General features: G+C 41.8%; 107 protein-coding genes, 1 pseudogene and 1 riboswitch (1 of these 109 cut by a window edge). Of the genes and pseudogenes, 90 read left to right on the top strand and 18 right to left on the bottom strand.

Annotated elements, in window-relative coordinates:
* Positions 1-60 precede the first annotated feature (60 nt).
* From HPK16_RS04330 to HPK16_RS04460, 27 genes are all read left to right on the top strand, one after another.
* Complete coding sequence (locus HPK16_RS04330; RefSeq protein WP_181675786.1) at positions 61-231, top strand: hypothetical protein; 171 nt, start codon at positions 61-63, stop codon at positions 229-231.
* Positions 232-251: 20 nt separating this feature from the next.
* A complete protein-coding gene (locus HPK16_RS04335) occupies positions 252-590 on the top strand; it encodes a hypothetical protein (RefSeq protein WP_181675787.1) in 339 nt (112 codons plus the stop codon).
* Positions 591-592: 2 nt separating this feature from the next.
* A complete protein-coding gene (locus HPK16_RS04340; RefSeq protein WP_181675788.1) occupies positions 593-790 on the top strand; it encodes a hypothetical protein in 198 nt (65 codons plus the stop codon).
* Between the two features lie 49 nt (positions 791-839).
* Positions 840-1898, top strand: coding sequence for a conjugal transfer protein (locus HPK16_RS04345; protein WP_181675789.1), 1059 nt, complete (start codon positions 840-842; stop codon positions 1896-1898).
* A 3-nt stretch (positions 1899-1901) separates the two neighbouring features.
* On the top strand, positions 1902-2138 hold the full coding sequence (locus tag HPK16_RS04350; protein ID WP_181675790.1) for a TcpD family membrane protein: 237 nt from the start codon (positions 1902-1904) through the stop codon (positions 2136-2138).
* 11 nt (positions 2139-2149) lie between these two features.
* Complete coding sequence (locus HPK16_RS04355) at positions 2150-2695, top strand: conjugal transfer protein (RefSeq protein WP_246369246.1); 546 nt, start codon at positions 2150-2152, stop codon at positions 2693-2695.
* A complete protein-coding gene (locus HPK16_RS04360; RefSeq protein ID WP_246369269.1) occupies positions 2580-5057 on the top strand; it encodes an ATP-binding protein in 2478 nt (825 codons plus the stop codon). Before HPK16_RS04355 ends, HPK16_RS04360 begins: the two co-directional genes overlap by 116 nt.
* Positions 5058-5077: 20 nt before the next feature.
* A complete protein-coding gene (locus HPK16_RS04365) occupies positions 5078-5410 on the top strand; it encodes an STIV orfB116 family protein (protein WP_181675792.1) in 333 nt (110 codons plus the stop codon).
* Positions 5411-5428: 18 nt separating this feature from the next.
* A complete protein-coding gene (locus HPK16_RS04370; RefSeq protein WP_181675793.1) occupies positions 5429-7432 on the top strand; it encodes a CD3337/EF1877 family mobilome membrane protein in 2004 nt (667 codons plus the stop codon).
* Between the two features lies 1 nt (position 7433).
* The gene (locus HPK16_RS04375; protein WP_181675794.1) at positions 7434-8432 is read left to right on the top strand and encodes a bifunctional lytic transglycosylase/C40 family peptidase; all 999 of its coding nucleotides are present in this window, start codon (positions 7434-7436) and stop codon (positions 8430-8432) included.
* A 15-nt stretch (positions 8433-8447) separates the two neighbouring features.
* Positions 8448-8957 (top strand): hypothetical protein, encoded by a 510-nt coding sequence (locus HPK16_RS04380; RefSeq protein WP_181675795.1) that lies wholly within the window; start codon positions 8448-8450, stop codon positions 8955-8957.
* A gap of 57 nt (positions 8958-9014) precedes the next feature.
* Positions 9015-9371, top strand: a complete 357-nt coding sequence (locus tag HPK16_RS04385; RefSeq protein WP_181675796.1) for a hypothetical protein — start codon at positions 9015-9017, stop codon at positions 9369-9371.
* Between the two features lie 302 nt (positions 9372-9673).
* Positions 9674-10654, top strand: a complete 981-nt coding sequence (locus HPK16_RS04390; RefSeq protein WP_181675797.1) for a hypothetical protein — start codon at positions 9674-9676, stop codon at positions 10652-10654.
* Positions 10655-10774: 120 nt separating this feature from the next.
* Complete coding sequence (locus tag HPK16_RS04395; protein ID WP_181675798.1) at positions 10775-11968, top strand: AbiH family protein; 1194 nt, start codon at positions 10775-10777, stop codon at positions 11966-11968.
* A gap of 54 nt (positions 11969-12022) precedes the next feature.
* Entirely contained in the window at positions 12023-13042 is a 1020-nt protein-coding gene (locus HPK16_RS04400) for a GTP pyrophosphokinase (RefSeq protein ID WP_181675799.1), read from the top strand.
* A 117-nt stretch (positions 13043-13159) separates the two neighbouring features.
* Positions 13160-13456 carry a hypothetical protein gene (locus tag HPK16_RS04405; RefSeq protein WP_181675800.1) on the top strand — a complete coding sequence of 99 codons (297 nt, stop codon included), beginning with the start codon at positions 13160-13162 and terminating at the stop codon, positions 13454-13456.
* A 19-nt stretch (positions 13457-13475) separates the two neighbouring features.
* Complete coding sequence (locus HPK16_RS04410) at positions 13476-13787, top strand: hypothetical protein (RefSeq protein ID WP_181675801.1); 312 nt, start codon at positions 13476-13478, stop codon at positions 13785-13787.
* Positions 13774-15246: a T7SS effector LXG polymorphic toxin gene (locus HPK16_RS04415; RefSeq protein WP_181675802.1), complete on the top strand. Its 1473-nt coding sequence runs from the start codon at positions 13774-13776 to the stop codon at positions 15244-15246. The genes HPK16_RS04410 and HPK16_RS04415 overlap by 14 nt, the downstream gene beginning before the upstream one ends.
* Positions 15246-15692 carry an SMI1/KNR4 family protein gene (locus tag HPK16_RS04420; RefSeq protein ID WP_181675803.1) on the top strand — a complete coding sequence of 149 codons (447 nt, stop codon included), beginning with the start codon at positions 15246-15248 and terminating at the stop codon, positions 15690-15692. Before HPK16_RS04415 ends, HPK16_RS04420 begins: the two co-directional genes overlap by 1 nt.
* A 12-nt stretch (positions 15693-15704) precedes the next feature.
* On the top strand, positions 15705-16145 hold the full coding sequence (locus HPK16_RS04425) for an SMI1/KNR4 family protein (protein ID WP_343064796.1): 441 nt from the start codon (positions 15705-15707) through the stop codon (positions 16143-16145).
* Between the two features lie 95 nt (positions 16146-16240).
* A complete protein-coding gene (locus tag HPK16_RS04430) occupies positions 16241-17044 on the top strand; it encodes a hypothetical protein (RefSeq protein WP_181675804.1) in 804 nt (267 codons plus the stop codon).
* Between the two features lie 526 nt (positions 17045-17570).
* Entirely contained in the window at positions 17571-18191 is a 621-nt protein-coding gene (locus HPK16_RS04435; RefSeq protein WP_181675805.1) for a hypothetical protein, read from the top strand.
* A 23-nt stretch (positions 18192-18214) separates the two neighbouring features.
* On the top strand, positions 18215-18394 hold the full coding sequence (locus HPK16_RS04440) for a hypothetical protein (protein ID WP_181675806.1): 180 nt from the start codon (positions 18215-18217) through the stop codon (positions 18392-18394).
* A 617-nt stretch (positions 18395-19011) separates the two neighbouring features.
* Complete coding sequence (locus HPK16_RS04445) at positions 19012-19215, top strand: hypothetical protein (protein ID WP_181675807.1); 204 nt, start codon at positions 19012-19014, stop codon at positions 19213-19215.
* Positions 19216-20311: 1096 nt separating this feature from the next.
* Entirely contained in the window at positions 20312-20785 is a 474-nt protein-coding gene (locus HPK16_RS04450) for a hypothetical protein (protein WP_181675808.1), read from the top strand.
* A 165-nt stretch (positions 20786-20950) separates the two neighbouring features.
* A complete protein-coding gene (locus HPK16_RS04455) occupies positions 20951-23080 on the top strand; it encodes an immunoglobulin-like domain-containing protein (protein ID WP_181675809.1) in 2130 nt (709 codons plus the stop codon).
* Positions 23081-23261: 181 nt separating this feature from the next.
* Positions 23262-25919: an immunoglobulin-like domain-containing protein gene (locus tag HPK16_RS04460; RefSeq protein ID WP_181675810.1), complete on the top strand. Its 2658-nt coding sequence runs from the start codon at positions 23262-23264 to the stop codon at positions 25917-25919.
* A 237-nt stretch (positions 25920-26156) separates the two neighbouring features.
* Here HPK16_RS04460 and HPK16_RS04465 read toward each other — a convergent pair whose 3' ends face one another.
* On the bottom strand, positions 26157-26972 hold the full coding sequence (locus HPK16_RS04465; RefSeq protein WP_181675811.1) for a hypothetical protein: 816 nt from the start codon (positions 26970-26972) through the stop codon (positions 26157-26159).
* 398 nt (positions 26973-27370) lie between these two features.
* Between HPK16_RS04465 and HPK16_RS04470 the strand changes: the two genes are divergently transcribed.
* Positions 27371-28105 carry a WxL domain-containing protein gene (locus HPK16_RS04470; protein WP_181675812.1) on the top strand — a complete coding sequence of 245 codons (735 nt, stop codon included), beginning with the start codon at positions 27371-27373 and terminating at the stop codon, positions 28103-28105.
* 67 nt (positions 28106-28172) lie between these two features.
* The gene (locus HPK16_RS04475) at positions 28173-30812 is read left to right on the top strand and encodes an immunoglobulin-like domain-containing protein (protein ID WP_181675813.1); all 2640 of its coding nucleotides are present in this window, start codon (positions 28173-28175) and stop codon (positions 30810-30812) included.
* 100 nt (positions 30813-30912) lie between these two features.
* Here HPK16_RS04475 and HPK16_RS04480 read toward each other — a convergent pair whose 3' ends face one another.
* Positions 30913-31338 carry a hypothetical protein gene (locus HPK16_RS04480; protein WP_181675814.1) on the bottom strand — a complete coding sequence of 142 codons (426 nt, stop codon included), beginning with the start codon at positions 31336-31338 and terminating at the stop codon, positions 30913-30915.
* A 232-nt stretch (positions 31339-31570) separates the two neighbouring features.
* On the opposite strand from HPK16_RS04480, the gene HPK16_RS04485 reads away from it, so the two are divergent.
* The 18 genes from HPK16_RS04485 (at position 31571) to HPK16_RS04570 (ending at position 54041) form a co-directional block, all read left to right on the top strand.
* Positions 31571-33073 (top strand): AcpB/EbpR/MafR family transcriptional regulator, encoded by a 1503-nt coding sequence (locus tag HPK16_RS04485; protein ID WP_181675815.1) that lies wholly within the window; start codon positions 31571-31573, stop codon positions 33071-33073.
* A 181-nt stretch (positions 33074-33254) separates the two neighbouring features.
* Positions 33255-33914: a Crp/Fnr family transcriptional regulator gene (locus HPK16_RS04490; RefSeq protein WP_181675816.1), complete on the top strand. Its 660-nt coding sequence runs from the start codon at positions 33255-33257 to the stop codon at positions 33912-33914.
* Between the two features lie 392 nt (positions 33915-34306).
* Entirely contained in the window at positions 34307-36580 is a 2274-nt protein-coding gene (locus HPK16_RS04495; protein ID WP_181675817.1) for an Ig-like domain-containing protein, read from the top strand.
* Between the two features lie 291 nt (positions 36581-36871).
* Entirely contained in the window at positions 36872-37531 is a 660-nt protein-coding gene (locus HPK16_RS04500; RefSeq protein ID WP_181675818.1) for a cyclic nucleotide-binding domain-containing protein, read from the top strand.
* Between the two features lie 113 nt (positions 37532-37644).
* Positions 37645-39375: an Ig-like domain-containing protein gene (locus HPK16_RS04505; RefSeq protein ID WP_181675819.1), complete on the top strand. Its 1731-nt coding sequence runs from the start codon at positions 37645-37647 to the stop codon at positions 39373-39375.
* Between the two features lie 83 nt (positions 39376-39458).
* Complete coding sequence (locus HPK16_RS04510) at positions 39459-40145, top strand: hypothetical protein (RefSeq protein WP_181675820.1); 687 nt, start codon at positions 39459-39461, stop codon at positions 40143-40145.
* Positions 40146-40178: 33 nt separating this feature from the next.
* A complete protein-coding gene (locus HPK16_RS04515) occupies positions 40179-40856 on the top strand; it encodes a YveK family protein (RefSeq protein ID WP_181675821.1) in 678 nt (225 codons plus the stop codon).
* A complete protein-coding gene (locus HPK16_RS04520) occupies positions 40853-41527 on the top strand; it encodes a CpsD/CapB family tyrosine-protein kinase (RefSeq protein WP_181675822.1) in 675 nt (224 codons plus the stop codon). The genes HPK16_RS04515 and HPK16_RS04520 overlap by 4 nt, the downstream gene beginning before the upstream one ends.
* 26 nt (positions 41528-41553) lie before the next feature.
* Complete coding sequence (locus tag HPK16_RS04525; RefSeq protein WP_181675823.1) at positions 41554-42621, top strand: UDP-N-acetylglucosamine 4,6-dehydratase family protein; 1068 nt, start codon at positions 41554-41556, stop codon at positions 42619-42621.
* 20 nt (positions 42622-42641) lie between these two features.
* Complete coding sequence (locus HPK16_RS04530) at positions 42642-43979, top strand: nucleotide sugar dehydrogenase (RefSeq protein ID WP_181675824.1); 1338 nt, start codon at positions 42642-42644, stop codon at positions 43977-43979.
* A complete protein-coding gene (locus HPK16_RS04535; protein WP_281368012.1) occupies positions 43976-45226 on the top strand; it encodes a lipopolysaccharide biosynthesis protein in 1251 nt (416 codons plus the stop codon). Before HPK16_RS04530 ends, HPK16_RS04535 begins: the two co-directional genes overlap by 4 nt.
* Before the next feature lie 11 nt (positions 45227-45237).
* Positions 45238-46527 carry a hypothetical protein gene (locus HPK16_RS04540; protein ID WP_181675826.1) on the top strand — a complete coding sequence of 430 codons (1290 nt, stop codon included), beginning with the start codon at positions 45238-45240 and terminating at the stop codon, positions 46525-46527.
* Positions 46502-47620, top strand: a complete 1119-nt coding sequence (locus HPK16_RS04545) for a glycosyltransferase (protein WP_181675827.1) — start codon at positions 46502-46504, stop codon at positions 47618-47620. The genes HPK16_RS04540 and HPK16_RS04545 overlap by 26 nt, the downstream gene beginning before the upstream one ends.
* Positions 47621-47632: 12 nt before the next feature.
* Entirely contained in the window at positions 47633-48811 is a 1179-nt protein-coding gene (locus HPK16_RS04550; protein WP_181675828.1) for a glycosyltransferase family 4 protein, read from the top strand.
* Complete coding sequence (locus HPK16_RS04555; protein WP_343064797.1) at positions 48808-49410, top strand: sugar transferase; 603 nt, start codon at positions 48808-48810, stop codon at positions 49408-49410. The genes HPK16_RS04550 and HPK16_RS04555 overlap by 4 nt, the downstream gene beginning before the upstream one ends.
* 17 nt (positions 49411-49427) lie before the next feature.
* Positions 49428-50564, top strand: a complete 1137-nt coding sequence (locus HPK16_RS04560; protein WP_181675829.1) for a DegT/DnrJ/EryC1/StrS family aminotransferase — start codon at positions 49428-49430, stop codon at positions 50562-50564.
* A gap of 21 nt (positions 50565-50585) precedes the next feature.
* On the top strand, positions 50586-51293 hold the full coding sequence (locus HPK16_RS04565; protein WP_181675830.1) for a tyrosine-protein phosphatase: 708 nt from the start codon (positions 50586-50588) through the stop codon (positions 51291-51293).
* 69 nt (positions 51294-51362) lie between these two features.
* Positions 51363-54041, top strand: a complete 2679-nt coding sequence (locus HPK16_RS04570) for an LPXTG cell wall anchor domain-containing protein (RefSeq protein WP_181675831.1) — start codon at positions 51363-51365, stop codon at positions 54039-54041.
* 127 nt (positions 54042-54168) lie between these two features.
* Here the strand turns inward: HPK16_RS04570 and HPK16_RS04575 are convergent, their stop codons facing one another.
* A complete protein-coding gene (locus HPK16_RS04575) occupies positions 54169-54318 on the bottom strand; it encodes a lmo0937 family membrane protein (RefSeq protein ID WP_181675832.1) in 150 nt (49 codons plus the stop codon).
* Between the two features lie 116 nt (positions 54319-54434).
* Between HPK16_RS04575 and HPK16_RS04580 the strand changes: the two genes are divergently transcribed.
* On the top strand, positions 54435-54920 hold the full coding sequence (locus HPK16_RS04580) for a GNAT family N-acetyltransferase (protein ID WP_181675833.1): 486 nt from the start codon (positions 54435-54437) through the stop codon (positions 54918-54920).
* Positions 54921-55152: 232 nt separating this feature from the next.
* Here HPK16_RS04580 and HPK16_RS04585 read toward each other — a convergent pair whose 3' ends face one another.
* The 3 genes from HPK16_RS04585 to HPK16_RS04595 form a co-directional block, all read right to left on the bottom strand.
* A complete protein-coding gene (locus HPK16_RS04585; protein ID WP_181675834.1) occupies positions 55153-57366 on the bottom strand; it encodes a leucine-rich repeat domain-containing protein in 2214 nt (737 codons plus the stop codon).
* Between the two features lie 21 nt (positions 57367-57387).
* Positions 57388-59214 (bottom strand): hypothetical protein, encoded by a 1827-nt coding sequence (locus HPK16_RS04590; RefSeq protein ID WP_181675835.1) that lies wholly within the window; start codon positions 59212-59214, stop codon positions 57388-57390.
* A 574-nt stretch (positions 59215-59788) separates the two neighbouring features.
* Positions 59789-59980, bottom strand: a complete 192-nt coding sequence (locus tag HPK16_RS04595) for a hypothetical protein (protein WP_181675836.1) — start codon at positions 59978-59980, stop codon at positions 59789-59791.
* A gap of 567 nt (positions 59981-60547) precedes the next feature.
* Between HPK16_RS04595 and HPK16_RS04600 the strand changes: the two genes are divergently transcribed.
* The 8 genes from HPK16_RS04600 to HPK16_RS04635 all read left to right on the top strand — a co-directional run bounded on the left by HPK16_RS04600 (position 60548) and on the right by HPK16_RS04635 (position 69754).
* The gene (locus tag HPK16_RS04600; RefSeq protein WP_181675837.1) at positions 60548-61930 is read left to right on the top strand and encodes an amino acid permease; all 1383 of its coding nucleotides are present in this window, start codon (positions 60548-60550) and stop codon (positions 61928-61930) included.
* 149 nt (positions 61931-62079) lie between these two features.
* Entirely contained in the window at positions 62080-63633 is a 1554-nt protein-coding gene (locus tag HPK16_RS04605; protein WP_181675838.1) for an amidase family protein, read from the top strand.
* A gap of 73 nt (positions 63634-63706) precedes the next feature.
* On the top strand, positions 63707-65488 hold the full coding sequence (locus HPK16_RS04610; protein ID WP_181675839.1) for an amidase family protein: 1782 nt from the start codon (positions 63707-63709) through the stop codon (positions 65486-65488).
* 131 nt (positions 65489-65619) lie between these two features.
* Entirely contained in the window at positions 65620-66624 is a 1005-nt protein-coding gene (locus HPK16_RS04615) for an inorganic phosphate transporter (protein WP_181675840.1), read from the top strand.
* 353 nt (positions 66625-66977) lie between these two features.
* On the top strand, positions 66978-67328 hold the full coding sequence (locus tag HPK16_RS04620; RefSeq protein WP_181675841.1) for a hypothetical protein: 351 nt from the start codon (positions 66978-66980) through the stop codon (positions 67326-67328).
* 3 nt (positions 67329-67331) lie between these two features.
* Positions 67332-67808, top strand: coding sequence for a hypothetical protein (locus tag HPK16_RS04625; RefSeq protein ID WP_181675842.1), 477 nt, complete (start codon positions 67332-67334; stop codon positions 67806-67808).
* Between the two features lie 119 nt (positions 67809-67927).
* On the top strand, positions 67928-68566 hold the full coding sequence (locus HPK16_RS04630; RefSeq protein WP_181675843.1) for an ABC transporter ATP-binding protein: 639 nt from the start codon (positions 67928-67930) through the stop codon (positions 68564-68566).
* 3 nt (positions 68567-68569) lie between these two features.
* Positions 68570-69754: a hypothetical protein gene (locus HPK16_RS04635; RefSeq protein WP_181675844.1), complete on the top strand. Its 1185-nt coding sequence runs from the start codon at positions 68570-68572 to the stop codon at positions 69752-69754.
* Between the two features lie 122 nt (positions 69755-69876).
* On the opposite strand, the gene HPK16_RS04640 is transcribed toward HPK16_RS04635, so the two are convergent.
* Positions 69877-70374: a GNAT family N-acetyltransferase gene (locus tag HPK16_RS04640; protein WP_181675845.1), complete on the bottom strand. Its 498-nt coding sequence runs from the start codon at positions 70372-70374 to the stop codon at positions 69877-69879.
* A 24-nt stretch (positions 70375-70398) separates the two neighbouring features.
* Positions 70399-71130 (bottom strand): glucosamine-6-phosphate deaminase, encoded by a 732-nt coding sequence (locus tag HPK16_RS04645; protein WP_181675846.1) that lies wholly within the window; start codon positions 71128-71130, stop codon positions 70399-70401.
* Between the two features lie 132 nt (positions 71131-71262).
* Here HPK16_RS04645 and HPK16_RS04650 point away from each other — a divergent pair, with 132 nt between their 5' ends.
* The 5 genes from HPK16_RS04650 to HPK16_RS04670 all read left to right on the top strand — a co-directional run bounded on the left by HPK16_RS04650 (position 71263) and on the right by HPK16_RS04670 (position 78136).
* Positions 71263-72267 carry an alcohol dehydrogenase gene (locus HPK16_RS04650; protein ID WP_181675847.1) on the top strand — a complete coding sequence of 335 codons (1005 nt, stop codon included), beginning with the start codon at positions 71263-71265 and terminating at the stop codon, positions 72265-72267.
* Between the two features lie 349 nt (positions 72268-72616).
* On the top strand, positions 72617-74524 hold the full coding sequence (locus tag HPK16_RS04655; RefSeq protein ID WP_181675848.1) for a right-handed parallel beta-helix repeat-containing protein: 1908 nt from the start codon (positions 72617-72619) through the stop codon (positions 74522-74524).
* 285 nt (positions 74525-74809) lie between these two features.
* On the top strand, positions 74810-75406 hold the full coding sequence (locus HPK16_RS04660; RefSeq protein ID WP_181675849.1) for a PBECR4 domain-containing protein: 597 nt from the start codon (positions 74810-74812) through the stop codon (positions 75404-75406).
* Between the two features lie 83 nt (positions 75407-75489).
* Positions 75490-77187 (top strand): DUF6044 family protein, encoded by a 1698-nt coding sequence (locus HPK16_RS04665; protein WP_246369248.1) that lies wholly within the window; start codon positions 75490-75492, stop codon positions 77185-77187.
* Entirely contained in the window at positions 77177-78136 is a 960-nt protein-coding gene (locus HPK16_RS04670) for a glycosyltransferase family 2 protein (RefSeq protein WP_181675850.1), read from the top strand. Before HPK16_RS04665 ends, HPK16_RS04670 begins: the two co-directional genes overlap by 11 nt.
* Before the next feature lie 35 nt (positions 78137-78171).
* Here HPK16_RS04670 and HPK16_RS04675 read toward each other — a convergent pair whose 3' ends face one another.
* Together HPK16_RS04675 and HPK16_RS04680 are read right to left on the bottom strand one after the other, a co-directional pair.
* Positions 78172-79116, bottom strand: coding sequence for a DMT family transporter (locus HPK16_RS04675; RefSeq protein ID WP_181675851.1), 945 nt, complete (start codon positions 79114-79116; stop codon positions 78172-78174).
* Between the two features lie 127 nt (positions 79117-79243).
* Positions 79244-79708 carry a universal stress protein gene (locus HPK16_RS04680; RefSeq protein WP_181675852.1) on the bottom strand — a complete coding sequence of 155 codons (465 nt, stop codon included), beginning with the start codon at positions 79706-79708 and terminating at the stop codon, positions 79244-79246.
* A 241-nt stretch (positions 79709-79949) separates the two neighbouring features.
* A riboswitch (TPP riboswitch) is annotated at positions 79950-80057 on the top strand.
* Between the two features lie 82 nt (positions 80058-80139).
* Here HPK16_RS04680 and tenA point away from each other — a divergent pair.
* Genes tenA through thiE form a run of 4 tightly spaced genes read left to right on the top strand, consistent with a single transcriptional unit; the run spans position 80140 to position 83048 of the window.
* The gene (tenA, locus tag HPK16_RS04685; protein WP_181675853.1) at positions 80140-80838 is read left to right on the top strand and encodes a thiaminase II; all 699 of its coding nucleotides are present in this window, start codon (positions 80140-80142) and stop codon (positions 80836-80838) included.
* On the top strand, positions 80816-81625 hold the full coding sequence (gene thiM, locus HPK16_RS04690; RefSeq protein ID WP_181675854.1) for a hydroxyethylthiazole kinase: 810 nt from the start codon (positions 80816-80818) through the stop codon (positions 81623-81625). Before tenA ends, thiM begins: the two co-directional genes overlap by 23 nt.
* Complete coding sequence (gene thiD / locus HPK16_RS04695; protein WP_181675855.1) at positions 81622-82428, top strand: bifunctional hydroxymethylpyrimidine kinase/phosphomethylpyrimidine kinase; 807 nt, start codon at positions 81622-81624, stop codon at positions 82426-82428. Before thiM ends, thiD begins: the two co-directional genes overlap by 4 nt.
* The gene (gene thiE, locus HPK16_RS04700; protein ID WP_181675856.1) at positions 82425-83048 is read left to right on the top strand and encodes a thiamine phosphate synthase; all 624 of its coding nucleotides are present in this window, start codon (positions 82425-82427) and stop codon (positions 83046-83048) included. Before thiD ends, thiE begins: the two co-directional genes overlap by 4 nt.
* Before the next feature lie 47 nt (positions 83049-83095).
* On the opposite strand, the gene HPK16_RS04705 is transcribed toward thiE, so the two are convergent.
* A complete protein-coding gene (locus HPK16_RS04705; RefSeq protein ID WP_181675857.1) occupies positions 83096-86479 on the bottom strand; it encodes an ABC transporter permease in 3384 nt (1127 codons plus the stop codon).
* A 10-nt stretch (positions 86480-86489) separates the two neighbouring features.
* Entirely contained in the window at positions 86490-87191 is a 702-nt protein-coding gene (locus tag HPK16_RS04710; protein ID WP_181675858.1) for an ABC transporter ATP-binding protein, read from the bottom strand.
* 227 nt (positions 87192-87418) lie between these two features.
* On the opposite strand from HPK16_RS04710, the gene HPK16_RS04715 reads away from it, so the two are divergent.
* The 3 genes from HPK16_RS04715 to HPK16_RS04725 are packed head-to-tail and all read left to right on the top strand — an operon-like array spanning position 87419 to position 88389.
* The gene (locus HPK16_RS04715; RefSeq protein ID WP_181675859.1) at positions 87419-87721 is read left to right on the top strand and encodes a hypothetical protein; all 303 of its coding nucleotides are present in this window, start codon (positions 87419-87421) and stop codon (positions 87719-87721) included.
* 14 nt (positions 87722-87735) lie between these two features.
* Positions 87736-88101, top strand: a complete 366-nt coding sequence (locus HPK16_RS04720; RefSeq protein ID WP_181675860.1) for an ArpU family phage packaging/lysis transcriptional regulator — start codon at positions 87736-87738, stop codon at positions 88099-88101.
* A gap of 33 nt (positions 88102-88134) precedes the next feature.
* The gene (locus HPK16_RS04725) at positions 88135-88389 is read left to right on the top strand and encodes a BhlA/UviB family holin-like peptide (protein ID WP_051999458.1); all 255 of its coding nucleotides are present in this window, start codon (positions 88135-88137) and stop codon (positions 88387-88389) included.
* A gap of 244 nt (positions 88390-88633) precedes the next feature.
* Here HPK16_RS04725 and HPK16_RS04730 read toward each other — a convergent pair whose 3' ends face one another.
* From HPK16_RS04730 to HPK16_RS04740, 3 genes are all read right to left on the bottom strand, one after another.
* Complete coding sequence (locus tag HPK16_RS04730; RefSeq protein ID WP_181675922.1) at positions 88634-89536, bottom strand: ABC transporter permease; 903 nt, start codon at positions 89534-89536, stop codon at positions 88634-88636.
* 4 nt (positions 89537-89540) lie between these two features.
* Complete coding sequence (locus HPK16_RS04735) at positions 89541-90491, bottom strand: ABC transporter permease (protein WP_181675861.1); 951 nt, start codon at positions 90489-90491, stop codon at positions 89541-89543.
* A gap of 140 nt (positions 90492-90631) precedes the next feature.
* Entirely contained in the window at positions 90632-92194 is a 1563-nt protein-coding gene (locus tag HPK16_RS04740; RefSeq protein WP_181675862.1) for an ABC transporter substrate-binding protein, read from the bottom strand.
* Between the two features lie 187 nt (positions 92195-92381).
* Here HPK16_RS04740 and HPK16_RS04745 point away from each other — a divergent pair, with 187 nt between their 5' ends.
* A complete protein-coding gene (locus HPK16_RS04745; RefSeq protein WP_181675863.1) occupies positions 92382-93341 on the top strand; it encodes a nucleotidyltransferase domain-containing protein in 960 nt (319 codons plus the stop codon).
* A 235-nt stretch (positions 93342-93576) separates the two neighbouring features.
* Here the strand turns inward: HPK16_RS04745 and HPK16_RS04750 are convergent, their stop codons facing one another.
* Complete coding sequence (locus HPK16_RS04750; protein WP_181675864.1) at positions 93577-94134, bottom strand: DUF1269 domain-containing protein; 558 nt, start codon at positions 94132-94134, stop codon at positions 93577-93579.
* Between the two features lie 159 nt (positions 94135-94293).
* Here HPK16_RS04750 and HPK16_RS04755 point away from each other — a divergent pair, with 159 nt between their 5' ends.
* The 5 genes from HPK16_RS04755 (at position 94294) to HPK16_RS04775 (ending at position 96225) form a co-directional block, all read left to right on the top strand.
* Entirely contained in the window at positions 94294-94659 is a 366-nt protein-coding gene (locus tag HPK16_RS04755; RefSeq protein ID WP_181675865.1) for a VOC family protein, read from the top strand.
* A 130-nt stretch (positions 94660-94789) separates the two neighbouring features.
* A complete protein-coding gene (locus tag HPK16_RS04760; RefSeq protein WP_077913905.1) occupies positions 94790-94969 on the top strand; it encodes a type II toxin-antitoxin system Phd/YefM family antitoxin in 180 nt (59 codons plus the stop codon).
* Between the two features lie 20 nt (positions 94970-94989).
* Positions 94990-95496, top strand: coding sequence for a GNAT family N-acetyltransferase (locus tag HPK16_RS04765; RefSeq protein WP_425487919.1), 507 nt, complete (start codon positions 94990-94992; stop codon positions 95494-95496).
* Between the two features lie 158 nt (positions 95497-95654).
* Positions 95655-95876, top strand: a complete 222-nt coding sequence (locus HPK16_RS04770; RefSeq protein WP_181675867.1) for a hypothetical protein — start codon at positions 95655-95657, stop codon at positions 95874-95876.
* 4 nt (positions 95877-95880) lie between these two features.
* On the top strand, positions 95881-96225 hold the full coding sequence (locus tag HPK16_RS04775) for a type II toxin-antitoxin system RelE/ParE family toxin (protein WP_181675868.1): 345 nt from the start codon (positions 95881-95883) through the stop codon (positions 96223-96225).
* A gap of 52 nt (positions 96226-96277) precedes the next feature.
* Here HPK16_RS04775 and HPK16_RS04780 read toward each other — a convergent pair whose 3' ends face one another.
* A complete protein-coding gene (locus HPK16_RS04780; protein WP_181675869.1) occupies positions 96278-97306 on the bottom strand; it encodes a LacI family DNA-binding transcriptional regulator in 1029 nt (342 codons plus the stop codon).
* Between the two features lie 231 nt (positions 97307-97537).
* On the opposite strand from HPK16_RS04780, the gene HPK16_RS04785 reads away from it, so the two are divergent.
* The 11 genes from HPK16_RS04785 (at position 97538) to HPK16_RS04835 (ending at position 110409) form a co-directional block, all read left to right on the top strand.
* The gene (locus HPK16_RS04785) at positions 97538-99220 is read left to right on the top strand and encodes an alpha-amylase family glycosyl hydrolase (RefSeq protein WP_181675870.1); all 1683 of its coding nucleotides are present in this window, start codon (positions 97538-97540) and stop codon (positions 99218-99220) included.
* Between the two features lie 50 nt (positions 99221-99270).
* Complete coding sequence (locus tag HPK16_RS04790) at positions 99271-100530, top strand: ABC transporter substrate-binding protein (RefSeq protein WP_220132257.1); 1260 nt, start codon at positions 99271-99273, stop codon at positions 100528-100530.
* Positions 100531-100545: 15 nt separating this feature from the next.
* Positions 100546-101427 carry a carbohydrate ABC transporter permease gene (locus tag HPK16_RS04795; protein WP_036060744.1) on the top strand — a complete coding sequence of 294 codons (882 nt, stop codon included), beginning with the start codon at positions 100546-100548 and terminating at the stop codon, positions 101425-101427.
* A complete protein-coding gene (locus HPK16_RS04800) occupies positions 101414-102265 on the top strand; it encodes a carbohydrate ABC transporter permease (RefSeq protein WP_036089351.1) in 852 nt (283 codons plus the stop codon). The genes HPK16_RS04795 and HPK16_RS04800 overlap by 14 nt, the downstream gene beginning before the upstream one ends.
* 581 nt (positions 102266-102846) lie before the next feature.
* On the top strand, positions 102847-103899 hold the full coding sequence (locus HPK16_RS04805; protein WP_036060743.1) for a zinc-dependent alcohol dehydrogenase: 1053 nt from the start codon (positions 102847-102849) through the stop codon (positions 103897-103899).
* A gap of 16 nt (positions 103900-103915) precedes the next feature.
* Positions 103916-104707, top strand: a complete 792-nt coding sequence (locus HPK16_RS04810; protein ID WP_181675923.1) for a sugar phosphate isomerase/epimerase family protein — start codon at positions 103916-103918, stop codon at positions 104705-104707.
* Between the two features lie 55 nt (positions 104708-104762).
* Positions 104763-105797, top strand: coding sequence for a Gfo/Idh/MocA family oxidoreductase (locus HPK16_RS04815; RefSeq protein WP_181675872.1), 1035 nt, complete (start codon positions 104763-104765; stop codon positions 105795-105797).
* A 5-nt stretch (positions 105798-105802) separates the two neighbouring features.
* Complete coding sequence (locus HPK16_RS04820; protein WP_425487922.1) at positions 105803-107986, top strand: glycoside hydrolase family 65 protein; 2184 nt, start codon at positions 105803-105805, stop codon at positions 107984-107986.
* A gap of 21 nt (positions 107987-108007) precedes the next feature.
* Positions 108008-109123 (top strand): glycerate kinase, encoded by a 1116-nt coding sequence (locus tag HPK16_RS04825; RefSeq protein ID WP_181675874.1) that lies wholly within the window; start codon positions 108008-108010, stop codon positions 109121-109123.
* On the top strand, positions 109120-109782 hold the full coding sequence (pgmB, locus tag HPK16_RS04830) for a beta-phosphoglucomutase (protein WP_181675924.1): 663 nt from the start codon (positions 109120-109122) through the stop codon (positions 109780-109782). The genes HPK16_RS04825 and pgmB overlap by 4 nt, the downstream gene beginning before the upstream one ends.
* A 231-nt stretch (positions 109783-110013) precedes the next feature.
* Positions 110014-110409, top strand: coding sequence for a DUF1398 domain-containing protein (locus tag HPK16_RS04835; protein WP_181675875.1), 396 nt, complete (start codon positions 110014-110016; stop codon positions 110407-110409).
* 245 nt (positions 110410-110654) lie between these two features.
* Here the strand turns inward: HPK16_RS04835 and HPK16_RS04840 are convergent, their stop codons facing one another.
* The gene (locus HPK16_RS04840; protein WP_181675876.1) at positions 110655-111527 is read right to left on the bottom strand and encodes a helix-turn-helix domain-containing protein; all 873 of its coding nucleotides are present in this window, start codon (positions 111525-111527) and stop codon (positions 110655-110657) included.
* Between the two features lie 140 nt (positions 111528-111667).
* Here HPK16_RS04840 and HPK16_RS04845 point away from each other — a divergent pair, with 140 nt between their 5' ends.
* The 5 genes and pseudogenes from HPK16_RS04845 to HPK16_RS04865 all read left to right on the top strand — a co-directional run.
* Positions 111668-112111: a MarR family winged helix-turn-helix transcriptional regulator gene (locus HPK16_RS04845; protein ID WP_181675877.1), complete on the top strand. Its 444-nt coding sequence runs from the start codon at positions 111668-111670 to the stop codon at positions 112109-112111.
* Positions 112112-113464 carry an MATE family efflux transporter gene (locus HPK16_RS04850; protein ID WP_181675878.1) on the top strand — a complete coding sequence of 451 codons (1353 nt, stop codon included), beginning with the start codon at positions 112112-112114 and terminating at the stop codon, positions 113462-113464.
* Positions 113465-113482: 18 nt separating this feature from the next.
* The gene (locus tag HPK16_RS04855) at positions 113483-113938 is read left to right on the top strand and encodes an ASCH domain-containing protein (RefSeq protein WP_425487920.1); all 456 of its coding nucleotides are present in this window, start codon (positions 113483-113485) and stop codon (positions 113936-113938) included.
* A 432-nt stretch (positions 113939-114370) separates the two neighbouring features.
* Positions 114371-114592, top strand: a pseudogene (locus tag HPK16_RS16740) (transposase); the annotation flags it as partial.
* Between the two features lie 496 nt (positions 114593-115088).
* On the top strand, positions 115089-115343 hold the beginning of the coding sequence (locus HPK16_RS04865; protein ID WP_181675881.1) for a deoxyguanosinetriphosphate triphosphohydrolase. The gene runs 1146 nt beyond the window's last position; only the first 255 of its 1401 coding nucleotides appear in the window; the start codon lies at positions 115089-115091; its stop codon lies beyond the right edge, outside the window.

The raw sequence follows: 115343 nt of genomic DNA on the forward strand, positions 1-115343 counted from the left end.
AGCGAGTATAAATAATGAGCTATTAGGCTCTTTTTTTATGCTCTAAATGAGGTGATTAAGGTGTTGAAAATTGGAGACACGATACAATTAATCGAAAAAGTAGAAGACATGCAACTAGAAGTTTACGGCTATTATGAGGTATTTGACATCATGTTTGACGGTGCTTTTATTTATATACTGGATGGTTTTGGTGTATATAAAGTGCCATCAGATGCTATACAAGCAATTTAGTGAAGGGTCGTGATGATTCTATGCATACGGTCTCTAAAGAAATGAAAGCATTAGGATTTCAAGTGGGGAATGCGGAGACTATTTTTATTAAGGATATTGATAAAAATGTCATGTTGGTGATTGAACGTAAAAAAATAAAAAAATACGATCGGACAGAAATAGGGAAATTGGAACTTTTATCAGTGAAAATACAATACAGTTTCTATAAAGCAATGTATAAAAAACAAACGGGGAAGATGCTAGCGCGCTATTATGTGTACTATGAGGGGGGAGACGTTTTGGCGTTGCTCGCGAAAGTAAGGAACGTATTAAAGTGGCAAGAGGGGCAACGGTATTATAAAAAAAGAGGAGGCGCATAAAGATGCAAACGACGTATAAAGTGTATTATTTACAGCGTGATTGTGTGCATGAATTAAATGGTGCACTTTTTGAAGAGCTTCGTCGGCGATTAGAAGAACTTGTCGAGGAAGGAAAAGCCTTGGATGCAACGCACATCACCGATCAGCGTTTACTACAAACGTGGAATGCCGATCGGAACTATATTAAATATTACTGCTAAAAAGCCGTGCATTGTCAGGCTTATTTTTTATGGAAAGGAAGCGATGGTAGTGGAAGAAAAACAGAAAGTAGGCTGGTGGAAACGGCTGGTTGCTGGTGTGAAAACATTAGAACGCCCAACGAAGCAACGTGGGAAATTACAGCGGGATCATTCGAGGTTACTCGCTTTTTGGTTGTACTTGCTTTTATTTACGATTTTAGGCATCAGTGTTTTGGGGATTTTCTTGGCGTTAAATACGCGATCCGTTGTCAATGTCTTAGACCGAGAAGCGACCCAACCAAAAGTGACGAATGACAGTCCAAAAGGAATCAATGTGGTGGCGGGAACGAATTTCTTAACACCGTTTATACGCACCTACATGACGGTAGTCAACGATTCGCAAAAGTTAGAGGTGCGTGAAAAACAACTAGACGCGTACATGGTGCAGACGGAAGGTACGGAACAAAGGATGTCCTATTTTTCCGTGCAGGATATCAAAGGTAATCGTTCTTTAACAGCGGCGACAATCTATAATACGCAGGCTATCCGTGGTGGCACATTATTTCAGTACAAAGTGGTTTATGTCAATGAGTTGCCAATAACGAAAGTGGTTGAGAAGGTCGTGCCAAATGGCAAAGGCAAAACGAAAAAAGTGAAGGGAACCATCAGAGCCACACAGGCAGTGACCCAAGAAGCGTTGCTGAATATTCCTGTAACGACGAATGGGAGAGGTTATGCCATCCAAGATGCGCCGTATTTAACGGAAACCTACACGTTGCAGACGAAAATCGTACAAAAGAAAACGGAAGCACCTACAGAATATGATGGTACCGAAAAGAAGGCGATTGATGCGTTTGTGATCGATTTCTTCTCTAAATATGCATCCGCAACAAAAGCGGACATGGCATACATGATGAAAACGCCAGAAAGTCTAGCGGGCATGTTAGCTTTTGACGCGGTGACAGATACGTATGTGGTGAAAAGGGAAGATGGCTTCCAAGTCCAAGCAACCGTGCAGTTTCGTGATAAAACGGTTCAAATCCCGACTTCCGAGTCGTTCACGATAGATATTATCAAAAAAGAGGGGCAGTACTTCGTCACGAAGCTGTCCCATGAAAGGAGTTTTTAACAGATGGAACACTTTATTATAGGGGCATTACCTACTTTGTCTTCCATTCAACATTGGGTACTCACCGTTTTTACGCAAGCGATTGTTATTTTGGTGGCTTGGCAAGTGATTAAAAACTTTGCCAAAATGAGTATTGGGAAAATTGTGGTCGTCTTGATTGCTGGAGGTGCCGTAGGTTTTGCCATTACGAATTTCACCTTGATTACGGGTTGGGTCACGAGTATTTTTAAAATGCTATAGGAGGCGATCTCATGCGGATGGTATTTAATTATCGGAAAGCGATGCGACAACCGAAGCAGATTCGGCATCTATACAATGACGTGAGCTTGCCTTTTGCGATTGAACTAGTACCAGCGATTAATTTCATTCTTTTTGCCGTGCTTACTTTCTTTGTGGGTTATGGTATCCGACGCATGGGGTTTCCTCATGCGTTTTCTCATTCATGGTTTTTCTTTTTGATAGGTGTTCCTTTGGGACTGACGTTTCTTATCATCAAGATTAAGCCAGATGGGAAGAATATTTATTTGTATTTATATGATCTCAGCAAATATTTATGGGCGGTGAAATGGCAAAAGAAGCTGTTTTGTCAGGATGAACCAACCGATTTGTTGCGCGAGAAGAAAATAACATTTCGAACATTAGTGAGGGTGGTGGAGAAAAGGCATGCAACTAAAAACGCCGATGAAGGCAATCAAAGGGAATTTACTGTTAACGAGGAAGGGCGACGTGTTCGCGTATTATCGCATCAAAAGTCAGTCGATACCGATGCAGAACAAGGATGTCGTGACGAATTATAAAACGAGATGGCGACGCTTGTTTGAGGAAATAACGAAGTATGAAGATTTTCACTTGAGTATGTACCCACAGGATTATCAATTGGAAGCGCGTTTTGGAGAATTGGAGGCGGATATTGCCTTAGATGCGGAAGATTTGGCGGGGTATTACAATTCCGAAGCAGTGCGAATTTTGAAGGCACGATTGGGACGATTGACGAAATATGATTTTCTAGTTGGTGTGAAGCTGAAAACGAGCGCGATTCGTTTGGATGCCGATTTAAAAGAGAATGTGCAATCGGTATTGGCAACCACGACAGATACGATCTTGAATTTATTTGGCGTCGAGCGTCATAAGACGGATGCGTTTTTTGCACAGTATGCCGAAGTGGAGGAAACGCTGGCGCAAGTGATAGCAAGTGTGCAAGGGCAACGGATTACCGAGGATGATTTGATTTATTTTAATCGCTATAACTTTATTCGTGGATTGGAACATGAGGTGGGTATCGAGCAAGAAAATCGGTCGGTTGGTGCGATTACGAATACGGTGATTGATCCAACACGGATGGATACGCTTCGTTTGACGAGTAATTTTGAAACGGGATTTACTTCCTTTTTGGTTGTCGATGAGTTTCTCGATAACATGGCGGAATCGGATTTGTTTTATGAAACACAGTCCTTGCCATTTCCAGTAGAAGTGGGGATGAAAGTGCATGCGGAGTCGAAAAGTGTCACGAAAACATCACTCGGTATGAAAAAGCAACAATTGCGCGAGACGGAGAAGGAGCAGAATATGTCTGGGGATCGTGCGGATACGGCGATCGTACGCAGTGAACAGATGATTAGGCAACTGCAAGAAGATGTGAAGCAAGACAACATCAACATGATGAATTGGCTGGCAACGATTGTGGTGACAGGTGATAGCAAAAAGGAATGTCAACGCAAGGCAAGTATGGTACGGCGACATCTCAAAGGAGCGGGAATCAAATGCCAGGTGCCTGCTGCGGATCAATTGTATCTGTTTTATAAAATGTTGCCTGGTGCGACACTCGATGCAACCGATAAAAACTGGATTCAAAAAACGACGCAAGATGGGCTGGGCGAGTGTTGTTTTGGGGTGAATGCGGAAGTGGGCAGTAAAATTGGCTTCCATATTGGCTGGATTGATCGATTTAATGAGCATACGGATCTGGAGAGCGCGATTCAGTCGAGTCGTGATTTTGTGCTCTATCATCCTTTCATGGCAAATCAGCAGATCAAAGGCTCCAAAACCCGTAGCCCGCACGTGCTTATCACAGGAGATACGGGGACGGGGAAATCCTTTTTAGCGAAAATGTTGTTCTTATATTCCTCGATGCTAGACATTAAGAGTCTTTACATCGACCCGAAAAAGGAAATGCGGAAATGGATACGTAAAATCATCAAAAATAAAGAAATTCGAGAAGAGTTTCCTTTATTTGTGGCGCATCTGGAGAAATTACATTATGTCACGATGGATGCCCGAGAGAAAGAGAACTGGGGTGCCTTAGACCCGATTGTACTCTTGCCAAGTATGGAAGCGAAAGAACTGCTACAAGTGGTTTTCCAACAAGTCTATGATTTCAAAGGGAAAGATGTCGTGCATACTGCCTTTTTAAAAGCCATTACATCTGTGATTGAGCGAAAACAGGCAGGAGAACAGGTGGGCTCGATCCATGTCATTGAAACGATGTTGACATCCGACAATCAAGCGGTACAAGAAGCCGCCGCGTTTTTACAAGAAATCGTGGCAGATTCTATCTTGAAATTAGTGATTCATGATGGCTCGAATCCAGCGCTTTCGTTGACCGAGCGCATTAGCATTATCGAAATTGAGAACTTAGATTTACCAGAAGCAACGGATGAATTTGCGAGCTACACGGATAGTCAATTGAAGTCCTGTGCGATTATGTTTTGTCTCGGTAAATTCTGCGAGCTTTTCGGTCAAAATAAAGAGGAGAAGACGCTCGAGTTTATCGATGAAGCGTGGATGATTACCACGAGTCCACAAGGCAAAAAGGTAGAGAAGAGTATGCGTCGGGTTGGGCGTTCCTACAATAATGCGCTGTACTTTATTTCGCAATCGACGAAGGATGCACTCACCGAAGAGGATTCGGGGAACTTCGGGATGGCATTTGCGTTTGATGAGCCAAATGAACGGAAAGACGTACTGCGTTGGATGAATATGGAGACGACGAAAGAGAACGAGGACATGTTGGAGAGCATGTTCCAAGGGCAGTGTTTATTCAAAGATTACTACGGACGTACTGCTAAAATGAGCGTGGAATGTCTGTTTAGTGAATGGGAAGGTGCGCTTGCCACGATTGAGAAATCAAGTGTGGCATATGCAGAAGAACGATATCTATAAGTAGGGAGGAGGATTCGGTTGTGAAACTGGCTTTATTAAATAGTCTTGTTATGACAGGTGCTGGCAGTTACCGAGCGAAAGAGCTGACATTGATGGAAGCCAAGTGTCTGGTACGGGCGTATGCTCGGGTGGGAGATGTGGAAAGCTATATCGGACACGCGTCTACAGCTACTTTTCTATCCGCATTATTGGGTATTCCTGTGACCGTGAACCGTCAGCGTTTTCGGCAACGCAGAGACCAACCCGTGATTTGTTTTAAACTCTACGATCGTGTGCCAGAACATAAAGAATTACAGGTGCAAGATTTGAAGACAAGCGCTTATGCGTTTTTTTTATTGCAAAAAATCGATTAAGCAGAAAGGAGATGCCAAATGAAAAAGCGGAAATGGTTGTTTCTAGCGCTATTGAGTCTTTTTATCCTTGCAATCCCGAGTCAGACATTGGCAGCGGATGATCCAACCGCTACATTGAACGATGTCAACCAAGCCAATGCAGAAAAAACAGCGAAAGACCCGAATAATGTTACACAACCAAAAGATGTGAAAAAAGCGGGGGTAAGCTTGCATATCAAACGTTTTCCTTTGTCTAGATACCAAGCAAATAATGAAGCCGCAGATTCCAAGATTAAAGGTGCATTTCTCGGTTTAGCGAATGTTTTTGCGTCCTTGTCCCAGATGGTTGTGAACATTGTGGATACAGGGATGGATGTTCTGTATAACTTGAAACCCATCGATACCTTTGCGGATAAGTTGACAATGATATCCACGAAAATGTACCAGACACTAAAAGCGAATTTTGGGCAGTTGCTTTTTATTCTAGGAATGGGTTATATCGCCTACCTATTTTTTGTGAAGCAAAGTGCCAAAGAAGCCATCAAACGATTTTTCATGATGCTTTTAGTCATAGGTATTGGCGGATGGTGGATGTTAAATGCAGGGTATATGATGCAGACGATGAACTCCCTATCCATTGAGGCACAAGGCAAGTTGATGAGTGTAGGCAATACAATTGTACATGTGTTTGGTGGCTCGGGAAATTATGCCGATACAAGTAAGATTCAGAGCGGAAATGAGGTCGAAGGAACGGTTGCGATTATGCGCAATGTGTATTTTGATATGGCGTTGAAGAAACCATTCTTAATCGCGAACTTTGGGGCTACGGATGAGGCGAAGATCAATAGTGTGGTGAAAGATAAGAAAGGTTTGAGTCGGGTCGATACTTTGTTGAGTTATAAATTAACAAGTGATGGAGAAAAAGCTAAATCGACTTACATTGAGAAAGAGGAAATAAAGAACTATCACAACGAAGAAATGGCGGACGGAAATGTCTACACGCAATTCGGTGTTAATTTCGTTGGATTCATTGGTGCGATTGCGTTAGGTATTCCTTTCTTGATGATGGCGTTCTTTAGCTTTTTGCTACAGTTCCTCGCATTAGGGATTGCTTTTTTACTCCCCATCATGTTCTTCATGGCGTGGCTTCCATGGATGGCAAATTCGGGGTATGTCGGGCTGAAACGGTTGATATCCGTGTTTGTTGTGAAGGCAATCCTTGGTCTGCTAGTGGTTTTGGTATATTTGATGTGTTTTATCGTAGATACGATGATTCCACCACTAGGATTTGGGATGTACGCATTAAACCTGATTGTAACTGCGGGCTTATTAATTTTGCTATACATCAAGCGTGATAAGGCGATTTCGTTTGTCACAGCTGGAAAAGTAAAAAGTGTAGATAATAAAATGATTGAACGTGTGCGTCAAGAAGTTGTGCAGCCATCGTGGGAAGCCGCGAAAAAAACAGGGCATGTTGCTGGAGCCACGATGAACGCGACCATGATCCAGCCTTCACGATGGATTGCCTCCAAAATCTCTGGCAGAAAAGAGGCACCTACTTCACCAGATACACCACCAGAAGATCGAACACCACAAAAACAGACAACACCAGCAAAAGAGGAACCCGTAGCGGAAATACGTACGCCACAGACACAGACACCTGCTGTCAGGACATCCAATGGGACTAAAATTAGTGTGGTACACGAAGGCGAGCCCAAAGATGGAGCGCCAGCGACAACGGCAACTGCCCCGCAATTACGAACAACTGGGTCAGATAAAAAGCCAATTCCTACGGATTCTAAGATAGATAATGTGACGGCTTCTTCCGTGGAACGAACGCCTCAAAGAAAAGCACCAGAGGCAGGAACAGCCCCTCGAGTAGAGCAACCCACAAGAACTGTACAAAAAGTGGTACCGAAACGAGTGGTTCCAGAAGCACCAACGCAAGAAAAAACACCCATTTCCATCGAGCCAAGAGAAGCAAAAAGAACAGGAACAGACATGGAACGAATGCACCTAGCGCCAGAGAAGAGGGATGGTTAACATGTTGTGGAAACGAATCATCAAATGGGGAGCGCCGTTGCTCCCTTTCTTGGGAATGTTACTTTTATGTTTGATGGTTGTGGCTGTATTTGCAGGAACTGGGGACGATGGAGAACAAGAATCCACGATGCTGGAATCCACAACGAGTAGCTATGGTTCCACAGGATTAGCGCCAGAAATTGAGCGATTCCGCCCCATTTTCGAAAAATACGCGCAAAAATATGGAATGACAGCACAATTAAATGTAATCATGGCACTTTCGATGCAAGAATCTGGCGGACGAGTATTGGATGTCATGCAGAGTTCAGAAAGCATCGGTCTACCACCGAATAGTATTTTAGATCCTGAGAAAAGTATCGATGTTGGGATTCAACATTTTAAAAACGTCTTTCAAAAAGCGCATGGCGACATCAAATTGACGTTACAATCGTATAACTACGGTGGTGGTTTTATTGATTATGTGCAAGCGCGTGGAGGCGCGTATACAAAGGAACTGGCACTCTCCTTTAGTAGCTATCAAGCGAGCAAATTAGGCTGGGCATCTTACGGCGATTCATCCTATGTGGATCATGTGATGCGATATTTACAAGTAACCCCAAGTGCGGGGGGAACCACTGTAGCGTCGGGTAATTTTAAGAAAGTCATGGACGAAGCACTGAAATATCAAGGCAACCCATATGTATGGGGAGGCGCAAGTCCTGCGAGCGGTTTTGACTGTTCAGGTCTGACTTCATGGTGTTACCGAATGGCTGGTGTGCAATTACCAAGAACCGCACAAGAGCAATTTAATACAGCAAAAAGAGTGAGTGAAACCGAAGCAAGAGCTGGGGACTTAGTGTTCTTCTCAGGCACTTACGAGGGAAAACTAATCACACATGTAGGTATTTACCTTGGTGGAGGAAAAATGTATAACAGTAATGATTCAGGCATCGAGTATAGTTCTGTAACAACAGGGTATTGGAAGGCGCATTTTTATAGCTATGGGCGCGTATTAAACTAGAATAGGGGTGCTAGCATGAGAAAGTGGGTATTAGGCATGAGTTTGATTTTGCTACTTGTGGTTGGTGTGTCTGTGTATAGCGTTCACAAAAGCCAAGAGCAAGTGGTAGAAATGAAAGGTGAAAAGGATCGCATCGTGCAAAAAAAGGCAGAAGAAAAAGACCGTGGACAGGCAACGGAAGCAAATCAAGCATTTATCCGTTTGCTTTTTAGCAATGAGCCTATAGCTACGAAACAAAAACAGATCCAGAAACGAACAACAGCCAAAGGGCTTGCGATGGCATTTCCGAGTGCAGATGGAAATGAGCAAGATGCAGATAGATTATACGTCAAAAACACGATTCAAAGCTTGGCTTCCTATCAGAGAGAAGGTAGTGGAGAGAGTAAGCAATTTCTGAATATTATCGAATTAACAATCACTGCAAACAATATAGATAGTACCAGCAAATTACTTCTCCAAACTATCTTAGTGAAAGAAAAAGAGCAATGGCTAGTGAGTAATGTGTTAATTTTGACAAATTTATAGAAAATAATAGATAACGAAAATATGAGGTGATATACTGATAAAGAGGGGGAAAACAACGTGAGAAAAATGATGTTTTTAGGTATTGTAGTAGTGATATTAATGGGGCTGACAGCATGTGGAGAAAGTAAATATAATGACGCGATTGATACGGTGATCGCACAAGACAAGCAATCCATGTCATCTAATAATATGGCGGATATTGCGAAAGAGTTGGATAGAGATACAGCGGATATCAAGGTGTTGGATGATGGTAAATATATTTATCTAACATTTGGTAAAAATAACTATGAATCGATTTATAAGAAGATGTCAGATGGCAGCTATAAAGAGGCGTCGTCTGAGCAAGAAACTTATGCTAAAGAAGATGCGAAACTTGATTATGAGGAAAATAATGGTGAGGTAATTACACACTGAGGTTTAATATGATTTTTGTAATACATTAAAAGCTCTTGAATTGCGAAGTAAGATGCAGTTTAAGGGCTTTTTTCGCGATATTAATTGCATATATTGTGCATAGTGCGCTCTGGTCTATTATAATATATCTACTTTTCTTGTAGGTATAATAAAATTTGTAAGGCTGTCGAGTATGGAGTTCGCTTAATAGCAAAATGTATTTGTTTGTCTTCAAACATTCCAGATCTTTACATAGTTGGAGGATTTTGTTATTATATGAATATAAGTGTTTGTTAGGCTACTACGAGAAGGGAGACATTAATATGTCACAGCGAAAAGTAAAATTTTATGCATATTCTTTAAAAACTCCGATGCTAGATGGGGATGGATTTGAGGATTTTATCTTTTACAAGAAGATGATTTCTGAATTTTTTTTAAGATTAGCGAGCAGACCAAAGAAAGAAAAAGTTATTAATATTGAAACGACAAGCAAAAAAGAGCACATAGAACTAGGAGAAGTTTGGCAAGAAGAGGAGCGTTTCTTAAATGGTTATTTTATAACATATACTTATGGAGATGTGGATGAGTATGCAGATAAAGACAGTGGAGAGATAGAATTTGTAACTACACCTAATCAGGGGAAGTTGAATAAGGTTTACTTTAATATAGATTTAAATACAGGTTTGTTCTTGGTGCAGAAGGATAATGAAAAAGTGTTTAAGAAGGATACAGTCCCATCTTATTTTGCTGAAAAAAGACAAATTATCGATGACGTGGTAGATAATTTTAATGCGGGACAAAGCAAATATACTATCACCGCCCAAACTAGAACAATTTTAATGACAGATGTGCTTTTTCCAGATTTTTTAGAGGAGATTAAAAATTTTGAACGGATTAATATGATATATGTGTACCATGATCTTAATTCTGGAAATGTAGATAACAGGATAGTGAAGTTGGAAAAATCAGCTAATGATCGTGGGTTGAATGATTTTAATGAACTTACATTGATGTATAAAAACACTAATAGTGGTAAAGGTGTAAGTGGTGCTATAGAGTATATTACTAGTATCGATGATGAGTTAGATATTGGTGTGGAAGGGAAATTATGGGGCGAACTGAAGACGATAAAGAAAAGTTTGGATAGGGGTAAAAGGGCTTTTAGGAGGGATATAGAATTTAATAATTCTGGCATAATGAGTTTTTCTCAGCTACTTGAATCGATGGAGGAAGTCAGTAGGAAGGAAGGCTTGATAGATGACCTTAATGAAGTGGGACAAAATTATCTTGAAAAGTATAATTAAAGGATTAAATATGCTCTAAATATTTGATTGATAGAGACCCCAGCAAGTTAACACATTGGGGTTTCTTGTGTATGTATAATTTTCAATATTTGTTGTAAGTGATAGCATAGGGGGATACTAATGAGTCAACTCATTGTACTAGGAAATGGTTTTGATATTCAATCGAAGCTCAAATCGAGATTTAGCGATTTTTATAAGGATAGAGTTGAAAATGTTTTAAAGCTAAATTGTCAAGAAGATTGTTATGATTTGGACATACTATCAAATAGTAAGTTGTTGATAAGGTATAAGGGCGACCCAAATCTTATATTGAGACATATAGAAGTAGAAGAGTGGGGAGATGAACTAAATCAGTTAACATTTTGGGATCTAGTAATGATATTTGAAGAAGGTAAGGGACAAAATATAAATTGGTGCAATATTGAGGCGCTTATCCAACGCGTGGCAGAAATAATAATTAATACAGAAGAAAAAATAGATACACTAGATGATTTTTTCGAAATCAGTGAAAAAGGACGGGGCTCGTTACATGGAAATATATATTACAAAGAATTACATAAATTGATTGAAAAAAGTAATATAAAGTATATTAGTAAATACACAATATTTTTAAGTGTAATAAATAGTCTAAACGGCAATGTCTATGTTAATAAAGGTCTAGATGAAATTCTTATCACGGAGTTACGAAAATACGAGCAATGTTTCAAGGGCTATTTAAACAATGAAGTTACTAGTAGAGGAGCTACTTATGAATCAGCAAAGTCCTTTCTTTTAGAGAAAATTTGTGAAGAAGATAATGATGGCATGATATTGAATTTTAACTACACGCCAAATTCGTTTCCGCATGTTGATTTTGCAAATAAATTCAAGAGAGTAAATGTTCACGGATCTTTGCATGGGGATGTTATTTTTGGAATCGATCACAGCAATGTGGATGCGAATAGTAAATTATACCCATTCACTAAAACATTTAGGAAATTAGTGATGGATAACAATGAACCACTAAGCATTGTGAATAAAGATATTAGGTACTTGGTATTCTATGGGCATTCGTTAGGAAGTGCTGACTATTCGTATTTTCAAAGTATATTTGATTACTTGAATATCTACGAAAATGAAATTTATTTAAAGTTTTATTTTTCGAATTATATTGGAGGAGTGAGTGGCGAAAAGCAATTGAAGAGTGAACTAGCTTCTTCGGTACAAAAATTAATACATGTGTATGGTGAGACAATGGATAATAAATCAAAAGGAAAGAATATGATTCACAAATTGCTTATCGAAAATAGAATCCACCTTGCTCTGGTGCCATAAGTTAATGCTGAAATATGTGGTAGATTATAGATGGGAAAAGGAGTGCTGATAGCTATGGATGCGAACTCGAAATGGTATGAAAACAATAAAGATTTGTATTTAAAATTTAAAAATAGTATACAGGAAATTATTGAGCGTAATATGGATGCTAGTGAAGTACCTTACCAGAGTATTGAGGGGCGGCTTAAAACAAAAGAAAGTTTTTTAGAAAAATGTGTGAGAAAAAGCTATAACCAACCCACTGAGGCAATGGATATTGTAGGCATACGAATTATTGCATATACTTTAGCAGATGTAAAAAAAATTGGAGAGATAATTACTTCAACTTTTAGGGTTGACAAAGATAACTCTGGAGATAAGAGTGCCAAAATGGATGCAAATCAAGTGGGTTATTTATCTGTTCATTACATAGCTGAGTATGGTGAAGATAGGCTTGTGTTGAATGAAAATACTGTATTTAAAAATTTGAAATTTGAGATACAAATTAGAACTATACTACAACATGCATGGGCAGAAATTGAACATGATAAAGGATACAAGTTTGGTGGTAAATTACCTAATGAAATAGGTAGACGTTTTAGCTTGGCTGCTGGTGTACTTGAAATGGTCGATAGAGAATTTCAAAATTTATCAGATGAAATAGATCGACATAGTAAAAATATTAAGATAGAAGCCGATAGAGGGAATCTAAGCATTCCAATCGATTCTAAGTCGCTTTATCAATATATATCAAGTAAATTTGGTGAAATTGAAAAGACTGAGGGGTCTTTACGTAGTCAGAAAATTTTTAAGGAGCTACATTTGTACGGTATAGAAATTCTTTCGGATTTAGATGAGCTATTTTCTGATTCAAGTGTAGAGATTATACACAGTTTAATAGCTTCAAAAGGAGCAAAATCAGATATTAATTTTGTGAGCATAATTAGATATGCAATGCTTATTGATGATGCAGAGAAGTATTTAGACACAGCGTGGAATAGAAGTTGGAGTGGCATACCGAAAATTTACGTCAACATTATGAAGGAAAATAATATAGATATTAATTTAAGTAAATATAAAATAAGCTTAATTTAAAAGGTAAAGTAATACAAAATGGGAAGGTGAACGACATAAGGATAGGGCATTTTTTTGTGAATTGCGTATGGTATAATATTTTCGTCAACACCAAAATAAGGAAGGAATGACTAACAAGTGGCAAAGAAAATACAGTTACCAAGTGGTCGATTAGCAGAACACGCGAGTGCAATCCAAGCCACGACGAATAATTTAAAGCTACAACCAAAGCCGAGTGTATCTTATTCCACGGGAAGTGCTCGCCAATTGGTAGAAGGCGCGATGGAGTTTGCACAAATGACAGCATCCGCTCCCGCCGCGTTTCAAAAAGATACAGCGAATTTGAAAAATGTGGAGAAGGCATTTGTTGCCTCGGAAAAAGCGCTGGGTGATATGCTACACAAAGGAATCGAATGGGTGGAAAGTAAAAAATAGAGAAGGGGGATACATAGCAATGCAACCAAGACAACGGGAAGAAGATGCTTGGAAAGAACAAATCAAGAAAGAGCGGCAGTTTGAAGAGTTGGAGCAACTATTTTCAAAAGCGAAACGGGCACAAGAAAATGTGTTACATACTTTTCAGGATGCGTGGCAGGGTAACCGGTCACGGCAGCGATTAGGACTCGTCGAAGAGACCATGACAGAAGAATGGCAGAAGTGGAAAAAACAGATGTACGCCGTGGATGATTTGATACAGGAATCGCGTCGCGCACACCAGCGAGCTAAATTTGCATCGAAGGAGGCTGATGCGCATGCCACGGATTGAGATTGGGGAAGTACGCTATTTTGTGGAACAGTTTTTACGAGAAAGTAAACGATTACGAGATGCATTGCGGGATTATCGAAAAGCCGTCGCGAAGTTAGTGGCGGATGGTGAGATCCAAGGTGAGTTTGTCGATAGTGCGAAAGACTATTATGAAACGGTGCACTATCCAATCGTAGACACGACGATTGAGTGTTTGAGTGAAGCGGATCGGATTTTGAAGAAGTATGTGCAGGATTTTGAATCCCAAGTAGATGATGCTTTTGACTCGCGATTGGATTCGGATAAATTGGAAGCGTTGTATGCCGAAATTAGGCGCTCAGAGAATTTATTGGATGACTTCACGCACGCGATGGATTCGATGACGGGCAACTTGAACCTCGGGCAGCAGATAGGCATGAAGCTGGGGCTGGAAACGTCAATGATGCAAATCAAGGAAGAAATCAAGATTTTAGAACGGTATCTGGATTTTGAGCATAGTCATACGAACGTGATGCATGATGTTTTATCGCGGATGTATCAGGTGAAGACGGGCGTGAATGAAATCCTAGCTGGAAAAGCGTTCAACGGCACGACACATATGTATGATTCCAGTAAGATGCAACTAGGCTGGTTGAATCATCTAGTACCAGAGAAGAAGCCGAAGAAAACATATAACTTTGATGATTACACGAAGACATTAGAGGGTGGCTACTGGGTTTTAAGCAAGAATGGCGTGACAGATCAAGAATCTGCAAGAGCAACAATTGCCTACAATGACGGCTTAAAAGATGGTACAATTAAGCGTGAAGTCGAAGATGCAGATATTGATTTTGAAACGGAATATATGTTAGCCGCAATGGAAGGATACAATCTACTCACAGGCGAGCCAATCACGAAGGCACAAAGCTTTTCTATCATATCGGCAGTACTGCTCGGCGCTGTTGCAATGAAAGGCAGAGGTATTAAAGTTCCGAAGAGCAGTTTCAGCAAGATACAAAGTGACTTGAAAATCAAAGCAACCAAAGATTTAGAGATGAAAAATATTAGTAAGAAAATCATGGCGACGAAGCCAATGAACTCACCAGTACCAGAGAAATGGATTAAAAAAGGTGGCAGTATTGCTATCGATAGTAAAGGCACATGGAGTTATACTAACAAGAACGGTCAGACGGTTAGGTATCCGAATGGTTATCCAGACTTTAAAGACTACAGACACCCCAATGTTGAGCCTGTTACGATAAAGGTGGCGTCGCCTAAGAACCCTCAAGCCGATTTCAGGGCTGCAAACCTTGAAGCCAAATTAGATAAGAATTCGGAACCCCCTGTTCCTGAATTGAGTAAGCCACCGATAGGATATACTTGGCACCATCATGAGGATGGGAGGACAATGGAGCTTGTTGAAGCGAAAATTCATAAAGATTTTAGGCATATTGGCGGACAATCTGCTGTAAATGGAAAAATAAATGGGAGCGTGAAATAATGTTTAAGATGAACAGTGAAAATAAAAAAATAACCATTAAGGATATTGAAATATTTGAATCTAAGCATGGTTTACACCTACCACAAGAATATAAGGCTTTCTTGCTTGAATTTAATGGTGGATACCCTGAAAAATCTAATTTTATAATATCAGATGATGAAGGTATTAGCTTAGTCAATAAATTTTATGGTATTGGAGAAGAATCAGGGGATCTAGGTGAGACATTTGAAATATTGGATGGTGAAATACCAGATGGTTTCATTTCTATTGCTGACGATCCTGCTGGAAACGAAATCTGCATAGGAACAGAGAAGAGCGAGTACAAAGAAAAAGTTTATTTTTGGCGACACGATATGGAATCTGATTCAGAAATGGATAATATGTTTTTACTTGCTGAGGATTTGAAAACATTTTTGAATAAATTATATGGAGATAATGATGAATAGTGGGTACTTGTAGTGATAAAAGAATTTGGTAAGGCACAAGCAGAAGATATAAAAGCTATGGGAAGGCGATACGATATCAATCTACCATCGGATTATATAGCTTTTCTAGAAACCTCCAATGGTGGCATAGTAGATAAGTCTGACAGGAACCAAGTATGGATAGAGGGCGTAAATTCAAGTGTCAATATTGATGTGTTATATGGAGTAAATACAGGCAATAGCTCTTCTAACATAGAAATATGGATGGAAAAACTAAAAGACGATATGATGGAAGGTTCGATAATCATTGGGGATGACCTTATGCAGGGCATTATTGTGATGATTTGCGAAGGCGAATTTGCAGGTATTTATTACTGGGACGACTCATTTCAATTTGAAGAATCGACGGATGAAAAGAATACGTATTGGATTGCAAAGGACTTCTCAACCCTCATAGATATGATTAGAAGATAGTATTGGGAAAAAATATGCTGAATACTGCTACTCTTGGCTAAGATTACCGAACAAAGAAATTAATATGCGAATGGCTTATCTGATAGGAGTTTAATATGAGTGAGAACGGGAAATGGGGAAAAATTCATAACTGCGCAAAAAGCGGTTGGAAAAAGATTTGTGAAGAGTTTAAAAAAGGAATGGTTAGGCTGATAGCTTGGAGCATACCTGTTGCTATAGCGATCTTAGCTTGGGGCTTTATTGAGGATAGATTTATAAATCCAGATTTCGAGTTAATGGGTGTTGAAATTGAACATATTGAACAAACTACTACTGATGAGTTGAATGCACGACCAGGAACGTCAGCTAAATCAGATTTTGAAGAAACTATTTATGCCTATAAACCGATACTTGATATTAGTTTAATAGCAACTGGGGATATTCAAGATATATATCTTGCTTATGGCTATGATGATGCCAGTGTGGTTGATGAAGGGACTATCTACAGATTGCAAGGAGTTACTCAGAAAGAGGGCTTTAAGGAAAGAACAACATGTAGAACTGTATTAAATTATAATACTTCTACGAATACTGGATATAAAGATGTCTACTTAATCATAAAAGATTCCAAAACTGCATCTAAAAACGTATATCTAATAAATATTCGAACTGACGAGCTTGAATATGCTCTCAAGCTTGAACCAAGAGAGAAAAAGTCTAACGGGACAGTTGTTCTTGAGCAGACAATCAACGCTAAGACGAATAAAGGGAGTCTCAAGTTTGATTTCATTACCGAGCAGGGTATAATGACCTTAACTCATAATGAGAAAGGAAATGAAGGTACGGATATCAATTATATTTCTGTAAATCGAGAAAAATTATTGAGAAATATGTCCAAACTGAGGAGTTTGCCATTGTAGAGGTTTTAAATCATGAGCATTCTGGATATTAGATACTCAAAAATTCCTAAACCTATAAAACTATTTGTGAAAACCACTAATTTTCACAATCAAAACCAAATCACAGCAACATTTATACTCATAATAATTCTCAAATTCAACTCTTAATCAGCGGGTCGTGGGTTCGATCCCCTCACAACCCATCTTAGAGCCTCAACGGATATCATGTCTGTTGTGGCTTTTTTTGCGCGTAAATTTGTTTGTGAATGTGCAAAAAAAGTGCAAGTTAGATTTAAAAAGCGATAAATCCCCTTATTGCCCAAACTCAAAGTAAGTTGGATTCATTGGAATTAAAGCGTGTAAAAAAGACGTGATTTATCGGGAACGTGTCTTTTTTTTGACAAGCCCTCTTTCTTTCTAAAATTTGTATGAAAATAGAACGGTTTAGGCTAGACATTACTAGAGCATAAATATACAATTTGCACAAGGAACTACGAAATGTTTTGTTTATTAGTGGCTCCAAATAGAGAGAAAAGGGGAAGAAGATATGAATAAAAACACAGTAAAATTAGTAACACCTATTATAGCAACATCGTTAGTTTTTGCATCTTTAGCACCTGCTATTGTTGTAAATGCTGATGAAATCAACAATAATACAGAGGTGAGTGCACCGTCTGTTGGAATGTTAACAGATGCAGATATATTAGCGGCTAACAATTATATTTCTTTTGATATAAACACAAAGCAATTTGTAGTAGATAGCGCTATAGCAAATATATTCCCAGCTGAAAAAGTGGCATCGGTTGAAGAGTATGTTAAGCAAACTAATATCCAATTAGCTAGTATTAAACAAGATGGCTCGGAAGTAGCTTCTGTAGTAGACACAGACGGTAGCGAGACGGTTTTGACCCCTGTCCTGCTAAGAGGAGCAGGAGTAAATTCCATTACGTTTCATTGGAATTACGCTAGGATTAAAATAAAAGCTAGTTCTGTTTCAGATGCTGTAGCTTTGGGTTTCATTATAGGTGGTATAAAAATAGAGGCTGACATTATAAAAATTGCTTGTGGAGCTGCGGGGCTCAAAGTTTCTAAGTATGTAACACGAGGTATATGGTTTGATTATAATTATCTTGTAGGCGTATTCACTGGGAACGCTGGTTTACAGTGAATACTGGTTGGAGAGGAGATATATTGAAAAAAGTAATAAGAGAAGCTTTTGAAGTTTTTGGTATGCTGTTTTTAGTTTTGCTGATTTGGTCTTATTTTGATCAAAATGGGGACACAATTTATCAAGGAAAAACTTTTCTGATAGTGTTTTTATTGGCTTTAATTTTCGGTGGCTACCTTAGAGAAGTTAGACGTAAAAAATGAGTGGCTAAAAAAGAAATCTTGAAATAAAGAGATTTTGGCCGAGGTTGTTGGTATATTAAAATGTGAACGCTCGACTCCTGTAAATTGGAAGCGGGCTTTTTTTAGTAGGTGTATATGGAATGAAATCCTAATAAACGGGATGGCTGAAACTGATGGGTTAGAAAAACCGGGCAGAACAATGCTTGCAAGTGAGGCATCAATAAATAGGAGTAGCCATATTGTTAAAATAAATAATAAGATTAGAAAATTGACATCTGTTGAATGTGAAAGGATAAACGGATACCATGGGAGAAAGAATAGGGAAAAGATTAGATATTCTATCAAGTACGAATGAAGCGTCAGAACTAGGAAAATCTAATTGGGTGTATTGGATTTGTTAGAGGAATCACGAAATTTACCTAACTATTTAACGAGTAAAAAAGACATAATAAACTCCAAGTATGACTTTTTTCGTAATTCGCTTAATAATATCATTATATGTTAGTAATTCAGTGGATCCTATCTTTGTGCTCGCGAAATTTCCAGTATATAATTTAATTGTACAAATATTTGATTATAATTAAATAAAAGAGGAGATGGACAACTAGAAAATAAATTAAGCGCAGAGGAGGATAATAATGAAAAAAATACTCCTAATTGTTGGGGATAATGTATGGGCATGTCTGTGTATTGCTTTGTTGGCCATATACATACTTAGTATTAAAAATAACGAACCGATTCTTAATAATTGGGGAATTCCATTGTTAACAGCAGGTGTAGTATTTAATTGGATTTTATTCAACAGAATGATACTTAAAAAAAGAGGGGAAATGAGAATATGAAAAAAAGCTCTGATGTCAATAATTATACTTATGTAGCGTTTTATCACCAAATTTTGCTAGTGCCGAAACAGACATGAATACTTTTTTTGATGGGCAATACTATCAAGTGACTAAAAAAGGTAACATCATCACTATCTTAGACAAATTTGTATCTAGATTATTACTAGTTAGAGAGTCAAATTGGGCGGTGCATTAAAAGTAGTATGATATTCACTGCACGTTTATTTAACTTATGGAGATTAATAGAGTAGCTAAAACCTTAGTAATCGTATAAAAATTGCATGGATGAAGGTGATTATATTGAAAAAAAGTATAAAAGAAGGTTTGGAAATATTTGGAGGAATGTTTTTATTTTTATTAGTATGTTCTCTTTTTTTTCGAGTGAATTCTGTAACCACAGACTATAAAATATGGTTAATAGGTTATTTTTTTCTACTAGTTATAGGAAGGTATATTGGCAATGAGAGAAGGGCAAGAAAGATAGCGTCTAAGCTTTAAATTGAGTGATATAATGAAATAAACGTGTTCTAAAATAACAAGTAATAGATATAATTATTGTTCGGATAAAAAAAGTTTTTATCATAAATAGAGTCATAATCGTTCATGTTTAATTTTATCGGAAACAGAGATGTTCTTGAAAATTATTTGCAAGAACTATAATAAGATATGCAAGATGCACCGGTTTTTCACAAGCTTAACTTAGTGATGGCAATGAAATTATTCAAATCTTAATCAGCGGGTCGTGGGTTCGATCCCCTCGCCACCAATCTTAGAGCCTCAATGGAGGTTACATCTGTTAAGTTTTTTTGCACGAGAATTTGCTTGATGCTCCTCAAAGTTCAAATGTGTAAAAAAGACGAAATGAGTTAGAAATATGTCTTTTTATTGAACATGGGCCATCCTTTCTAAAAAAATACATAAAAAAGGACATCTGGAAATAGATATGATTAGGATTTGGATATACAATTAGTACAGGAATTCACAAAATGCTTGTTTACCGACAATTCTAAATCGAAGCAAGTAATATTTTGATTGAAAGATGGTATTTTTTTATTAAGTTTTTGAATTATAAAGTATTGGGAGGATGGATTTACAAATGAAAAAGAGAAGTTGGGCGATTATTTTATTGGTGTTGTGTTTTAGTGTTGCAGGGGTATTGACGGGGTGTTCCTCACAAAACGACGTGAAGACTGACGATGGTAAGGGGAACAAGACAACGGTTAAGAAGGATGGCACAGTCAAAACGGAGACATCTGATGGAGCGTCTGGGACCGTGAATAAAGATGGTAGTGTTTCCGCTGATGATGGTAACGGAAACAAGGCGACAGTTGATAAAGATGGCAATGTTCAAACATCCGATGGCGCATCGCAAACCGTGAATAAAGACGGCAGCACGACAACAGACGATGGAAATGGAAACAAGGTAACCGTGAATAAAGATGGCAGCGTCAAAACCGAAGCCACTGACGGGAGCTCGACAACGGTGAACAAAGATGGCAGTGTTACCACGGATGATGGTAAAGGCACTGTTGTGACTGTTGATAAGGATGGAAAAGTGATAGAGAAGTGATGTAATTAATGATGGAAGAATCGATTCGTTGAGAATGGTTCTTCTTTTTTGTTATGCAAAAAATTTTGTGACTACTAACAATGTTTTCCCATACTCCCAGGCCCCTAAAATCTTATATACTGTAAAAGTAATCAAAACGAGCGATTAATAAAGGAGGAAATCATGATGAAAGCAACTTTTCTAAAAATCGGGTTGGTTGCCTTGATGACATGTTCCCTGCTACCGAGTTTTGGTGGAGGCGTGAATTCAGAAGCGCATGCTGAGGTGGCGCAAATGGAAATTCATGAACCTGAGACAAAAATTGAAGTGATTTCAATGGAGAATTCGAGTTTTGAAAATCCTGTCGTAACGGACCCGTTAGGCTGGCATACGTATGATGCATCTCAAGTTCCGGGCTGGCATACTACTGCTAGTGATAATTTAATAGAAATTCAAACAAGTAAATTGACTACGCCTCAAAATGGTAGTCAATATGCCGAGCTAAATGCCTATAAGGTAGGAGCTTTATATCAAGACATTGAAACAACGCCAGGTGCTAAAATCAGATGGAAAGTATCTCATCGTGGTGTCAGAGGTGTGGATACAGCTTCACTGAAATTCGGAGCGCCGGGTGATTTGAAGCAAGTCGCAACACTTCAAACGGATAACACAGCTTGGAAAACTTACTCAGGCACTTACACAGTACCAGAAGGTCAAACAACAACGCGATTTCAATTTGAATCTATTTCTTCTGCTGGCGGTGTACCGGATGTGGGAAATCTTTTAGACAATATGACTTTTGCTACACAGTCTTTCATCACAGTAGATGCTACTGCACCAACGTCAATCAAGCAAAATCAAACTGGAACCTACACATTCACTGCGAAAAATGAAGGCGGTATGGCGTCTCAAGATACGACGTTGACTATCCCGATTCCAGAAGAAGTAGATTATCAACCGGATAGCGTGACTGTCGATGGCGTACCGATAAACGCAACATATGATAGTGGAACTAGGACGTTAAGTGTTCCATTAGCTAACATAGAAAAAGATGCTTCCAAAGTTGTTAAATTCGATGTGAAAGGCATGACTGTTGCGGATGCGATTTCGACGCAAGCCACTGTGACGCACCAAGACGAGGACTTCACCGACACGACGTATACGAACTATTCACAAGAAGTGGAAACGAGTGTTTTGCCAAATACGGTGCCAGTTCTGACTGCCACGGATCAGGTGCTTGCTGCGAACGATGTATTTGATCCGAAACAAGGTGTGACAGCGACGGATGCTGAGGATGGCGATTTGACAGACGCTGTGGTTGTGACGGCAAATGATGTCGATACAACGAAATCTGGTACGTACCATGTGACTTATTCGGTAACGGATTCGGACGGAAATGAAGTAACGAAGACGATAACCGTGACGGTACAAGAGCCGCCTATCATTACGGGAGAGGCAAACACACGACTAAATCCAGATAGTACGTTCGATCCGATGTCTACGATTCAAGCAACGGATGCCGAAGATGGTGACCTCACCGACCAGGTGGTGATTACGAGCAATGATGTCGATACAAGCAAACCTGGGACGTATCAAGTGGTATATAGCGTGACGGATAGTGACGCTAATACGACAGAATTCACACGGAGTGTTGTTGTAACGGAGGTACCTGTCATTACGGGTGCGACAGACGTTACATTGCAATTAGGAGAATCATTTGACCCGATGGAAGGCGTTTATGCGGCAGATAAAGAAGACGGCGACCTGACTAGTAAATTACAGGTGGGTGGAACGATCGATGTGAATCAAGCTGGTGTCTATGGTTTGTCCTATTCAGTTAGTGATTCGGACGGGAATACAGGTTTTACTACTCGAATAGTTACCGTGCACGACAATACCATTTTCGAATTTAATGAAGCGCCGGAAGATTTAGCTTTTGAAACGACAGAAATTCGGGATGAAGAGGTCAATATTGCTCGTGAAAATCCAGATTGGAACCTCGAAGTGAAAGATACGCGCAATAATGGTAACCCGTGGGAAGTAACGGCGATGGTAAACGGTCCTTTTATCGATTTAGATGATCCTGATGGAAAAAAATTGCATAATGCATTGACATATACAGACGGCACGACGGAGACGCGTTTGCTAGATAATCAAGCGTTTGTGATTGGTGAAGGTGTGTCGGATGAAGATGAAGTAACTACCATCCAATCCCCAGAAGAAGAAGGGTTGCATATGAAAGTCAATCCGACTGGTGTGAAAGCTGGCGATCATTATCAAACGAGTATTACATGGTCTCTGAACGATACACCTTAATTGAAACAACCCTAACATGGACATTATCAGATACACCAGCTTGATTATAACCATGTTTTGATATAGATATTTTAGCAAGTGAGGCGAATATAACGTAAGGCAGCAATAATTGTCTCTTTCTGTTTACAAAGTAGGAAACCATGGAAAATTTTTATAAAAAAACAAAGCGAGGTATTTATATATGGAAAACAAAAAATCAGTGTGGAATAAAGGAATTCGTGTAACGTCAGCAGCAGTATTAATTGGAGGCATGGTATTATCTTCGGATGCGATCGCGAACTTAGGTTCTGAAAAAGTACAAGCAGCGACTGCGACGCCTGCACCAAAAGCTGCTGGAGACGTAATTGCATTAGAGAATGGTGATTTTGAAAACCCTGTTGTGAACAATGCAGCTCATTATAACCAATTTAATCAGTCACAAGTTCCCGGATGGTATACGACGGCGGCAGATGGACAAATGGATGTTCTTGCCGATGGATTCAATGACGCTGGAAGGGATCCTGTGACAACAACGCCCAGTGGCAGGCAGTGGGTAGAACTTAATGCAAATCTGGTAGGAGCTTTATATCAAGATATACCTACCACTCCGGGTACTAAAGTGCGCTGGCAAGCTATGCATAAAGGACGGCTAGGAACGGATACAGCAATCGTTGAATTTGGAGCACCTGGATCTACCATGGAACAACAAGCAGAAATGGTGGATGGAGTTCCGGAATGGGGCTTATATAAAGGAAGCTATATCATTCCAGAAGGCCAAACGACTACTCGCTTTCAATTCCGTTCGGTAAGTTCAGCAGGTGGGAATCAAGGGGCAGGGAACTATTTAGATAATGTTCAATTTGCTACTCCATCTGTATTAGATGTAAATAGTTCTTTCTCTGCACCCAGCACGAAGATAAAGCAAGCCGTCAATTACAATGTTCATGTAAGTAACGTAGGTGGGATGCCATCTGCTAATAACACAGTAACGGTTAAAATTCCGAAAGAACTGTCGTATACAGTAGGTAGCCTTACTTCTGCCAACACGACAGTATCCAATGAACAATACGATGAAGCGACCGGTACGTTGACATTTACAATCGATCGTTTATTGAAAGACAGCGCAGCAGATATCACGATTCCACTTACTGGTGCAGAAGGCACACCAGCGGCAACGCCAGAAACAAGCATGACATATAATGATGAGAATTTTGAAGAAGATGTGTACACAGCAGACGGTACGGATGCTTCGGTAGCGGTCACTTCCAATGACGCTCCTGTGTTGACAGGCGAAGAGACGACACTGCTTAACCCAGGCAATACATTCGATCCAATGAGTGGCATGAAAGCAACGGATACGGAAGATGGTGATCTGACAAGCCAAATTCAAGTGCTGACGAACAATGTGGATACGACAAAACCAGGTACGTATGAAGTCACATACGAGGTAACCGATAGCGACGGGAACAAAGCGACATTTACCCGCGCTGTTGTCATGACAGAAGCTCCGACTTTAACTGGTGAAGCAACAACAACATTGAATCCAAATAGCGATTTTGACCCGATGGCGACCATGCAAGCGGCAGATGCCGAAGATGGCGATATTACGGACCAAATTAAAGTGGTCAGCAATCCTGTGGACACAGCTAAACCGGGTAGCTACACAGTAACGTATGAAGTCGTCGATGCTGGTGGCAACAAAGCAACGTTCACGCGTACCATCATTGTGACAGCAGCACCAGTGATTGCTGGGCAAGACACGATTACCTTACAACCGGGAGCAACGTTTGACCCAATGGTTGGGATGGAAGCGACAGATGAAGAAGACGGAGACGTTGCGGCGAACATTACCGTGGTGCAAAATGATGTCGATACTTCGAAATCTGGTAGCTACAAAGTAATTTATGAAGTAACCGACAAAGACGGCAACAAAACGACTTTCACAAGCACGGTCATCGTGGAAGGCGCGCCAGTATTTAGCGGGGCAGCTGATGTCAAAGTACAACCAGACGCAACATTCGACCCAATGCAAGACATCAAAGCGACGGATACAGAAGATGGCGACCTAACGTCCGGCATCAAAGTCACGAAAAATGACGTCAATACAAGTAAGGCAGGAGCGTATGAAGTCACGTACGAAGTAACAGACAGCAAAGGAAACAAAACGACCTTCACACGTACCGTAACCGTTCCAAATGTCCCTACTTTTAACATAGATGATACGATCAAAGTCAATCCAGATGGTACGTATGACCCAATGGATGGCATCGAAGTTACCGATGAAGAAGATGGCGATTTGTCCGACCAAGTGCGCATTATCTCGAATAATGTCGATGTCAACACGCCAGGACACTATGAAGTCGTTTACGAAGTGACAGATTCAGATGGCAATAAAACACGCTTTACACGTACAGTTGTGATTACAGCCAAACCAGTTATTAGTGGAGAGAAAGAAATCAGCATCGCACAAGGTAGTATTTTTGATCCGATGGTTGGTATGTCCGCAACAGACAATGAAGACGGCGAATTAACGGGCGATATCAAAGTCATTTCCAACCCCGTTCAAGCTGGCGTTCCAGGCGAATATCTAGTGACCTACCAAGTAACAGATACCGACGGAAACACGACAACCTTTACACGCAAAGTGATTGTGAAAGGTTCTATCGTCAAAATGACACCACAACCGATCACACCAGCGGCATTAACGGTGTCGGCACCAACACCAACGAAAACAACGGCGAAAGTAGAGAAGAAATCGAAAGCGCACTTACCTCGTACAGGTGATACAGCAGAGAAAGGCATTCTGTTAGGCGCATTACTATCAGTTGCGAGCTTATTATTACTAAGACGCAAAAAATAAGGACCAGAGAAGAAAATTGTAATGTAGTTGATTACAATGAGGTCGTACTTTTGCTAGGACTCGTGTAAAAAATTCTAGTTTTAGGCAAGTTGAATCAGCAACATATTCTAATAGGAACAAATAAAACCAGAAGATTTTCATCCCGTTAAGGAGAAAGTCTTCTGGTTTTTCCAAGTGTCATTCTTAACAGAGGAAATCCGCGTTTCCTAGCGAGCCCTCGTTAATATTTACATAAAACTATCGAATTGGTTCTTCTGGGACCACAAGGGGTACTTCATAGTAGTCCTCGCCACCTGGCCCATAGACGGTTGCGATGACGCTAGTTCCAGGCTCGAGTTTCGTCCGAAATTGAACTGTTCCGTTTCCGGCATCATCTGCATAGTCTTTTACATGGTCACCTCCTTCTGTATCGAAACTAATGAGAGTCACTGGAATAGCATTACTAAATGTGATGGTTGTTTTACCAATGGCGCTAGTTCCGAATGTAAACGTAAGTGGTAACTCAGTCGGAATAACTGTGATAGAAGTTTTTGCACCATTTGAACCTAGAAGAGGCAAGTCGATTGGCGCATCCGCAGCAACCGCCTCGAAGTCATATGAGCCAGCTGGGATGTTGATTGTGCTACTTAAATGATAGGTTGCTTTTTGACCGATGGCGATGTTTAACAGATTAAAAGGAATACGTCCGGAAACAATTCCTGTCACTGGATCGACCCTCAGCGTTGTTATAACACCTGTTCTATTTCCAAGTAAAGTCGGCACACTATAATCGATTTTCAAAGAGTTGGCTACCGTTGGATCAGATAGTAGCGCTTTGAGATTATCATCCACTTTAAAGCCAACATATTGCGATGTCAAAAGTGAAATTTCAAGCCCCGTCTGCCCCGTTAACGTTAAGTCGAGCTGTTGATTTGTGTAATCAGATGTCAACGTACTGTTTTTCAGCAAGCTAACACTCGCCGCTTTCGAATTAGTACTAAACACCGAAACCCCTACTAATAAAACTAACAAAAAGAGTAATCCTAAGAAGCTTTTTTTCTTCACAATCGTCATTACATTTCCCCCTCAATCTAATTGAAATCATGTTACTTGGTTAAAATACCCTAGCTTTTTTGAGATGAAACAGAATTTTGAAATAATAATGAAAGGAAATTATTTGTAATAAAAGTGTAATATTTTTAACATTTTTTCGAATTGGTGAAGTGTTAACTAGAAGGCATCAACTTATAGGCTGTTTATTTCTTCTTCATACGTACGAATGTGAAATTTTAGTGTTAATAACTACAATTTTCAATAGCACAGCCCCTCATAATTCTTATATACTGTAAAAGTAATCAAAACAAATAGAGTACTTCCAACGAAGCCATCTATCCCCAAACGCCCATGGAATAGTAAAAGTGTCTCATCCGGTAGCCTCAACAAACCGGTGCACTTCAAAGGAGAGTATTATTTTGAAATTAGGTAAAAAAACGATTCTTGCAGTGGTAACTTTGTCAACAGCATTTACAACAGCTTTCGCGATTCCGAGTAACGCCGCAGAAGTAGGTTCGCTCAATTCTAATAGTACGGTTCAATTCGAAGTACAAGATGGTTCGGTGACAAATCCACCGGTCAATCCGTTAGACCCGAATAAACCGGTTGATCCAGGAACAACTGACCCAGGAACAAGTGGCCCGCTAAGCATTGATTATGTCTCGTCGTTTGATTTTGGCACACAAGTCATTTCCGGTGAAACACAAACGTACAACGCGAAATTAGATAGTATGACAGTGGATGGCACAGCGACAGACGTTCCGAATAACGTCCAAGTAACAGATAATCGTGGTAGCAACAGCGGTTGGGAATTGACAGTAGCACAAAATGGCCAATTACAAGATGGTACGGCTCGTGCGCTAGAAGGCGCGGAGGTTAAGATTAACAATGCGACGGCTGTAACAAGAAGCGATTCTACAATAACAGCACCGACAGTAGCAAGTTCGATTACATTAAATCCAGACGGCACATCAGCAATGGTCATGAATGCCGAAGCAGATCAAGGAATGGGTCATTGGGTAGATAACTTTGGCGCAGATAACACAGAAGCAGCAGATGCCGTGACCTTAACAGTACCAGGTGCGACAGCGAAATATGCCGATTCCGCGTACGAAACAACCCTAACATGGACATTATCAGATACACCAGCTTGATTATAAACATGTTTTGACATAAATTTTAGAAGAAACAATAAAAAAACAAAGCGAGGTATTTATATAAATGGAAACTAAAAAAACAGTGTGGAATAAAGGATTACGAGTAACGTCAGCAGCGGTATTAATCGGAGGAATGGTATTATCCTCAGATGCGATTGCAAATTTAAGCCCTGAAAAAGTACAAGCGGCGACTGCAACACCAGCACCACAAGCTGCTGGAGACGTAATTGCCTTGGTAAATGGAGATTTTGAAAACCCGAGAATAACAACGAATGAAGGCTATGGTTTGTTCGATGCGTCACTTGTTCCAGGATGGGAAACCTCGGCTTCTGATAATTTAATTGAGGTTCAAAATAAAGACTCTTATAATTATGTAGCTCCTTCTGGAAGTCAGTGGGGTGAATTAAATGGTAGTGAAGTATCTGCCCTGTATCAAGATATTCCAACGACGCCTGGTGTTAAGGTGCGGTGGCAAGTGTATCACCGAGGTGCGCTAGGAGTAGACACAGCCGTTGTTGAATTCGGCGCTCCGGGTGGGACTATGGTGCAACAAGCCGAAATGGCGGATGGTAATACGGAATGGGGACTTTATACAGGATCGTATACGATACCGGCTGGGCAAACGACTACTCGTTTTCAGTTCCGCTCATTAGGTGCGTCTGGTGGAAATGCTTACAATGGGAATATGTTGGATGATATTCAATTCGCTACACCATCCGTTTTAGATGTAGCAGGTAGTTTCTCTGCAAGTAGTACGAAGTTAAAACAAAATGTAGACTATAATGTTCATGTAAGTAACGTAGGTGGAATGCCATCTGCTAATAACACAGTAACGGTTAAAATTCCGAAAGAACTAGTGTACACAGTAGGTAGTCTGACTTCTGCCAACACGACTATATCCAATGAACAATACGATGCAGCCACAGGAACGTTGACATTTACGGTCGATCGTTTAGTGAAAGATGCCAGCACAGACATTACAATTCCACTTACTGGTGCAGAAGGTACACCAGCGGCAACGCCAGAAACAAGCATGACATATAATGATGAGAATTTTGAGGATGAAACGTATACAGCAGACGGTACGGATGCATCAGTAGAGGTTACTTCCAATGACGCGCCTGTATTGACAGGCGAAGACACGACACTGCTTAACCCAGGCAATACGTTTGACCCGATGAGTGGTATGAAAGCAACGGATACGGAAGATGGCGATCTGACCAGCCAAATTCAAGTGCTGACGAACAATGTGGATACGACAAAACCAGGCACGTATGAAGTCACATACGAAGTGACAGATAGTGACGGAAATAAAGCGACATTTACACGCGCTGTTGTCATGACAGAAGCTCCGACTTTAACTGGTGAAGCAACAACAACATTGAATCCAAATAGCGATTTTGACCCGATGGCGACGATGCAAGCGGCAGATGCCGAAGATGGTGATATTACGGACCAAATTAAAGTGGTCAGCAATCCAGTGGACACGAGTAAACCGGGTAGCTACACGGTAACGTATGAAGTCGTCGATGCTGGTGGCAACAAAGCGACATTCACGCGTACTATCATTGTGACAGCAGCACCAGTGATTGCTGGGCAAGACACGATTACCTTACAACCGGGAGCGACGTTTGACCCAATGGTTGGGATGGAAGCGACAGATGAAGAAGACGGAGACGTTGCGGCTAACATTACCGTGGTGCAAAATGATGTCGATACTTCGAAATCTGGTAGCTACAAAGTAATTTATGAAGTAACCGACAAAGACGGCAACAAAACGACTTTCACAAGCACGGTCATCGTGGAAGGCGCGCCTGTATTTAGCGGGGCAGCTGATGTCAAAGTACAACCAGACGCAACATTCGATCCAATGCAAGATATCAAAGCGACAGATACAGAAGATGGCGACCTAACTGCAAGCATCAAAGTCACGAAAAATGACGTCAATACAAGTAAGGCAGGAGCGTATGAAGTCACGTACGAAGTAACAGACAGCAAAGGAAACAAAACGACCTTCACACGTACCGTAACCGTTCCAAATGTCCCTACTTTTAACATAGATGATATGATTAAAGTCAATCCTGATGGGACGTATGACCCGATGGAAGGCATTGAAGTAACCGATGAAGAAGATGGCGATTTGTCCGACCAAGTGCGCATTATCTCGAATAATGTCGACGTCAACACGCCAGGACACTATGAAGTGGTCTATGAAGTCACCGATTCAGATGGCAATAAAACACGTTTCACACGCACGGTTATTATTACAGCTCCACCAGTGATTAGTGGCGATGATGAAATAACAATCGCACAAGGTAGCGTATTTGATCCGATGATTGGCATGTCCGCTACAGATACGGAAGACGGCAATTTGACAGGAGATATCAAAGTTATTTCCAATCCAGTTCAAGCTAGCGTTCCAGGCGAATATCTGGTGACCTACCAAGTAACAGATACAGATGGCAATGTTAGCACGTTTACGCGAAAAGTAATCGTGAAAGGTTCTATTGTCAAAATGACAGCACAACCAATCACACCGGCAGCATTAACCGTTTCCGCACCAACACCAACGAAAACGACGGCGAAAGTAGAGAAGAAATCGAAAGCGCACTTACCGCGTACTGGTGATACAGCAGAGAAAGGCATTCTGTTAGGAGCATTACTATCGATTGCGAGCTTGTTCCTACTAAGACGCAAAAAATAAGGACCAAATAGCAAAAGAGGAATCCAGTGAAGTCAGCTGGATTCCTCTTTTTGAAGTTTCTAGAAAAGAATATGGCGCACGTGTAAAGATGAAAAGTATATTATTTCATATAACCGGCGATTAAATCTTGTTCTGCTTGTATTTCTATTTTTCGTAGAAGTAAGGTGTATTTATTTAAAGCCGTTCTGGAGCAGTCGAAGTTATGTTGTTCGAGTTGTTGAAAAAGAAATTCTAATACAGCTGTAAACACGAGATGGAAATGATGTACCATTTCGAGTAGTGACGTCCCAATGTCTTTTCGGTCTTCTCCAACATCTTGAAAGAGAGAAGTATTCATGAATTGTTTTTCTATTTGTTGATGGGTCATGTGAAAAAGTTGGGTGATTTCTTCTGTTTGAGCACCAAGAAAGCCATCGTATTCCTTCCGCATCGCATATTCTTGGGAGTTTGTGTAGTACGCAGAGACCCAATAGCGCACAATGTTGTCTACATTCTGTTCGACATATTGAAAAATTCGTTGAACCATTTCGACACCTCATTTTCTGAATAATCCCATTTCTCGCCTCTTTCATTATAGTAGGAAAGCCGATGAAAAGATAGAGGATATGGATAATGTTCACAAAAATGTCGGAATTCTTAAGGTTTTATGGTATCGAGATACATTTTAGTAGTATAGCAAGACTTTTTTTTGAAGGCTAAGAACTAGTTTTTGGGGTATATATAGTTTAAAGATAAGACTGTATAGGAGTGAGAGGCATATGTTATTTAGAAATCGAATTGAAGAGCTTTTTTTACGGACAGAAGATTTGCGGTTGTTGGAATTGACGGAGTATTTGAATGCGAAAGATGATTGGGTTCCGGCGAAAGTGATTGCGGATCATTTAGAGTGCTCTACTCAAACTGTGTATATTTATGTTGAAAAATTAGAACAGCTTATTGAACATGAAAAGTGGCCACTAGAAGTAGAAGTATTCAAGAGTAAGGGTGTACGTTTGAGGGCGGAAAATGTTTTTTATATAGGGACGGTTCGCCAAACGTTAATTAAATCGGCAGTTATATTTAAGTTTTTTAGCGCGTGTTTTCATGAGACATACCACAACTCATTGACGGCTTTTGCAGACGAGAATTATGTGAGCGTGCCGTCTATTAACAGCTATTTGACAGAATTTCAGGATAAGATTGAGCCTTATGGGGTGAAAGTGGATAGGGTGAACTTTAAATTAATTGGTGATGAAAATGATATTCGTCATTTTGCGGTGATTATTTATTGGGGTTGTTCTATTGGGATTGAATGGCCGTTTGTTGGCGTAACGCGTGATTCGCTGATGAGTTATATAGAAGAATATCAGCAGATTTTCGACATCGAGTATCATAATGTGGCGCGTGAGAAGTTGTTGCAGCGATTAGCGATAGTTCGCATCAGGACGAATAAAAAACATTTTATTACAGATTCCACAAAATTAGATGAACTTGTTCACGACCATCCTTACTATCATAAAGTAGCGGAAGTACATCGTGATTTCTTTTCAATGCTTAGCGGGGAGAACCGCCAGCTCGAAAGTATGTATTTGTTCGCTTTATTTCAGACATTTCCATTCTTTGAAGATAATTCTTCCTATGTCAATGCGAATATTTTGTTTCATCGAATGAATAATACGGCGAGTTGGCAAATGACGAATCGCTTTGTGGAAGGTTTTGTAGAAACGTATCCGATGGAAGAACATTTGATTCGGACATCAGGCGTTTTGGGCTATTTGTTATTTTTACAGACGCGGCTACTTATGTATCCTGCTGTTCAGCCCAATTACCATAGTAAGGAATTCGCGATTCTACAAAAGGACTATCCGCTGTTTATGAAAAATATCAGTGGGATTGTTGAAAAAATGTATGTTGCACAAGGGGAAAGCGTACCGAGTAATAAAACAGCATTTTTTCTTCAACGGGTGGCGCACTTATTGACGGCGGTTGCTTCGATGCGTAAATATGAGCCACGTGTGTATGTCCTGGTTTTATCGCAGGATAACCAAATTTTTGAGAATTCATATGAAGTGATATTAGCGCAGAGTTTTAATTATAATTTCTTTTTCTTGGATAAATTAGAGAAACACCATGAGTACGATTTGATTATTTCAGATTCGTATTATCCCGAGGTAGAAGACGCAAAGAAGCTGATCTACTGGTCACCAGCCTACGATAATGCGACGTGGAAGCAGTTGGATAATAAGTTAGCAGCTGTTAGGGATGCGAAATTGGAAGGCTAAAATAGCAGTTAAGAAAGTTCACGATAGCGTTGGAAATTTGATTTATCCAGCCCTATTGTGAATTTTTTCGCATATATTGTTCACAAAATCCACAAATAAAGTGTTATTTTTTGCGTACCACGTCCAGAAAAGTAAAAGAAGCCATGGTAATATAATTCAAGTACACAAAAGGAGAGTGAAAATGAATATAGATACAGGTATGGGGTTGTTAGCGGAACTTCATGACATGGTGCTAGAGCTTGATAAAAATAAACCTACAGAAGAAGCAGTGCAGCATATCGAACTCACAAAAAATAAAAGAATGACCATTGAGCAAATGAAAGAGAATTTCTTTGTTATTACATCAGGTTTTGTACAGGTTGAATGTGGGGACGGGAACATCGTAGACTTCTTACGAGTAGGAGATATCATGTGTGCAGAGTTAGTACAGAATCATAAAGATAAAGATTGGCTACCAGACTACAAGATGTTGACAGAGTGCAAGTTCATCCAGATTGATCGGAAATATTTTTTGCGATTTTCTACACTCAAGCCATCATTTATGGAACTGCTTTTACAAGTCATGACAAACAAATTAATGTACGTATTTAATGACAGCCGAAAGTATGACTTATCTGTAGAAGAGCGTTTTGATTTCTCATTGTTAGAGTTGGGGCGTTGCTTTGGTGGGAATAATCAGCAGTACCATCGCATTATCCCAACGTTTATTAATAAGCAAAAAATTGCTAGCTTTAGTAAAACTTCCAGAAAATACACAGCCCGACGCTTACAAGACTTAGAACAAATGGGTAATATCGAAATCATCGATAAAGGCATCCTCATTCGAAAATTAGATTTTTAATATATTGTATAAAATTTCTTTAATCAATAATGTTCACAAAATAAACAAAAAAAACCGCTTCTTATGAGAACGACGCCCAAATGGCAATTTGAATCCATGCTAATATAATAAAGTAGCAAATAATTAATACAAAGAAATTGAAATTAATTATAGATTACAGAAAATCATACATCTTGATTTATTGAATCGTAATATTTAGAATAAAAAGAACATTAAAGGAGGTGGCGCTCGAAAGTAAGTTTACGAGGAATTAATTACTTGTCGAGAACGTACTAAGTACCATATATACTATAGTGACAAGGGTGTATGGATAGGGGCAATAACTATATACTCCAACATCAAATCGCAAAAAAATAAAATGCCGAAAAGGCGAAAAAAAGGAGAAAAATAAATTGAATAAAAAGAAATTAGTAAATAAAGTAATGGTAGTAGCGGCAGCAAGCGCTATTACACTAACAAGCCTAGCAGGACCAGTAAATGTATTTGCACAAGAGGCGGTAGCCTCTTCTCCACTATTTACCCTAACCTCACCTATCGATGTTCAGCTAGTTGGGCAAACCACTATAAGACCAGGAGCTAGTTCGTACACGGTTAATGTGCGAACTCAAAATGATAATGGAGATTGGGTACCTTACGCTGGGTTAGAGCTATTAGCTATTAGTTCTTCTTCCGAATCATGGAAACATGATGACCAAGCTGTGGTGACTGATGCGAATGGTAACGCTACAGTACAATTACCAAATGGTCAAGTATTTGCAAATAATGATACTACTGGTATTGTTGTGAATAATACAAACTTAGGATTAGCTTCGTATATTGTACAACGCGATTCGAGTGTGTCTCCCCCGACAATCATGCCTATAACAAGTTCTGACACGAAGGTCACAGGCTGGTGGGGTGGCTATGAGATGGGAGATAGAGTTGAAATGCGAACGATGGACGATCCAACAATTCGTTATGCTAACGTCATTACGAAGGGTGGGAGTTACACTTACAATTTAACATCAACTTTTGCGCCTGGAACTGTAGTAATGGTTAGAGTGCGAGATATTTATGGTAAATATAGTGAATTTAATACAAGGATTGTAACGAAAAGCGAAACAGCAGCACCATTTGCGCCAACGTTAAATCCGCTTACTAACATGGATACTGTGATAACTGGAAACGGTGAAGCTGACGCAGATGTGAAAGTCACATTGCCAAACGGTTTCAATGTAACGGGCAGAACGGATGGCTCAGGTGCTTTCTCGGTTACTATTCCGAAACAAAAAGAAGGCGATAAAGTCCAAGTAACGCTTACAGATGATTTCGGGAATGTAGGCGCAACAGCAGAGGTTACTGTAACGGACGCAATGGGTCCAGTAGCGCCAATTGTGAACCCAGTACTAGTTGGTGAAACAACTCTAACAGGTAAAACAGAAGCCAATGCAACAGTGGAAATCACATTGCCAGACGGTGCTTACAAAACAATCACAGCAGAAGCAGATGGTTCCTTCACAACATCTATCCCGGCACAAGAAGCAGGCGCTATTATTAAAGTAGTAGCAACAGATGTGAATGGCAACAAAGGCGCAGAAGCAACAGTCGTAGTAGGAGACTCTGCATTAGAAGCTCCAGTACTAAATAACATCACGAACCTAGACACAACAATCACAGGTAAAGGTGCTGATGGCGCCACTGTAACAGTTACAGCAAACGGTGTAGATTACACAGCGACAGTAGCAAACGGCGTATTCAGCGTTACCGTTCCAAAACAAACAGCAGGTACAACAGTAACAGCGACACAAACAAAAAATGGCGTAACAAGCGAAATGGCATCAAAAGTAGTTACAGACGGTTCTACAGCACCAGGTAAAGTAACACTAGATCCAATGGATAATCACAAAACAGCGCTAACAGGTAAAGGAACACCAGGACTAACAGCGGAAACAACGATCGCTGGTAAAACATATACAGCTAAAATCGATGCGTCAGGTCATTTCAGTATCACAATCCCAAAACAAAAAGCAGATACAATCATCAGTGTACATGAAGTGAACGAAACAGGCGTAAAAGGTACAGACACAAAAGTGAAAGTATACAACCACATCCCATCATTAACATCAGGTAAAATCGTCGTGAACGATGTCTACCCAGAACAACAAGCAATTACTGGTACAGCACCAGCAGATGCAGAATTAGTGCGCCTAGTAGTTAACGGCGTTGCACAACGTAACGTTCAAGTAGTAGACGGTGAATTCTCAATCTACAGCCGTTTTGTAACAGATTCAACAGGTAAATCGGTTCGTCTGAAAGCGGGAGACGTAGTAGAAGTGGATTATGGTAATAAAACACCAGCGAATCAAGTAGCGAAAACAATCGTTATTAAAGAAATCGTGAAACCAACAATCAATGCAACAGCAGCAAAAGCAGAACACATCACAGGTAGCGTGCCAGTTGGAACACAAACATTACGTTTAATCGTAAACGGTGTAGCGCAACGCGTTATCACACCAACAATCACAACAGGTGGCGGCATCAATGCAGACGGTACATTCAGCTTCTACAGCCGTTTTGTAAAAGACGCACAAGGTAACAGCGTTCGTCTGCAAGCAGGCGATGTTATTACTATCGATTACGGTGTACAAGTTTCTGGCGACACAGCATCAAGTATCACGGTTAAATAACTAATATTGTATAATCATTGTACAAACGTACTTTGGAAATAGCTTGAATGGGGATGGGTTGGTTTTTAATCAATTCATCCTCATTTTTATGAACTAGAAAAAACATAACTACTAACCATAGTTCTTAATATAAAATGTGACCTGTAATAGATTACAATTGTTTTATGGAAGTTACCTACACATTGATTGTTCACAAAATACACAAATAATGATACTAGTTTTGAGAACGAAGTCCAAATGCAGTATTTAATCTATGCTATTATGAAGGCATAGGGAAGAGGAGTTGAAAATATGAACTTATATCAAGATAGACGGCTATTTGCAGATGTCCTTAATATGATAGATGATCTTAATAAGAACAAGGTTTCAGCAAAAGCAGTTCAAGAAATTCAGCTCGAAAAAAATGAAATACTAGATTTGAATCAAGTAAAGGAAAGCATGTTTGTTATTTTATCTGGTGTCATTCAGACAGAGTGTGATAATGGGAACATTGTTGACTTTAGCAGTGAAGGCGAACTACTCTTTGCAGAGCCGATTCAAAATGATAAGCAAGAAGAATGGATTCCGAGTTATAAGACTATTACTAAATCAAGATTAGTGAAAATTGACAAAGAGTATTTTTTGAATTTTGCGTCTATAAAACCTTCTTATATGGAATTAATACTAAAGATGACGACTATCAAATTAATGTACGTATTTAATGACAGTAGGAAATATAATTTAACCGTGGAAGAACGCTTTGATTTTTCATTAGCTGAGCTTGGACAGTGCTTAGGTGTGAAAGAGGATGAGGATAGATATGTACTGCCAACCTACATTAATAAACACAAAATTGCTAGTTTCAGCAAAACATCTAGAAAATATACAGCGCAAAGACTTTCTGTATTAGAGAGCGAAGGAAACATCAATGTAGAAAAAAATAAAATACAGCTACACGCTTTGAATTTTTAATGGATGCTACGGGAAAGAGGTGATGTTTGCAATCATATAGCTGATACGCAGTAGTCTGAAGAAAGAGTATTATATATTAATAAAATAAGGTCATTTAAAAAAGGAGAAATAGATTGAATAAGAAATTAGTAAGTAATGTAACAACACTAGCAGCTATTGGGATAATTACCCTGAGTAGCTCAGTAGGATCAGTAAACGTATTTGCGAAAGAACAAACACAAGTGGCGACAACGCAGTCAGAAAGAGCATTAGAGAAATTACCACTACCATATTTAACTGCACCGCTCACCACAGAAACAACAATTATTAGTGGAGATGCCAATTATGTGGATCCAATATTGATGTTAACTCTAGGGATTCCAAATATAGGGAATATTCATTTGTATGGAGGAGGAGCATTTGAGTATAAACTGGATGAACCATTGCCAGCCTATACCCAAATCACACTCCAAACGCTTATAAATGATACTGATAATCCAGCATACAGTTCTAGGGTTACTGCAATAGTACAACAAGCTAAAATAAGCGTAAATGAAGTCTCAGATGCGGACAAAGTGGTCTCTGGGGTCGGATATGCTAATCAAGTAGCTAAAGTTGTGACTCCTGATGGTTCTTCATACACCGGCACAACTGGGGCTGATGGTAAATATACTGTTCAGATTCCAAGGCAAAAAGCTGGAGCTATCTTAAGCGTCACTTCAACTGATAGAGCTGGATATGTAGATACAAAACAAGTAACTGTAGTAGATAGACTAGGGCCAGATGAACCAGAATTGAATGTGGCGAATGCAACCGATAAGGTAATAACAGGGAAGGCAGAAGCAAATTCCAAAATTGAAATTACCATCACTAGAACAGATGAAAGTGGTGTAGTTCAGACAGCAACTGCAAAAGGCACAACAGATGCAGATGGAATTTTCTCAATACCAACACTTGAATTAGCAGAAGGCGATGTTATCACTGCCACTGCAACAGATGCAGCAGGCTATGAAAGTGTAGAGGCAGAAATGACAGTTATATCTGCTGTCCAGCCAAGCGATGTAACGCTAAACGCAGTTGACAATGGAGCTACTACAATCACAGGTACTGGAACACCAGGATTAACAGCAGAAACAACACTAGGTGGTACAAAATACACTGCAGTTATTGATACAGAGGGTAATTACAGTATTACAATTCCAAAACAAAAAGCTGACACACTTGTGAAAGTTCACGAAACAAACAAAGCTGGCGTATCAGGACCTGACGCACAAGTGAAAGTCTATAACCACATTCCTCAAACCGGTGTAATCACAATCAATGATATTGTTCCAGGACAACAAGCAATCACAGGTAAAGTACCAGCAGATGCAGAGTTAGTAAGACTTGTCGTTAACGGCGTTGCACAACGAAATATGCAATCAGTCAATGGCGAATATAACATCTACAGCCGTTTCGTAACTGATAAAGATGGCAAGTTAGTTCGTCTAAAAGCAGGCGATGTTGTACAAGTTGATTACGGTACAAGAACACCAGCAAACATGATTGTTAAAACAACAGTGAAAGCAACAATCGTGAAACCAACTGTTGATCCAGTAACAGCAAAAGCAGAAAACGTAACTGGTAAAGTGCCAGAAGGAACACAAACAGTTCGTCTAACAGTGAATGGTATTGCGCAACGTGTTATCACACCAAACATCACAACAGGTGGTGGCATCAATGCAGATGGTACGTATAGTTTCTACACTCGTTTTGTAAAAGATGCGGATGGTAACAGCGTTCGTCTACAAGCAGGAGATGTTGTAGCAGTCGATTACGGCGTGCAAATCCCTGGTGATACAGCAACAAGCGTAACAGTTAAGTAATTGTAGTTTACCGTATTTAGAGAGAGTCGTAGTACTTTCTCTAAATATTTGTTCTAGAAAGCGATAGAGAGAGGAATCAACAAATGAAAAAGATAGTAATTGCAACATTATGCGTCGGCATCCTAGCGATTGGAGCAGGATGTAGCCATACAAGTGATAACGAATCAAAAGAAACAAAAACAGAAACCACAGCGAAAGCAAAAGAAGAAACAAAAGAAGTAAAGGCTGAAACGAAAGCAAAAGAAGAAACAAAAACAGAAGTGAAAAAACCAGCAACAACAGAAACAAAACCTAAAACCACAACAGCAGCACCAAAAAAAGAAGCAAAATCCGAAGACACTACGAAAACAGAAGAAAAAACACAAACAGAAGCAAAAACACCAGCGAAAACAACACCAAAACCAGCAACAACAAACACAGCCTTAACAAAAACAATTTCTGGTGTGGAATTAACAATCAAAGATGTGACAGAAATCCCATCTGGCGAAAAAGCAGATGATCAACCCATCTTGAAGATTAGCGCACATATTAAAAATACAACTGCTTCACCGAAATTTTTCGATAGCTTAGGTATGGATGTTTATAATAAAGCAGGCAAAAAACTGAAATGGTACCCTTCTACTAACTTTGCAGGTTCACTAGATCCACAAAAAGAAACAGATGGTGATTCATTCTACGTATCGTCTGGTGAAGGCCCATACAAAATTGTTTACACAGATTTGGATAGCCCTTCCAATAAAGCAACATGGACGAACATAAAAGCAAAGTAACAAAGGGAATATAAAAAGTAATAGGAGATATGTATGAACAACAGAATTGATTTAGCATCTGTGCTTAACATTATCAAACGTAAATTTTATATTCTACTCATTTGCATTGCAGTTTCGGTGGCGGCAATCGTTGGTCTCACTTACATGACAGTGGAACCAACGTACAAAGCCTCCACAGAAGTACTTATTGAGCAAAGTCAAATGGAGAATAATCAGCAGACACAACAAGATCAAACGAGCACGCAACTACTAAACACGTACCTTGTTATTATCAAGAGTGCGTCGATCACGAATGAAGTCGCGAGTAACCTCAGCTTTGAAATGACTCCGAAACAAGTAAGTAATAGTCTAACCGTTGAGAACGCCTCGGGATCTAAAGTTATTTCTATTATTGCAACAGCAAGCTCACCAGAACAAGCGACAGAAATCGTCAACGAAACAACAGAAGAACTAAAAACCGCAGCCCCAGACATTTTGAAAAACAGTTCTGTTATCGTCTTAGAAAAAGCGGCTGTTGGAAATAGCAAGACGCCGGTAGCGCCAAATTACAAAACAATCGGCGTATTAGCAGTATTTCTTGGTCTATTTGTAGGCGCATTTATTATCTACCTTGGTCAATTATTGAACGCGAGAATTCGCACGAAAGATGATGTGGAAGCATTAACTGATTATCCTGTATTGGGTAAAGTAAGCAAGGTGAAAAAACGATGAGTAAGAAAAGAAGAAAAGATGATACGAACTTAAAAGATTTAAGTGTTAAAAATACAGAAGAGTTAAAGATGATACGAACGAATATTGGTTTTATTAATAAAGACATCAAAACGATGATGTTTACTTCCTATTCTCCGGCAGAAGGGAAATCGACTTTGATAGGCGTCATGGCAGAAGTTTTTGCGCAACAAGGCAAGAAAGTGCTAATTATCGATGCGGATTTTAGAAGACCGACACAAAATAAGAAATTCAAATTATTAAACCAAGCTGGACTCAGTACCTACCTTCAAAGAGGTGTTGATGAGAGTTGGGAAGGCCTGGTCCAAGATACACTTTTCAAAGATGTCTATTTATTGCCAGCTGGTCCAATTCCTCCCAATCCGACTGAATTAGCGGATAGCGATAAGTTTAAAGAAATGCTAGAGCAAGCGAAAGAAATATTCGATCTTGTACTCATCGATGCACCGCCAGCAGGTATTTCCGATACTAAAATTCTATCGAGTCGTGCAGAAGGCGTTGTATTCATCGTAGAAGACAATCGAGTGAAAAAAGCGCAGTTCCAAAACGCGCTAGAAGTATTAGAACAAGCAGGTGCGAACATTCTTGGTATCGTACTGAATAAAGTGAAGCGAAGTAAAAAAGATTCCGCATATTATTATTATAATTATTAATGCGAAATGAAGAGGAAGTGTATGTATTGCCCATTTCAAAAGAAGCGTTGCAAGTGATTATTGGTAGGCCGATTAGAGATATTGCAGCACCGAATTTTCCGAACGAATTAACGGATAAGACGATCCTTGTAACCGGGGCTGGCGGAACGATTGGCTCAGAAATTTGCCGACAACTAGTACCATACAAGCCGGAACATATTATTTTGTTTGGACATGGCGAAAATAGTATTTACCAAATCGGCAAAGAGCTAGCGCAAGAGTATCCCGATCAAAGGCACACGAAGGTTATTGGCGATGTGCAGAGTAAAGAAGACATTGAGCGTGTGTTACAAAGATTTCCTGTCGACATTATCTACCACGCAGCGGCGCACAAACACGTACCGCTGATGGAAGAAAATCCATATGTTGCTGTGATGAATAATGTCGTTGGCACGAAGAACATTGTCGATATGGCAGATGAGTATCTTGTCGACAAATGCATCATGGTTTCAACAGATAAAGCCGTTTCCCCAACGAGCACGATGGGAGCGACGAAGCGTATTGCCGAAACGATTGTAGCGAATAAAAGCGAAACGAGTAAAACATGTTTTTCGACCGTTCGATTCGGAAATGTTTTGAACAGTCGAGGTAGTGTTATTCCACTTTTCCAAGAGCAAATTGAGCGTGGTGGCCCGATTACGATTACGCATCCGGATATGGCACGTTATTTTATGACCATCGATGAAGCGGCTGATTTAGTCGTTCGCGCGAGTTTTAGTGCTAAGGGTGGCGAAATATTTGTACTCGATATGGGCGATGAAGTAACGATTTTAGATGTCGCAAAGCGCCTGATTGCGCTGAATAATAAGCCGAATATTGAAATTATTTTTAGCGGTATTCGTAATGGTGAGAAGTTAAATGAAGATTTGATGGAAGAAGCTGAGAATGCTGTCAAAAATGAAGAATTAAACGTTTTTATCGGTAAAGCTTTGACTGGTAATGAGGAAGAAATAGCGACGTTAATCCAAGAAGTAAAACAAATGGATGATAGTGAGATTATAAAACGATTGCTTAGTTTAGCGAATTCAGTACAGCAATTGGAAAAAATTCAGTAAATGTGGAGGCAATTTAAATAATGATGAAAGAACTTTTAGCAAATAAAATTGAAAATAAAACAATGACGGTGGGAGTAATTGGTCTTGGCTATGTCGGACTTCCCCTTGCAGTAGCGTTTAGTTCTGCTGGTTATCAAGTTGTTGGGTTTGATATAGATACAGAGAAAGTGAGTCAGCTAAATAACGGGAATTCTTACATCATTGATATTAGTGATGACGCATTGAAAACGGAATTAGCAAGTGGCTTCCAAGCGACAACGGATTTTAGCTTACTTGCTGAGATGGATGCGATTAGTATTTGTGTCCCGACCCCGCTTACGAAGGCGCAAACGCCAGATATTTCATATATCGAGAGTGCCGTAAGCCAAATTAATACGTACAAACGTCCAGGCCAGCTGATTACCCTTGAAAGTACGACATATCCCGGTACGACTGAGGAATTGATTGAACGAATTTTCGAGCAAGAAAGTTATGTTGTTGGTGTGGATTACTTCTTATGTTTCTCCCCTGAACGTGTTGATCCAGGTAACCCTGTCTATAATACGAAAAATACCCCGAAAGTAATTGGCGGCACAACGTTTGCTTGTACGGCGCTAGGCAAGAAATTATACGAACAAGTTATTCCAAATATGGTGGCGGTATCGTCTCCGAAAGTCGCGGAAATGAGTAAGCTAATCGAGAATACATTCCGCAGTATTAATATCGCTTTTGTGAACGAATTGGCGATGCTTTCCGACACGATTGATGTGGATGTATGGGAAGCGATTGAGGCGGCTGGCACGAAACCATTCGGCTTTATGAAATTCCAACCGGGCCCAGGAATCGGCGGACACTGTATCCCACTTGATCCGATGTACTTGAGCTGGAAAGCAAAAGAATCGAACTTTTACAGCAGCTTCATTGACTTGGCGCAAGAGATTAATCGCTTGATGCCGGAAGTCGTGATTGAAAAAGCGAACGATACGCTGAATACGGCGAAAAAGGCGCTAAATGGTTCGCGTGTATTATTACTCGGCGTGGCGTATAAGCAGGATATTGACGATGTTCGTGAATCGCCAGCGCTTGAAATCTACGAATTGCTACAAGAACGTGGCGCAGTGGTAGACGTGATGGATCCATTTGTTGCTACTTTCCGTGATGCGCATGGTAATACCGTGGAAACAACGAACGATACGGCGTACGGTGATTATGATTTAGCGATTATGTTGACGCCGCACAGTGCCTTTGATCTTCCAGAAATCGCAGCAAAAAGCCAACTCGTTTTGGATACGAAAAACGCCTTTAATGCTATCGAAGCGACGAATGTCTACACGATGGGTAAAATGGCGAAAAATAAACAAGTTCCTGTATATAAATGAATAAGCAGTCTTCTTTCTTGAAAAATTTCCTCGTGCTTTTCTCGGGGAATACGATGGCGCAAGTAATTGTTATCGCGGTATCGCCAATCTTGACCCGATTGTATGCACCAGATGATTTTGGAATGTTTTCTGTATACAGTTCGATTTTAATTGTGCTTTTAACTTTCTCGTCGCTCTGTTTAGAGAAGGCGATTCCGATAGAAAAAAATCAGCGTAACGTTGTGCAACTTGTTTATATAAGCTGCATAACAATTAGTATTGTTGCTATTTTGAACACCGTGTTGTACGCCGCTTTTGATTGGTCGTTATTTACCGTATTTCAAGTGAAAACGAATATTTGGTTGCAGCTACTGTTATCGTGTGCGTTAGTTTTTGCAGGTGTGTATCAGGTGCTGAGTTACCAAGCTATCAGACAGAAGGAATATCGCGAAATAACGGCTTCAAAGATGGGACAATCATTCGGTACAGCGGGAGGTCAAGTTGGCTTAGCGTTTGTACCGGGAATGTTCAGCGGCTTAATTATAGGTGACGTGATTGGGCGCTTTTTCGGCCTAGTTATGTTGACGCAACGTTTCTTAAAGACAAACCCACTACAAAAAATCAGACCAAAACGCATGAAATATTTATTATGGAAATACCGGGAATATCCTTTGTTCTCAACACTTTCAACACTGTGTAATAGTTTATCGTTGCAACTCGTGATTTTATTGCTGATGAGTTTTTACGGCTCGGAAGTGGTTGGTTATTATTCACTGACACAAAAAGCGATTGGAGTGCCGATAACATTGATTGGTATCGCGATTTCGCAAGTGTTTTATGGGGAAGCCGCCGAGAAAGGCAAGACGGATCGGGCTTCGGTATATGCACTTTACATGACGATTATTAAGCGATTGAGTATGGTCGCTGTTCCGGCAATCATCGTGCTAGTCTTTGTGGCTCCTTCATTATTTGGATTTGTGTTTGGTGAAGAGTGGACGAGATCAGGAGAATTTGTGCAGTATGTTTCTTTCTTGTTTTTAGGACAATTGATTTTCATGCCGGTTTCGCAAGTGTTATACGCAACGGGGCATCAGAAAATGCAGCTGATGTGGGATGTTGGTAGATGTATTATCGTTTTTGCAGGCATGTATTTGCTGCATATGATGGGAGCAAGTGTCGAAGTTGTATTAATCTATTTTGGTACTGTGATGGGACTCAGTTATTTTGTTTTAGGGTACATGGGATGGCTTGTTTTACGGACAAAGTAAAGGAGTAATCAATGAAAGTTATTCAATATTTTTTAGTATTCATCTATGTATTATTGCTTCACGTGTCATACGCGGACTTTATTTCACCCAATTTTGCTTATCTAGGCTATACGATGGGTTCACTAGATTTTGTGAGTTTCGCGTTGTCATTGCTGATGATTTTCACTCCTTTACTAGTCGCTAAAGTGGCTGTGACGGAGCCTTCGGGAATATTTTTCTGGATTATTTATGTGATTGTTTATATCCCAGTTTTATTGATTCCAAATTATTTGTATGGTGTAGTGCCACTTGCGAATTGGATAACGAATTTTATGTTGTTGGGTTGCCTGTTTCTTTTGTATTCTGTGGCTTCTTGGCGAATGTTATCGATTCCGGTTTTGAGAGTGCGAGCAACTTTTGCAAAATGGCTGTATATCGGGATGACAAGTGCCCTGTTTTTATATATTTTAAGTGTTTCTGGCGTTCATTTGAAGCCGCCTGTTGATTCGGAAGATATTTATGCAGCGCGTTTAGGATTTCGTGAAAATACATCGCCGATTATGGGTTATGGGATGCAGTGGCTTGCGAAGGCACTGAATCCGGTGCTTGTTATATACGGCTTGCTGGAGAAGAAAATCTTTTTTGTTTTATTAGGTTTCTTTATGCAGTATCTACTTTTCACGACAAATGGATTGAAATCTACCTTGATGTCGACAGCGTTACTTATTTTAGTGTTTGTGGCGTTGAGAATGAAAGGGAAGTATTTTTCGCTACTGTTTGTAGGCGGGATTTCGATGATGTTATTGATAAGTATTGGCTATGATTACATGACTTCAACGTTTGAATTAACAAGTTTACTATCACGTAGAATGATTTTCACGCCAGGTTTATTGATGAATTACTATGTGGATTTCTTTTCTCAACATGAACAAATGAGGCTTTCTTACAGTTTTCTGAGCGGTATTTTTGAGAATCCATATGGTATTACACCGCCGTTTATTATTGGAGAAACGTACTTTAACCGTCCTGATATGGCGGCGAATGCGAATCTGTTTGCAGATGGTTTTGCGAACTTTGGTTATATCGGCATTGGTGTGTATACATTCGTTGCGGCGATTATTTTATGGGTGTACAACAGCTTGGCGAAAGGTGCGTATAAAGCGTTTGGTATGTTGCTGATTGTTATGCCGGTTTGGAGTTTGACTGATACGTCACTGACAACGGTATTTTTAACGCATGGTTTACTGCTAGCGATTATTATTATGTACATTTTACGTGGGATTGGAGGAAAAGGCTTTGGCGATAAAAGTGCTAAACATTAGTTCGGTTCATCCTTGGAGCGACACGCGGATATTCTTTCGGACGGCGACATCGATTGCGAGTCAAGAAGATGTGGAAGTAACGCATATTGCGGTGGAGAACGGCGTGGAAGTTGGCGCTGTAGCTGACAATATGGAAGTGATTACGATGCCGAAACGAAGCATCCGGAGCCGTTACAAAAATTGGCGATTACTGAAAAAATACATCGAAGAAAAGCAACCAGACATTGTTCATTTTCACGATCCTGAGTTATTACTTTTAGCTCGGTGGATGAAAGAGAAGCTGTATCCTTCTCCCGTTTGTATTTATGATATGCATGAAAATGTGCCAGCTGTCATTGGTTCAAAGAAAATAATTCCTAGCATCTTTCGCAAAAGGGCTAAGAAAATGTATGTGCGTTTTGAGAAGAACTTGCTGGATTACGTGGATGGTGTTGTTTTTGCGGAGGAGCATTATAAGCAAAACTATCGCTGGTTAGATCGTCGTAAAGTGGATGTGTATAATTATCCAGCGATTGCGACGGATCATTTGCCAGCGGTCGAGAAAGCGGATGTATTCACTTTTGTGTATATCGGCAGTATTTCTGAGTTGCGCGGCGTTCGAGTGATGATTCGCTTGGCAGAAAAACTTTCTAAGGTGAGGCAGGATTTCAATATTCGCGTTATTGGGCCGAATGCAACTGTTTTTGAAGAAGAAGCAAAAGCTGCGGGTGTATCGCAATACATTACCTTTGAGGGTCCGAAGAAATTTGATGAAGCTTTTGAAGTGTTGCGGAAATCACACGTTGGGCTGTCCTTATTACTGGATAATCCGAATTTTTATGGATGTAAGCCGACGAAATGTATGGAATATATGGCAGCGGGAATTCCGTTTTTGATATCTGATTTTTTGATGCAGGAAGATTTGAAGCGTTATCCATGCGGTTTATCGGTGAACATGAAGGATGAAGATACGGTCTTGAAGCAAGCATTGTATCTATTAGAAAATCCAGAAGAAGCACAAAAATTAGGTGACGTTGGATTTAAAGCTTTTCAGGCCGAATATAATTGGCAGTCGGAAGAGCAGAAATTACTGTCATTTTACAATAAATTTTAGGAAGTGACCTGTTTGAAAATCGTTTATTTACATCAATATTTTAATAAAGATAAAGGCAGCACGAGATCATATGAGATTGCTAAACACCTTGTTTCAGAAGGTCATGAAGTCACAATGATTACAGGAAGTGATGTGGAATCGTGTGATGGCATCAAGATTATCTCAACAAAAACAAGTTATAACCAAGATTTTGGTTATTTGAAACGAATATTCTCTTTTTTATCGTTCATGATGAAAAGTTTTATATACGCATTACGCGAAAAAGACGTGGACATTGTTTATGCAACGTCGACACCTTTAACGGTCGGATTAGTTGGCAAATGGGTCGCACGGTTCAAACGGACGAAACTGGTTTTCGAAGTGCGAGATGTATGGCCGGATGTGCCGATTAAATTAGGTATTATTCAAAATAAATGGATGATCCGTATGTTGTATCGTATGGAAAAAAGTATATATAAAAAGGCGAGTACGATTATCGCTTTATCAGAAGGTATGAAAGACGACATTGTCGCGAAAGGCATTGCTTCAGAAAAAATAGAAGTCATTACTAATTTTGCGGATGTGAATGCATTTGCAGAAATAACAGAAGACGAAAAAGCAGCAATTTATGCGAAATATCCTCGTTTGGAAGGGCAGTTTGTTTGCCTTTACGCAGGAACGCTTGGTTACGTGAATCACGTGGAGTATGTGCTAGAAATAGCTCGTCTGACCAAAGCCAAGCACATTTCGTTCGTGATTGTTGGTGATGGTAAGGAAAAAGCGAAGTTAGTACAACAAGCGGAAGCGTATGGGTTACGAAATGTCCAATTTGTGGACGGTGTTTCAAAACGTGAAGCGATGGCTTGGATGGCTGTAAGCGATATGGGAATGTGTTTTGTGCGAGATGCTGAGGTATTGGATCGCAACAGTCAGAACAAACTGTTTGATTTCTGGGCAGCTGGGAAGCAAACGCTCATTAACTATCATGGTTGGCAAGATCGAGTTTTACAAAAACATGCAGCGGGCCAAGGCTTTGAATATAGCGAGAAAGCACGTATGGCCGCACATGTGGAAGCGATGAGCCTAAATGAAGAGATATGCGATAAAGTATCCACCAATATTTCTCTATTAGCCAAGAAGTACCAAAAGGAAACCCAAATTGCACAACTTGAAGTACATCTGAAAAATGTATTAGGGGAGACGGTAGTGTGAAAAGAGTAGGAGACATGTTCGTTGCTTGTGTGATGTTGCTAATCTTAAGCGTGCCTATGTTGTTGTTGCTATGCATCACGACATGGAAATTCAAAGAGCAGCCAATTTTCACACAAAAACGAATCGGAAAAGACGGTCGGATTTTTAAAATTTATAAAGTGAAAACAATGCGTACGTTAGTTGCCGCGAATGGTCAAACGTTATCTGATGCGGACAGAATGACTGCTTTTGGACACTTTTTAAGACAAGCGAGTCTAGATGAGTTGCCGCAATTAGTGAATGTTTTGCTAGGCGATATTAGTTTTGTAGGACCGAGACCGCTTTTGCCAGAGTATCTAGAAGAATATACAGATGAGCAAAAGCGTCGCCATGAAGTGTTGCCAGGGATTACTGGATGGGCGCAAGTGAACGGCCGCAATAATATTTCATGGGAAGATAAGTTCAAGTTAGACGTCTGGTACGTGGATCATAAAAATGTGTTTTTAGATATGAAAATAATGATTTTGACGGTTATCAAAGTAGTGAAACGAGAAGATATATCCAAAGCTGGTTTTGTGACGACAGAAAAGTTCACGAAATCGGAAATTATTAAGGAATGAAGTTAGGAGCATAATGAATGACTAAAATATTTCTTTCCCCGCCGCATATGGGTGGTACTGAAAATCAATATATCCAACAAGCTTTTGAACAGAATTGGATTGCGCCACTAGGTGAGAATGTCGATATGTTTGAGACAGCAATTCTAGATTATACAGCAGGTGAACATGCCTTAGCGCTAAGTTCAGGGACGGCGGCGATTCACTTGGCTTTGTTGACGATGGGAATTGGCACAGGTGATAGTGTATTTTGTTCGACATTAACGTTTGCAGCGAGTGCGAACCCGATTACGTATGTTAACGCGACACCTGTTTTTATCGATTCTGATGAGGAGACGTGGAATATGTCTCCGGAAGCATTGCGCCTGGCTTTGGAAGATGCGAAAACGACGAATAATCTGCCTAAAGCGGTGATTATCGTTCATATTTTAGGGCTAGCTGCGAAATTAGACAAACTAGTAGCAATTTGCAAAGAGTACGGTGTTCCAATCATTGAAGATGCCGCGGAGTCACTCGGAAGTACTTATCATGGCAAAATGACAGGAACATTCGGCGAAATGGGTATTTTCTCGTTCAATGGCAATAAAATCATGACGACATCGGGCGGTGGGATGTTGCTTACGAATAGTAATGAAGACCGCGAAAAAGCTTTTTATTATGCGACGCAAGCAAAGGAACAGGCTCCGTATTATTTGCATCTTGAAATTGGCTACAACTATCGATTGAGCAACATTTTAGCTGGAATCGGTAGAGGTCAAATGGAAGTGCTAGCTGATCATGTGGACAAACGCCGGGCGATTTTTGATAGATATTCAGATACTTTAGCGGATTTGGAAGGCGTTTCGATGATGCCAATATTACCAGACACAGCGCCGAATTGCTGGTTATCTGCGATCAGACTCGACTACTCGATCATATCAAAAAGTACGAAAGAAATTGTCGCGTACATGCAAGAAAGAGATATTGAAGCACGAATGATGTGGAACCCGCTTCATAAACAGCCATCATTTTCAGAAAGTCGCTGTTACCAAGTTGGAGAAGAAAATATTAGCGAGAAGTTATTTGAAGAAGTATTATGTTTGCCATCAGGATCAAGTATGACGGAGGCTGAACAAGCTCGAGTTTTGGAAGCATTAGTAGAGATTTTAACAGCATAATGGAATGAAGGTGGGACAACGATGCGAATTGTAGACGTGCACAATCATATATTACCGGGATTAGACCACGGAGCCAAAACAGTTAGAGACAGCATCAAAATGGCGACACAAGCAGTGAAGGACGGCGTTGACATTATTATCGCAACGCCGCAAAGTAGCCGTCAAAACGGTTGTAATTACGAGCAAGTGAAGCTAGCTGTGGATATTTTTCAACAAGAATTGAATCGCTATGAAATACCATTAGTTATATTGCCGGGGCAAGAATTGAAGTATGATATGGCCTGGTTTGCTTCCAATTTAGAGCAAGCGCTGGAAAAAAGCCGCCAATATTGGCTCATTGATATCGGAACAAAAGAGATTCCCACAGGTATCGAAGGAGTTGTATTTCAGCTAACGATTAACAAGCAGCTACCAGTTGTGTCGCATCCAGAGCTAAATGCGACATTTCAAAAACATCCAAGGCTACTAGAAGAATACATACTTCGCGGCATGCTAGCACAGGTAGAAGCAGGGAGTTTTCTCGGTAAGAACGGTAGGAAAGCGAAGAAATTAGCGTGGGCTATGCTAGAAAAAGATCAAATTTTTGTCATAGCTTCTGGCGCTCACGATCATATAAAAAAGAAAAATAATTTAGTAGAAGCCTATGATAGGATACAGAAAAAATTAGGCACAGAAACAGTTCAAATGCTACAAAAAAATGCAGCTTATCTCGCGGATACTATTCAATAAAGGGGGTGAATTTTACTTAGTTTCAGAGATGCATGAAAAACAAGTAAATGATAGAAGGGGTAGTTAAATTTGAAGAAAAACCTTATTTTTAGTGTGATTTTTGCGGTACTATTTAGTAGCTTTATGCCGGGGAGTTTCGCGTCAGCTGCTACAACAGACCATTCCATAAAAACATCTTTAGTGAGTGCGGATGGGTCTGAGGTAACGCATACAATCATGATGGATTTAGAGAAAAAGAAGAGAGAAAAGAAGCTAGATTTAGTTATCGTTCAAGATTTGTCAGGTAGTTTTAAAGGTTCCTATCCGCAAGTAGCTGCCAAGTTAAATGACGCGCTAGATTTGTTAGACCCAGTTGTGGATAGAACGCAATTCATGGGTTACACAGGGCTTAAGACAGATGATACGAATTATCCACTGTATAACGATCCTAGAGCAGACCTAAGTATTTATAACGCTGGCCAAATTTCAGAAGGTTATAATGTACTATTGAAAGGTGATCTTACATCCGACATCTCTGCGACAAAAAGTATGATTAGCGAAGTCGCGACTAAAGATTTATTTGGTCGTTCAACGCCAACCGCTTATGGTATTGATCAAGCATTGAAAGCATATCAACAACAAACAGGACCAAAAGATCCGAATAGAGAAACATTGTTCCTAGTTGTAACAGATGGTTTCCCAAATGGTGATATTAATGGAACGCCATTGACGCCAGCTACATCGATGCTTCCACTTTTAGGCCCAACAACTGGTATTATTGCAGCACTTAATAATATCAATAATGCGGGATATCAGACTTCATTTGGACTTTGGCAAGAAAAAGCATCCATAGTGGACGAGTGGGGACAAATTTCTTATGATAACTACAATAATTACATCAATGATAATATTCCGAATGTCGTGACTCGACCAGAGTTTTTCCTAAACATGACAACAAGTGAAAATAGCATTGAAGAGTTTGCAGCGTATGTGCGTGATATTGTTTTGACAAATATAAATGAACAACTTAGCGTAGAAGAAAATATTGCGAGCAGATACACATACGTAGCCGATAGTGCCGTAATTAAAGATGCATCAGGAAATACTGTCGCAGTACCAGCACCATACAACAAACCGACTGTAACGAACAACAAATTCGAGTGGAACTTAGATGCCTTACCAGAAGGTCAATACACGCTTTCTTATCAAGTTAAAGGTCCAAACCCTGTGAACGAAAAACCAGTTTTAACAGGTGAAGACAAAACAGTACCATTCAATAGCGCGTTTGATCCATTGAAAGACATCACTTTTTCAGCGACAGATAAAGAATCAGGTAATTTAACATCAAGCGTTACTGTTAAAGAAAACACAGTAGATACTTCAAAAGCAGGCGTTTACAAAGTTGTCTATGAAGTAACAGATACAACAGACGGTATCGCAACAGGCATACACAATGTGATCGAAAACGGTAAAATTACGTACAGAGATGCTTTATTGCAAACATTAAAACCATTAGATTACACATCAACAGTAGCACCAAACACAGTAACGACAGAAGTCCAAGTAACTGTACTAGCACCAGAAAGCGTTCCTGTGATTGATGGAAAAGACCAAATTTTCTACGTAGGGGACAGCTATGATCCAAGAGCCGACATGAGTGCTACAGATTCCATAGATGGCGACCTTACAGACAAAGTAACAATCAAAGAAAATACAGTAGATAACACAACACCAGGCGTATACAAAATCGTCTACGAAGTAACAAATAGCTTAGGCAAAACAACAACAAGAGAAATCAAAGTAACAGTCCTAAGCCGTCCAACAATCGACGGAAAAGATCAAGTTATCTATGTAGGCGATGAATACGATCCAAGAGCAGACATGAGCGCATTTGACTTGAAAGATGGAGACATCACAAGCAGCGTAACAATCAAAGAAAACACAGTAGATAACACAACACCAGGCGTATACAAAATCGTTTATGAAGTAACAAACAGTGTAGGCGAAACAGCAACAAAAGAAATCAAAGTAACAGTCCTAAGCCGTCCGACAATCGACGGAAAAGATCAAGTTATCTATGTAGGCGATGAATACGATCCAAAAGCTGATATGAGCGCATTTGACTTGAAAGATGGAGACATCACAAGCAGCGTAACGATCAAAGAAAACACAGTAGACAACACAACACCGGGCGTATACAAAATCGTTTATGAAGTAACAAACAGTGTAGGCGAAACAGCAACAAAAGAAATCAAAGTAACAGTCCTAAGCCGTCCAACAATCGACGGAAAAGATCAAGTTATCTATGTAGGCGATGAATACGATCCAAGAGCAGACATGAGCGCATTTGACTTGAAAGATGGAGACATCACGAGCAGCGTAACAATCAAAGAAAACACAGTAGACAACACAACACCAGGCGTATACAAGATCGTTTATGAAGTAACAAACAGCGTAGGCGAAACAGCAACAAGAGAAATCAAAGTAACGGTATTGAGTCGTCCAGTAACGATTGACCCTGTAACACCAGTAGAACCAACACAACCAGTAAATCCAGTAAAACCAATCGTTCCTGTAGATCCAAGCCAACCAGTGCCACCAGTAAAAGCACCGGTAGTTACAACAACAGTGAACCCTCCGCAGAACATGACGGTGGTAGAAGCGCCTAGTCAAGAGCTTCCAACAACCGGAGATACTTCAAATGGATTAGCAGTTCTTTTTGGATTATTGCTAACGGCATCAAGTATTGTCATTTTCCGCAAGAAATAATGAATAAGATAATGTAACACTATTTTTAAGAAATCCCCTGTAGAGCGAATCCATGCATCTACAGGGGATTTTTTGCATTGAAAAAGGCTATCCTGTCACCTCTACAGCAACAAAATAGCCCGATTCCTTATCCCATCCCCGTAATCAAATTCCAAACCAATAAAATCACAGCGACAACCAACAGAAGATGAATCAATTTCCCACCGATACGTAGAATTAATCCAAGCACCCATAACACAAATAAAACCACAATAACCGTCCAAAGAATTCCTGCCATATGTACCCTCCTCAAACTATGCCGTACCTATCTTTACCACTTTGCAAAAAGGTGAAACATCCGAACGAGCTATGCTACAATAAAAATGATAAATCGACTGAAAAGGAATGATAAAAATGGCCATTCTAATCACCGCGCAGACTGAATCCGACATCACCGAGCTCTGGGAAATCGAAAAAAGCGTCATGATAAAAGGAACCACGCCACACGTTGTTAAAGAAACCGACTACGAGCAATTCAAAAAAGACACGATGACGCAAAACATGTTAGTCGCCAGAAACGAAGGCGGCGCAGTACTTGGCTCGCTCATTTACCACTATCCAGGATCAGCACCATCCCGCCAAAAACAGTGGCTTTTCGGCATCGCCATTTCCGAAAAAGCACAAGGCCAGGGCGTTGGCAGAAAACTCATCGAACAATTATTTGAACTCGGTCAGCAAAACAACATTGGCAAAATCGCCATGCGCGTCATGGGTGCCAACACGAACGCGATCCAATTTTACGAGCACCTTGGTTTCGAGCAGGAGGCCCATTTTAAGCGGGAATTCTGGATAGACGGTGAATGGATGGACGACTATCAGTTCGCGTATTATCTGGATTAATGAAGCGAAAGCAGATAGATTCCAGCGATGTTTGTAGTTATATCGATGCTTCATCTTTTTCGAATACGAATATCTTTGAGCGAAGCGGTCTTGTATAATTAGATAGCAGAAAAGCGCTAAAGTGGCTGTGTAAATAGCTTTTTAGCGCTTTTGACATGTGATCTGAAGGTTCATGTTTCCTGCGTATCACTTCAATGTGAGAGTACTTTTATTTTGCGGTGCATGTGCTTCCTTACTCCACGTTCGTTTCCACAAAAGAACCACGATAAATCTGTTCCCCGCTATCCACCGTGATCGTATCTGCCGTCTGTAAGCGAGCTAATTGCCCCTTACTATTCAGGTTGAAGCGGCTATAAATTTTAAAATGGCCATCCTGTTCAATTTGTCCGGCACCCGAGCTTTGTGGCGTAATCACGCGTTGCGGGACCCCGTTGACAATCAGACGTAAGGTTTGCGATCCTGGCAATGTTTGTCCCGTGATGTAGTCCGTACGCGCTTGTACCGGATCGAGTGAGGTTGGTCGGCTGGCGTCTTGCACGATTTGTCTGGTGATCAGATGTTCCGCAGTGTCTGGGCCAAAATCGACTTGGATTTTATCCCCACCACGAATGGGACGATTCGATAACCCATAGGACGTCACCAGTTTCCGCGCAGGTACCGTGTAATAGCCTTGCGCATCGGTATCGACTTCGCGTTGCACAATACCATTCACGAGCACACGTACACGAGTTCGGCCGTCGATAACACGCCCGCTAATGGCTTGAAGTCCGGTTGTCACTGGGTTTAATTGCGGTGGAATACCGTCGACGATCGCCGCATGAACAGGAACGCCTTCTGTGCCCGTTGGATCACTAATGGTGACCACATATGGCGTCCCAACAGGATACATGCCGATTGTTACATCAAAAGCCCCCGTGTCATCCGCCACGACTTGGTAGGTTTTCCCGTCGATAGCCACTTGGACATGGTAATGTGGACTCGTTTTCCCGTGCAACGTATCTTGTAGCTCCGATACAGGCGTTAACGTTGGCGGTTTAGGAATGTCCAACACGTGAACCTTGGTCTGCACTTGATAACCAGGAATCACTTCACTCGTCAACGTGGTCATCCCACCTTTCGTCGCTTCAATCGGAATACTCGTCTGTGTGGGTTTCGTACTAGTTAGAATCGCAGGGCTACTTGTCACTGTATTCCTTTGTTTCGCGAAGGGTACGTTGAAATATTTGTCTACTAACAAATCTCCGTAGCTATCTGTTTCCAAGGGCACGCCATTGTAAGTCCACGTCATCGGCAATATGGTGTGCTCACCAATGGCTAATTCCGTTGTCTCGGTCGGCAATTGGGCGGCATACTGATTCGGTTGTCCTGGAATAAAATTGCCATCCCAGATGACATTTTGTAACGCAGGTAAGGCGTTAATCGAATCGGTCGTCGTAAACCAATTATTCGTGAGATCCAAGTGTGTCAAATGAGACAATGGAGCTAAGAAACTGGCATCTTGTAATCCTTGATTCTGGATGCGGAGGGACTCTAAGTGGGACAATGTCAAGATAGGACTGTAATCTAATGGTTGCTCCGTATGGTACAGCGAGAGTGATTTTAATCGTGTTAAATGACGTAACGCCGAGATATCGGTTAGCGAATCATTGTCCTCAAATCTGTCCCCTAAATCTAGTGTTTCTAGTGCTATATTCTCAGCTAAGAAATTCAAGTCAGTCATTACATAGGCGTTCTTTACAGTGAGTTCCCGTAATTCGGTTAAGGAAGCAAAGGAAGGGAACCGGTAAGCTCCAGCGATAGGACCTAATTCCAGGGTCTCCAAGTGATGTAACTGGAGGATACGTGTCAAATTATCTCCTGTATAACCATAAGATGATTTGAATTGACGCAAATTAACTGCATATTCTAATCCAGTAGTATCATCAACACCATTGACATCCAAGGTAGTGAGAGACGCCATCATTGATTGTGTCACCGGAGTCCCTTCTTTCAGATGTAGGGCATCCGTGATGAAATAGTGCAGGTCCCTATCAGGTATTGTTACCACCGGATCTTCCGCGTTTTTTGTAGGAGGTGCTTCTACCTGCTTCTCTGTTTTTGGTTCAGATACTGCGGGGGATGATTTCTCTGCTTGGCGTGGTACTTCTGTGTTTGTTTCTGCCGCTACGGCAGGAGAGGTCGGTGCCACGATGCTTGTTTTTTCTTCCGTGGCACTTTCGTCCTTAGCTGTTGAGATTTCTGCGGTTGCAGGTGCTGTTGTTTCCTCTGAATCTGTTGTTTCAGTTGACTCCATTGTCACCGAATCGGTTGGTGCTAAAGTTTCAGGATTCTCTTGTTCCTCCGTTGTTGCCACATCTGTCGGTGCCGCTGTTTCTTCGGATGCCCAAGTCATACTGGGGATAATCAAGGCAGTAATTAATACGGTGATACCTAGTTTCTTCTTCATCTGTTTCTCTCCTCATCGTCTCTATTTTTCGTTCGTCAGCAGGGGTTTCCCGCTCTCCATTTCATAATAGGAGCGTTCGTCTGGTAACAGGTTAGGTTCCTTCTCTAAATAATCCCAAGCTGGCATGCTCTCCAATGGCTGCGTTAGGATGGTTGGTAGCGTATCGGTTTGGAGCGCATTGGACGTGCTCTCGGCTTCTTGCAAAATCGCTTGGAAAGAAGTACTAACTTCTAGTGTATTGTCTCGCACATTCGTACCTGCATCCGTGGGTTTATCTGGGATGGCGTACGTATTCGAGTCTTCCCCATTATTATGCGAGCCTCGAATGCCAATATCCGCAGTTTTACCTGTTCCTGTATTATCTATCATGCCTGAGATAGTATTCCCTGACATATTGGTTTTTTTATTGGAACTCATGAAAACAAGGCCATTCATCTCGGACTTGGTTACGGTATTACGGATAATGTTCGCTGCTTTCGTCACATGAATACTGATCCCGCCGCGAGAAGGGATGGTGGTTTTAATGGCATTGACATGATTATCATCAATGGTAAGCCCTACTAAAAAGCCGAGGGTACTCGGATTCTTTAGTAAATCCTGATACTTGGTGCCTGTTGCCACAATCCCGCGTTCCGACGTTTTCTTGCTTTGGTTGTAGATTGTGCCATCTGTGTCTTGGTTAATAAAATTGTTCGTAATAAAAATGTCTTTGGGCGGATAGGCGGCGATCAGGTTCTCCGTCCCCTCCTCTGGATAATCCATCCCACCGACGACAATTGGAAATCGCACCCCAAACAGGTGGTTGGATTTGAAATTAATATCATAGCCTGAATGGGTGTCGAGTCCTTCCCATGTCGGGATATTCATGATGGTACTATTCGTTACGGTGTCATGTTGACTGCGATAATAGCCTTGCGTATACGCTGTTGTGCTCTGCGCGGCCTTTCCTTCTGTCGTCGTTGGGAATCGACTCGGGTCGTCCTCTGCCAATTGATCCGCATCGGTGGTTCCTTTCTTCCAGCTAAACGCCATGCCATAAGCTTGTTGTCCTGAAACCCCGACACCATCCACGAGTGTCCAATCGACATCTACGTTATTTGCAGAATACCCTGCAATCCCTGCGTAGCCGAGGTTTTCCAGTCGGTTCGTTTCTTTTCCTGCTACTCTAGAATTTCCTTTGATTTTGATATTATCCACAAACTCCATATAAATCCCTGTCCCACCCATATTCCGAATCGTCATATCTTGAATGGTCACATCATGCTTGCGTCCCCAACCGACATAATATTTGGGGGAAGTAGGACTGGTTGGATCAGGTAGCTTGGTTAAGGGATGCAACACAATCCCACGCTGATAGATATCCAATTGTTTACTAGCGGGATCCCACTGGCCGTCCAAGGTCAGTTTCTGAATCGTCGTTGGTGCCTCTTTTGTTCCACTAGCCGCGGTGAGCATCGCCTTTTCTTCCGGTTTTGTTTGTGGCGCCAACTGGATGGTAGTGAGATTGTTCCCGTCGTCGGTCGTTCCCTCTAGGATAAGCGATTTGTTGACGTTTAATCGATGGGCTAGCGTATAAGTGCCTGGAGACAAATGGACGCGTGTATAGCCGTTTTCCGTTGCAATGTCCATGCTCCCATCTACCGCTATCGATAGGGCCTCTGGACTCAAATCTTCTGGACTAGCATGGTTTATTTTATCAATAATGTAGGTCCTTTCAAGTGTATCTCCGGTGTAGTAGGTAATTGTTGCGGGTTCTGCTGCATAAACTGGTGCGCTAGAGAGCATGACGCCAAGAGAAATGGCGCAACCTCCCATTATGTAGATTCCCCATTTAAGTATGTGTGGCATATGACTGCTCCCTTTCATCTGTTATTCTCTTGTAGTGAACACCATTATACTCCTTTCTATAAAGTAGACGAAACAGCTAGTATAGCAGGTTCGAGGAGGACTTTTTTTGACTGGTACGCCTTTTTCCCCTTATTTTATGATGATTTTGTGACAATTAGCATCTGAAGGTTGAGTTCCAGCAATACATTATCGCGCTAGCCATGATTGTGGTTCTATTTATGCTCGTCAACAATCGCGAGACTTTGCTAACAAAATGGGGTGACAACTCGCTAGTTATATTTGTACTGCATCCTCTGTTTTTCTTCATAATTCGAATGTATACTTTGGAATTCGCAGATTGGAACATCTTTGTAAAACTGGCTTTTGTAATCTTTATTTCAATAGTTGCATGCAGTTCGCTAGTCGCCGTGAGTGGCTATATCCGGTGGTTGCTGTATCCACTAGAAAGCCTTTTGAAACTTCAACAAAGTAGAGAAAAAGAAATGCTAGAGGAAGAAGCTTGAGTTTAAACGACTGCATACGTATGCTACAAACCTTGAATTGCCAACTATTTGCGATTTTGTTGAGACTGTAATTACAGTCCCAACAAAATTGTCCAATCACGTAGGAACGCTTCTCTAGCTTCTGGATTACGATACAAATCACCGACAAACCGATATGAACTCAACTTATCCCGCATCTTTGTGTCCTGATAAAGCGCCTCTTTATACAGCGGTTGCTCATAATAATCCGCGAACCACTCCTCTTTTAAAAGCTTCTTAATCATGCGCCGGGCCCTTTTTTCCTTCGTGTCTCTAAATAAAAAAGTATCGCCAAGAATCGGAAATAATTCAAGCAAAAACTGAAACATCCGCTTCACCAACTTTCTCTGTATACGTCTATTGTACTGCAACCTCATAAATTGGTATAGCCTTATTTAACATGTGATTTTATGAGGTGGAGTAACGTATGAAAAAGTACATTTATGACATATAACCCTGCGAATATACACATATTTTCACAAACTTGGGATATTTTTTGTATCTTCTCCATATTTACCCGACGATTCAGCCTATTTGTAATTAAAAATACAAACATATCAATATCCTTTATCTATCAATGCTTACAAAGAAAAATAAAAATTATAAGCGTTCTTCTTTGGCGAATGGGTAAACTCTGTGGTACAATAAAATCTAATGATAGCGTTTACATTGTGAAGTAAAAAAGTATGGTGTTTAGGTTTATTTTGCGGTATGATAGAAGAATAATCTTGAAAGACATTGTTTCACAGAGGCTCGAGATGTTGCCTGATTGGTAAGGGTTTCGTCTGGCCAATAATAAGGGGGAAATACATATGTCAGAAGAACGAACATTAGAGAGAGGCTTAAAAAATCGCCATGTGCAGTTGATAGCGATTGGGGGCGCGATTGGAACTGGTTTGTTTCTTGGTTCAGGAAAGTCGATTCATTTAGCTGGTCCGTCGATTTTATTTGCTTACACGATTACAGGGATTATCTGTTTTTTGATTATGCGAGCGCTTGGTGAATTATTACTATCGAATTTGAATTATCATTCTTTTGTTGATTTTGTTTTTGATTATCTCGGCAATGGAGCCGCATTCGTCACAGGTTGGACGTATTGGTTCTGTTGGATTTCGATTGCGATGGCGGATTTGACGGCTGTCGGTCTGTATACCCAATTCTGGTTTCCGAATGTGGCGCAATGGGTTCCAGGGTTAATCGCGTTAGTTATTTTGCTCCTGATGAACCTTGCAACCGTGAAGCTATTCGGTGAAATGGAGTTTTGGTTCGCGTTAATTAAGGTTATCGCAATTTTAGCCCTGATTATCGTTGGTACATTTATGATTATCAAAGGATTTTCAACGGATGCTGGCACGTCAAGTTTTACGAACCTATGGAGTCACGGTGGTTGGTTCCCTAATGGTGCAAGCGGCTTTATCCTGTCGTTCCAGATGGTCGTATTCGCCTTTGTGGGCATTGAGCTCGTCGGTCTGATGGCTGGTGAGACAAAAGATCCTGAGAAAGTTATTCCAAAAGCGATCAACAACATTCCAATTCGGATTATTATCTTCTATATTGGTGCGTTAATCGTGATTATGAGTATTTATCCATGGAATGATATTAACCCAGCGCAAAGCCCGTTCGTGCAAGTTTTCGCGGCGCTTGGAATTGCAGCAGCAGCGGCTATCGTTAACTTCGTCGTTCTAACTTCGGCGGCATCTGCGTGTAATAGTGCGGTTTTCAGTACGAGTCGGATGGTTTACTCGCTAGCTAAGGAAAAAAATGCACCATACCCAATGACAAAATTAACATCGCATAAAGTTCCAGCAAATGCGCTATTCTTCTCGACAATCGTTATCTTGATTGCAGTTATTCTGAACTACGTGATGCCAGAAGGTGTGTTCACGTTAATCACGAGTATTTCGACAGTATGTTTCTTGTTTATTTGGGGAATCACGGTTATCTGTCATTTGAAATATCGCAAAACACGCCCAGAACTTGCGGCGAAAAGTAAGTTCAAAATGCCGTTATATCCAGTTGCGAACTATGTTATTCTCGCGTTCCTTGCGTTCATTCTAGTTGTCCTAGCATTAGCAGAGGATACACGTGTGGCACTGTTTGTAACACCAGTTTGGTTCGTACTTCTGATTGGGATTTACTTTATTCGCAAATCCAGAACACAGAAGCAAGAACAGAACGCAACAGATCTTGATTAATAAGACTTAATATCGAAAAACTGAGACCTTCCGCGGGTTTCAGTTTTTTTGTGCTTTCCTTACAAATTTGTTTTGTTTGTCACGTACATCGAGGGATTCCGCGCGAGTTAAAGTGTATACTTAGAAAAAATGATAACGGAGGAAACAACATGAAAAAAGGCATTATTATCGGTAGCACAATGGTGGTATTAATTTTGGGAATTGGAGTTACGTATTGGTTAATGAATATCGAGGACGCTACAAAACCAGGGGAGGCTATTATGTACGAACAGAATCGTGTGTTAGATCCAGTGAATAAACAATTAAAAACAGTGGATATCAGTACGCTAGAATCAAAGGAAAAGTTAGTGGTGGGTGCGGATATACAACAAATCCAACAGCTGGTCGCGACAAATAAGTTGAGTTATGAGGAACTGGTTGGCATCTATTTAAACCGAATTAAAAAATATGATAAGAACGGGCCCAAGTTAAATGCGATTACAGAAATTAATCCGGACGTCTTAGATGAAGCGAGAGAGCTTGATAAAAATCCGACTGTGAATAAAGATGCACTTTACGGGATGCCGGTTTTATTGAAAGATAATATAGGGACGGAAAAGATGGCAACAAGTGCTGGTGCGGTTGCATTGCAGGATTGGGTGATTGGAAAAGATGCTACAATAGTAAAAAACTTGAAGGCTAGCGGCGCATTAATACTCGGAAAAACGAATATGTCAGAATGGGCGAATTATATGGACGTCAGTATGCCAAGCGGTTATTCTGGGAAAATAGGACAGGATAAAAACCCGTACCTTGAGGCGACACCATCTGGATCAAGCGCGGGTTCGGCAACAGCGGTAACTAGTGATTTTGCCACGGTTACCATCGGGACAGAGACGAATGGTTCCATCATTTCACCAGCGCTAGCTCAGTCAGCAGTAGGATTTAAACCTAGTCATGGCGCTGTTAGTGGCGAGTTGGTGATTCCGCTTTCTAGACATTTTGACACACCAGGCCCGATAACAAGAACAGTAGAAGACGCCTATTTGACGACAAGTGCTTTGATGGGACGAACGAAAAAAGCGAAACTATCTAAGGACGCATTAAAAGGGAAACGAATCGGCATATTATTCGAGGCTGACGACGCTATTTCCAAAAAAATCGTGTCAGATTTGGAAAAAGCAGGCGCCAAAGTTATGAAAAGTAAAGGATTAGAGGAAAGCCAGCAAGATTATGAAGCGTTTGATGAGATACTTCAAGCCGATTTTAAACATGATTTGAATCAATTTTTGAAGGAGAATCAGGCGCCAATGAAAGATTTAGCGGCCATCATTGCATTTAATAAATCGGATAAGACGCGGAATATGAAGTATGGTCAAGGAAATTTGGAGAATGCTGAGAAAAATCAAGCAACCGCAGCGGCTATAGACGTACGCGCCAAAGAATTAATCAAAAAGTCTAGCCAGCATATCGAGTCATTGTTGGCCGCGAATAGTTTAGACGCATTGGTTGCCATCGATGATAATAATTTATTCTTAGTTCCAATCGCAGGAAATCCGGAGCTGACAATCCCAGCTGGGTATGATGACAATGGACAACCCGTGGGCATGACGTTTGTTGTGCGTAATAAAGCAGATGAAACGATCTTCGCGATGGGCTATGCCTACGAGCAAGCTTCAAAAAATCGTAAAGGTCCGATACTACCAGGAAACGATTCGAAATAAAAAAGAAACATCTCTAAATCAAGATTTTACAGCAAAAAGTAACTTCAAAAGGAACATCTAGGAGGATATCATAGTGAAAAAAAGCGTTATTGGAGTCTCGGCAGTTGTTTTAATAGGTTTGGCTGCTGCAGGCGTGTATGGGCAATTGAGTCAAACTGAAAAAGTGACAACAAAAGAGTTTTCACATCGAAATCTGGAAATTATAAGTCCGGCCGTAACAATGCTGCTAGAAAAGGCTGGCAAATTTGAAAAGCCAGAAGTAGCGGTAGTGGTGACGCCTCGTTCTGTTGGCGGAAAACCAACGACGTCAAAACCACCAACTGCTATAATTGAGAAAATACCAGGCGTGGGTGGTATTAAAAAAATAGTGACACCACGAGTGGAGATTAAGAGCAAGTCAAAAGTGGAAAAAATAGTGGAGGACACGAGTCTCTTAGGTAAAATAGATAAGCAGCTAAAAACGATAGATATACATGTACTTGAGGCGAAAGAAAAGCTTGTTGTTGGCGCGGATATTAGTCAGATTCAGCAGCGTATTTTGAGCCATGAGTTGACGTATGAAGAGCTAGTTGGGATTTACTTGAATCGGATTAAGAAATATGATCTGAATGGACCGAAACTGAACGCGATTACAGAAATTAACGCTGATGTATTAGCAGAAGCGCGAAAATTGGATGCGACAAAAGCGTATGGAAATATGGCTTTATACGGAATGCCAGTGTTGCTTAAAGACAATATCGGAACGGAAAAACTGCCAACTAGTGCGGGTTCAGTGGCTCTTAGGAACTGGGTGATTGGCACAGATGCACCACTTGTCAAGGCTTTGAAAACGAACGGCGCGCTTATTTTAGGTAAGACAAATATGTCGGAATGGGCGAATTATATGAGTGAAGGGATACCAAATGGCTATTCTGGAAAGCAAGGTCAAGTGAAAAACCCTTATTTGGACATAGATCCATTTGGCTCTAGTACAGGCTCGGCGGTTGCTGCTGCAAGTGATTTCGCGGCGATCACGATTGGAACAGAAACAAACGGTTCTATCATTGCACCATCAGCGATTCAGTCAGTTGTTGGCTTTAAACCAAGTCTTGGGACAGTAAGTAATGCGCTAATTATCCCGTTATCCAGCCACTTCGACACGCCGGGGCCAATTACCAAGAGTGTGAAAGATGCTTATTTCACGACCGAAGCTATAACAAATCTAAAAATGAACACAAAACTTTCAACGGTTGCATTGAAAGGAAGACGCGTAGGATTAATGTTTGATGAAGACTATTCTGATTCGTCAATTCAACGTAAAATCGTAGCTGATCTTAAAGCTGCGGGTGCCATTATCGTGCGTGAGGTCGGTTTTAGAGAAGAAGAAGAGACCTTATTTGCGTTTTCAGATGTGCTACGGGATGATTTTAAGCGGGATCTCAATCAGTTTTTAAAGGGAAATAAAGCGCCGTATCAGGATTTAGCGGCAATTATTGCGTTTAATGAGACGGATAAAGCTAGAAATATGAAGTACGGCCAAAGTAACCTGTTGGAATCGCAAAATAGTCATGTGTCCGAAAGTGTGACGAATGAAGCGGCTAAAAGATTAATAGAGGAGTCAGCGAGGAACCTGAATCAGGTTTTTCAGGCGAAGAAGTTGGACGCGATAATTACGATTAATTCGGATAATATTTTTACAGTGCCGATTGCAGGTTTTCCAGAACTTACAATTCCCGCTGGATATAATGAAGGTGGATCGCCTGTTGGTGCAACTTTCATTGGACTGAATAAAAGCGATGCGAACTTACTTGCAATGGGCTATGCGTATGAGCAGCAATCTAAAAATAGAAGAAGTCCGAAATGGGATACTAAATAATTGGAGCGATATCTCTAACTGGGAATACTGGTTGGAGATATTTTTTTGTCGTTAAAATTTGAGTTTATTCGTGAGAAGGAGCAAAATAGGGTATATACAAATAAAAGTGTGTGCGGTTAGGGGAATACGGAATGGATACGGTTATTTTAATTACGATTATCATTGTCATTATGGGCTTGGCCTTCGATTTTATAAATGGATTTCATGATATTGCGAATGCGGTGGCGACGAGTATATCGACGCGGGCGCTGAAACCTCGTGTGGCGATTGGGATTGCCGCAGTGATGAATTTTCTAGGCGCGATTTCGTTTACCGGTGTGGCTGTAGCGCTGACTTCGGATATTGTTGATCCATTTGCGCTAAAGAATGGGGAATTTGTTGTTTTGTGTGCACTGATTTCGGCAGTAGCGTGGAACTTGATGACGTGGGTTGCGAAGATGCCTAGCAGTTCGTCACATGCGCTGATTGGCTCGATTGCCGGGGCTTCGATTGCTTCCGCGGGTAGTTTTGGCGTGCTGAACTGGAGCGGGTTTTCAACGATTATTATCGCGCTGATTTTGTCGCCGCTGATTGGTTTTTCAGTCGGTTATTTGATTTATTCCGCGTTTAAATTTATATTCCGAAATAAGAAACTGGTGCAGACGAACCGGCGTTTTCGGATTGCGCAGATTGGTACGACAGCGATGCAAGCTTATGCTCATGGGACAAACGATGCACAAAAAACGATGGGGATTATTACACTGGCATTAATTACGAGCGGCTTGCAAAAAGGCTCTGCGATTCCTTTTTGGGTGCAGGTGAGTTGTGCTGCCGCGATGGCGCTGGGCTCCTCGATTGGCGGCTATCGGATTATTAAAACAGTAGGCACAAAAATCATGAAAATTGAACCGGTGACTGGTGTTGCGGCGGATTTGGGCTCGCTATCGGTTATTATGGGTGCGACGCTAATCCATTTGCCAATTAGTTCGACACAGGTAATCGATAGTTCCCTGATGGGCGTGGGGACGGCGAATCATAAGAAGGAAGTAAACTGGCGGACTGGGAAAAACATGCTGGTGACGTGGATGATTACATTACCTTGCGCAGGGATTTTGGCCGCGGTGGTGTATTGGATTAGCGCAGCGATATTTTTGTGATTGGAAAAAGATTAGTATGGAGCAGATGATTGGTTTATATTGGTGTGTTGACGGGGTTTGTACACGGTTCAGGTAGAAAAGTCTTTATTTCTAATAATAAAATAGCGGATTTGAAATGCTGGGTATTTTATACTACTAGCGCCCTCGAAACATAGAGTGATTTTTTGTGTTATGCTGTGCTCATAAAAGAGAGCGAGGCAATAGCATGAAAAAAAATATTGGTTTTTATGATAAGTTTAGTTTTTTTGATCAGCATGTTTCCTAGTGGTACAATGGCAGACCAAATGGGTAAGGAGGCATCGATATCTGAGCCTAGACAACTGCTTCAGAATACCGTATGGGGAAATGCAGGTTTGGCAGAGGTGCAAGCTTACAACAATGGGCAAAGTGTTGAGTACAGAGTTAAGCTGAATAAAAAACAATTTATTAACTTTCGGGGATATATTGATTTCTATACAATAAAAAGTAATGGGACACAAGGAACCATGCTGTCAAACGGTCTGCTGGTAGGAAAGATAGATTTTGATGGTAGTTTTAGTGGAACTTTCCCTATTCCAAATTTGAAAGTCAAAGCAGGGACAGCTGTAATGGTAAAATTCACAGGTATTGGTCTAGGGTCAAGTGGACGAGAAATATTTAAAGTGAGTAGTGGTTGCGTTTCCAAGATTCGTTATAAAAAATCGTCATCGTATGGAGGGAATTAGATATTGAACATGAATGGTAGGATGGAATTCAATGTACAGCTTAGTTATATCCTTTTTGTTAGAAATTTATCTAAAGGACGATATTTCTTTGATTTTGAGCCATTGATTGGAGATATGAGCGCAGATGCTGAGCGAGTTCTTGGGGAAATTTGGTCTGAGGCAACGAAATCGGCTATATATGATATTCCAGTAGATACTGTGAAAAGTTTATTTGGGGATGAGGAAGACTATCAAAATTCTTGTGTATATTTTGAGGATTGGATTGAAACAAAGCGTCCGGCAAGTTTGCTGACAGAAATATTAGTAACTTTCAAGGCAGATTTTGCAACAGTAAAAAATTCGTGTTTTTGTGTAGTGTATGATCAAATTCCTGCTTCCTGGTCTAGGATAAATCAGGAACCTATTGATTATGTGAACGATGACGCTGTAACGGGAAATTCATCAAAAATTGTTAGTATTAGTGAATTATTGATACGCTGAAAAAGAATGATAAATCAGATGTGAACCTTGAATGAAAGCGGTTTAGGGTTTTTTGTTATGTGCAATTAGATTCGATAGCACGAATAAATAATGCTAATTAGATAGAGGAGGTGTGATTTATGTTAAAAGTAAGGAATTTATCAATATCCGCGCGCGAGACACTTTTGGAAGGTATGAATGCGGAGTTTGAGAGTGGGTTGGTTTACGGTATCGTTGCTACAAATGGTTCTGGAAAAACGACATTGCTTCGTATTTTAGCAGGACTTACGAAAGCGCAAAGTGGTGTGGTTTATTTGGAGGATAACGGTGAAAAATTAGACCTAGTTACAACGCGAAAAAAAATCTTTTACTATGAAACATCGGATTGGTTGGATGGGAATTTATCTGCGCTTGATTATCTTAAATTTGTGAATGCTAGTTGGGCAAATAATGGGGCGGATATTGACGCGATTATTAAGTATTGGGGCTTGGAGGAATTTGTTAAGGTGCCTATTCGGAAATATTCTCTGGGTATGAAGCAAAAGACGATTTTGGCGATGTATGCGGCTAGTAATACGGATTATTGGTTGATGGATGAGCCTATGAACGGTCTTGACGACGCCAATCAAAAACGTTTTATTGGATTTATGGAAGAGGCTGGGAAACAAGGGAAGTGTATTATTTTTTCATCGCATCAAAATGACCTGCTTCACGATATTTCAGACAAGGTCCATTACATAACTAATAAAAAGTGGATGGATACAGCAGGAGGAATCTAAATAATGGGACAGCAAACGCTATATTTTAAAAAGTTCTATAAAAACAAGGGAAGTTGGCTGCCGATTTTTGTTTTTGTCCTAGCGATTTTGGTAGTGTTGGTGATGAATACGCGCGTAGGGGCAGAGCGGAATTTATCTGGCATGGAGAAAGAGGAAATAGCCACGAATAAGGCGATGCTGGCAATGAGTGAGCAGAGCATAACGTCAGCTCAAACCGAGGAGGAAAAAGCGGTTTTTAAAGAAGGGGACGCGCTGAGTAAAGCTCGCATGGAGAAGCAACAACGTGTAGTAAATCTGTATGATAATGGGAATTGGTCGGAAGCGTATACGGTAAAAATAGACTTAATTAAAGAATCCCATGGCGTTTACAGGGGAGATATGAAGGCCTCGCCGGAATTGAAAGAATCGATTTTTCGTCAAATTGCTATCTATACAAAACTAGCGGAATTGGATATTAAATCTGACCAGGAGGATATGGAAACACAAGGTACGACGTTTTTATACCGGATGCTGACTAATTTTTTCCCAGTCTTTTTTGTAATCATACTCTGCTTTACTCTAAATACGGCATTCACGGATCGCTTTTATCAAAATATAGACCGATCGTTGTTGTTGCCGCATAAGTTTGCAAAAGTTACTTTCCAAAGATTGTTATTCGGCTTATTAGTCGCGTTTGCCTTGTATATAATGACCTGTTTAATCGCTTATTTGCCAGCGAGTTTGTTATCAGGCAAGGGAAGTTTTGAATATCCTATTGCGATAAGCACGAATGATGGTATGACAACGAAGCCGGTGGGGAGTTTACTTGCTCAAATGGTAGTGTTACAAGCCTTGGCAATCGTTGTTGTCGTGTTCACAATCGACTTGGTGAGTAAGCTGTTCAGACGCGTGATGACGACATTATTTGTTTCGTTACTTATTTTGGTGGCACCAGTACTCGCTGTTGGAAAAATTGTACCGCTGAATCAATGGGCGCATCTTTTGCCAGGGACGTACTTTAATTCGGCAGCTGTGGTTGATTATTCGTTAGGTATATTATGCGGTAATGGGGATATTAATTTTGTAAATGGAGTAGTGGTATTGAGTGTGGTGCTACTTGTTTTACTGATTTTGAATGTCGGGATTGATGGTTATAGGAGCTTAAGTACAGGTATGAACTATAAAATGGGGGAGGACAAAGCCTGCTGACACACAAAAATAAGCAAGATATCACGAATCCCTTTCCCAGGTAAGACGTGAATCTTGCTTTACACAAATCGAGTGCTTCTCGACGATTTATTTAGGTTATGTTCCGCACTCATCGTTTCGAATTACAAAAACAACACCATATGCTCTTCATCAAAATACGTGCCATCGAGCTTCAAAGCGTGTTTTTCAAGGCTGTAGGGTTCAAATCCAAGCGAAGTATAGAGTTTCCGAGCCTGTTTATTCTTCGTAACGACGGATAAATAAACTTGCTCGATGCCTTCTAGTTGTTGGGCCTGCTCGATCGCGGTGCCAATTAAGGCCTTGCCGACGCCGCTGCCACGTCTTTCTGGTGCAACGTACATCGCGACGATATTGGCTCGATGTCTCATTTTGATGCGCTCTTCTCGAATTAAAGTCACGACGCCGACCAAATTCCTGCCTGAAAATGCTCCGAATGTCAGGGAGTATGGGGATTGGAAGCGAACTTCGTATTTTTGTAAGGCGGTGTATTTTTCTTCTTCAAAACTTGTCGCAAAAGCTGCGGGACTTTCTTGCAGGGCTTGGAGTCTGATTTTTACGTATTGATCGACATCTGCTACGGTTAAAAGCCTGATTTCCATTTTTTCACCCCTGATTCCAAGTTTTTAATACTTAGTCAGTAATGATCCTGCTGCTTCGTCGATAATGAACACGACATTTGGATGTTTTTGCAAAATAGATGCGGGACAATCTTCAGTAATTGGTCCTTCAAGAGTTGCCTTCACAGCCTCTGCTTTTCTTGTGCCAGAAGCGGTTACGAGGATTTGTTCAGCTTCCATCATATCGGCAAGACCGAGCGTCAGCATTTGTTCTGGCGCTTCTTCGCGTGTCACTTTGTAGTAAAGCATCGTGCTGTTAATCGTTGAATCGTCGCTATCTGCTAGGAATAAGCGAGAGTCAAAAGGTGTCCCAGGCTCATTCGCACCTAAGTGAGCGTTTACACCGAGTCCAAGAATTTGTAAATCGCGTTTGTTAGCATTCAAAATCTTATTATAGCGCGCGATTTCTTCATCAAAATTGGATAAACTACCATCTAATAGGCCAATTTCGCGTGGTTGTTTTTTTATTTGGTCGTAGAATTTTTGATGCATGTAACTGTATACGCTGAATGAACTTTCGCGTGGGGCGATAAATTCATCGAGGTTCATCATAAACACTTTTTCGATATCGACTTCACCATTATTGATGCCTTCTACGAGATTTTCGAACATACCGTCATAGCTTGCGCCGGTTGTTGTGTTGATTACTGGGTTTTCTTTGGAATCGATGACTGCTTTTACAACATCATACGCTTTTTTAGACATTTCTTCATATGTTTTTGTACGGATAATTTTCATTAGTTCTCCTCCTTGTCGATTAACTCCAGAATACCGTGTTTTTTGTAATTTTGCAACGTTCTGATTTGCTTTAGAGTGAACTGGAAGGTGTATACTGAACTTGTTAAAAAATGAGGAAAGAAGCGTGATGGGATGAAGGTAGCACAGCTTAACGGGCCAAATCAGGATTATACAATTGTGGAGAGAGAAATTCCGAGTCCAAAGATGAATCAGGTTCGGATTAAAGTCGAGGCGTGTGGCGTTTGTCATAGTGATAGTATGGTTCGTCAGTTGCCTGAGAATATGTACCCGGCGGTTCCGGGCCATGAGGTTGTTGGCCGTGTGGATGCGGTTGGTGATGGTGTGACGGAATGGAAAGTGGGGCAAAAAGTTGGTGTTGGCTGGCACGGTGGACATTGTTTCCATTGTGAGCCTTGTCGCCGTGGTGATTTCGCGAATTGTGAAGCGGTTCAGACGTGTGGAATTAGCTATGATGGTGGTTTTGCGGAGTTTATGGTTGCGCCACATGATGCGGTTGTTGCGATTCCTGAGGAGCTGGATTCTGCGGAGGCGGCACCACTGCTATGCGCGGGGATTACGACGTTTAATGCGCTGAGAAATAATATGGTTCGAGCGGGAAGTCTTGTCGCGATTCAAGGTGTCGGCGGTTTGGGGCATTTGGCGATTCAATACGCGAATAAATTAGGTTACGAAGTGGTCGCGCTGGCTCGTGGCGAAGAGCGTGAAACCTTGGCTCGCGAACTTGGTGCACATCATTATTTTGATACGACAAAAGCGGACTGGGTGGATAAAGTGAATGCGCTCGGCGGTGTAACAGTAGCTCTTGCAACGGCTCCGAATGCGCAGGCGATTTCAGCGTTAACAACAATTCTGGCGCCAAACGGGAAAGTCGTTGATGTTGCGGTACCAGCAGAACCAGTCGAAATTCAGGCCGGAATTATGGTTGGTGGCGGCAAGTCGTTCCAAGGTTGGTATAGCGGAACGCCGGTGGATGGTGAGGATACGACACGTTTCAGTAATCTTCAAGGAATTAAACCGATGATTGAAGTCTATCCACTTGAAAAAATTAACGAAGCTTACGAAAAAATGATGGCTGGAAAAACAAGATTCCGCGCAGTTATTGTTTTTAACGACTAATAAATAAACGAATAGGTGTGAAAAAGTCCTTGGTTTCGCTTACAAGGGCTTTTTGCCGTGGAATTGTCACATTTGGGAAAGGGGGAGTTAGGGGATAAAAGGTGGTGTTCGCTCTATTTTTATTGTAAAAAACTCAATTTTGTTTAGGAGTTGCTAATTTAGAAAATGAGGGGGAATCTTGAGATGTAATCTTTTATAATATTGATTAAAAACAATGAAATATCGTGATTTTGTGCGTTTTTAGTGGGAAATACGATTGTTTCAAGCGGTTTGTCAGGGTATACTTTCCGTATCTGATTCGACACGAATTGTGTTGTTTTTGATATAAACATAAAAGGGAGTCGATTTTATGAAGAGGAAAGTAGTATTTTTTGTTGCGGCAATGATGTGTGTGATTATTTTTGGTGGTGGGATTAGAACGCAGGCGGCTGAGGTGATTCAGGTGGATCGCTTTATGGAGAAGGATAATAAGGCTGCGGCAACGACTAACGCACTTGGGTGGGCGAAAATATTGGAAGCGATTAATTCGAACGAGGATAGCACGACGATTCAGTTTGGAGAGGGAAAATACTATGTTAATAATACATTAAAAGTCCCATCTAATGTGATAATCAAAGGGGCAACAGCGAATGCGAAAGATAGTGAACTTGTTTTTACGGCGCCAAAGCAAGGATTGACGACAGAGGCGGCGAATGCTACGAACCCGAAGTACATAAAGAACGTGTTGATTCGTGATATCAGCATTCGGTATGAAATTGATCCAGTCATTATGAGTGGATATGCTTACACGTTTTCGCTAATTAATTTTGCGGGGGATTATAAGGATGATAGCACATCGCTTGCTGAGCCTTACGAGCGCCTCGATAATATTCAAATAGACAACATTATTGCGGACGGGAATGAGCAGGCGAACTCGATTATTTATTGGGGTGGTATTAAAAATGGTTCAGTGAAAAACTCGGAAATTCGGAATTCTAATTTGCAGAGCGGGATTGCGCTGGAGTATTGCCAAACGGTGGTTATCGAGAAGAATAAGATTGAAAATATTGGTCGTGCGGGCATCGTGATGTATCGCGGGAATGGTGGTAGTGGCACGAAACAGATTTCGATTATTGGGAATGAGATTAAGGACTGGATGCAGGGCTATGGTACGCAGCATTTTTATGCACCAGCCAACATGGAATATTCAGCGGATGATCGGAAATCGATGGTGGACGGCGGAATTGATAGTTATGGTGCCGCGAATAATAATATTATCATTGATAGCAACCGCCTTATAAGTGGTGAGGGTAGCAATAAATATAACCCGAGCAATATTCAAATCAACAATATCGAGCGAAAAAAGAAGAATCCTCAGGCAACGGATTTAAGTTTGCAACATGAGGTGCAGACGGATAAAGATGGTAAAATCGTGGCGGATAGTGTGGACGCGACGTTGCAGAAAAATATGACGGGTTACACCGCAATTCGCTTGTCCGGCGCGGAAAATGTGCGGGTTACGAATAATTTTGTCCAGTTGGATAGCTATGATAATTTTGCGTTTATGGCGCTGTATGAACGGGATCGTCAAGGTGTGAAAACAACGCCGAAAAATATTATTATCAAAAACAATGATTTCAATGCGAGTGGCAGGATGCGCTATCCGGTTCGAATTTTGACGGGTGCGGTGAATAAATCGCGTGGTATCAGTATTGAGAACAATCGTTTTGATGTGGATGGATTGGTGGACAATTATTATAAGGTGATGATGGAGGTTCGAAATCCTGTTGAGCTGCTTAGTGTCACGGATAATAAGGCTTCTTGGGATAAGCAAATCAATGGTTGGATAACGGTTGCGGATACGGGCACCTCGAACTATATTAATAATCTCTTGATTTGGGGGAATTCTGGTACGAAGAAGGCGGATGTGACGCGTGTGCTGAATAATACGATGCCATCGACGCTAAGAATTGCGCCGCTTGAGCTTCCGAATCCAGTGACGCCTTTTATTGGGAATTTATACACGGGATATGCGGATTATAAGGTTGGTGAAACGAATATTAAGGGCATGTTGGTGAATAACCAAGGGCGTTATCAGATTGTGATGGTCGTTATTAATGGTGTTGGTATTAAAAATGCAACGGTGAACCCTGACGGAAGTTTCTTAATCAATGTGAAAGCGAACAATATCACGAAGGACACGCCGGTTGCAGTGCGCTATCGGGTGAATGGGAATGAGACGTATGATTCAGAGATGCAGGTGAAAATTACGGAATAAGGGGTTAAAAACACGTCATTCTGTGTTAAAAAAGAAGTTGCAAGATAGACCGTGTGTGTGCTATACTCAGGTTAGAGAAAAGAATGTGGGCAGGCACATGGTCAACTCGATATCAATGTCAGACATAAGGGCTGACTGTTGGCGAGCAACGGAAAAATTCGATATAAATGCCAGACATAAGGGCTGGCTGTTGGCGAGCAACGGAAAAACCTGTCATCTGGAAAGAAGAGTAGCAATTGCTATTCTTTTTTTCTTTATCTTATATATATACGAGGAGTGTTAACTATGTTGAAACAACTGACGAGTGGGCATGCATTTTTTAAAGAACATTTTGTTAACAAACGGGTTATTTATGTGTATAAGGATAAGGAATTGATAAAGCATTTTTCTATTTATATGACAGCATCTAACTTCATGCATCTGTGTGGTGTACAGTATCGGCGTGGCGCAGCGACTTTTTATAATGATATTGATAATAAAACATTGCGGATAAAGGATGTTATTTTGAAAAAGGATGGGACCACGAAGCAGAAGTTGCAAGTTTTGCCGCTTTTGAACGAGTTGATTGGAAACCAGGTGAAAGTGTGTCATCGTGGCGCCTACGTGCATTTGGCATATGATATGGCGATTAGATCGAATAGGAGCATTTTGGCGGTGACATTGAAGCATGCGCACGTGGATAAATATGTGCCAACATCACTTTTGAATCTGCGAAATGGAAAGTATGATACACTGAATCCAAGTTTTTTTGTGATTTGTATTATAAAGGAGTGTTTTTCTACGGGGGAACGGACTTATTTATTATTTAAGGAGTCTTATAGAGTAGAAATAGAGCAGTTTTTGGAGCGAAATGTGCGCTTGGTTGGCAGTGCGATGGTGTGAGGCCTCATTTTTTTATTTTTTTTTGCGATGTATGGGAAGTATTGTTATAATTGACAGCAGATGCAAAAAAGAGGTGTAATTGGATGAGAACATGGATGATAGAAAGAAAGCAGGAATTGTTGGCGATCGCGCTGATACTTATTTTCACGGCGCCGCTATTTATTCTTGGTGGAAACAGTCATATCCGAATTCACGATAATTTGGATTCTAATATGACGTGGTATCGGGTATTGCTTGATAGTGGGAATTATTTGGCGAAGACGGGGAGTAATATTCCTCAAATGTTAGATGGTGTTGCACCGAGGGATGCCTTTGATTCGCAGTTTGTTGGAATTGTTTGGCTATATGCCATTTTTCCGACACCGCTGGCTTTTGCCGTTAGTCAGCTGATTACGCGAATATTTGCGTTTATTGGTATGCGGCTATGGTTGCGTGATTATATTATTAAAGATCCATCGAAAAAATACATAACGCTTTTCGTGGCGGTGGCATTTGCTTTGACGCCATTTTGGCCATCGGGAATGCTCAGTACTCTTGGAATGCCGCTTGCGTTATGGGCGTTTCTGAATATTCGTAAAGGTAAGAGAAGCATTTGGAATTGGTTGATTTTGACGCTATTACCGTTTTATTCAAGCCTGATTCTTGGTTTTTGCTTCTTGTTATTTTTAGTAGCGTGTATTTGGGTGTATGATATTGTGAAGAAACGTGGCTGGAACTGGCGCTTCTTTGGTAGCATAGCTTACATGTCGGCCATTTATTGTGTGGTGAATTATCGGTTTATTTCGCAGATGTTTTTCCAAACGAATGAGCCGGATTCAAGAAGTGCATTTAATCTGCCGAATAATAGTTTTCTGGGATCGATTAGGCTGACATTTAAGAATTTCACGATTGGGCATACACACGATCAACCATTGGCTACATATGTTATTTTGCCGGTTATCTTGCTGGCGTTTATCGTGATGTTGGTGAAAAAAGATTGGCGTGCTCAAAAACCATTTTTGTGGTTACTGGCGCTGAACTTTTCGTTATCGATTTGGTATGCGTTCTGGTGGTGGGGTGCTTGGAATCCGATTAAGGAACAGATTTCAATTATGCGTTCATTTAATTTTTCGCGGTTCCATTTTTTACAGCCGTTCATTTTTTATGGATTATTTGCTCTTGCGCTTGTTTATTTTGCGAGTAGGGGCGGATGGTGGAAAAAGTTGGCGATTATAGGACTCGTTTTACAAATTGGGGTTGTATTTGCGGGGAATTCAGAGATTCTTTATCGCGTGGCGGGGACGCCTTCGATTGATCAGTTTTATGCGAGGAATCAGTTTCAGGATATAAAAGCCTATATTGGGAAGCCGCAGAAGGATTACCGGGTGGCGAGTATTGGAATTCATCCTTCGATTTCGCAGGAGAATGGTTTTTATACGTTGGATGGGTATGTGAATTCTTATCCGCTGAGCTACAAAGAGAAGTTCCGGGAGATTATTGCGAAAGAGCTGGATAAGAGCCCGTTATTAAAGGATTATTATGATGGTTGGGGAAATCGGGTCTATATTTTCTCAGCAGAACTCGGGAAAAATTATTTATTCGATAAGAACTCTACGAAGCATATTAAGCATTTGGAGCTTGATACGAAGGCATTTAAAGAAATGGGCGGGGAATATATTTTCTCGGCGGTACCAATTGATAATGCGTCGGAGAATAATCTACATTTAGAAAAAACATTTGAGGATGAACAGTCAGCTTGGAAAATATACTTATATAAAGTGGGTGACTTGAATGCGGGATAAACCATTAGTAACGATTATTGTTCCTTGCTACAATGAGGAGGAAGTTTTAGAAGAGACGATGAGTCAGCTGGGGTTGATTCTGCGGGATATGAAGAGCAAAATGGTGATACATGAGGCTAGTGATTTGCTGTTTGTTGATGATGGGAGTCGCGACAGGACGTGGGATATTATTGCGAATGCGATGGCGACGGAGGATCATATTAACGGCGTGAAATTGAGCCGGAATTTTGGACATCAAAATGCGTTACTTGCAGGAATGCAGGCGGCGGAAGGGCGTGCGGATTGTATTATTTCGATTGATTCGGATTTGCAGGATGATGTTGGTGTGATTCCGGAGTTTGTAGAGAAATATCGTGCGGGCTATGAGGTCGTTTACGGGATTCGTGATGAGCGTAAGACGGATACTCGGTTCAAGCGTGGTTCGGCACACTTATTCTATAGTATGATGGGCAAATTCGGGATTCATTTGATTCCAGATCATGCGGATTATCGGTTGCTTGGAAGTATGGCGTTACAGGAGATGAACTTGTTTCCGGAGAATAATATTTTCTTGCGCGGGATTGTGCCGCTGATTGGTTTTAAATCGGAGAAGGTATACTATCACCGGAAAGAACGGTTTGCTGGAGAGTCGAAATATCCTTTGAAAAAGATGCTAGCTTTTGCGGCGGATGGTTTGACGTCGTTTAGTGTGGCGCCGATTCGTCTGGTGACAGGGCTTGGCGCGCTGATGTTTGTCATTGCGATTGTGATTGGTATTTATACATTTATTCAGCATTTATCTGGTACGGCAACGACTGGCTGGTCGTCTTTGATGCTCTCGATTTGGGTTATTGGCGGGGTACAAATGATGAGTCTAGGCGTTGTTGGAGAATATATTGGGCGTATTTATTCAGAGGTGAAACAGAGGCCTCGGTTTATTGTTGAACAGAATTCATACGTCGAGAAATAAGTAGAATCATGGATGGAATGCTGTTTTACGAGGCATTACTCATCCATGATTTTTTTGGGATTGCGGATTCTTTTTCTGGCACGAAGGAGTTCGGGTAGAGCGCCTGAACCGAGCATAACGCCGATGATAATGAGGAGGAAGCCTAGGATTTGCATCAGACTAATCTGTTCGTTTAGGAATAAAGCCGCACCGATAAGTGAGAAAAAGGGATTTAGATTCATGAAGATTGCTGTTTTCGATGGACCGATTTGACCGACTGCAAAATTGTAAATTAAGTTTCCAAATGCGGTCGCAAGTAAGGCTGAAGCAAGGAATAGTAGCCATAAGGATGGTGAGTGGCCGGTCATTTGGGCAAGTCCGTTTGGTTCTTCGATAAGGCTGGTGCAGAAAAGCAAAATCGAGCCGATAAGTAGCATATATGCGGTCATTAGCCGTGGGTCGAGTGAGCCGGAGATACGTTTGATGATAATGAAGCTGAAACATTGCGATAAAATGGCGATAAATACATAGATATCTCCGAGTGAGGCACCTGAAAGTCCTTGGCCTCCGGTAAGTACGATGAGTGAAACGCCGAGCAGACCGGATACGAGACCGATTAGTTGTGGGATAGAAATTGTTTCACGCAAAAAAATAACGGCTAAAATAGCTGTTAATACGGGTCCGATTCCTAAAATAAGTCCGCCATTTGTTCCTGTAGTCATAGTGAGACCTGACGCTAGGAAGTAATGATGTAGCGCGATATTGAATAGACTTCCGGCGAAGATATAGCCGAGTTCACGTCGTGTTGGGAGTCTGAATTTGCCGATTGCAATTAGAAAAATAAAGACGGCGACCGCGGCTGTGAAAATGCGGAATGATGTCATCGTTATCGGTGGGAAATGGGCGACTAGGACTTTGGTGGCTGTCACGTTTAGTCCCCAACTCGCCATAACAAGGACGAGTAATAAGTATAGTGATGTTTGCGTTTTTTCATTTTGCATGGTGGTAAGGCCTTCTTTCTTCATTACTATGTAGGGCGTTAATACTCGTAGTATAGCATATTCGGCCGGCGCTTCCTACATTAATAAAACCAAGCAGAGTGCCTATCCTTCCACTTGGTTCGCTAAGCTATTCGATTTTTGTGCGATCTCGCCAGTTTTTTCCGCGGACAACAATGACATCGCAAGGCGCGTGTGCAGCGATATAACTGGATACGCTACCTAAGATGAATTGCTCGGTTGGCGTTAATCCAGTGGACCCGACTAGTACCAAATCTGGCTCGAATTTCCCAATAATTTTCTTTACAAAAGTTGTTTTTGGAGTTCCGAATTTGACGAATGTTTCTACGTTTTCGACGCCTAGTTGTTCAGCTTCATTTTTATAAATTTCGACGAGGCCTTTGCCGTATTCTTTGGCTTTTTTGGCGTATGTTTGCTCGTAATCGATGAGCGGAGCGATACGGCGAACATCAGCGACGAAGCCGATACCGAGCGTTGCGCCATCTTTTTTCGCAATTTGAATACCACGTTTTAGAGCTTCTTCTGCTTCATTGGAGCCATCCACACCTACTAAAATCCTATGATAGATTGTCATTTTGACTTCCCATCCTCTCTACGTTGGTTTCCCCTTATTAACACCATACCCATTTTTTCAGTGGATAACGCGTATTTTTTGGAGAATCGAATTTATTTGTGGTACACTGGTGGTGAAAAACGAATAATTAGAGACTGGATAGAATGCAAGATAGAGCATGTTTGTTCTTTTGAGTAGGACGAAGATTATGCTTTACACAAATCGAACGCTTGCCGCCGATTTAACTTGCGTATGTACCAGACTCGTATACTGGGGGAGTCTTACTTAAGACCGAGATATGGATATAAATTCATGGACCCTTTGAACCTGTTGAGTTAGCACTCGCGTAGGGAAGTATTGGGAACTTGATGTAAATATCATGACGCCTTTTCTTACGCTATTGTTGACGTGAGGGGAGGCGTTTTTTTGTATGGAAAAAGGAGGAGTTGGAAATGGTGCGATTTTCGGAAAAGTTATACGCGGAAAATCAGGAAATTTGGCAGAGGAGTAAGGATCATCCGTTTGTGCAGCAGTTGGTGGATGGGAGTTTGGACCGGGAGGCTTTTCGGTATTATTTGTTGCAGGATCATTATTATTTGACGCATTATGTGAAGGTGATTGCGCTTGGGATTGCTTATGCAGATGACTATAGTGCGATGATGGAGCTGAGTCAGTCACTGGCTTCTTTGGAGGGTTCGGAGCTTACGATGCGGGAAAAATTTTATCCTCAGGTGGGGATTGAGGTGGTGGATTTGGACGGGATTTTGCCGAGTCCGGCGGCTTATCATTATACGTCGCATATGTATCGGGTGGCTGGATTGCAGTCGCTGGGCAGGATTTTAGCGGGAATTTTGCCGTGTTATTGGTTGTATCGGGAAATTGGTGAGCAGTATGCGGGTTGTGTGAGTCCGGATCCGTTGTACCAGGCGTGGTTGGATATTTACCAGGATGAGGCGTATGGGGAAGGATTGAAGCGGCAAATTGATTTGTTGGATCGGGTTGCGAAAGGACTGCCGGATGGTGTGTTGGCGGAGATGCGGGCTGATTTTCGTATTAGTAGTTATGCGGAATTGGCGTTTTGGGACATGGGTTTTGAGCGGCAAACGTGGGATGGGAGAAGTGATTTAGATGGCAAATTGGCAACTTATTGAGGAGGTTCGGACGCGAAATCCGTTGGTGCACACGATTACGAATATTGTGGTGGCAAATGATTCGGCGAACGGCTTGCTTGCGATTGGTGCGTCCCCGATTATGGCTGCGGCTGTGGAGGAAATGGCGGAGCTTGGCGGGATGGCGGATGCGGTTGTTATCAATATTGGGACGTTGAATGCGGATTTGGTGGCATCGATGCTGGCTGTTGGAAAAGCGGCGAATGCGGCCGGGAAACCGGTGGTGCTGGACCCTGTAGGTATTGGTGCGACGGTGTTTCGACGGGAAACGGTGCAGCGGTTGCTGGCGGAGATTCAGTTTGCGGTGATTCGCGGGAATTTGGGAGAGCTTGCGAGTATTGCTGGGGTTGATTGGCAGGCGCGAGGTGTCGACGCTGGTTCAGGAGACGGATCGCAGGCCGCTGAAATTGCTTTAAAAGTGGCGCGTGATTATAAGACAATTGTTGCGATTAGTGGGGCTGTGGATGTGATTTCGGATGGAAAACAAGTGATTACGGTGGAAAATGGAGATCAACTTTTGCCGCAGATTACGGGATCGGGTTGTTTGCTTAGTTGTGTGATTGGTGCTTTTGTTGGTGTTACAGATGACTATTTGGAAGCGGTTGTTGTGGCTTCGGCAAGTTATGTGATTGCTTCGGAATATGCTGTAAAAACGTTGAAACGACGATTGCCTGGTTCTTTTCGGGTGGCTTTAATCGATGAGTTGGCATCATGGCAGACGCATAATCAAGAAAAATTTGCATGCATTAAAGGGGTGGTTCCGCGATGATTTTTCCACAAGTGGTTACGATTGCAGGGTCTGATAGTGGCGGTGGTGCGGGGATTCAGGCGGATATCAAGACGTTTCAGGAACGGCGTGTTTTTGGGATGTCGGCGATCACGGCGATTACTGCGCAAAATACGTTGGGTGTCCGAGCTATTCATCCGGTTCCAGTCGAGATATTAGCGTCACAATTGGAGGCTTTGAATGATGATTTTTCCATTACGGCTGTCAAAACGGGGATGCTGGTCGATGCGGCAACGATTGATATGGTTGTTTCGAAGTTGGGGAGTTTTAGCTGGGGAGCGTTGATTGTTGACCCCGTCATGATTGCCAAAGGTGGCGAGCCGCTCGTGAGTGAAGATGCGATCCTGACTATTCGCGAACAACTACTGCCTTTAGCGTCTATCGTGACGCCGAATATCCCAGAGGCAGAAGCGCTCGCAGAAATGTCGATTGAAACTCCGGAGCAAGTGGAAATAGCCGCGAAACGTATCCAAAAACTAGGTGTCCCAACGGTTATTATCAAAGGTGGGCATAGTCGGGATAGAGTGGATTCACGTGATTATGTTTTGGATGGGAACACAACCTTTTGGCTCGATGCGAAACGAGTCGAAACAACGCAAACACACGGTACTGGCTGCACTTTTTCTGCATGTATCACGGCTGAAATTGCGAAAGGTGCTTCTACGGAATACGCGATTCGTACCGCCAAATCTTTCATAACGAGTGCCATTTCGCAACCGCTTGGTATTGGTCACGGTCACGGCCCGACGAACCACTGGGCGCATAGAAAGGAGCGGGAGGAATGAGAGTTAAAGACATGTTGGAAGTTTATTTCATTGCGGGCACGCAGGATGTTCCACGGGGACAGTTACTTTCGGTTTTGGAAGAAGCGCTCCAGTCTGGCGTTACCTGCTACCAATTTCGCGAAAAAGCCTACACTGAAACGTCAGAAATCGAGGCACTCGCCCAATCGTGTCAGGAAATTTGCCGAAAGTATAGTATTCCATTTTTTGTGAATGATGATGTGGAGATGGCGCTGAAAATTGGCGCAGATGGGATTCATGTGGGGCAGGATGATATGGCGATTTCGGATGTGATTGATAAATGTGCTGGGAAAATGAAGATTGGGCTATCTGTCAACACGTTGAGACAGGCAGAGAGAGCAGCAACTTATGAGGAAATTGATTACATTGGTGTGGGTCCGATTTTTGCGACGAATTCGAAATTGGACGCGAAGCCAACGACAGGATTGGGATTGATTCGTGCGATTCGGGAGGCGGGGATTACGCTGCCGATTGTTGCGATTGGAGGCATCAGAGAAGAGGATATGAGTTCGATTCGAGAGGCTGGTGCAGAAGGGGCTGCAGTCATTTCTGCGATTGCGAAATCCGGAAATATACCACAAACAATTGCTGCATTTAGATGAAAAAATAAGCGACTGCTCTTAAAAACTAAGAACAAGTCGCTTATTTGTTATTCTACTGATTTTAGTGCTTCAATCATGTCTACTCGCTTTAATTTGATATGCATAACGATCATGACAAGCGTCGAGAATAGCAGTGTTAGAATCGCTGCGTATACATAGCTCATCGCGTGGATGGTCGGGCTGAACATCAAGATATCGACCTCGGCTGTGGAGGTGACGAAACGATGTAGGAATGTCCCGAGCACGAAGCCGACGACGATGCCCATCATGGTCAAAATCAGATTTTCGCGGTAGACGTACATCGTGACTTCTTTTGGATAGAATCCGAGTACTTTGATGGTTGATAATTCGCGAATTCGCTCAGAAACGTTGATGTTGGTCAGATTGTAGAGGACGATGAAGGCGAGTGCTGCCGCTGAAATAATCAGCACGACAATCACGATATCAAGGCTATCCATCGTACTTCCAAACGCATTGCTCGCAGTATTTGTGTATGTGACGGCGAGCACGGCGGGATTCTTAAGCAGTTTTTCCGCAAAATTATCTTGCCATTTTTGATCGGTATTTTTGAGTTGAAGCAGTTGGGTATTATATTCTGGTTGGTTTTTGAAAACTTGGTCGTAATAGGTTGGCGTCATGTAAATGTAATGCATTGCGTAGGTTTCTGTGACGCCAGTGACCTTGATTTCATAACGATTGTTGTCGCCGTCTTTGATGGTCAAGGAATCGCCGGGTTTGACACCATATAGTTTCGCGAGTTTTTCCGATAGAACTGCGCCATTATCGGTTAGTGGCACGGCTTTCTGCGTTTTCCGGTCGCGTAACACGACGTAGTTGCTGAAATTGTCTAGTGATTTCGGCGTAATCAGCGTAGCGCTTTGATTTGCAACACCTTTTTCAACTGCCGTCATATTTTTTTGAGCAACGTCGAGAGCACTTTTCACATTTGGCGTGTTATCGATGATCGTGTTGTAGTCCTGAAGCGGCGTTTTCGTCGCATTACTATCTAAAACGACCACCGCATCGTATTTCATAATTTGATCGTATTGGAGTGGCACGATGTCGCCGATCGAATTCTTGAGGCCAAAACCGGTGAGCAGAAGCGCTGTACATCCCGCCACACCAAGGATTGTCATCAGCATTCGTTGTTTGTAACGGAAAATATTCCGCGCTGTGACTTTGCTTGTAAAATTCATCCGTTTCCAGACGAAAGGCACGCGTTCCAACAAGATTCGCTTCCCGTTTTTCGGCGCTTTTGGACGCATCAAGGAAGCCGCGTTTTCTCGTAATTCCGCACGACACGCTACAAAAGCCGTCAAAGTCGTACAAAATAGCGCTACGGCAAGCGAAATTAGGCTGTAACTCCAATAGAAGGAGATATCAAGCGCTGGCAAATTATAAAGTGAACCGTAAGCCACAAAAATGATTTGCGGGAACACTTGAAAACCTATCAAGAGCCCAATCACAGTCCCTGCAAGGCTTGCCAATGAGCCGTACACAAGGAATTTAGCGATAATATCGATATTGCTATATCCAAGCGCTTTTAACGTTCCAGTCTGTGTTCTTTGCTCCTCAATCATCCGTGTCATCGTCGTCAAGCAAACGAGCGCGGCAATCAAAAAGAAGAACACAGGAAAGGCCGTGGAAAGCGATGCAATCCGGTCCGCATTATCTTTATATTCCGTATAACCAGGATTATCCGTCCGATCACTAATAAAATACTTCGGCAAATCGAGCGCGTCCAATTTTTCCTGCGCAATTTGGAGGTCTTTTTTCGAGGTTGCTATCTCCGCCAGAGCCTTCTTTTTCTCCGTTTCAAAAGTAGCTAAATTCGCCGCATACGTCGCTTCAGCAGCACCCAACTTGGCTTTTGCAGCATCGAGCTTAGCATAACCAGCCGTTTTGGCGTCCGCGAGCGTCTGTTTCCCTGTTTTAAGCTGGGCCATCCCATTCGCGTAGTCCGTCTTGCCTTGAGCTAACTTCTCTTTAGCCTGATCTAGCTCACGTTTCTTCGTTGCTAATTCGCGTTGTTTATCGGCGAGCAATTGACGGTTTCGATTGATTTCCTGCTGCGCATCTGCGACCTCCTTATTCGCCGTCGCAAGTTGACTTGAAGCCTCGTTTTTCAGGCGGTTTAGCTGGTCTTCTGAGAGTGTCCCATCAAAATAATCCTGAATGTAGCCGCCAAGCTCGGGATCAAACGCATTGGCATTATCAATGATTTCCTGTTGCGTCTCTTCATCCAAATCAGCGACTGGAATATCACCAAGCGTATAATCCTTCACAGCGTCGTATAAACGTTGCACCATCGCGAGTTGTTCCTTGCTTTCGTCAAGCATCATCTGCCCATCTTCCAGCTCTGACTGCGCGTCTTCCAATTGCGATTGGGCGCCGCTAATCTGCGCCTCACCATCCGCAATCTTCCGCTCCGCCGCTGCGATATCTTTCTTAGCCTGCGCAAGTTTTGCCTCGTTTTTATCAATCTCAGCCTGGCCGTCCGCGAGCTTCGTTTCCAGCTCCCGTTTGCCGTCATAATATTGCGCCCAGCCTTGGTCTATCGTCGCGCGTGCATCATCCAATTTCCGCTGATTCTTCTCGATTTTCGCGAGGCCATCCGCGATTTTCGCGCGTCCTTCATCGATTTTCACCTGTCCATCGGCCTGAATCGCGTCCAATCGAGCTTCCGGCTGGCCTTTTAGCGCTTTTTTCACGAGCGCCGTATTCCGCTCAATCGCCGAATCATAAGCGTCACTATAAGCCTCCGCATTCGCCGTATTATCAAACGTCATGAACGCCGTCGAGTAGTATTTCGCATTGAAATCAGCTTCAGGAACCACCGCAAAAATATCCGCGCGTCCATTCCCAATTGTCGACGTCCCACGCGTTCCTTTTTCGATATATTCCGCCGAGGAAACCGTCCCAACAACCGTAAAAGTAGTGACATGAAATTTCCCTTTCATAGCGCTACCGTCACTGTTTACAAACGTAATTTTATCCCCGATTTTGTAATGGCTCGTGGCTTTCCCGATAGAATCAATCGCGATTTCGCCACTTTTCTTCGGCAACCGGCCTTTATCAACGGTATACTTATTAATCAGATTATTCTGTGGCAAAGAAAAAACCTTCGTAATGAGCAACGAATCCTGGAACATCACGTCCGTCGTATAACCTGGCTGAACCGTTCTCACACCAGGAATATCATTTAAAATAGCAATATCATCTTTGTTCAAACCGTACGTCGACTGCACCTGCAAGTCCATCAAATTCTGCGCGTCATAGTACTTATCCGTCGTGTTAATCATATCAGGACCAGTCGCTTTTAAGCCCACAAAAAAGGCCACACCGAGCGCGATGAGTAGGAAAATCGAAATAAATCTGCCTTTAGATTTTGCGATTTCTCGCCATATGTCTTTCCATAATGCTTTTTTCATCGGATTCTCCTTACCATTCAATGCTGTCGATCGAAACAGGATTTTTCTGAATTTTGACATCACGAACTTTGGCGTTATTGATCTCGATAATACGGTCAGCAATTGGCGTAATCGCCGTATTATGTGTAATCACAATCACTGTCGTACCAGTATTTCGACACGTATCCTGAAGCAACTTCAAAACCGCTTTCCCGGTATTATAATCAAGCGCGCCGGTCGGTTCATCACAAAGCAACAATTTCGGCTGTTTCGCGAGCGCTCTGGCAATGGCAACCCGTTGCTGCTCCCCACCTGAAAGCTGCGCTGGGAAATTGTCCATCCGTTCCTCCAAGCCAACTTGCTGCAAAACGACTTCTGCGTCTATGGCGTTCGGGGAAATCTGCGTTGCCAGCTCCACATTTTCCTTCGCTGTCAAACTCGGTACCAAATTATAAAATTGGAACACAAAGCCAACGTCCTGCCTCCGATATCCCGTCAATTGCTTCGCGTTAAAAGCCGCAATATCCGTTCCATCAATATAAACATGCCCCTCATCACTCATGTCCATGCCACCCAAAATATTGAGCACAGTCGACTTCCCAGCACCAGAAGGGCCAACAATAATAACAAATTCACCCTGCTCAATTTGAAACGTAATACCATCATTTGCCGTCACTATTTTCTCGCCCAGTTGATAGCGTTTATAGATCTGATCCATTTCGACAAAAGCCATTCCAGCAACTCCATCCGTATGTTAGTTTTTGAACATTAACGTTTTTATTATAGCACAAAATTTTCAAAAAAACTCCCAAATTTAAAAATAATAAACCGCTTCATTCAAGCTGTATAGCCAACTCTAAAACGCATTAAGAACAAGTGTTCGTTTTTTCCTTGACTTCGTATTCGGTGGGGTTTATAGTAGGATTACTCCTTAAAAAATGGGGCAAGGGAGAGATTAAGATGAACAAAAAAAGACAGAGAGAAATTAATGTTCTATTCTCGCGGCTGGTTGATTTTCACAACGAACAAGCAATCACATTTTACCAATGCAATCGCAAATGCTTCATATGTCGTAAAATCAGAAATCTGAGAAAAGAACAAGAAAAATTAGAGAACAACGATGAGGAAGCGAGCAACATACGCACACAAGTATCCCTCATCAGCTACTTTTCAACCTATTCTAAGCAGCAATTAGCAACATGGGACGACCAAGAAAGGGAACACCTATATGAATCTATTTTAACCAAAATAAAGCAGTCTTAGGGGGAGCATAATGAATGAGCAAATGCAAAGAAGCCGAGCATTTATTGTTCAAGTACAACGCCTTATTACTAAGTCTACCAAAACGAAGTATGCCGAGGCGCACGAACGAAAACGAATTGCGACTAACCAAAAAAATATCCCAAGAACCAGCGTATATCGAAATTAAGCAGATAACCGAGGCAATCAATAAGTTAAACAGCGATCAACGGGAAGTCCTGTTAGCAAAGTACGTGTCGCGGAAGAAACGTACAAACATTGAGGTTTACATGAGTATCGGTTGGAGTGAATCCCATTATTACCGATTGAAGAAAGCCGCACTGGAAGAGTTTCTAAGCGCTTATGAAGCCGAGTGTTCACAGGAGAAACTAATTTTTATGTAAGAAAATCATACTGAACGGGGAGGTATGATGGAGATGGAGAAGAAAAACTATTACAGTTTGGAAGTGATTATTACGGGACTAGAGAATTTAGTGGCAAACGCGACCGAAATCACATTCGGCATCCTTTTTGTAGCTTTATTAGTATGGATGATGCGCAAGAATGATGAACGGGAAGAGCGTTACCAGCGAACAATTGATAATCTAAGTGAATTAGCCAGCGAGATCAAAATCATCGAACAAGCCGTCAACGAGATGCGCGCAGATGTGATTGAATTAAAGGTAAAATAGATAGAAATAAAATGAGGCTGAGACAAAACTCAAGACAAAGCAAAAGCGCCCTCCCATTTCTTGGGTAGGATGAAAAATTCTGCTTTATACAAATCGAGCGAAAGCGTTTGTATTCAGGGGATTTGGTGGAAGCCGGAAGCGGAGCATACTGGTGTATGTGAGAACCGGAAGTCCGCCAAATCCCCTGAATGCGAACGCTTGTCGCCGATTTATCTGGGTTATGTCTCAGCCCCTGACATAGCAATTATTTATGCACATCTCGAGGTTCCAAACCTTTACGGAACACGTCACCGAGAACATTAAAGGATAGGATAGTTAGTAGAATCAAGGCACCTGGGAAGAGCGCTAAATACGTAGCATCTCCAATATAGCCCTGCGCATTGTTTAGCATGCTACCCCATGAAGAGTTCGGTTGTTGCACGCCGAGTCCTAGGAAACTAAGCGCCGACTCCGTTAGAATCGCAGCAGCAATATTTAGAGAAGCTGCAACAACAATCGAAGGCATTGCGTTTGGAATGATATGCCGGACGATGATGTGCCAAACGCCTGCACCACTTGATTTCGAGTACAGAATAAACTCGCGTTCTTTAAGCGATAGCGTTTCAGCCCGCACAATTCGAGCAACGTCCATCCACGAGAGTAGACCGATAATCAAAATAATATTTCCGATACCAGGCTTCAAATAAGCGTTCAAAATCATCAATAAGAAGAACGATGGTATCGACATGAATATGTCTAGGAAACGCATCAATAAACTATCAACAATACCACCGAAGAAACCACTGATTGTTCCAGCTACTGTTCCCACAACGAGGGCAATTAACATAGCCAGGAAGCCAACAGTTAATGATACACGACCTCCGTATAGCACACGTGTGAAGTAATCGCGACCATGATCATCTGTTCCAAACCAATGCGAACTACTTGGCGGGAGCAACTTATCTTGAATGGATAGCGCATTTGGATCATACGGCGATAAGAATGCCAATCCGCAAGCTAATGCAAGCAAGACGAGTATCCCAATGGAGATAAGTCCGCGTTTTTCACTTAATAAGAAATGCCAAAATGTACGTTCTCGAGGTAGTTGTGCTTTTTCAGGAGGTCGGACATTTTTAGGTTTTGTGAATTTACTCAAATCAGCTTTCATCATGTTAGCTAACCTCCCTTATGCGTGGGTCAATAATGGTATAGGCGACATCGGCTAGCAAGTTACCGATAATCAGCAACAAGGCAGAGAACATCGTAATAGCCATAATCATCGGATAATCTAACTGGAAAATCGCGTTGATTCCAAGTGAACCCATACCGGGCCATGAGAATACGCTTTCCGTGATAAAGGCTCCTGTAATAATTTGTGGTAAGTACATACCAAGTAGCGTGATGACTGGAAGCAATGAATTTTTCAGGACATGATCGCGCATGATTTGTGCTTTAGAAAGTCCTTTTGCATAACCGAATAACACATACTCTTCTTTGAGTTGATTAATCGTATTAGAGCGCACGTAACGATAATACGAAGCGCACCCTTGAAAAGTTAAGGCAGTGACAGGAAGAATAGCATGTTTTGCGACATCCCAGAAGGATTCCACGCCGATAGTACGCATTCCTAAACTTGGAAGCCAATGGAGACGAATTGCAAACACATCAATCAAAATCATCGCGAACCAAAAAATAGGAATCGAGATACCAACGTAAGAAATTGCATTAAGAACACGATCTAATTTCGTGTTTTCATACGCGGCAGCAATGAGGCCGAGTGGAATGGAGAACAAGAGTGTGAAGAATAATGCGGTTCCCATTAAGCCAATTGTTGCAGGTAGGCGTTCAATAATTTGACCGAGTACAGGCTGGTTATTAATCAGCGAATAGCCGAAGTTTCCTTGTAATACATTGCCAAGCCATTTGAAATACTGCACGTATATTGGCTGATCTAAACCAAGGCTTTGACGAATCCGCTCGACATCGTCAGGGTTCATATTCGGCGTAACGAAAGAAGAAATTGGATCGCCGGGCGCCAATTGAACCAATGCGAAGGAAACAAGCGAAATGATGAATAGCATAGGTATAATTTGTAATACACGTTTGAAGATAGTTTGTATCATGAAGAAAAGCCCCTTACCAAGAAAGTATAGTGAAACAACGTAAAGCCCTCACCGACAGGAAAAATGGAACGTGGCTTTCCTGCCAGTTTGGGGCTTCATTTTATACACATTAAGTTATTATAGCATGTGAGAGGCGAAATTTACTTAATATAAAGCTTAGACAAATCGCGGAACATTGTTACAGGTTGTGGTGTTGCTTCTTTTGTTCCTTGATATTTCTTGTCAATCGCAAGTACGGCGTTATCATAAGAAATTGGATAAATCGCAGCATCATCTGCAATTGTTGTTTGGATTTGCTCGTAAATTGCTTGACGTTTCGCATCATCTGCTGTTACTGCGCCTTCGTTCCATAGTTTATCTACTGCAGGATTGCTGTAATTTGAGTAGTTATATGGTTCGCCTGTCATATAAAGTGTTTTGTATGGATCCGGATCGTTACCCATGATGTAGCCTCCAAGCATAAGAGAGTAGGCATCACTTTTACGATCAAGTGTAATGTTGTTCATAGCTGTTGGATCGGTTGGTTTTAGTTCTAGAGATACACCGATAGATTTCAGTTGTTCTTGGACATAGAGCGCGATACTTTCTTGTGCTTTACTGTTGTTTAGATAGATAATATTGAGTTTGTCAGAAGATTTATAACCACTCTTCGCTAAAAGTTCTTTCGCTTTCGTTATATCTTGGTTATACGTCTCTACCTTGTCAGTGAAGAATTTTGTATTCTCTGTTAGGAGAGAGCTTGCTGGTTTCGCGTACTCTTGTGAACCGTAAGCAGCTTCGATTAAATCTTTGCGATCAAGTGTTAGTGAAATGGCTTGGCGCAAGTCTTTTGATTTAAGTGCTGCGACGTTTTGGTTGAATGCGATGTAGCTTAAACGGTTTTCTGGATACGTAATAATGTTGACATCACTTGCTTTTTCAACTTTATTACGTTCGGCAGGTTGAATTGATTTTAAGTTAATTTCACCATTTTGCAGTGCTAGATTCGCGGCATTTTGGTCTTTTGTGATACGGTAGGTTACTTTATCTAGTTTTGGCTTACCGTCGAAATAATCGTCGAATTTCTCTAGTGAATAGTATTCGCCAGATTTATAGTTCACGAATTTATAAGGACCAGATCCAACTGGTTCATTGTTTTTATCGCTCTTACCTATATCTGCAACACCTTCAAAAATGTGTTTTGGAATTGGGAAGAAAGTTTTTAATGTGTTTTCAAAAGCAGGGGCAACTTGGGGTAGTGTGAATTTTACAGTCGTTGCATTTTCAGCAACTGCTTTCACAGGTTTATCATCAAATACCCAGCTTCCGCGGAACGGGCTGTTTTGTTTTTCATCAATAATGGAATTCACGCTGAAAACAACGTCATCAGCAGTTAAAGGTTTTCCATCATGCCATGTTAGGCCATCTTTTAGAGTGACGGTGTACGTTAGGTTGTCAGCAGAGACGTCTAGTTTATCAGCAAGTGCTGGCTTACCGTCGTACTCCCAGAATAGTGGTGCGTAAAGAGCTTGCTGGATTGTTAGCGTGACGCGATCGCTTGAATAAAGTGGATTCACGACTTCGGGATCCCCGGGAACACCGATGATGATAGAATTGTTATCTTTAGAGCCACTAGCGCTGTCAGATGAGCTTCCAGAACCGCCACATGCTGCTAACACCAACATTAAGGCTAATGTGAAAATGAATAAAATACTTTTTTTCATACTTTCTCCCCTTTTCTCAGGTAACTACTTTTTAATTCTTACTTTATAAGTAGGAATTGGTTATACTTAAAATACCCCGATTCGTAAGTAAAGTCAAGATATTTTGATTGGGGAAGATAATTATTTTTTAGGGAGCAAGTTTTGGTATAATGGTAGGAAATATCAGGATGAGAAGAGTTGAGTTGAAATGAAGAAATATGAGACTGCTATAGAGACGTCTGCCTATGATTTTTTACGGGATAATAAAGATTTAAAAGGGACTGCTTATTTGGTTGCTAGCGGATCTCATGGTTATGGGACGAACATGGAGACGAGTGACCTGGATTTGCGAGGCTTTTTGATAGAGGATGAGCAATATTTATTTGGATTGAATACGTTTGAGCAGTTTGAAGAGAAAGAGACGGATACGGTAATTTTTGGTGCGCAGAAGTTTATCAAGTTGTGCGCGCAGGGAAATCCAAATGTCCTGGAATTGCTAGGTGTGGAAGAGGATGAAATAGTTATTTGTTCAGAGGTTGGCCGGAAAGTGCGTGATAATGCGGATTTGTTTTTATCGAAGCGCGTGGAGCAGACGTTTGGTAATTATGCGAATGCACAGTTGAAGCGATTGCAAAATGCATTGATTCGAAATGAGGAGTCGCAAGTTTTGCAGGAACAGCATATTTTGGAGACATTGCAGAAGCAGATGAGGCACTTTGAAGGGAAGTATGCAGATATAGGCGATAATGGTTTGGGACTACGAATGGAGAATGGCGAGATAGTGATGGATGCGATGTTGCAAGGATATCCGTTACGAGATTTTATTGGGATATATGGAGAGATGCAAGGAACGATGCGTACGTACGGAAAACTGGGCACAAGAGAGCACCCGAAAGATTTACCAAGATTGTATAAGCACGCGATGCATTTGGTTAGGATGTTAGTGACGGGGCGAGATATTTTAGAGGGGAAAGGAATTATAACGAAGCGACGGGCGGAGCATGAACTGTTGATGGCGATTCGAAATGGAGCGATATCATTTGAGGATATTTTTGAGAAGGTTGCTGTTTTACAGAAGGAATTTGAACGGGCGGCGAGAGAAACGAATCTTCCTGAACGGGTAGATATGAATAAGATAGAGGAATTGCTGATTTCACTGTATAAATAAAAGGGTCCGGGACATAACCCAGATAAATCGGCGAGAAGCGCTCGCATTCAGGGGATTTGGCGGACTTCCGGTTCTCACATACACCAGTATGCTCCGCTTCCGGCTTCCACCAAATCCCCTGAATACAAACGCTTTCGCTCGATTTGTATAAAGCAGAATTTTTCGCCCTACCCGAAAAAACGGGAGGGCGCTTTTGCTTTATCTTGAGTTTTGTCTCAGACTCGGGAGTTTCATATTAGTCTTCTTTTTTGTTGAACCAGCCTTTTTTAGCGCTTTTCTTAGCGTCGTTTTCCGCTTGTTGTGCTTGGTTTATTTCGTGGGCAACGAGGTTTGCGTCCATACGAACAACACGACCGCCAAGTTTATTATTTACTATGTCATTGATGTATTCGTTGTGCTCTTCTTCAGCGATAAGGATAACGCCAGTTTGGTTTTCAGGAATGGTTTCCAATGTTTTTTCGAAAACGTTCATAGCGTCGCGAATTTCTTTAGCGTCTTGTGAAGAGCCGATGATTGCACCGGTCATCCAACCAAGAAGAACGCCTAGTGGGCCTCCTAAAATACCTACCAGCATACCAATTAGGCTGCCTTTCATATTTTTGTCGCCGCCTGTGAAGTCTAGGAAGTCTTTAGCGTTGATTTTATGATTGTGGTCGTGTTCTACAACCGCCATTTGCTCACCGTGAATTTTTCTTTCCGCATGAAGTGTTTTGATTTCTGAAAATGCTTGATAGGACTTACTTTCTGTTTCGAAATTCATGATAAGTACTGTTTTATTTGTTTGCTTGCTCATGTCGAATAGCCTCCTAAAATTTTCTATAAAATATCGGCAAACTGTGCCTCCATTTCAGTATACTCGTTATGCGCGGGAAAACAAAATGTTAACTGTTTTAGTTTTGAGTTGTCTTGTTAGGGAAATAAATAATATGAAATGAAGGATGGAGGAAATGCTATGATTGAAGGTTTTGAGGGAATAAATATTGCGGTTAGTAATCCAGAAGCATTTGTACGTTTCTACAAGGAACAGTTGGGCGTGCCACTGGTGTTTGAGGGGCACGGTAATTATATTGGGGCTAAATTGGCCTTTTCGAGACATGATCCTGGGATTATTGTTTGGGATAGGGCGAGTGATGATGTGACAACGCAAGGACCGACGGAGTTTGTTTTTCGGTCGGCCGATTTAGATAAGACATATGAGACATTGAAATTTAATGGCGTCGATATTCAACCACCATTTTTGGCGGATTGGGGAGGGAAAGAGTTACGGTGTGCCGACCCTGAGGGGAATAGTATTTTGATTCTGGAAGGCGCGTATTAATTGAATTTATTAGGAAATGGCTGGTTTTTATGACTGGCTATTTTCTTTGCTTAAAATCAGATTTCACTAGCATTTATATCATAATTATGATATAATAATGATAATATTATGATAAGAGGAGGGCAAGGAGATGCCTGAAATTAGACCGGTTTCGGATTTGAGAAATAATTTTACTGATATTTCCAAAATTGTCCACGAACGTAGTGAACCTATTTTTTTGACGAAGAATGGGCATGGGGATATGGTAGTGATGAGCATTGAGACCTATGAAGAGATGTGTCAATATGAGACACGCGCGGTAACGAAATAACAAAGGGAATGGTGAGATATTTGGATAAGAAGCGGAATTATCATGTGAAGTTTTTGACGGAGAAAGATGTAGAATTGGCTGAGGAAGTATGTGCGAAATGCGAGGATTATTTCTTGATAGAGCAAGGAATGGCGGCAACAACAGAGAATGCGCGCGATATTATTACGGAAATACCAAAGGGCAAGACGAAGTTGGATAAATTTGTGATGGCGGTGCTTGATGAGGCGGATAAGCCAATTGGGTTGATTGATGTTGTCGCAGATTTCCCGCGAAAAGGACAGTGGATTATTGGACTGTTAATGTTGATACCAGAAGAGCGTGGTAGTGGCTTTGGGAAAGTGCTTTATCAAGTTATCAAGGATTGGGCATCTGATGGCAGTGCCGATTCATTGCGGATTGGTGTCCTTGAGGAGAATAAAGAGGCCATTGGTTTTTGGTCTCATCTCGGTTTTGAAAAGCAGGAAGAAAAAAGACAAACATATGGTGAAAAAGAGCATATTGTCCATGTGATGGTGCGGAATATATAGATGTTAAAAAGATACTTTTGGCTAAAGTATCTTTTTATGTGGGTGAAAAAAAACGTGAAGCCTATGCAAAAAACGAAATTGACACAAAATGAATGAAAAGATGGCGATGAAATTCCTTGTGTGTTATAATGGGGAGATAAAAGACGGAGGTGCAGGAGATGACATCAAACATGGAAGAAAGCTTTGTGAACGAAACAGCCACCAAATTCGCCTATGAACCTACATGGGTGGCCGCATCAGAAGAAATGATTAGAGAGAAACTGAGCCAAGCAGAAACTGACTTCGCGACTGGAAATATAAGCACTTGGGAAGAAGTGAAGAGTCGGGTAGCCATTTTGACAGATCGTGCGCGTGCTGAGTCTGTTACTGAGTGGGAATGAATGTATGGGGGAAAGCGTTAAAATTAGCCTTTCTAGACATGCTAGCATTGATTATGAAAGTATTTCTCTCTATTTGTTGGAAGATTTATATCAAACCCAAGCTGAGGAGAACTTTAGTAAAGGTGTAGATAAGCTATTTTTGAATTTAGCTGCATTCCCTAAGTTGGGTAGTCTGTATGCTAGTGAAAAGTATCTTTCTAAACCGTATCGTAAACTTAGCTTTGATAGGTATACAGTATTTTATGTGTATTATGAAGAACAGCAACTTATTGAAGTCCATCGTATTTTGTCTGGTCTGTCCGATTACACAGCTATTATTAAAGATACCTTGTCACTATATGAATTGTAAAAAAATCTGGAAAGTGCCTGTCTAAATCAGAGACAGTATACTTTCCAGATTTTTAATGTGTATTTAGATGGCTTATTGATGCGCCGTTAATGAGTTTTGTTTCGATAATCATGTTTTTACTGGGGGTACCACTTTGCTGAATTAAGTGGAAGAGTAACTCGGTAGCTGCTTTTCCTAATCGCTTGGTGGGGATATCGATTGCTGTCAGTGGCGGCGATAGGAAGGTGGAGACAACGCGGTCATTGTAGCCAACGATGGATAGGTCTTGTGGTATGTGCAAGTTGTGCTCGGAAGCTACTTTATAGATGCTGAGCACTTTTAAATCATCAGTAGCAAAAATGGCGCTCGGACGATTTGGGTGCGATAGTAGCTGGTTCGCGGCGTTATAAGCGTCTTCGGCAGTGTATCCGCTATCAAGAATCCAGTCACGACGAATGTCTAAATTGTGATCAAATAGGCAACTACGATATCCGGCCAGCCGATCAATGGAAACGTGGTGGTTCAGTGGTGCATGAAGGCAAGCGATGTTTTTGTGCCCATTTTTGATGAGTAGACTTGTTAGTTCGTAGGAGTCTTGGAAATTATCTGTGTCGACTGAATAAACATTTGTATAGTTGCCATCGATTTTTCCGGTTACGACGATGGGGATATTGAATGGATCAAGCTTTTCGAAAAAGGATTCGTCTGCGGGCGAGCTTAGCATGATAATTCCTTTGATCATTTTTTCCTTGATTTTGGCAATACATTTATCTAGTTCATCATCCGTATTTTGGGAGGTTTGTAGAATTAAATCGAAATTCTGATCCTCTGCAATGGCTGAGATGGAATGGATGATTTCTGAGAAAAAAGGATTTCCCGCTGTGGTTTTGGTTGGGCGATTTGAAATGACCATAATGGCGTCGAATCCTGAGTTTGTCAGTGCTCGTGCTAGTTTGCTGGGTTTATATTGCAGTTCTTCAATGGCTGTGAGAACGCGTTTTTTTGAGTCGGCGGAAATGTTTGTCTGATTGTTTAGTACGCGTGAAACGGTGGATTTCGAGACTCCAGCGTGACGTGCTATGTCGTAAATAGTGGCTCCCATTTTAGTTGTGTCCTCCTTGTTTCTATCTTGATGAGACCGTTCCCATCTTTATATATACTTATGCTATCTATTCTACTCAATTGTGGTAAAGATGTCCAATAAGAAATGAAAGGCTTGCTAACAAAGTGTTTGAGGAACGTTTTTTCGTGATGTGTAAAAAATATCATTGACAGAAAGCGCTTTCTGTAATATACTCTTTTTGTGGGAGCGGTACCATAAAAGGAGGTAAAAATGGATATTCTTTTAAGACGATTGGAATGTATATATGGAAGTGAAAGCGCTATATCTCTAGAGGGAAAGATTAGAGAGCGAATACAAGAAGCGAAAATGAAGAAATTAAAGCAACGAAAGTCAGGCTGGGATCAAGAAGATGTGGTTATGATTACATATGGTGATCAGTTTTGCGAAAAGGATCAACCTACACTTACGACGCTTAAGAAGATGTATGATAAGTACTTGGATGAGATGTTTGAAGTAGTTCATATTTTGCCGTTTTATCCGTATTCTTCGGATGATGGTTTTTCGGTGATTGATTACAAAATGGTGAATCCAAAGCTTGGTGATTGGCGGAATGTTGCGGATTTGACGCAATCGACGCGGTTGATGTTTGATTATGTTTGCAACCATATGTCGGCGAAAAGTGACTGGTTCCAGGGCTTTCTGAATCAGGACGCGGAATATGATGATTTCTTTGTTTCGCTGCCGCAAGATACGGATTTGACGGCGGTTACTAGGCCGCGGGCGACGCCTGTTTTGACGGAGTTTGAGATGACGGATGGTACGAAAAAGCATATTTGGACGACGTTTAGCGCTGATCAGATTGATCTTAATTTTAGGAATCCGAATGTGTTGTTGAAAATGATTGATGTTTTGGCATTTTATTTGGAGGAAGGCGCGGAGTATATTAGGTTGGATGCGGTTGGTTTCATGTGGAAAGAGCCTGGGACATCTTGCATTCACTTGGAAAAAACGCATGAGATTGTGAAGTTATTCCGCGATATTCTGGATGAAATTGCTCCTGGAACGGTGATGATTACGGAGACGAACGTGCCGCATAAGGATAATATTACTTACTTTGGAAATGGCCAAGATGAGGCGCATATGGTGTACCAGTTCCCGTTGCCACCGCTTGTTTTGCAGGCGATACATACTGGTGATGGGCAAGCGTTATCAGGCTGGGCGCGTGATTTGGAGTTGCCTGGTGAGGATGCTACGTTTTTCAATTTCCTAGCTTCACATGATGGTATTGGCTTGAATCCGATTCGTGGGATTTTGCCGGAAGAGGAGATTTTGGCTCTGGTGGCGGACTTGGAAAAGGAAGGCGCGCTTGTTTCGTATAAGCAGAATCCTGATGGGACGAAGAGTCCATATGAGGTGAATGTGACGTACATGGATGCGCTGAATCGCTTGGCGGACAACGATGATACTCGGTTACAACGATTCTTGTTGGCGCATTCGATTTTGCTGACGATTCCTGGTGTTCCAGCGGTTTACGTGCAAAGTATTCTAGGTGCTCGAAATGATCTGGATGGTGTCGCAGAAACGGGACATAATCGCTCGATCAACCGTAAAAAATACCCGATTTCGGAGATTGAAATGGGACTTGCGGATGAGAAAACATTGATGCATCGTACTTTTGAAGGAATTAAAGAAATGATTCAAGTTCGTAAAACGCAAGGCTTATTCCATCCCAATGTGCCGATGGAGGTTGTGGATTTAGGGAAAGAAATTTTTGCAATTAGGCGTGTGGATGCTTCGGGAGATAGTGTTCTTGCATTGCATAATTTATCTGATCAGCCGATATCATGTGATGTCGCTGTGAATTGGGATATTTTAAAAGATCAGCCGATTTCTGGGAGCGCTCCAATTATTCTTGCTCCTTACGAATTCCGCTGGTTAACAAACAAAAACTAGGAGGGTTTTAGGTGAAAAAGAGAGGTTCGATTTTACTTGTTGTTGTGTTAATGTTGAGTGCGATTTTGGCGGCGTGTGGCGGTTCATCGGGAAGCTCAGATGATAAAGAAGTAACGATTGAATTCATGCATTCCTCGGTTGAAAAGGAACGTTTGGATGTTATAAAAGAATTAGTTGCGAAATTTGAAAAGGAAAATCCGAATATTAAAGTGAAGCAAGTGCCTGTCGAGGAAGATGCGTTCAACACGAAAGTTGTAACGTTGGCGCGTTCTGGCAAATTGCCGGCAGTTTTGGAAGTAAGTCAAGATTTTGCGAAAGTAATGGATAAAGATAAATTGATCGATCAAGACGCGGTCAAAGACGTGATTAAAGAGGTTGGCGAGGATAGTTATTATGAAGGCGCGCTGAACTTGGTGCGTTCTGAGAATGGCAAAAGTTATATCGGCGTTCCACTTACGGGTTGGGTGCAAGGTATTTGGTACGACAAGAAGGCTTTAGCTGCGGCGAATTTCGAGGAGCCAAAGAATTGGAATGACATTTTGACAATCGCGAAGCATTTTACGAATAAAGCGAACAAGAAATATGGGATTGCGATTCCTACAGCAGAAGGCGCGATGGCGGAGCAAGCATTTTCTCAGTTTGCGCTTTCCAATGAAGCGAACGTTTTAGATGCGAAGGGCAACATCACGATTGATACGAAAGAAATGAAACAGGCGTTGACGTTTTATCAAGAATTATCGAAATACACGATGCCTGGATCGAATGATGTAACGGAAATCAAGGATGCATTTATGAACGGCACGGCTCCAATGGCGATGTATTCGACGTATATTTTGCCGGCGGTATTCACGGATGGCGACCCAAGTAATGTTGGATTTATTATTCCAGAAGAGAAGGAAAAAGCAGTGTACGGAACGGTTTCGGCGCTGGCACTTTCGGACGGTCTGGATGATGCACAAAAAGATGCTGGTAAAAAATTCGTGGAGTTCTTGTCACAACCTGAGAACCAAACGAAATGGGTACTAATGTCTCCAGGTGGGGCACAACCAGTAAATAAAGGCGTTATCGAGAACGCAGCGTACAAAAACAATGAAGTCGTGAAATCATTCGGCGCGTTGTCTGAGGAAATCGCGAAATCGTTCGATGATATTCAGATTTTCGGCTTAGTTGACGGTAAAAACTTCACCAAAATGGGCGATATCACAAGTTCAGGCGTTATCGCAAAAATGGTGAATAATGTGACGGTTGGCGGCAAGGACGTCGATTCAGAGCTTGAAAAAGCGCAGAGCACGGCCGAATCCAATAACTAAGAATAAGGAGGCACTATGAAAACAAAAGCATATAAACGCTCGGATGCAAAAATGGCGCTGGCCTTGCTGTCGCCTAGTATCCTCTTATTACTTGTGTTAGTGGCATATCCGATGATTTCAAACATTCAAATTAGCTTTTTAGAGTTACCGCTCAATCCGAATTTGGATTCAACGTTTATCGGTTTGCAAAATTACATTGATATTTTAACGGATGCTGAATTTTATAAGTCATTGGCTTTAACATTTGGCTATACGATTCTAGTAGTAGTTGGTAGTACAGGAATGGGGCTTCTGGTTGCGATATTCTTTAACCGGGAGTTCAGATTCCGGAAAACGGCGCGTTCGCTTATTATTTTGTCATACGTGACGCCGTCGATTTCCTTGATTTTTGCTTGGAAATACATGTTTAACAATAGTTATGGTGTAATCAACTATGTTGGTGGCGATATTCTTCATCTTTGGAAGGATGCACCACTTTGGTTTGATAACCCTGTTTCGAGCTTCATTTTAGTCGTGTTATTCGCGATTTGGCGTTATTTCCCGTATGCTTTCATTTCGTTCTTAGCGATTTTGCAAACGGTGGATAAATCGCTTTATGAAGCTGCGGAAATGGACGGGGCAAGTGTTTGGGATAAATTCAAAATTGTGACGTTACCAGCAATCATGCCAGTTTTGGCGACAGTTGTGACCTTGCGTGCGATTTGGATGTTCTACATGTTTACCGACGTATACTTGCTAACAAACAAAGTAAATATTCTTGGGGTTTACCTGTATCAAACAGCCTTTGCATTCAATGATCTAGGTAAAGCATCGGCGATTTCGGTGATTCTGTTTGTCATCATCTTTGTGGTCATCATGGTTACAAGAAAGCGAGTGAATTTAAATGGCGGTAAGTAGTAAAAAATCAAAACGGACGAAGAAAATTGTTTTTTATGTGAGTTTAGTGTTATTTCTCTTGTTCACGCTGTTTCCATTCTTGATTATGATGATGACGTCGTTTAAGAGTCCGAAAGAGGCGATTTCAACAACGCCAACATTTTTCCCTAAAGATTGGACATTTCAGCATTATTTAGATATTTTCAATCCGGATATATTCCCATTTTTGACGTATTTTAAAAATAGTTTTATCGTTGCGTTAGTTGCAGCAGGAATTGCAGTTGTTTTAGGGATTTTAGGTGCGTATGCCTTGTCAAAATTGCGTTTCCGGGCGCGGACAACGATTAATGCGAGTTTTTATACGGTTTACATGTTTTCAGGTATTTTGTTAATCGTGCCGTTGTTTAAAATTATTTCGAGTGTTGGATTGTATGACACGAGAACGGCGCTGATTATCACGATGGTTGTGCAAACATTGCCGACTGCGATATTCATGTTGATTAGTTATTTTGACACGATTCCAGTGGATATTGAGGAAGCAGCGATGATGGACGGCTTGAATCGAATGCAGATTATTTTGCGGATTATCGTACCACTCGCGATCTCAGGGATTGTTTCTGTATTCGTGTATTGTTTCATGGTAGCTTGGAATGATTATCTGTTTGCGTCGATTTTCTTGTCGGATTCAGAGCTGTTCACATTGCCGATTGGCTTGAATACGCTGTTTAGTACACCAGATTATATTTGGGGTCGCATGATGGCGGCGTCTCTTGTGACGGCATTGCCAGTTGTTATTATGTACGCTTTGTCAGAACGTTTCATCAAAGGAAATTTAACCGACGGCGGCGTCAAAGGCTAGGTCAGAGCAACGAGAAGCATTCATCTTCGTCGTTAAAAGTTCCGTTCCAGTGCTCACGTACGCAAGTACGCTCCGCACCTGGTACTCACTTTTGCCTAGAAGCTAAAAGCTTCTCGTCGCTCTGACGGTTTGGAGGCACGGAGTTGGTTTGTAGGTGAAAGAATAATTTGGGTGAAAAGGATTTGAAAGCATTCATCTTGATTGTTAAAAGTTTCGTTTCAGTGCTGGCGTACGCAAGTACGTTCCGCATCTGGTACGCACTTTTGCCTAGAAGCTAAAAGCTTCTCGTCACTCTGACGGTTTGGAGGCACGGAGTTGGTTTGTAGGTGAAAGAATAATTTGGGTGAAAAGGATTTGAGAGCATTCATCTTGATTGTTAAAAGTTTCGTTTCAGTGCTGGCGTACGCAAGTACGCTCCGCACCTGGTACTCACTTTTGCCTAGAAGCTAAAAGCTTCTCGTCGCTCTGACGGTTTGGAGGCACGGAGTTGGCTCAGAATTGGACGGCTAATTTTGCGAATGAGGCAGTGATTAAGTACTTTTATAAAAATGGATTTGGAATTTAGAAAGGAAGTTTGACTGATGAAGAAATTGATTGCTACGGAGCCGCGGGTTGCGGATTTGGTGGAATATGTGGATCGGGAATTGGCTAAGGATGAGGCGCGGATTCAAGTGAAGTTTGCGTCGCCTAAGCATGGTACGGAGGTCGTTGATTTTCGTGGTGTGAGCCCGTTTATTGATGAGGAGTTTAACGAGGAATGGAATATGTTTATGCCGCGCGCGGAAGGTTCTGCGCGTGGGATTGTGTTCGGGGAGTTTCAGCTCGGGAACATGGTTGTCGGCGAAATTGTTGAGATTGGCGCGGATGTGACGGAGTACGCGATTGGGGATATGGTTTGCTCGTACGGGCCGATTATGGAGACGGTGATCGTGAAGGCGGTTGATAATTATAAGCTGCGGAAAATGCCTGCGGGCGCGAGTTGGAAAAATGCAGTTTGTTATGATCCAGCGCAGTTTGCGATGAGTGGTGTTCGTGAGGCGCATGTGCGTGCGGGCGATTATGTCGTGGTCGTTGGGCTCGGCGCGATTGGCCAAATTGCGATTCAACTGGCGAAAAAGGCTGGTGCGAGTATCGTGATTGGTGTCGATCCTTTGGAACATCGTCGCGAAATTGCGATGCGTCATGGTGCGGATGCTTGCTTTAATCCGATTGGGACGGATGTCGGGTTTGAGGTTAAGAAATTGACTGGCAAACTTGGTGCGGACTCGATTATTGAGACGAGTGGGAATTCGCAGGCTCTTGAGGCGGCGCTACGTGGGATTGCGTACGGTGGGATTATTTCGTATGTGGCGTTTGCGAAGCCGTTTCCAGATGGATTTAATTTGGGACGCGAGGCGCATTTTAATAATGCCAAAATCGTGTTTGCGCGTGCGTCGAGTGAGCCGAATCCGGATTATCCGCGTTGGAATCGGAAGCGAATTGAGGAAACGTGCTGGGAACTTTTGATGAACGGGTATTTGGATTGTGAGGATTTGATTGATCCGATTGTAAGTCTGGACGAGAGTGCGCAGGCCTATATGAAGTACGTGGATCAGAATCCAGATTTGAGTATTAAGATGGGAATCGAACTTTAAAAGGAGACGGACAATGATGAAAATTGGGACGCAGAATCAAGCATTTTTTCCAGAGGGTATCATGGAGAAATTCGAATACGTGAAGGAAATGGGTTTTGAAGGTTTCGAAATCGACGGAAAACTGCTTGTGGAAAACGTGGCGGAGGTCAAAGCGGCGATTGCGGCGACTGGAATTCCAGTTTCGACGGCGTGTGGCGGTTATGACGGCTGGATCGGTGATTTTATCGAAGAGCGTCGTTTACGTGGATTACAAGAAATCAAGGTAATTTTGGAAGCGCTGCAAGAGGTTGGTGGAAAAGGGATTGTAGTTCCTGCGGCTTGGGGAATGTTCACGTATCGCTTACCGCCAATGGTTTCGCCGCGTTCGGAAGCTGGTGATTTCAAAGCTGTGAGTGAGTCGCTCGTTTATTTGGACGGGATTGCGGCGGAGACTGGGACGACGATTTTCTTGGAGCCGCTTAATCGCTATCAGGATCACATGATTAATTTGCTGGGCGATGCGCGTCGTTATATTGAGACGAATAACTTGAAACATGTGAAAATTATCGCGGACTTTTATCATATGAATATTGAGGAAGACGGGATTTCGGAGGCACTTCACGCGAATCGTGATTTGGTGGAGCATGTGCATGTGGCCGACAATCATCGCTATCAGCCTGGCAGTGGATCGCTTGATTTTAAAAAGCATTTCGACCAGTTGAAGGCGGATGGCTATGACGGATTCTTGACGTTTGAATGCCGAGTTCGTGCGGAAAATCCGGAAAAAGCGTATCGGGATGCATTGGAACATTTGAAGCTATGTAGATAATGATGAGCTGCCTCTAAATCTGATTTGGAGGCAGCATTTAAAGGGGGAACATGAAGTGAAGAAAGTGGCGATTATTGGCGCGGGACAGGTGGCTGAGAAGGTGCATGCGGCGTATTATAAAACGCGGACGCAGGAATTGGAGCTGGTCGCGGTTGTTGATCCGGACGCGACTCGAGCGGCGGATTTTGCAGAACAGAATGGTTTTGCGCGTAGTTATGTGGATGCAGCCGAGATGTTTGAGGCGGAAAAACCAGATATGGTGAGTATTTGTACACCGAATCGGTTTCATTTTGATAATGTCATGTTAGCGTTGTCACATGGGGCTGCTGTCATGTGTGAGAAGCCGCCAGCGATGACGGCGAGTGAGGCGCAGCAGATGCGTGATTTAGCGGTGGAGCGTGGTCTTGTTTTGGCGTACGATTTTCATCACCGATTTGCGACGGATATGCGCGACGTGAAGCAGGCTTATGCGGATGGCGTTTTGGGCGAGGTTTACATGACCAAAGCGAAGGCATTGCGCCGTTCGGGGGTTCCAGGTTGGGGCTCATTCACGAATAAGGCATTGCAGGGCGGTGGTCCATTGATCGATATTGGTATTCACATGCTCGACGCGGCGATGTACGTGTTGGATTTTCCGAATGTCAAAAAAGTGACTGCTAAAATGTTTCAAAAAATTGGGACAAAGAAGTCGGAAGGGACTTTTGGTACGTGGGATCCTACAAAATATGATGTGGAAGACGCGGTTTTTGCGTTTATTGAGTTTGAAAATGGTGGCTTGTTGCAGTTGGAGACTTCTTTTGTATTGCAGATGAAGGAAAGTTCCGTTTTGAATGTGGAATTCTTTGGTGATGAGGCTGGCGCGACGTTGTTTCCGGCGGAGATTTACACTGATCGGGCTGGTGAATTGGTCACGATTTTGAAGAATGAAACGGCGGATGAAGAGCGACATGCAAAAAGTATGCAGGCGTTTGTGGATCGGGTGCTTGGCGCGGATGTGATGGTGGCTGACGCAGAGCAGGGTTATCAGGTTCAGCGTTTGATTGAGGCGATTTACGAATCAGCAGAAAAAGGTGAGAGTGTATATTTATGAGTAGAATTAGTGTATTACGGGAGAGTAAAATAGATCCACATTATTTCGATACGTATGCGAGTTTGATGACGACTGGGAACGGCTATATGGGCGTTCGCGCGGGATTTGAGGAAGATTACCCGGAGCAGACGCGTGGCATGTTTGTAGCGGGAATTTATAATAAAGCGCAAGGGCAAGTGAGTTCTGATTTGGTGAATTTGCCTGATGTGACGCGGTTTGAGTTCGAAATCGATGGCGTGAATTTCTCGATGCATAGCGGTGAAGTTCTGGATTTTGAACGAGTTTATGATTTGGCGACGGGCGAGGTGTGTCGCGAATTGGTTTGGCAACATCCGAATGGGAAGCGGTTTGAGCTTTGTCTGAAGCGTTTTGTGAGTAAGAAGGAATTACATAAGGTGTATGCGAAAGTTGTGATTACGAGCCTTTCGGGAGACGCGGATGTGCGGATTCGGACGGGAATTGATGGTCAGCAGACGAACTTTGGGACGCAGCATTTGGTGGAGAAGTCGCTTCGTGTGTTTAGCGAAACGTGGATGCAAGGCGATTATGTGACGACGCAAAGTGGGCAGGATGTGACGGTGACGTCGATGATTAGCGCGCCAGGCAGTTTCGTGGCGAAGAATCGACAGTTACTCGTGACGGTGAATGAGAAGTTGGTGGCGAATGAGCCATTTTTGCTGGAAAAGGTAAGCGTTATCGCAACGAGTTTGGAGACGGATAATCCGGCTGAATTTGGACTTGGTGAAATCCGCGAGGCGAAGAGTTATGACGAAGCTTTGGCGGAATCACGCGCTTCTTGGCAGGAATTTTGGCAGGATTATCGGGTTGAGGTGACGTCGGAAAATGCGTTTGATCAGTTGGCGCTGGATTTTGCAACATATCATTTGGAAGCGATGACACCGGCTCACGATGAGCGTTTTAGTGTTGGGGCGAAAGGGCTGACGGGTGAGGGTTATAAGGGTCACGTGTTCTGGGATACGGAGATTTTTATTGCACCGTTTCATTTGTATAATCATCCGGAAAAGGCGCGAAAGTTGTTGCGTTATCGTTATCTTCATTTGGAGCAGGCGCGTGAAAAAGCTTCGAAAAATGGCTACCAAGGGGCGTTGTTTCCGTGGGAGAGCGCGTTTAGTGGAGAAGAAGAGACGCCTGAATTTGCAGCGATTAACGTTCGGACTGGGAAGCGTCAAAAAGTGGCGTCGGCTCTTGCGGAACACCATATCGTGGCGGATGTTGCGCATGCTGTGGTCAATTATTATGAGGCGAGCCAAGATGAACTGTTTATGGAGCATGATGGTTTGCAAATTTTGCAGGAAACAGCGCGTTTTTGGTTAAGTAGGGCTGTATTAAAGGACGGGAAATATGTTATATTAGATGTAATCGGTCCGGACGAGTATACGGAACATGTGGATAATAACGCGTACACGAATTATTTGGCGCACGAAAATGTGTACCAGACGTTGCGCTTTATGGCGAAATATGGGCAAAAACATACGGCGTTTTATGATTTATGTGAGGCGTTTTTACGGAAAATTTATTTACCGCAGGCGGATGCTTCGAAATTGATTCCGCAAGATGATACGTTTTTGGATAAACCAGAAATTGATTTGACGGAATACAAGGCGCGGCAGGGATCTCAGGCGATTTTGCTAGATTATTCGCGGGCGGAAGTGAATGAGATGCAGATTTTGAAGCAAGCGGATGTCGTGATGTTGCTTTATTTGATGCCGAATCTGTTTGCGGAGGACATTGTGGCGCGGAATTTGGATTATTATGAGGCGCACACGATTCACGATTCTTCGCTGAGTAAGGCGATTCATGCGATTGTGGCGAATCGGGTTGGTCAGCAGGATAAGGCGTATCGCTTCTTCGAGGAGGCGTGCCGTATTGATTTGGAGGCGGCTCCTGGTGGGACGGATGAAGGTGTGCATGCCGCGTCGCTTGGTGCGATTTGGTTATCGGCGATTTTCGGTTTTGGTGGTGTGGCGATTGCGGATGGCGAACTGCATTTGAATCCGCGACTACCGGCTGGATGGAAGCGCTTGGCATTCTCATTCGTATGGCACGGGGAGCGCTTGGAAATCGAGCTGGAATCGGATAAAATTCGCGTGACAAAAGAGACGACAGCGCCAATTCAGATTCACATTTTTGGTGAGAAGCACAGTATGACGACAGGACTAGAAATTTAAATTTTGGAAGGAAGAGCGATCATGAAGATAGTCATTGCCCCAGATTCATATAAGGAAAGTTTAACAGCGCAGGAGGTTGCCGAGGCGATTCGAGTGGGATTTGCTGGCGTATTTCCAGACGCGGAGTATCAGCTTTTGCCTGTGGGCGATGGTGGGGAAGGAACGATTGCGATTCTGGCGGCGGCGTCTGGTGGCGTGATGGAGGAAGTGCGCGTGACGGGGCCACTCGGTGAAGTTGTGACGGCAAAAATGGCATTTAGCGCGGATCGGACGCGGGCGTTTATTGAGATGGCGGAGGCGTGCGGCTTGCATTTAGTGCCGCTTGCAAAACGTGATCCGCTTGCGGTTAGCACGGCAGGTGTCGGCGAGTTAATCAAGCATGCGCTGGACGCGAAGGTGCGGGAAATCGTGATTGGTGTCGGTGGAAGTGCCTCGCATGACGGCGGAATCGGCATGGCTGCGGCACTTGGCGCGCGATTCTATAATTTACGTGGTGAGCAGCAGACTCCGATTGGTGCGAATTTGAGCGCGATTAGCTCGGTTTCGCTGACGGATCTCGATTCGAGGCTCACGGAAACAACGATTCGGATTGCGGCTGACGTGGAGAATCCGCTCTGTGGTGAGAACGGGGCTGCTGCTGTTTTTGGACCGCAAAAAGGATTGGTGCAGGACAAGATTGCGAGCATTGATAACGCGATGCAAGGCTTTTATTCGATTTTTGAGCATGATGTACGCACGTTGCCAGGAAGTGGTGCTGGTGGCGGAATGGGCGCTGGTTTGATGCTATTTACAGGTGCAAAATTTGAGCCAGGAATTGAGCTTGTTTTGCGGGAGTTGAAGATGGAAGAAGCTTGCGCAGACGCGGATATTGTCGTAGTTGGCGAGGGTCGCATGGACGGTCAGACGGTCTTTGGGAAAGCGCCGATTGGTGTTGCGAACTGCGCGCCAGAAAACACGACGGTAATTGGGATTTGTGGTAGTATTGGAGATGGAATTGAAGCGGTTTATCCAAAAATAGATGCGGTGTTTCCAACGATTGCAACAGCTGGAACGCTCGCTGAAATTTTGCCTAAAACGCGTGAAAATATTGAACGAACAGCCCGAAATGTGGCGGTTCTGCTGAAGGGGAGAATATAGTGAGACAGTTAGAAGCAGTTATTTTTGATTTAGATGGAGTCATCACAGACAGCGCGCACTTTCATTATTTGGCTTGGAAGCAACTAGCAGCGGACATTGATATCGAGATCGACGAGGCCTTCAATGAAACGTTAAAAGGAATCAGCCGCATGGATTCGCTCGACCTGATTTTAGCAAAAGGTGGACGTGAAAAAGACTTCACATTGGAGCAAAAAGAGGAATTGGCGGCGAAGAAAAACGCGCATTACGTGGAGTTGTTGAAAGATTTGTCTCCCGCGGATATCTTGCCTGGCATCAAGCCATTGCTCGACGCGATTCGTGCAGCAAACTTGAAAATCGCCCTAGCTTCGGTTTCTAAAAATGCGCCGATGGTTCTGGCAGCGCTCGATTTGACGGACAGTTTTGACTACCTTGCTGATGCTGCTAAAATCACGCATTCCAAACCAGACCCAGAAATCTTCCTAGTAGCAGCCGCTGGACTTGGCGTGGAGTCTGCGAACGCGGTCGGAATCGAGGATGCACAAGCTGGTGTGGAAGCCATTAAATCCGCTGGTATGAAAGCGATTGGCGTCGGAGCTGGTCTCATCGGAACAGATGAATTAGTCAGCGACACATCGAAGCTAACACTGGCAATGATTCAGAAAGTATTCCAAATTTAATATAAAGAAGTAGCGTGAAAATCGGATTTCGAGCTACTTTTTTGCTTAGTTTGGGTAATAAATAATCATGCTCAGCCGACACACATCCGCACTCGATTTGCGCTACTATAAAAATCTAGACTTACATGCATACGTGAAAAAATGCGAGATTGACCAAGCGTTGTTGTTTTTCAATAATAATTCGATTTATGCGACACCACAATTAACAACATTCAAATAGGAGGAGAAGCAATGTTAACGCAAGAAACAATCATGCAAGTCGCCACAAGTGAGGCAAACGCAGGAGATTTTCCAAAAGTTGTGCAAGGTTTCAAGGCGGCCGGCGTTGTGAAATACGATTACCTCGTTAAAACTGGAATGTACGTTTTCTGGGATGCAGAGGGTACAAACGTCGAAGCGCAATTAAACGGTGTACCGAAAAATGTAGCTGCGAAATCATCCGCAATTGGAATAAAGAACGCAGTCAAACAAGCGCAATCTGGCAAAATTGATTTCGAGCAGTTTTGCGAGTTGGCAGGCGCGGCGGGTGTTCCAGTTTGGCATTCGGATTTGGCTGAGATGATGGTCACATATGAAGACGGTGCTGACATGGTATTACTACAAGAACCGATTCCTACCGTTAAATAAACATGAAAAAGAGATGGCTCAAGTTGAGAATCTCTTTTTTCATATGCATAATTTTAATAAATAAGGGTATAAGGTAATAATGTCGAAGGGGACATGGAAGAGGGGGAAATTAGCGTATGCATTTGCTGATTATTGGTATCATTCTTCTTGGAATTGGACTTTTTATTTTTAAACCGCAAAATCGTGAGGAGTAACATAATAAAACTCTAGAAAACCGATGAAAAAATCGGCGCTCTAGAGTTTTTCTATTTTTCGTATAAAAGACAACTAAGATAAGCAAACAGCAATCCGTCCGTCTTACGTAGCGACAGATTCGTCAATTCCTGAAATTTATCGATTCGGTATTGAATCGTGTTGCGATGCATAAACAAGGCTTTCGCAGTCATGCTCAGATTCCCTTGCTGCTCCCAAAGTGCTTTAATAAGCGGTTTCCAAGTCTCGTCTTTCTCAAAAAGCTGGCCGATTTCCTGTGCCAGCAAGCTGTGCGTCAACTGCTCAGCAATCATCGGCAGGCAGTTGGATTCGACGGTTTGCACGAGCTGATTAGAATTTTGGCGGAATAGGCGTTGTTCCTCGGCAAATAAGTCTCGGAGCAGCGCGGTTTTCTCGTGGAACAAGCCCATAAAAAAGTGAACCGGGATATAAAAATCACTTTCAAGCGTTGTTGCGATGGCGTCGAGTTCTTCTTCACCGAGCAAAGAGCCTGCAATTTTTTCAATCAGAACACCGTAATCTTCGGTCAGCATGAGGATTTCGGTATCTTGCGCGAAGAAGCTGACCAACGCTTTTTGCCATTCGAGTACTGTTTTTTTGGAGGGGGCTGCGGATTGGATTTGGAATTGGATAATTCGATAGAAATGCGGCTCTGTATGGATTTCCAGCTCTTCCTGCGTGAATAGTAAAGCATGCCATTCTGTGAGTCGTTCGTTTTTGAAAACGGGTGCTGGTGCTTGGAAAAGGGTTTGTAGCAACGTGATTTCTTCTGGTGTTAGCGTTTTCTTTGGGATCGCGAAATAGTATGGATTCTCATAAAAGAAGAGGTGTGTTGTATTTATTTTTAACGGTTTTTCGGAATATGTAAGGTCGGGATAGCGCTCTTTCAGTTTTTTTATTTGCATGGTTCTAGCCTCGCTTTCTACTATATTTATTGTGTCAAAACCGTCTGTTAAAGTCAAATTTGATTGCGGCAGGAACTTATATTCGGTATAATGGATAAAGTTGATGACGCAACCATTTTGAGGTTGGAAAAGAGGATACCATGGTAAAACAATATGAAATTATGGCAAAATCGATGTCCATTGTGAATCGGTGTGGGAATACATTTAAATTAGATCGGTTAAAGAAGTATGGTCTGGGCGTTGGGCAGTTACGCTATATTACGACGCTTTATCGTTATGGTGCTATGTCACAAGATGAGATTGTGAAGCGCTTTATGGTGGATAAGGCGAATGTGGCGAGACATATTCAGCGATTAGAGGAGTTAGGCATGATCCGCCGTGAAGTGAATCAGCAGGATAAGCGTAAACATATTGTTTATTTGACGGATAAAGGGCGATTGATGCAGCCTTTTATTGAGGAAACGATGCAGGATTGGTCTGATATTTTAACAGAGGGTTTCTCGGAGGAAGAGAAGGAACAATTGATTCATTTATTGTTGCGGATGGTGGATAATGTGCAAAATCATGAGAAGGCGGGTGAGTAGATGAAGGAACAAAGTAAGCGCTTAGGTGAGGATAAAATTGGTTCTTTGATGTGGCGCCTATCGGTTCCTGCTTTTATCGGGATGTTTGTGATGGGTATGTACAATATTGTCGATACGATTTTCGTGGCGCGGGGCGTTGGATCCCTTGGGGTGGCGGCACTTTCGATCGCGTTTCCGGTTCAAATGATTATGATGGCGATGGCGGCGATGTTCGGGATTGGTGGTGCATCGATTATTTCGCGGGCACTTGGCGCAGGAAAAGGTGAGGAAGCAAATCGGGTATACCATCAGGTGATTTGGCTGGTTGTCATCTCAAGCTTGGTGCTGGCGATTATCACGTTCATTTTCCTTGATCCACTGGTGACAATGTTTGGCGCGACGCCGGAGATTCACCAGTACGCGAAGGATTTCTTGCAAATTTTGCTGTTGGGCTCGGTGTTTCAAACCTTTGCGATGGCGATGAATAACATTGTTCGTTCGGAGGGAAATGCGAAAATAGCGATGTTGACGATGATTATTTCGGCCGTTTTGAATATGATTTTGAATCCGATTTTTATTATGGGGTTGGATATGGGAATTCGAGGCTCGGCTTTTGCGACATTGATAGCGCAGGCGGTTGGCGCGATTTGGTTGTTAATTTACTTCCTATCTGGCAAAAGTTCGCTGACGTTAAAAGGATTCCGCTTCCATATTGACTGGAAATTATCGGGGAGCATTATGGCGATTGGTTTCCCGTCGTTTATCATGATGTCAGCTGGGAGTATCGTGTCGATTTCGGTCAACTGGATGCTGAACATTCATGGTGGGACGATGGCGATTGCGGCGTATGGCGTGGCGAACAGAATCGCGTCGTTCATGATTATGCCGATTAATGGTGTGACACAAGGGATGCAACCGATTGTTGGCTTTAACTACGGTTCGCGAGAATATAAACGCGTGGTGAAAGCTGTAAAAATGTCGATTGTGGCTGCAACTGTGATGTCGGTCGTTGCTTTTGCGGTGGTAGAGTTATTTCCAAACTTGCTGGTCAGCGTCTTTACGGATGATAAGCAATTGCTAAAAGATGGCGCGCATGCGGTGCAAATTGTCTTGTTAGCCGCGCCAACGATTGGTTTCCAGATTGTTTGCGGTGGTTTGTATCAAGCGCTTGGTCGGGCACGGATTTCCTTCGTGATATCGCTTATGCGTCAGATTATTTGCCTGATTCCACTACTCTTAATTTTACCGAATTTCTGGGGACTGGATGGCGTTTGGTATGCATTCCCGCTTGCAGATGTTGGGGCGTTCACCGTTTGTTTGATTATCATGTTGCGGACGTGGCGTGGTTTATTTAAGAATCCGGAAATGGTTTAACTAGAGGAGGAGATGACTATGTCTGAAATCATTACATCTTATTGGGAAGCATTTGCAAAGGAACATGGCTTAGATTTGGCTTGCCCAGATGCTTGGGCGTTTGGTTATGGAGCTGAAATGGCAGATCGTCTGGGAGCGCTTGTAGTGGATGGCGTTAAAACGGCTTCATGCGCGGCGCATTGTGTTCATGAAATCGAAGGCGAGCGAATCCCTGAGGTCGGAGAGTATAATATCGTTTTAGATGGGAAAAATGAACCATTAGTGATTATCCGTTATACCGAAGTAGAACTTGTGAAAATGAATGAGGTGTCGCAGGATTTTGCGAGGTCTGAGGGAGAAGGTGACCTTAGCTATGAGTATTGGTATGACGCACATGTGAGGTTCTTTACGTCGGAATTAGAGCAATTTGGATTGACGTTTACACCTGATTTATTGCTTGTATGTCAGCGGTTTGAAGTGGTTCACATTTCGTGATATAACAAGGGTGTCTTAGGAATAGTATTTTTTGATGCGACCTTATCTGGTGGGATATGGAAGTTTTCTGAATAAAGTATGCACAAATATTACATGGTGAAAATCTAAGAAACTGTGGTGCTTCATTAAACGTGAACGGGGGTAATTAGACTCGTTAAGCTGGCTCACTCCGTCAGGGTACTTTACGTACAGTACTACAAGTGGTGCTATATTACCGTTCTCATAAAAACGATTTGTGACCAACATATGAAAGAACGTAAGAAACCAGGACTCAAAAAAGTGCGTAAAGCTTCACAATTCCCTAAGCGTTTGAATCAATTTCACAATCTGAATGCGTTGCGGCACAATGACTTTTATAACATTGGAAATGGCTACTCCCCATGCGACTTAGATAAATACCGAAAAATAACTAATATCGAATTTTCAAATCTCTTTGCCGATGTAGGGAAACCTTGTCAACGTCCACTCAATGAGAATTCCAACGGGATTCTTCGAAGAAACGGTTTGCCTAAACAAATGGATTTTAACACGATTTCTCAACAGGAAGTCAACGAGATTACTGCGGCTCGAAATAATTTACCTAGAAAATCGCTGCACTATTTGACACCCATTGAGTGTTTTCTGCAGCATGCCGATGTGTCTCGCTTAATTTGACAAATAAGATTCCTATGAAAATAAAAGTGGAGTTATGAAATTGATTCGTTTGGTAATTCACTTTTCGAAGCGTCTTTTATTGTTGACACCATTCCAGCCGACAATTTACGATAAACAATTTTACGAGCAGGTAGTCTAACCACATTTGGTGTAGGTTTTAGTGATAGAGTTAATATTATTTGATGAGTAATTTCCAATGTTTTGAGTTGATATTATTAAGTATTGATAGTATTTAGAGCTGTTCTAGTATGAAATGTATCTGATGTTATGCTAAAATATTCCTTGCGCTCTTTTTTTATTGAATGTATAATGAGTTGTGGAGAATTTTGGTGATAAAATCAAATTAAGAGGATTATTTACGTGTATAGTCAAAGCTTCTAAATCCAATAAAAATTGAATTAGATATGAATAATTTTCGTTTGTTTACTTTTCACTGTAAAAATGAAAAAGAAAGAAGAATTTAAAGCAAAGTACATTTACTAAAGGAGAGATTAACATGGAATGGAGTCAATTACTATGTAAAGAAAGACAGAGAGAATCAAGTTCAAAAGGAACTTCTTATTATAATGAATTTGATAAAGATTACTCAAGGATAGTTTATTCATCCTCAGTTAGAAGGCTTCAAGATAAAGCGCAGGTATTTCCATTACAGGAGAATGATTTTACTCGTACCAGGTTAACTCATTCATTAGAAGTAGCATCTCTTGGGAGATCTTTAGCCTGGAATATAGGGAACTGGTTGTGTGAAGAA

The organism is Paenilisteria rustica, assembly GCF_013820765.1.
GTDB classification, from domain to species: Bacteria; Bacillota; Bacilli; order Lactobacillales; family Listeriaceae; genus Listeria_A; species Listeria_A rustica.

Excerpts from the sequence above, each read along its gene's own strand:
- HPK16_RS04335 (WP_181675787.1), top strand. The coding sequence starts at position 252 with ATGCATACGGTCTCTAAAGAAATGAAAGCATTAGGATTTCAAGTGGGG.
- HPK16_RS04340 (WP_181675788.1), top strand. The coding sequence starts at position 593 with ATGCAAACGACGTATAAAGTGTATTATTTACAGCGTGATTGTGTGCAT.
- HPK16_RS04350 (WP_181675790.1), top strand. The coding sequence starts at position 1,902 with ATGGAACACTTTATTATAGGGGCATTACCTACTTTGTCTTCCATTCAA.
- HPK16_RS04355 (WP_246369246.1), top strand. The coding sequence starts at position 2,150 with ATGCGGATGGTATTTAATTATCGGAAAGCGATGCGACAACCGAAGCAG.
- HPK16_RS04360 (WP_246369269.1), top strand. The coding sequence starts at position 2,580 with ATGAAGGCAATCAAAGGGAATTTACTGTTAACGAGGAAGGGCGACGTG.
- HPK16_RS04370 (WP_181675793.1), top strand. The coding sequence starts at position 5,429 with ATGAAAAAGCGGAAATGGTTGTTTCTAGCGCTATTGAGTCTTTTTATC.
- HPK16_RS04375 (WP_181675794.1), top strand. The coding sequence starts at position 7,434 with ATGTTGTGGAAACGAATCATCAAATGGGGAGCGCCGTTGCTCCCTTTC.
- HPK16_RS04380 (WP_181675795.1), top strand. The coding sequence starts at position 8,448 with ATGAGAAAGTGGGTATTAGGCATGAGTTTGATTTTGCTACTTGTGGTT.
- HPK16_RS04390 (WP_181675797.1), top strand. The coding sequence starts at position 9,674 with ATGTCACAGCGAAAAGTAAAATTTTATGCATATTCTTTAAAAACTCCG.
- HPK16_RS04395 (WP_181675798.1), top strand. The coding sequence starts at position 10,775 with ATGAGTCAACTCATTGTACTAGGAAATGGTTTTGATATTCAATCGAAG.
- HPK16_RS04400 (WP_181675799.1), top strand. The coding sequence starts at position 12,023 with ATGGATGCGAACTCGAAATGGTATGAAAACAATAAAGATTTGTATTTA.
- HPK16_RS04410 (WP_181675801.1), top strand. The coding sequence starts at position 13,476 with ATGCAACCAAGACAACGGGAAGAAGATGCTTGGAAAGAACAAATCAAG.
- HPK16_RS04415 (WP_181675802.1), top strand. The coding sequence starts at position 13,774 with ATGCCACGGATTGAGATTGGGGAAGTACGCTATTTTGTGGAACAGTTT.
- HPK16_RS04420 (WP_181675803.1), top strand. The coding sequence starts at position 15,246 with ATGTTTAAGATGAACAGTGAAAATAAAAAAATAACCATTAAGGATATT.
- HPK16_RS04430 (WP_181675804.1), top strand. The coding sequence starts at position 16,241 with ATGAGTGAGAACGGGAAATGGGGAAAAATTCATAACTGCGCAAAAAGC.
- HPK16_RS04435 (WP_181675805.1), top strand. The coding sequence starts at position 17,571 with ATGAATAAAAACACAGTAAAATTAGTAACACCTATTATAGCAACATCG.
- HPK16_RS04445 (WP_181675807.1), top strand. The coding sequence starts at position 19,012 with ATGAAAAAAATACTCCTAATTGTTGGGGATAATGTATGGGCATGTCTG.
- HPK16_RS04450 (WP_181675808.1), top strand. The coding sequence starts at position 20,312 with ATGAAAAAGAGAAGTTGGGCGATTATTTTATTGGTGTTGTGTTTTAGT.
- HPK16_RS04455 (WP_181675809.1), top strand. The coding sequence starts at position 20,951 with ATGAAAGCAACTTTTCTAAAAATCGGGTTGGTTGCCTTGATGACATGT.
- HPK16_RS04460 (WP_181675810.1), top strand. The coding sequence starts at position 23,262 with ATGGAAAACAAAAAATCAGTGTGGAATAAAGGAATTCGTGTAACGTCA.
- HPK16_RS04465 (WP_181675811.1), bottom strand. The coding sequence starts at position 26,972 with ATGACGATTGTGAAGAAAAAAAGCTTCTTAGGATTACTCTTTTTGTTA.
- HPK16_RS04475 (WP_181675813.1), top strand. The coding sequence starts at position 28,173 with ATGGAAACTAAAAAAACAGTGTGGAATAAAGGATTACGAGTAACGTCA.
- HPK16_RS04480 (WP_181675814.1), bottom strand. The coding sequence starts at position 31,338 with ATGGTTCAACGAATTTTTCAATATGTCGAACAGAATGTAGACAACATT.
- HPK16_RS04485 (WP_181675815.1), top strand. The coding sequence starts at position 31,571 with ATGTTATTTAGAAATCGAATTGAAGAGCTTTTTTTACGGACAGAAGAT.
- HPK16_RS04490 (WP_181675816.1), top strand. The coding sequence starts at position 33,255 with ATGAATATAGATACAGGTATGGGGTTGTTAGCGGAACTTCATGACATG.
- HPK16_RS04500 (WP_181675818.1), top strand. The coding sequence starts at position 36,872 with ATGAACTTATATCAAGATAGACGGCTATTTGCAGATGTCCTTAATATG.
- HPK16_RS04510 (WP_181675820.1), top strand. The coding sequence starts at position 39,459 with ATGAAAAAGATAGTAATTGCAACATTATGCGTCGGCATCCTAGCGATT.
- HPK16_RS04515 (WP_181675821.1), top strand. The coding sequence starts at position 40,179 with ATGAACAACAGAATTGATTTAGCATCTGTGCTTAACATTATCAAACGT.
- HPK16_RS04520 (WP_181675822.1), top strand. The coding sequence starts at position 40,853 with ATGAGTAAGAAAAGAAGAAAAGATGATACGAACTTAAAAGATTTAAGT.
- HPK16_RS04530 (WP_181675824.1), top strand. The coding sequence starts at position 42,642 with ATGATGAAAGAACTTTTAGCAAATAAAATTGAAAATAAAACAATGACG.
- HPK16_RS04535 (WP_281368012.1), top strand. The coding sequence starts at position 43,976 with ATGAATAAGCAGTCTTCTTTCTTGAAAAATTTCCTCGTGCTTTTCTCG.
- HPK16_RS04540 (WP_181675826.1), top strand. The coding sequence starts at position 45,238 with ATGAAAGTTATTCAATATTTTTTAGTATTCATCTATGTATTATTGCTT.
- HPK16_RS04560 (WP_181675829.1), top strand. The coding sequence starts at position 49,428 with ATGACTAAAATATTTCTTTCCCCGCCGCATATGGGTGGTACTGAAAAT.
- HPK16_RS04565 (WP_181675830.1), top strand. The coding sequence starts at position 50,586 with ATGCGAATTGTAGACGTGCACAATCATATATTACCGGGATTAGACCAC.
- HPK16_RS04575 (WP_181675832.1), bottom strand. The coding sequence starts at position 54,318 with ATGGCAGGAATTCTTTGGACGGTTATTGTGGTTTTATTTGTGTTATGG.
- HPK16_RS04580 (WP_181675833.1), top strand. The coding sequence starts at position 54,435 with ATGGCCATTCTAATCACCGCGCAGACTGAATCCGACATCACCGAGCTC.
- HPK16_RS04585 (WP_181675834.1), bottom strand. The coding sequence starts at position 57,366 with ATGAAGAAGAAACTAGGTATCACCGTATTAATTACTGCCTTGATTATC.
- HPK16_RS04590 (WP_181675835.1), bottom strand. The coding sequence starts at position 59,214 with ATGCCACACATACTTAAATGGGGAATCTACATAATGGGAGGTTGCGCC.
- HPK16_RS04595 (WP_181675836.1), bottom strand. The coding sequence starts at position 59,980 with ATGATTAAGAAGCTTTTAAAAGAGGAGTGGTTCGCGGATTATTATGAG.
- HPK16_RS04600 (WP_181675837.1), top strand. The coding sequence starts at position 60,548 with ATGTCAGAAGAACGAACATTAGAGAGAGGCTTAAAAAATCGCCATGTG.
- HPK16_RS04605 (WP_181675838.1), top strand. The coding sequence starts at position 62,080 with ATGAAAAAAGGCATTATTATCGGTAGCACAATGGTGGTATTAATTTTG.
- HPK16_RS04615 (WP_181675840.1), top strand. The coding sequence starts at position 65,620 with ATGGATACGGTTATTTTAATTACGATTATCATTGTCATTATGGGCTTG.
- HPK16_RS04630 (WP_181675843.1), top strand. The coding sequence starts at position 67,928 with ATGTTAAAAGTAAGGAATTTATCAATATCCGCGCGCGAGACACTTTTG.
- HPK16_RS04635 (WP_181675844.1), top strand. The coding sequence starts at position 68,570 with ATGGGACAGCAAACGCTATATTTTAAAAAGTTCTATAAAAACAAGGGA.
- HPK16_RS04640 (WP_181675845.1), bottom strand. The coding sequence starts at position 70,374 with ATGGAAATCAGGCTTTTAACCGTAGCAGATGTCGATCAATACGTAAAA.
- HPK16_RS04645 (WP_181675846.1), bottom strand. The coding sequence starts at position 71,130 with ATGAAAATTATCCGTACAAAAACATATGAAGAAATGTCTAAAAAAGCG.
- HPK16_RS04650 (WP_181675847.1), top strand. The coding sequence starts at position 71,263 with ATGAAGGTAGCACAGCTTAACGGGCCAAATCAGGATTATACAATTGTG.
- HPK16_RS04655 (WP_181675848.1), top strand. The coding sequence starts at position 72,617 with ATGAAGAGGAAAGTAGTATTTTTTGTTGCGGCAATGATGTGTGTGATT.
- HPK16_RS04660 (WP_181675849.1), top strand. The coding sequence starts at position 74,810 with ATGTTGAAACAACTGACGAGTGGGCATGCATTTTTTAAAGAACATTTT.
- HPK16_RS04665 (WP_246369248.1), top strand. The coding sequence starts at position 75,490 with ATGAGAACATGGATGATAGAAAGAAAGCAGGAATTGTTGGCGATCGCG.
- HPK16_RS04670 (WP_181675850.1), top strand. The coding sequence starts at position 77,177 with ATGCGGGATAAACCATTAGTAACGATTATTGTTCCTTGCTACAATGAG.
- HPK16_RS04675 (WP_181675851.1), bottom strand. The coding sequence starts at position 79,116 with ATGCAAAATGAAAAAACGCAAACATCACTATACTTATTACTCGTCCTT.
- HPK16_RS04680 (WP_181675852.1), bottom strand. The coding sequence starts at position 79,708 with ATGACAATCTATCATAGGATTTTAGTAGGTGTGGATGGCTCCAATGAA.
- tenA (WP_181675853.1), top strand. The coding sequence starts at position 80,140 with ATGGTGCGATTTTCGGAAAAGTTATACGCGGAAAATCAGGAAATTTGG.
- thiM (WP_181675854.1), top strand. The coding sequence starts at position 80,816 with ATGGCAAATTGGCAACTTATTGAGGAGGTTCGGACGCGAAATCCGTTG.
- thiD (WP_181675855.1), top strand. The coding sequence starts at position 81,622 with ATGATTTTTCCACAAGTGGTTACGATTGCAGGGTCTGATAGTGGCGGT.
- thiE (WP_181675856.1), top strand. The coding sequence starts at position 82,425 with ATGAGAGTTAAAGACATGTTGGAAGTTTATTTCATTGCGGGCACGCAG.
- HPK16_RS04705 (WP_181675857.1), bottom strand. The coding sequence starts at position 86,479 with ATGAAAAAAGCATTATGGAAAGACATATGGCGAGAAATCGCAAAATCT.
- HPK16_RS04710 (WP_181675858.1), bottom strand. The coding sequence starts at position 87,191 with ATGGCTTTTGTCGAAATGGATCAGATCTATAAACGCTATCAACTGGGC.
- HPK16_RS04715 (WP_181675859.1), top strand. The coding sequence starts at position 87,419 with ATGAACAAAAAAAGACAGAGAGAAATTAATGTTCTATTCTCGCGGCTG.
- HPK16_RS04720 (WP_181675860.1), top strand. The coding sequence starts at position 87,736 with ATGAGCAAATGCAAAGAAGCCGAGCATTTATTGTTCAAGTACAACGCC.
- HPK16_RS04725 (WP_051999458.1), top strand. The coding sequence starts at position 88,135 with ATGGAGAAGAAAAACTATTACAGTTTGGAAGTGATTATTACGGGACTA.
- HPK16_RS04730 (WP_181675922.1), bottom strand. The coding sequence starts at position 89,536 with ATGAAAGCTGATTTGAGTAAATTCACAAAACCTAAAAATGTCCGACCT.
- HPK16_RS04735 (WP_181675861.1), bottom strand. The coding sequence starts at position 90,491 with ATGATACAAACTATCTTCAAACGTGTATTACAAATTATACCTATGCTA.
- HPK16_RS04740 (WP_181675862.1), bottom strand. The coding sequence starts at position 92,194 with ATGAAAAAAAGTATTTTATTCATTTTCACATTAGCCTTAATGTTGGTG.
- HPK16_RS04745 (WP_181675863.1), top strand. The coding sequence starts at position 92,382 with ATGAAGAAATATGAGACTGCTATAGAGACGTCTGCCTATGATTTTTTA.
- HPK16_RS04750 (WP_181675864.1), bottom strand. The coding sequence starts at position 94,134 with ATGAGCAAGCAAACAAATAAAACAGTACTTATCATGAATTTCGAAACA.
- HPK16_RS04755 (WP_181675865.1), top strand. The coding sequence starts at position 94,294 with ATGATTGAAGGTTTTGAGGGAATAAATATTGCGGTTAGTAATCCAGAA.
- HPK16_RS04760 (WP_077913905.1), top strand. The coding sequence starts at position 94,790 with ATGCCTGAAATTAGACCGGTTTCGGATTTGAGAAATAATTTTACTGAT.
- HPK16_RS04770 (WP_181675867.1), top strand. The coding sequence starts at position 95,655 with ATGACATCAAACATGGAAGAAAGCTTTGTGAACGAAACAGCCACCAAA.
- HPK16_RS04775 (WP_181675868.1), top strand. The coding sequence starts at position 95,881 with ATGGGGGAAAGCGTTAAAATTAGCCTTTCTAGACATGCTAGCATTGAT.
- HPK16_RS04780 (WP_181675869.1), bottom strand. The coding sequence starts at position 97,306 with ATGGGAGCCACTATTTACGACATAGCACGTCACGCTGGAGTCTCGAAA.
- HPK16_RS04785 (WP_181675870.1), top strand. The coding sequence starts at position 97,538 with ATGGATATTCTTTTAAGACGATTGGAATGTATATATGGAAGTGAAAGC.
- HPK16_RS04790 (WP_220132257.1), top strand. The coding sequence starts at position 99,271 with ATGTTGAGTGCGATTTTGGCGGCGTGTGGCGGTTCATCGGGAAGCTCA.
- HPK16_RS04795 (WP_036060744.1), top strand. The coding sequence starts at position 100,546 with ATGAAAACAAAAGCATATAAACGCTCGGATGCAAAAATGGCGCTGGCC.
- HPK16_RS04800 (WP_036089351.1), top strand. The coding sequence starts at position 101,414 with ATGGCGGTAAGTAGTAAAAAATCAAAACGGACGAAGAAAATTGTTTTT.
- HPK16_RS04805 (WP_036060743.1), top strand. The coding sequence starts at position 102,847 with ATGAAGAAATTGATTGCTACGGAGCCGCGGGTTGCGGATTTGGTGGAA.
- HPK16_RS04810 (WP_181675923.1), top strand. The coding sequence starts at position 103,916 with ATGAAAATTGGGACGCAGAATCAAGCATTTTTTCCAGAGGGTATCATG.
- HPK16_RS04825 (WP_181675874.1), top strand. The coding sequence starts at position 108,008 with ATGAAGATAGTCATTGCCCCAGATTCATATAAGGAAAGTTTAACAGCG.
- HPK16_RS04835 (WP_181675875.1), top strand. The coding sequence starts at position 110,014 with ATGTTAACGCAAGAAACAATCATGCAAGTCGCCACAAGTGAGGCAAAC.
- HPK16_RS04840 (WP_181675876.1), bottom strand. The coding sequence starts at position 111,527 with ATGCAAATAAAAAAACTGAAAGAGCGCTATCCCGACCTTACATATTCC.
- HPK16_RS04845 (WP_181675877.1), top strand. The coding sequence starts at position 111,668 with ATGGTAAAACAATATGAAATTATGGCAAAATCGATGTCCATTGTGAAT.
- HPK16_RS04850 (WP_181675878.1), top strand. The coding sequence starts at position 112,112 with ATGAAGGAACAAAGTAAGCGCTTAGGTGAGGATAAAATTGGTTCTTTG.
- HPK16_RS04855 (WP_425487920.1), top strand. The coding sequence starts at position 113,483 with ATGTCTGAAATCATTACATCTTATTGGGAAGCATTTGCAAAGGAACAT.